This window comes from Mycolicibacterium sp. ND9-15 (assembly GCF_035918395.1).
GTDB lineage: Bacteria > Actinomycetota > Actinomycetes > Mycobacteriales > Mycobacteriaceae > Mycobacterium.
In genome coordinates this window covers 2,946,648-3,061,059 of record NZ_CP142362.1, presented here as the reverse complement: position 1 = coordinate 3,061,059, position 114,412 = coordinate 2,946,648, and the positions used below count along the sequence as shown (strand labels likewise).

The 114,412-nt window shown below is 67.0% G+C and carries 111 protein-coding genes, 1 tRNA gene, 1 pseudogene and 1 riboswitch (2 of these 114 only partly in view); of the genes and pseudogenes, 42 read left to right on the top strand and 71 right to left on the bottom strand.

Features of this window, described 5'->3' with window-relative positions:
• Positions 1-865 carry the 3' portion of an NAD(P)H-binding protein gene (locus QGN32_RS14965; protein ID WP_326545154.1) on the top strand. 92 nt of this gene lie to the left of the window's left edge, so only the last 865 of its 957 coding nucleotides appear in the window; its start codon lies off the left edge, out of view; the stop codon is at positions 863-865.
• On the opposite strand, the gene purF is transcribed toward QGN32_RS14965, so the two are convergent.
• Entirely contained in the window at positions 866-2,389 is a 1,524-nt protein-coding gene (purF, locus tag QGN32_RS14960) for an amidophosphoribosyltransferase (RefSeq protein WP_326545153.1), read from the bottom strand.
• Positions 2,390-2,490: 101 nt separating this feature from the next.
• Positions 2,491-2,886, bottom strand: coding sequence for a sterol carrier family protein (locus QGN32_RS14955; protein WP_326545152.1), 396 nt, complete (start codon positions 2,884-2,886; stop codon positions 2,491-2,493).
• Positions 2,887-2,902: 16 nt separating this feature from the next.
• On the opposite strand from QGN32_RS14955, the gene QGN32_RS14950 reads away from it, so the two are divergent.
• A complete protein-coding gene (locus QGN32_RS14950; protein ID WP_326545151.1) occupies positions 2,903-4,111 on the top strand; it encodes an MCE family protein in 1,209 nt (402 codons plus the stop codon).
• A gap of 4 nt (positions 4,112-4,115) precedes the next feature.
• Here the strand turns inward: QGN32_RS14950 and QGN32_RS14945 are convergent, their stop codons facing one another.
• The 5 genes from QGN32_RS14945 to QGN32_RS14925 form a co-directional block, all read right to left on the bottom strand.
• Positions 4,116-4,907 carry an SDR family NAD(P)-dependent oxidoreductase gene (locus QGN32_RS14945; protein WP_326545150.1) on the bottom strand — a complete coding sequence of 264 codons (792 nt, stop codon included), beginning with the start codon at positions 4,905-4,907 and terminating at the stop codon, positions 4,116-4,118.
• Positions 4,904-5,527 (bottom strand): Rv0804 family intramembrane glutamic endopeptidase, encoded by a 624-nt coding sequence (locus QGN32_RS14940; protein ID WP_326545149.1) that lies wholly within the window; start codon positions 5,525-5,527, stop codon positions 4,904-4,906. Before QGN32_RS14940 ends, QGN32_RS14945 begins: the two co-directional genes overlap by 4 nt.
• Complete coding sequence (locus QGN32_RS14935) at positions 5,527-7,248, bottom strand: alpha/beta hydrolase (protein ID WP_326545148.1); 1,722 nt, start codon at positions 7,246-7,248, stop codon at positions 5,527-5,529. The genes QGN32_RS14940 and QGN32_RS14935 overlap by 1 nt, the downstream gene beginning before the upstream one ends.
• Positions 7,245-9,542 (bottom strand): phosphoribosylformylglycinamidine synthase subunit PurL, encoded by a 2,298-nt coding sequence (gene purL / locus QGN32_RS14930; RefSeq protein WP_326545147.1) that lies wholly within the window; start codon positions 9,540-9,542, stop codon positions 7,245-7,247. Before purL ends, QGN32_RS14935 begins: the two co-directional genes overlap by 4 nt.
• 100 nt (positions 9,543-9,642) lie before the next feature.
• On the bottom strand, positions 9,643-10,920 hold the full coding sequence (locus tag QGN32_RS14925; protein WP_326545146.1) for a M18 family aminopeptidase: 1,278 nt from the start codon (positions 10,918-10,920) through the stop codon (positions 9,643-9,645).
• Between the two features lie 49 nt (positions 10,921-10,969).
• Here QGN32_RS14925 and QGN32_RS14920 point away from each other — a divergent pair, with 49 nt between their 5' ends.
• Positions 10,970-12,001, top strand: coding sequence for a Dyp-type peroxidase (locus tag QGN32_RS14920; protein ID WP_326545145.1), 1,032 nt, complete (start codon positions 10,970-10,972; stop codon positions 11,999-12,001).
• The gene (locus tag QGN32_RS14915) at positions 12,001-12,798 is read left to right on the top strand and encodes a family 1 encapsulin nanocompartment shell protein (RefSeq protein ID WP_326545144.1); all 798 of its coding nucleotides are present in this window, start codon (positions 12,001-12,003) and stop codon (positions 12,796-12,798) included. Before QGN32_RS14920 ends, QGN32_RS14915 begins: the two co-directional genes overlap by 1 nt.
• A 96-nt stretch (positions 12,799-12,894) precedes the next feature.
• Here the strand turns inward: QGN32_RS14915 and QGN32_RS14910 are convergent, their stop codons facing one another.
• The 6 genes from QGN32_RS14910 to QGN32_RS14885 form a co-directional block, all read right to left on the bottom strand.
• Positions 12,895-13,617 carry a hypothetical protein gene (locus QGN32_RS14910; protein WP_326545143.1) on the bottom strand — a complete coding sequence of 241 codons (723 nt, stop codon included), beginning with the start codon at positions 13,615-13,617 and terminating at the stop codon, positions 12,895-12,897.
• A complete protein-coding gene (locus QGN32_RS14905; RefSeq protein ID WP_326545142.1) occupies positions 13,614-14,954 on the bottom strand; it encodes a hypothetical protein in 1,341 nt (446 codons plus the stop codon). Before QGN32_RS14905 ends, QGN32_RS14910 begins: the two co-directional genes overlap by 4 nt.
• A 2-nt stretch (positions 14,955-14,956) precedes the next feature.
• A complete protein-coding gene (locus tag QGN32_RS14900; protein WP_326545141.1) occupies positions 14,957-15,211 on the bottom strand; it encodes a hypothetical protein in 255 nt (84 codons plus the stop codon).
• A 218-nt stretch (positions 15,212-15,429) separates the two neighbouring features.
• A complete protein-coding gene (purQ, locus tag QGN32_RS14895) occupies positions 15,430-16,104 on the bottom strand; it encodes a phosphoribosylformylglycinamidine synthase subunit PurQ (protein WP_326545140.1) in 675 nt (224 codons plus the stop codon).
• Positions 16,101-16,340: a phosphoribosylformylglycinamidine synthase subunit PurS gene (gene purS, locus QGN32_RS14890; RefSeq protein WP_326545139.1), complete on the bottom strand. Its 240-nt coding sequence runs from the start codon at positions 16,338-16,340 to the stop codon at positions 16,101-16,103. The genes purQ and purS overlap by 4 nt, the downstream gene beginning before the upstream one ends.
• A 35-nt stretch (positions 16,341-16,375) precedes the next feature.
• Positions 16,376-17,041, bottom strand: a complete 666-nt coding sequence (locus QGN32_RS14885) for an ATPase (RefSeq protein WP_326545138.1) — start codon at positions 17,039-17,041, stop codon at positions 16,376-16,378.
• A 44-nt stretch (positions 17,042-17,085) separates the two neighbouring features.
• On the opposite strand from QGN32_RS14885, the gene QGN32_RS14880 reads away from it, so the two are divergent.
• The gene (locus QGN32_RS14880; RefSeq protein ID WP_326545137.1) at positions 17,086-17,739 is read left to right on the top strand and encodes an MBL fold metallo-hydrolase; all 654 of its coding nucleotides are present in this window, start codon (positions 17,086-17,088) and stop codon (positions 17,737-17,739) included.
• Between the two features lie 15 nt (positions 17,740-17,754).
• Here QGN32_RS14880 and QGN32_RS14875 read toward each other — a convergent pair whose 3' ends face one another.
• The 4 genes from QGN32_RS14875 to QGN32_RS14860 all read right to left on the bottom strand — a co-directional run bounded on the left by QGN32_RS14875 (position 17,755) and on the right by QGN32_RS14860 (position 20,740).
• Positions 17,755-19,392, bottom strand: coding sequence for an FAD-binding dehydrogenase (locus tag QGN32_RS14875; RefSeq protein ID WP_326545136.1), 1,638 nt, complete (start codon positions 19,390-19,392; stop codon positions 17,755-17,757).
• Positions 19,393-19,415: 23 nt separating this feature from the next.
• Entirely contained in the window at positions 19,416-19,598 is a 183-nt protein-coding gene (locus QGN32_RS14870; RefSeq protein ID WP_326545135.1) for a hypothetical protein, read from the bottom strand.
• A gap of 80 nt (positions 19,599-19,678) precedes the next feature.
• On the bottom strand, positions 19,679-20,173 hold the full coding sequence (locus QGN32_RS14865; protein WP_326545134.1) for a glutathione peroxidase: 495 nt from the start codon (positions 20,171-20,173) through the stop codon (positions 19,679-19,681).
• Between the two features lie 9 nt (positions 20,174-20,182).
• Positions 20,183-20,740 (bottom strand): TetR/AcrR family transcriptional regulator, encoded by a 558-nt coding sequence (locus QGN32_RS14860; protein ID WP_326545133.1) that lies wholly within the window; start codon positions 20,738-20,740, stop codon positions 20,183-20,185.
• 82 nt (positions 20,741-20,822) lie between these two features.
• On the opposite strand from QGN32_RS14860, the gene QGN32_RS14855 reads away from it, so the two are divergent.
• A complete protein-coding gene (locus QGN32_RS14855) occupies positions 20,823-21,272 on the top strand; it encodes a DoxX family protein (RefSeq protein WP_326545132.1) in 450 nt (149 codons plus the stop codon).
• Here QGN32_RS14855 and QGN32_RS14850 read toward each other — a convergent pair.
• Both QGN32_RS14850 and QGN32_RS14845 read right to left on the bottom strand, forming a co-directional pair.
• Entirely contained in the window at positions 21,231-23,336 is a 2,106-nt protein-coding gene (locus QGN32_RS14850; protein WP_326545131.1) for a S9 family peptidase, read from the bottom strand. The two genes, QGN32_RS14855 and QGN32_RS14850, sit on opposite strands and share 42 nt — an antisense overlap.
• Positions 23,333-24,220, bottom strand: coding sequence for a phosphoribosylaminoimidazolesuccinocarboxamide synthase (locus QGN32_RS14845; RefSeq protein WP_326545130.1), 888 nt, complete (start codon positions 24,218-24,220; stop codon positions 23,333-23,335). Before QGN32_RS14845 ends, QGN32_RS14850 begins: the two co-directional genes overlap by 4 nt.
• A gap of 31 nt (positions 24,221-24,251) precedes the next feature.
• On the opposite strand from QGN32_RS14845, the gene QGN32_RS14840 reads away from it, so the two are divergent.
• Entirely contained in the window at positions 24,252-24,869 is a 618-nt protein-coding gene (locus tag QGN32_RS14840) for a hypothetical protein (RefSeq protein WP_326545129.1), read from the top strand.
• A gap of 89 nt (positions 24,870-24,958) precedes the next feature.
• Here the strand turns inward: QGN32_RS14840 and QGN32_RS14835 are convergent, their stop codons facing one another.
• Positions 24,959-26,152 carry an integrase core domain-containing protein gene (locus tag QGN32_RS14835; RefSeq protein ID WP_326544898.1) on the bottom strand — a complete coding sequence of 398 codons (1,194 nt, stop codon included), beginning with the start codon at positions 26,150-26,152 and terminating at the stop codon, positions 24,959-24,961.
• A gap of 158 nt (positions 26,153-26,310) precedes the next feature.
• Here QGN32_RS14835 and QGN32_RS14830 point away from each other — a divergent pair, with 158 nt between their 5' ends.
• The gene (locus tag QGN32_RS14830) at positions 26,311-27,177 is read left to right on the top strand and encodes a PDDEXK-like endonuclease domain-containing protein (RefSeq protein WP_326549081.1); all 867 of its coding nucleotides are present in this window, start codon (positions 26,311-26,313) and stop codon (positions 27,175-27,177) included.
• On the opposite strand, the gene QGN32_RS14825 is transcribed toward QGN32_RS14830, so the two are convergent.
• From QGN32_RS14825 to purB, 3 genes are read right to left on the bottom strand one after another with little or no spacing between them, the layout of a single operon-like run.
• Positions 27,174-28,157: a tellurite resistance/C4-dicarboxylate transporter family protein gene (locus QGN32_RS14825; protein ID WP_326545128.1), complete on the bottom strand. Its 984-nt coding sequence runs from the start codon at positions 28,155-28,157 to the stop codon at positions 27,174-27,176. The two genes, QGN32_RS14830 and QGN32_RS14825, sit on opposite strands and share 4 nt — an antisense overlap.
• Before the next feature lie 10 nt (positions 28,158-28,167).
• Entirely contained in the window at positions 28,168-29,385 is a 1,218-nt protein-coding gene (locus tag QGN32_RS14820) for a cytochrome P450 (RefSeq protein ID WP_326545127.1), read from the bottom strand.
• Positions 29,382-30,800, bottom strand: a complete 1,419-nt coding sequence (gene purB / locus QGN32_RS14815) for an adenylosuccinate lyase (protein WP_326545126.1) — start codon at positions 30,798-30,800, stop codon at positions 29,382-29,384. The genes QGN32_RS14820 and purB overlap by 4 nt, the downstream gene beginning before the upstream one ends.
• 40 nt (positions 30,801-30,840) lie before the next feature.
• On the opposite strand from purB, the gene QGN32_RS14810 reads away from it, so the two are divergent.
• Positions 30,841-31,608 (top strand): DUF429 domain-containing protein, encoded by a 768-nt coding sequence (locus QGN32_RS14810; protein ID WP_326545125.1) that lies wholly within the window; start codon positions 30,841-30,843, stop codon positions 31,606-31,608.
• Here QGN32_RS14810 and QGN32_RS14805 read toward each other — a convergent pair.
• Complete coding sequence (locus QGN32_RS14805; RefSeq protein ID WP_326545124.1) at positions 31,593-32,999, bottom strand: APC family permease; 1,407 nt, start codon at positions 32,997-32,999, stop codon at positions 31,593-31,595. The two genes, QGN32_RS14810 and QGN32_RS14805, sit on opposite strands and share 16 nt — an antisense overlap.
• Positions 33,000-33,015: 16 nt before the next feature.
• The gene (locus QGN32_RS14800) at positions 33,016-33,645 is read right to left on the bottom strand and encodes a TetR/AcrR family transcriptional regulator (protein WP_326545123.1); all 630 of its coding nucleotides are present in this window, start codon (positions 33,643-33,645) and stop codon (positions 33,016-33,018) included.
• Between the two features lie 214 nt (positions 33,646-33,859).
• On the opposite strand from QGN32_RS14800, the gene QGN32_RS14795 reads away from it, so the two are divergent.
• Complete coding sequence (locus tag QGN32_RS14795) at positions 33,860-34,681, top strand: alpha/beta hydrolase (protein WP_326545122.1); 822 nt, start codon at positions 33,860-33,862, stop codon at positions 34,679-34,681.
• On the opposite strand, the gene purD is transcribed toward QGN32_RS14795, so the two are convergent.
• Entirely contained in the window at positions 34,678-35,946 is a 1,269-nt protein-coding gene (purD, locus tag QGN32_RS14790) for a phosphoribosylamine--glycine ligase (RefSeq protein ID WP_326545121.1), read from the bottom strand. The two genes, QGN32_RS14795 and purD, sit on opposite strands and share 4 nt — an antisense overlap.
• Before the next feature lie 72 nt (positions 35,947-36,018).
• Between purD and QGN32_RS14785 the strand changes: the two genes are divergently transcribed.
• The 3 genes from QGN32_RS14785 to QGN32_RS14775 are packed head-to-tail and all read left to right on the top strand — an operon-like array spanning position 36,019 to position 38,951.
• Positions 36,019-37,248: a cytochrome P450 gene (locus tag QGN32_RS14785; protein ID WP_326545120.1), complete on the top strand. Its 1,230-nt coding sequence runs from the start codon at positions 36,019-36,021 to the stop codon at positions 37,246-37,248.
• Positions 37,249-37,274: 26 nt separating this feature from the next.
• Complete coding sequence (locus QGN32_RS14780; protein WP_326545119.1) at positions 37,275-37,883, top strand: TetR/AcrR family transcriptional regulator; 609 nt, start codon at positions 37,275-37,277, stop codon at positions 37,881-37,883.
• 51 nt (positions 37,884-37,934) lie between these two features.
• The gene (locus tag QGN32_RS14775; protein WP_326545118.1) at positions 37,935-38,951 is read left to right on the top strand and encodes an EspA/EspE family type VII secretion system effector; all 1,017 of its coding nucleotides are present in this window, start codon (positions 37,935-37,937) and stop codon (positions 38,949-38,951) included.
• Positions 38,952-38,954: 3 nt separating this feature from the next.
• Here the strand turns inward: QGN32_RS14775 and QGN32_RS14770 are convergent, their stop codons facing one another.
• The 6 genes from QGN32_RS14770 to QGN32_RS14745 all read right to left on the bottom strand — a co-directional run bounded on the left by QGN32_RS14770 (position 38,955) and on the right by QGN32_RS14745 (position 44,475).
• A complete protein-coding gene (locus tag QGN32_RS14770) occupies positions 38,955-39,632 on the bottom strand; it encodes a DUF5642 family protein (protein ID WP_326545117.1) in 678 nt (225 codons plus the stop codon).
• Positions 39,633-39,676: 44 nt separating this feature from the next.
• A complete protein-coding gene (locus QGN32_RS14765) occupies positions 39,677-40,912 on the bottom strand; it encodes a hypothetical protein (RefSeq protein WP_326545116.1) in 1,236 nt (411 codons plus the stop codon).
• Positions 40,893-41,333: a carboxymuconolactone decarboxylase family protein gene (locus QGN32_RS14760; RefSeq protein WP_326545115.1), complete on the bottom strand. Its 441-nt coding sequence runs from the start codon at positions 41,331-41,333 to the stop codon at positions 40,893-40,895. Before QGN32_RS14760 ends, QGN32_RS14765 begins: the two co-directional genes overlap by 20 nt.
• A gap of 5 nt (positions 41,334-41,338) precedes the next feature.
• Positions 41,339-42,190 (bottom strand): NAD(P)-dependent oxidoreductase, encoded by an 852-nt coding sequence (locus QGN32_RS14755; protein ID WP_326545114.1) that lies wholly within the window; start codon positions 42,188-42,190, stop codon positions 41,339-41,341.
• On the bottom strand, positions 42,187-42,933 hold the full coding sequence (locus QGN32_RS14750; protein ID WP_326545113.1) for an SDR family oxidoreductase: 747 nt from the start codon (positions 42,931-42,933) through the stop codon (positions 42,187-42,189). The genes QGN32_RS14755 and QGN32_RS14750 overlap by 4 nt, the downstream gene beginning before the upstream one ends.
• Positions 42,934-43,008: 75 nt before the next feature.
• On the bottom strand, positions 43,009-44,475 hold the full coding sequence (locus QGN32_RS14745) for an aldehyde dehydrogenase (RefSeq protein ID WP_326545112.1): 1,467 nt from the start codon (positions 44,473-44,475) through the stop codon (positions 43,009-43,011).
• Positions 44,476-44,630: 155 nt separating this feature from the next.
• On the opposite strand from QGN32_RS14745, the gene QGN32_RS14740 reads away from it, so the two are divergent.
• The 11 genes from QGN32_RS14740 (at position 44,631) to QGN32_RS14690 (ending at position 54,060) form a co-directional block, all read left to right on the top strand.
• A complete protein-coding gene (locus QGN32_RS14740) occupies positions 44,631-45,224 on the top strand; it encodes a TetR/AcrR family transcriptional regulator (RefSeq protein WP_442791842.1) in 594 nt (197 codons plus the stop codon).
• On the top strand, positions 45,221-46,429 hold the full coding sequence (locus QGN32_RS14735; RefSeq protein WP_326545110.1) for a cytochrome P450: 1,209 nt from the start codon (positions 45,221-45,223) through the stop codon (positions 46,427-46,429). The genes QGN32_RS14740 and QGN32_RS14735 overlap by 4 nt, the downstream gene beginning before the upstream one ends.
• A gap of 10 nt (positions 46,430-46,439) precedes the next feature.
• Positions 46,440-47,267, top strand: coding sequence for an SDR family oxidoreductase (locus tag QGN32_RS14730; RefSeq protein WP_326545109.1), 828 nt, complete (start codon positions 46,440-46,442; stop codon positions 47,265-47,267).
• Complete coding sequence (gene cyp51, locus QGN32_RS14725; protein ID WP_326545108.1) at positions 47,264-48,634, top strand: lanosterol 14-alpha demethylase; 1,371 nt, start codon at positions 47,264-47,266, stop codon at positions 48,632-48,634. Before QGN32_RS14730 ends, cyp51 begins: the two co-directional genes overlap by 4 nt.
• 70 nt (positions 48,635-48,704) lie before the next feature.
• The gene (locus QGN32_RS14720; protein WP_442791841.1) at positions 48,705-48,863 is read left to right on the top strand and encodes a ferredoxin; all 159 of its coding nucleotides are present in this window, start codon (positions 48,705-48,707) and stop codon (positions 48,861-48,863) included.
• A 2-nt stretch (positions 48,864-48,865) separates the two neighbouring features.
• Positions 48,866-49,411: a nuclear transport factor 2 family protein gene (locus QGN32_RS14715; RefSeq protein ID WP_326545107.1), complete on the top strand. Its 546-nt coding sequence runs from the start codon at positions 48,866-48,868 to the stop codon at positions 49,409-49,411.
• Positions 49,412-49,501: 90 nt separating this feature from the next.
• The gene (locus tag QGN32_RS14710; protein ID WP_326545106.1) at positions 49,502-50,629 is read left to right on the top strand and encodes an NDMA-dependent alcohol dehydrogenase; all 1,128 of its coding nucleotides are present in this window, start codon (positions 49,502-49,504) and stop codon (positions 50,627-50,629) included.
• Positions 50,630-50,633: 4 nt separating this feature from the next.
• A complete protein-coding gene (locus QGN32_RS14705; RefSeq protein ID WP_326545105.1) occupies positions 50,634-51,080 on the top strand; it encodes a nuclear transport factor 2 family protein in 447 nt (148 codons plus the stop codon).
• The gene (locus QGN32_RS14700; protein ID WP_326545104.1) at positions 51,070-51,933 is read left to right on the top strand and encodes an SDR family NAD(P)-dependent oxidoreductase; all 864 of its coding nucleotides are present in this window, start codon (positions 51,070-51,072) and stop codon (positions 51,931-51,933) included. The genes QGN32_RS14705 and QGN32_RS14700 overlap by 11 nt, the downstream gene beginning before the upstream one ends.
• Before the next feature lie 97 nt (positions 51,934-52,030).
• The gene (locus QGN32_RS14695; RefSeq protein ID WP_326545103.1) at positions 52,031-53,590 is read left to right on the top strand and encodes an HNH endonuclease signature motif containing protein; all 1,560 of its coding nucleotides are present in this window, start codon (positions 52,031-52,033) and stop codon (positions 53,588-53,590) included.
• Between the two features lie 65 nt (positions 53,591-53,655).
• Entirely contained in the window at positions 53,656-54,060 is a 405-nt protein-coding gene (locus QGN32_RS14690; protein ID WP_326545102.1) for an HIT family protein, read from the top strand.
• On the opposite strand, the gene QGN32_RS14685 is transcribed toward QGN32_RS14690, so the two are convergent.
• Positions 54,048-55,469: a sensor histidine kinase gene (locus QGN32_RS14685; protein ID WP_326545101.1), complete on the bottom strand. Its 1,422-nt coding sequence runs from the start codon at positions 55,467-55,469 to the stop codon at positions 54,048-54,050. The genes QGN32_RS14690 and QGN32_RS14685 overlap by 13 nt on opposite strands.
• A gap of 44 nt (positions 55,470-55,513) precedes the next feature.
• On the bottom strand, positions 55,514-56,227 hold the full coding sequence (locus QGN32_RS14680) for a response regulator transcription factor (protein WP_326549079.1): 714 nt from the start codon (positions 56,225-56,227) through the stop codon (positions 55,514-55,516).
• 100 nt (positions 56,228-56,327) lie between these two features.
• Between QGN32_RS14680 and QGN32_RS14675 the strand changes: the two genes are divergently transcribed.
• Positions 56,328-57,149, top strand: coding sequence for a hypothetical protein (locus tag QGN32_RS14675; protein ID WP_326545100.1), 822 nt, complete (start codon positions 56,328-56,330; stop codon positions 57,147-57,149).
• A gap of 2 nt (positions 57,150-57,151) precedes the next feature.
• Here the strand turns inward: QGN32_RS14675 and QGN32_RS14670 are convergent, their stop codons facing one another.
• Positions 57,152-57,310 carry a hypothetical protein gene (locus tag QGN32_RS14670; RefSeq protein ID WP_326545099.1) on the bottom strand — a complete coding sequence of 53 codons (159 nt, stop codon included), beginning with the start codon at positions 57,308-57,310 and terminating at the stop codon, positions 57,152-57,154.
• A 49-nt stretch (positions 57,311-57,359) separates the two neighbouring features.
• Between QGN32_RS14670 and QGN32_RS14665 the strand changes: the two genes are divergently transcribed.
• Both QGN32_RS14665 and QGN32_RS14660 read left to right on the top strand, forming a co-directional pair.
• Positions 57,360-57,434, top strand: a tRNA-Thr gene (locus QGN32_RS14665).
• 115 nt (positions 57,435-57,549) lie between these two features.
• Positions 57,550-59,505 (top strand): serine/threonine-protein kinase, encoded by a 1,956-nt coding sequence (locus QGN32_RS14660; RefSeq protein ID WP_326545098.1) that lies wholly within the window; start codon positions 57,550-57,552, stop codon positions 59,503-59,505.
• A 36-nt stretch (positions 59,506-59,541) separates the two neighbouring features.
• On the opposite strand, the gene QGN32_RS14655 is transcribed toward QGN32_RS14660, so the two are convergent.
• The 7 genes and pseudogenes from QGN32_RS14655 to QGN32_RS14625 all read right to left on the bottom strand — a co-directional run bounded on the left by QGN32_RS14655 (position 59,542) and on the right by QGN32_RS14625 (position 66,362).
• A complete protein-coding gene (locus QGN32_RS14655) occupies positions 59,542-60,834 on the bottom strand; it encodes an acyltransferase (protein WP_326545097.1) in 1,293 nt (430 codons plus the stop codon).
• A gap of 5 nt (positions 60,835-60,839) precedes the next feature.
• Entirely contained in the window at positions 60,840-62,174 is a 1,335-nt protein-coding gene (locus QGN32_RS14650) for a cytochrome P450 (RefSeq protein WP_326545096.1), read from the bottom strand.
• Positions 62,175-62,395: 221 nt separating this feature from the next.
• Positions 62,396-62,971 (bottom strand): annotated as a pseudogene (locus QGN32_RS14645) (adenylate/guanylate cyclase domain-containing protein); the annotation flags it as partial.
• 131 nt (positions 62,972-63,102) lie between these two features.
• Positions 63,103-64,401 (bottom strand): sensor histidine kinase, encoded by a 1,299-nt coding sequence (locus QGN32_RS14640; RefSeq protein ID WP_326545095.1) that lies wholly within the window; start codon positions 64,399-64,401, stop codon positions 63,103-63,105.
• The gene (locus QGN32_RS14635; protein WP_326545094.1) at positions 64,383-64,757 is read right to left on the bottom strand and encodes a response regulator; all 375 of its coding nucleotides are present in this window, start codon (positions 64,755-64,757) and stop codon (positions 64,383-64,385) included. The genes QGN32_RS14640 and QGN32_RS14635 overlap by 19 nt, the downstream gene beginning before the upstream one ends.
• A 63-nt stretch (positions 64,758-64,820) precedes the next feature.
• Positions 64,821-65,504: a response regulator gene (locus QGN32_RS14630; protein ID WP_326545093.1), complete on the bottom strand. Its 684-nt coding sequence runs from the start codon at positions 65,502-65,504 to the stop codon at positions 64,821-64,823.
• A gap of 111 nt (positions 65,505-65,615) precedes the next feature.
• Positions 65,616-66,362: a SigB/SigF/SigG family RNA polymerase sigma factor gene (locus QGN32_RS14625; RefSeq protein ID WP_326549078.1), complete on the bottom strand. Its 747-nt coding sequence runs from the start codon at positions 66,360-66,362 to the stop codon at positions 65,616-65,618.
• Between the two features lie 338 nt (positions 66,363-66,700).
• Between QGN32_RS14625 and QGN32_RS14620 the strand changes: the two genes are divergently transcribed.
• Positions 66,701-67,219: a MarR family winged helix-turn-helix transcriptional regulator gene (locus QGN32_RS14620; RefSeq protein WP_326545092.1), complete on the top strand. Its 519-nt coding sequence runs from the start codon at positions 66,701-66,703 to the stop codon at positions 67,217-67,219.
• Positions 67,219-67,635: a DUF5313 domain-containing protein gene (locus QGN32_RS14615; protein ID WP_326545091.1), complete on the top strand. Its 417-nt coding sequence runs from the start codon at positions 67,219-67,221 to the stop codon at positions 67,633-67,635. The genes QGN32_RS14620 and QGN32_RS14615 overlap by 1 nt, the downstream gene beginning before the upstream one ends.
• Here QGN32_RS14615 and metE read toward each other — a convergent pair.
• The 9 genes from metE to QGN32_RS14570 all read right to left on the bottom strand — a co-directional run bounded on the left by metE (position 67,632) and on the right by QGN32_RS14570 (position 77,329).
• Positions 67,632-69,899 (bottom strand): 5-methyltetrahydropteroyltriglutamate--homocysteine S-methyltransferase, encoded by a 2,268-nt coding sequence (gene metE, locus QGN32_RS14610; protein ID WP_326545090.1) that lies wholly within the window; start codon positions 69,897-69,899, stop codon positions 67,632-67,634. The two genes, QGN32_RS14615 and metE, sit on opposite strands and share 4 nt — an antisense overlap.
• A gap of 113 nt (positions 69,900-70,012) precedes the next feature.
• Positions 70,013-70,210: riboswitch (cobalamin riboswitch) on the bottom strand.
• A 91-nt stretch (positions 70,211-70,301) separates the two neighbouring features.
• Positions 70,302-71,513 carry a Dyp-type peroxidase gene (locus QGN32_RS14605; RefSeq protein WP_326545089.1) on the bottom strand — a complete coding sequence of 404 codons (1,212 nt, stop codon included), beginning with the start codon at positions 71,511-71,513 and terminating at the stop codon, positions 70,302-70,304.
• Complete coding sequence (locus tag QGN32_RS14600) at positions 71,506-72,039, bottom strand: copper chaperone PCu(A)C (RefSeq protein WP_326545088.1); 534 nt, start codon at positions 72,037-72,039, stop codon at positions 71,506-71,508. The genes QGN32_RS14605 and QGN32_RS14600 overlap by 8 nt, the downstream gene beginning before the upstream one ends.
• Positions 72,032-73,423, bottom strand: coding sequence for a PepSY-associated TM helix domain-containing protein (locus tag QGN32_RS14595; protein ID WP_326545087.1), 1,392 nt, complete (start codon positions 73,421-73,423; stop codon positions 72,032-72,034). The genes QGN32_RS14600 and QGN32_RS14595 overlap by 8 nt, the downstream gene beginning before the upstream one ends.
• Positions 73,424-73,542: 119 nt before the next feature.
• Positions 73,543-74,091 carry a hypothetical protein gene (locus QGN32_RS14590; protein ID WP_326545086.1) on the bottom strand — a complete coding sequence of 183 codons (549 nt, stop codon included), beginning with the start codon at positions 74,089-74,091 and terminating at the stop codon, positions 73,543-73,545.
• Positions 74,092-74,121: 30 nt separating this feature from the next.
• Positions 74,122-74,997 (bottom strand): NAD(P)-dependent oxidoreductase, encoded by an 876-nt coding sequence (locus QGN32_RS14585; protein ID WP_326545085.1) that lies wholly within the window; start codon positions 74,995-74,997, stop codon positions 74,122-74,124.
• Between the two features lie 13 nt (positions 74,998-75,010).
• Positions 75,011-75,385 carry a carboxymuconolactone decarboxylase family protein gene (locus QGN32_RS14580; RefSeq protein WP_326545084.1) on the bottom strand — a complete coding sequence of 125 codons (375 nt, stop codon included), beginning with the start codon at positions 75,383-75,385 and terminating at the stop codon, positions 75,011-75,013.
• Positions 75,386-75,418: 33 nt separating this feature from the next.
• Positions 75,419-76,216 carry a cutinase family protein gene (locus tag QGN32_RS14575; RefSeq protein ID WP_326545083.1) on the bottom strand — a complete coding sequence of 266 codons (798 nt, stop codon included), beginning with the start codon at positions 76,214-76,216 and terminating at the stop codon, positions 75,419-75,421.
• Between the two features lie 78 nt (positions 76,217-76,294).
• Positions 76,295-77,329, bottom strand: coding sequence for an NADP-dependent oxidoreductase (locus tag QGN32_RS14570; protein WP_326545082.1), 1,035 nt, complete (start codon positions 77,327-77,329; stop codon positions 76,295-76,297).
• 65 nt (positions 77,330-77,394) lie between these two features.
• On the opposite strand from QGN32_RS14570, the gene QGN32_RS14565 reads away from it, so the two are divergent.
• Together QGN32_RS14565 and QGN32_RS14560 are read left to right on the top strand one after the other, a co-directional pair.
• Positions 77,395-78,369 (top strand): TIGR03885 family FMN-dependent LLM class oxidoreductase, encoded by a 975-nt coding sequence (locus tag QGN32_RS14565; RefSeq protein WP_326545081.1) that lies wholly within the window; start codon positions 77,395-77,397, stop codon positions 78,367-78,369.
• Positions 78,366-80,042 carry an alpha-amylase family protein gene (locus QGN32_RS14560; protein WP_326545080.1) on the top strand — a complete coding sequence of 559 codons (1,677 nt, stop codon included), beginning with the start codon at positions 78,366-78,368 and terminating at the stop codon, positions 80,040-80,042. Before QGN32_RS14565 ends, QGN32_RS14560 begins: the two co-directional genes overlap by 4 nt.
• 207 nt (positions 80,043-80,249) lie before the next feature.
• Here the strand turns inward: QGN32_RS14560 and QGN32_RS14555 are convergent, their stop codons facing one another.
• On the bottom strand, positions 80,250-80,915 hold the full coding sequence (locus tag QGN32_RS14555) for a M15 family metallopeptidase (protein ID WP_326545079.1): 666 nt from the start codon (positions 80,913-80,915) through the stop codon (positions 80,250-80,252).
• 95 nt (positions 80,916-81,010) lie between these two features.
• On the opposite strand from QGN32_RS14555, the gene QGN32_RS14550 reads away from it, so the two are divergent.
• Positions 81,011-82,276 carry a cytochrome P450 gene (locus QGN32_RS14550; protein ID WP_326545078.1) on the top strand — a complete coding sequence of 422 codons (1,266 nt, stop codon included), beginning with the start codon at positions 81,011-81,013 and terminating at the stop codon, positions 82,274-82,276.
• Here QGN32_RS14550 and QGN32_RS14545 read toward each other — a convergent pair.
• A complete protein-coding gene (locus QGN32_RS14545; RefSeq protein ID WP_326545077.1) occupies positions 82,215-83,678 on the bottom strand; it encodes a WS/DGAT/MGAT family O-acyltransferase in 1,464 nt (487 codons plus the stop codon). The genes QGN32_RS14550 and QGN32_RS14545 overlap by 62 nt on opposite strands.
• A gap of 5 nt (positions 83,679-83,683) precedes the next feature.
• Entirely contained in the window at positions 83,684-84,547 is an 864-nt protein-coding gene (locus tag QGN32_RS14540) for an alpha/beta fold hydrolase (RefSeq protein ID WP_326545076.1), read from the bottom strand.
• Positions 84,548-84,693: 146 nt separating this feature from the next.
• On the opposite strand from QGN32_RS14540, the gene QGN32_RS14535 reads away from it, so the two are divergent.
• From QGN32_RS14535 to QGN32_RS14510, 6 genes are all read left to right on the top strand, one after another.
• Positions 84,694-85,815, top strand: coding sequence for an XdhC family protein (locus QGN32_RS14535; RefSeq protein WP_326545075.1), 1,122 nt, complete (start codon positions 84,694-84,696; stop codon positions 85,813-85,815).
• Positions 85,816-85,974: 159 nt separating this feature from the next.
• On the top strand, positions 85,975-88,305 hold the full coding sequence (locus QGN32_RS14530; protein ID WP_326545074.1) for a xanthine dehydrogenase family protein molybdopterin-binding subunit: 2,331 nt from the start codon (positions 85,975-85,977) through the stop codon (positions 88,303-88,305).
• A gap of 22 nt (positions 88,306-88,327) precedes the next feature.
• Positions 88,328-89,020, top strand: coding sequence for an SRPBCC family protein (locus QGN32_RS14525; RefSeq protein ID WP_326545073.1), 693 nt, complete (start codon positions 88,328-88,330; stop codon positions 89,018-89,020).
• Positions 89,017-89,892: an FAD binding domain-containing protein gene (locus QGN32_RS14520; protein ID WP_326545072.1), complete on the top strand. Its 876-nt coding sequence runs from the start codon at positions 89,017-89,019 to the stop codon at positions 89,890-89,892. Before QGN32_RS14525 ends, QGN32_RS14520 begins: the two co-directional genes overlap by 4 nt.
• A complete protein-coding gene (locus QGN32_RS14515) occupies positions 89,885-90,355 on the top strand; it encodes a (2Fe-2S)-binding protein (RefSeq protein ID WP_326545071.1) in 471 nt (156 codons plus the stop codon). The genes QGN32_RS14520 and QGN32_RS14515 overlap by 8 nt, the downstream gene beginning before the upstream one ends.
• Positions 90,356-90,359: 4 nt before the next feature.
• On the top strand, positions 90,360-91,331 hold the full coding sequence (locus QGN32_RS14510; RefSeq protein WP_326545070.1) for an NAD-dependent epimerase/dehydratase family protein: 972 nt from the start codon (positions 90,360-90,362) through the stop codon (positions 91,329-91,331).
• A gap of 68 nt (positions 91,332-91,399) precedes the next feature.
• Here QGN32_RS14510 and ctaD read toward each other — a convergent pair whose 3' ends face one another.
• The 8 genes from ctaD to QGN32_RS14470 form a co-directional block, all read right to left on the bottom strand.
• Positions 91,400-93,148, bottom strand: coding sequence for an aa3-type cytochrome oxidase subunit I (gene ctaD, locus QGN32_RS14505; RefSeq protein WP_326545069.1), 1,749 nt, complete (start codon positions 93,146-93,148; stop codon positions 91,400-91,402).
• A gap of 98 nt (positions 93,149-93,246) precedes the next feature.
• Positions 93,247-93,729 carry a GreA/GreB family elongation factor gene (locus tag QGN32_RS14500; RefSeq protein WP_326545068.1) on the bottom strand — a complete coding sequence of 161 codons (483 nt, stop codon included), beginning with the start codon at positions 93,727-93,729 and terminating at the stop codon, positions 93,247-93,249.
• A gap of 305 nt (positions 93,730-94,034) precedes the next feature.
• Complete coding sequence (locus QGN32_RS14495; protein ID WP_326545067.1) at positions 94,035-95,297, bottom strand: NAD(P)/FAD-dependent oxidoreductase; 1,263 nt, start codon at positions 95,295-95,297, stop codon at positions 94,035-94,037.
• A 148-nt stretch (positions 95,298-95,445) separates the two neighbouring features.
• Positions 95,446-96,975 carry a PucR family transcriptional regulator gene (locus QGN32_RS14490; RefSeq protein WP_326545066.1) on the bottom strand — a complete coding sequence of 510 codons (1,530 nt, stop codon included), beginning with the start codon at positions 96,973-96,975 and terminating at the stop codon, positions 95,446-95,448.
• 131 nt (positions 96,976-97,106) lie between these two features.
• Positions 97,107-98,651 carry an adenylate/guanylate cyclase domain-containing protein gene (locus QGN32_RS14485; protein WP_326545065.1) on the bottom strand — a complete coding sequence of 515 codons (1,545 nt, stop codon included), beginning with the start codon at positions 98,649-98,651 and terminating at the stop codon, positions 97,107-97,109.
• Positions 98,652-98,831: 180 nt separating this feature from the next.
• Positions 98,832-100,388 (bottom strand): adenylate/guanylate cyclase domain-containing protein, encoded by a 1,557-nt coding sequence (locus tag QGN32_RS14480; RefSeq protein ID WP_326545064.1) that lies wholly within the window; start codon positions 100,386-100,388, stop codon positions 98,832-98,834.
• 112 nt (positions 100,389-100,500) lie between these two features.
• The gene (locus QGN32_RS14475) at positions 100,501-101,337 is read right to left on the bottom strand and encodes an SDR family oxidoreductase (RefSeq protein ID WP_326549077.1); all 837 of its coding nucleotides are present in this window, start codon (positions 101,335-101,337) and stop codon (positions 100,501-100,503) included.
• 44 nt (positions 101,338-101,381) lie between these two features.
• The gene (locus tag QGN32_RS14470) at positions 101,382-102,314 is read right to left on the bottom strand and encodes an enoyl-CoA hydratase (protein WP_326545063.1); all 933 of its coding nucleotides are present in this window, start codon (positions 102,312-102,314) and stop codon (positions 101,382-101,384) included.
• A 194-nt stretch (positions 102,315-102,508) separates the two neighbouring features.
• On the opposite strand from QGN32_RS14470, the gene QGN32_RS14465 reads away from it, so the two are divergent.
• The 4 genes from QGN32_RS14465 to QGN32_RS14450 all read left to right on the top strand — a co-directional run bounded on the left by QGN32_RS14465 (position 102,509) and on the right by QGN32_RS14450 (position 105,013).
• Complete coding sequence (locus QGN32_RS14465; protein WP_326545062.1) at positions 102,509-102,862, top strand: hypothetical protein; 354 nt, start codon at positions 102,509-102,511, stop codon at positions 102,860-102,862.
• A 96-nt stretch (positions 102,863-102,958) separates the two neighbouring features.
• Positions 102,959-103,315, top strand: a complete 357-nt coding sequence (locus tag QGN32_RS14460) for a hypothetical protein (RefSeq protein ID WP_326545061.1) — start codon at positions 102,959-102,961, stop codon at positions 103,313-103,315.
• A 51-nt stretch (positions 103,316-103,366) separates the two neighbouring features.
• Entirely contained in the window at positions 103,367-103,531 is a 165-nt protein-coding gene (locus tag QGN32_RS14455) for a hypothetical protein (protein ID WP_156431547.1), read from the top strand.
• Positions 103,532-105,013, top strand: a complete 1,482-nt coding sequence (locus QGN32_RS14450; RefSeq protein WP_326545060.1) for an alpha,alpha-trehalose-phosphate synthase (UDP-forming) — start codon at positions 103,532-103,534, stop codon at positions 105,011-105,013.
• Here QGN32_RS14450 and QGN32_RS14445 read toward each other — a convergent pair.
• The 9 genes in view from QGN32_RS14445 to QGN32_RS14405 are tightly spaced (at most 9 nt apart) and all read right to left on the bottom strand, a layout consistent with a single transcriptional unit that may run on beyond the window.
• Positions 105,000-105,485 (bottom strand): mammalian cell entry protein, encoded by a 486-nt coding sequence (locus QGN32_RS14445; RefSeq protein ID WP_326545059.1) that lies wholly within the window; start codon positions 105,483-105,485, stop codon positions 105,000-105,002. The genes QGN32_RS14450 and QGN32_RS14445 overlap by 14 nt on opposite strands.
• Complete coding sequence (locus QGN32_RS14440) at positions 105,485-106,168, bottom strand: Rv1363c family protein (RefSeq protein WP_326545058.1); 684 nt, start codon at positions 106,166-106,168, stop codon at positions 105,485-105,487. The genes QGN32_RS14445 and QGN32_RS14440 overlap by 1 nt, the downstream gene beginning before the upstream one ends.
• Positions 106,168-107,895: a virulence factor Mce family protein gene (locus QGN32_RS14435; RefSeq protein ID WP_326545057.1), complete on the bottom strand. Its 1,728-nt coding sequence runs from the start codon at positions 107,893-107,895 to the stop codon at positions 106,168-106,170. Before QGN32_RS14435 ends, QGN32_RS14440 begins: the two co-directional genes overlap by 1 nt.
• Positions 107,896-109,056, bottom strand: coding sequence for an MCE family protein (locus QGN32_RS14430; protein WP_326545056.1), 1,161 nt, complete (start codon positions 109,054-109,056; stop codon positions 107,896-107,898). It abuts the gene before it with no gap.
• A complete protein-coding gene (locus tag QGN32_RS14425) occupies positions 109,053-110,435 on the bottom strand; it encodes an MCE family protein (protein ID WP_326545055.1) in 1,383 nt (460 codons plus the stop codon). The genes QGN32_RS14430 and QGN32_RS14425 overlap by 4 nt, the downstream gene beginning before the upstream one ends.
• On the bottom strand, positions 110,432-111,493 hold the full coding sequence (locus QGN32_RS14420) for a virulence factor Mce family protein (protein ID WP_326545054.1): 1,062 nt from the start codon (positions 111,491-111,493) through the stop codon (positions 110,432-110,434). The genes QGN32_RS14425 and QGN32_RS14420 overlap by 4 nt, the downstream gene beginning before the upstream one ends.
• Entirely contained in the window at positions 111,483-112,520 is a 1,038-nt protein-coding gene (locus QGN32_RS14415; protein ID WP_326545053.1) for an MCE family protein, read from the bottom strand. Before QGN32_RS14415 ends, QGN32_RS14420 begins: the two co-directional genes overlap by 11 nt.
• On the bottom strand, positions 112,520-113,722 hold the full coding sequence (locus QGN32_RS14410) for an MCE family protein (RefSeq protein ID WP_326545052.1): 1,203 nt from the start codon (positions 113,720-113,722) through the stop codon (positions 112,520-112,522). Before QGN32_RS14410 ends, QGN32_RS14415 begins: the two co-directional genes overlap by 1 nt.
• A gap of 9 nt (positions 113,723-113,731) precedes the next feature.
• Positions 113,732-114,412: the 3' portion of an MlaE family ABC transporter permease gene (locus QGN32_RS14405; protein WP_326549076.1), read on the bottom strand. The gene runs 162 nt beyond the window's last position; the window shows 681 of its 843 coding nt (coding positions 163-843); its start codon lies off the right edge, out of view; its stop codon occupies positions 113,732-113,734.

Below are 114,412 nucleotides of genomic sequence, written 5' to 3'. Positions count from 1 at the left end.
GCGGGCGCTGGCGCGCACACCCGACAAGCTGTCCGGCGTCGAATGGCGCGACCGCGTCGAGGTGGCCAAGGGTGACCTCGACGATGCGGCTTCGCTGCGCAGCGCCTTCGGGAGCATCGACGTCGTCTATTACCTCGTGCACTCGATGGGCAGCGAGCGTGACTTCGTCGAGGCCGAAGCGCGGGCGGCACGCAACGTCGTCGACGCCGCGCGTCAGGCGGGAGTCAAGCGCCTCGTGTATCTCGGGGGCCTGCACCCCGCGGCGGCCGAGCTGTCCCCGCATCTGCGGTCGCGGGCCGCGGTCGGCGACATCCTGATCGACTCCGGTATCGAGACGGTGGTGCTGCAGGCCGGCATCGTCATCGGTGCGGGGTCGGCCTCTTTCGAGATGATTCGCCACCTGACGAACCGGCTGCCGGCGATGACCACGCCGAAGTGGGTGCACAACAAGATTGCGCCCATCGCGATTGACGACGTGCTGCACTACCTGACTGAGGCCGCGGCGGCGCCGGTACCGACGTCACGCACCTGGGATGTCGGCGGGCCGGACGTACTCGAGTACGGCGAGGCGATGCAGATCTTCGCACAGGTGGCCGGACTGCGACGCCGGATCATCGTCGTATTGCCTTGGCTCACACCGACGATCGCGAGCTGGTGGATCGGGCTGGTGACCCCGATGCCGGCCGGTCTCGCGCGGCCCCTGATCGAGTCGCTGGAATGCGACGCGGTGATGGGCGATCACGACATCGACGAAGTCATCCCGTCGCCGGCGGGCGGCCTGACCAACTACCGGGAGGCGGTGGCGAAGGCCTTGCAGCGCGGCCCGTTACCGACCGATCCGCACTGGGCGCACGTCGGACGGTAGTTACGGCCTGCGCAGCGCCGAGACGTTGTCGTTGTCGGACTGCAGCGGGATACCGGTCTTCGCGGCCGTCGCGAGCATGTGCTCGATGACGTTCTTGCCCAACGCCGATTCACCGGGCAACTCGATCGGATAGTTGCCGTCGAAACACGCGCTGCACAACCGTGAAGCGGGCTGCTCGGTGGCCGCGATCATGCCCTGCTTCGAGATGTAACCGAGGGTGTCGGCGCCGATGGCGTGGCGTACCGCCTCGAGCATCTCGTCCTCGTCGTCGACCGCGTTGGCGATGAGTTCGGCGGGTGTCGCGAAATCGATGCCATAGAAGCAGGGCCACTTCACCGGCGGGGACGCGATGCGGACGTGCACCTCGACCGCGCCGGCCTCTCGCAGCATCCGGACCAGGGCGCGCTGGGTGTTACCGCGCACGATCGAGTCGTCGACGACTATCAGCCGCTTTCCGCGGATCACTTCCTTGAGCGGGTTGAGCTTGAGCCGGATACCGAGCTGGCGAATGGTCTGCGACGGCTGGATGAACGTGCGCCCCACGTAGGCGTTCTTCATCAGTCCCTGGCCGTAGGGGATTCCGGACTCCTGTGCGTATCCCACCGCGGCGGGTGTGCCCGACTCCGGCACGCCGATCACCAGGTCGGCGTCGACCGGCATCTCCCTGGCCAGCCGACGGCCGATGTCGACACGCGTGGCGTGCACGGATCGGCCCACCAGCGTGCTGTCCGGCCGGGCCAGATAGACGTATTCGAAGACGCAGCCCTTTGGTTCGGGGCTGGCGAAGCGGGTTGAGCGCACCCCGTCGGCGTCGATTGCCAGCAGCTCGCCGGGTTCGATGTCGCGGACGAACGAGGCGCCGACGATGTCGAGCGCCGCGGTTTCCGACGCGACGACCCAGCCGCGGTCCAACCGCCCCAACGCCAACGGCCGTACCCCGTAGGGATCGCGAGCCGCATACAGCGTGTTCTCGTCCATCCAGGTCAGGCAGAACGCGCCGCGCACGGTGGGCAGCAGTTCCAGCGCGGCCTGCTCCAGCGTGGAATCGGCCGCGCCGTGGGCGAGCAGGGCGCCGAGGATGTCCGAGTCGGTGGTCGCCGCCGGAGCACCCCTGGTGCCGAGCAATCCGGCGTCGCGGGCGCGGGCGGCGAGTTCGGCCGCGTTGACGAGGTTGCCGTTGTGCCCCAACGCGACGCCGGTACCTGCCGAGGTGTTACGGAACACCGGTTGGGCGTTCTCCCACGTCGTCGAACCGGTGGTCGAGTAGCGACAGTGCCCGATCGCGACGTGGCCCTCCATCGCGGCCAGCGTCTGCTCGTCGAACACCTGGCTGACCAGGCCCAAATCCTTGAAGACCAGCACCTGCGAGCCGTCGGCGACGGCGATCCCCGCCGCCTCCTGGCCGCGGTGCTGAAGGGCATACAGGCCGTAGTAGGTGAGCTTGGCGACCTCTTCACCCGGCGCCCAGACGCCGAATACGCCACACTCTTCGCGGGGTTCTGGATCGGTCTGCGGGCCGGTCACGATATGGCTGCTCCCAGGGCGGAATGGGTAGACCGCTTCAGTCTACGTACAGAACCGGTCAATCATGGAATTCGCAACCCAAGGTGTTGCGTGTGCCACACCTACCCCTCCTCGACGGCCACCAACGGCAGCCACTGGCCGATTTCGCCGGCCCGGGCACCGGAGAGCCGCAACGCCCCGATCGCGGTCGCGTCGTCCACCGACAGCACCCCGGCGGCGAGCAGGAGCCAGGTCCGCGGATCGGTCTCGGCCACGTTGGGCGGATTGCCGCGCCGGTGTGCCGAACCCGCGATGCACTGCACCGCGATGAACGGCGGCACGCGGACCTCGACGCTGGAACCAGGAGCCACCGCGGCGAGCGTGCGAGCCGTCAACCGAACCGCCTCGGCGAGTTCGGTTCTGGGCGGAGGCGGCTGCCGATCATCGCGCAACCAGTCGGCCAGCGCCGCGACCGCCGCACGTGTCTTCGCCGGATCGGCAGTAGGACGGGCGGCCATAACCTACTGTCTCAAAATGGTCGTCGACCGCCACAAGCCGCCGTACAAGGTGGCCGGTGCGGTGTTTCTGATCATCACCATCTTCGCGGCTGCCCTCCTCTATCTCCAGTTCCGCGGCGACCTGACCCGTAAGGCGCAACTGACCCTGCTGGCACCGCGCGCTGGACTGGTCGTCGAACGGGGAGCGAAAGTGACCTACAACGGTGTGGAGATCGGGCGCGTGAGCGGAATATCGCTCGTCGACACCGACGACGGGCATCAGGCGGAACTGACACTCGACGTCAATCCCCGCTATCTGGAAGGTATTCCGGTGAACGTGAGCGCCGAAATTCGCGCCACCACGGTGTTCGGCAACAAGTACATCTCGTTCACTTCACCGGAAAGCGCGTCGCCACAACATATCACGGACCGAGATGTCATCGACGTCTCCGCGGTGACGACCGAGTTCAACACCGTGTTCGAGACGGTCATCGCGCTCGCCGAGCAGGTCGACCCGATCAAGCTGAACCAGACCCTGGCCGCTACGGCGGAGGCGCTCGCAGGGGTGGGCGGTGACCGCTTCGGGGAGTCGCTGCGCAACGGCAACCGGATCCTCGACGACCTCAACGCCCGGATGCCGGCGCTACGTGCGGACACCCACCTGCTGGCCGACCTCGCCGAGGTGTACGCCGACGCGTCCCCGGACCTGTGGGACGGCTTGCGGGACGCGGTGACGTCCGCGCGCACGTTCAACGAACGGCGTTCCGACGTCGACGCCGCCCTGATGGGCGCACTCGGATTCGCCGACGCGGGGGCCGACACGTTCAAACGCTCCGGGCCGTACCTGGTGCGCGGCGCCGCGGACCTGGTGTCGACGTCCAAACTGCTGGACTACCACAGCCCCGCCCTGTTCTGCACGATTCAGAACTTCAGCGAAGTGCAACCGCGGGTCGCAAAGACGTTGGGCGGCAACGGTTATTCACTGACCGGTGGCGGCGGCATCCTGGGCGGGGCCGGCAATCCGTATATCTACCCGGACAACCTGCCGCGCGTCAACGCCACCGGCGGCCCGGAAGGACGTCCGGGCTGCTGGCAGGACGTCAGCCGCGACCTGTACCCGGCGCCCTACCTGGTGATGGACACCGGTGCCAGCATCGCGCCGTACAACCACGCCGAGCTCGGCCAGCCGTTGTTCATCGAGTACGTGTGGGGCCGTCAGATCGGCGAACTCACGATCAACCCGTGAGACGTCAGTCGGGGAAACCGAACAGCTTGACCACGCCATGGTCCCGACCGGCGGTGTAACCGCCGTCGACCGCGATCGCCTGGCCGGTGACGAACGACGCATCGGGTGAGACGAGAAACGCTGCGACCGAGGCGATCTCGTCCGGCCTGCCGCGCCGCTGCAGAGCGTGCTCTTCGGTGATGGAGCGCAGCGGGCCCGCCATCCCTTCCAGCCCCATCACGCTCTGCAGCATCGGGGTGTCGATGAAGCCGGGACAGATCGCGTTCGCGCGGATACCGCTGGGACCGTAGTCGAGCGCGATGTTCTTGGTGAGCAGCACGACGCCTCCCTTGGCGGCGTTGTAGCTGCTGCCGCCGGCAGTGCCCTCCAGTCCTTCGACGCTGGCCAGGGTGACGATCGAGCCCCGTTCTCCGTCCACACGCGGTTGCTCGATCATCTTCGCCAGCGCGGCCTTGGCCACCAGGAACGTCCCGGTGAGGTTGACCCCGACGACACGGTCCCACTCGGCGCGCTCGAGCAGGTGCACCGGCCCTCCGCCGGCCACCCCCGCCGAGTGCACGACACCGTCGAGACGACCGTTCACCGCGGCGAACACCGAGGACACGGCGGACTCGTCGGTGACGTCGGCGCCGACGAACTCGAACCGGTCACCCAGGTCCTCGTGCGGTTCGGCCAGGTCCGCACCGATCACCGTGCCGCCATCGGCGATCAGCCGCCTAGCGGTGGCCAGACCGATGCCTGATGCAGCACCGGTCACGACGAAGGTGCGCGAACGCAAGAGTTCGGCTGTGCTCATGACCGGGACTCTATGCGCCGCTGAACCGTCAGCGCCGCCAGTGCCGCGGCCTCGTTGGCGGCCAGGTGGGCCAGCATCGGCGCGAGCAGGCTGCCCGACCGCGCGTGCAGCCATCCGAACGCCCAGCCCGCGACGCCGGTGAAAAGGACCGTGCCCAGCACCGGGTTTCGGGTCAGGCGGGCGTCCATGATGTGCCACAAGCCGAACGCCACCGACTGCAGCAGCCGACCGCCGACCGGTGCAAACGCGTTCTCGGCCGCGTTGCCCAGCATCGCCCGGTAGGCGACCTCCTCGGGCCACACGGTGCCCATCGGAATGTCGAGTGCCATCCAGCGCACGGGATGGTCGGGCAGTTCGCGCGCAGCCATTCCGCGCCGCACCGGCGGGATCGCCGTCGCGACCGCCACCCCCAGCCCGATCACGGATCCGGCCGCGAGGCCGTAGCGCAGACCGGACCACAGTGCGGGCGGACGCAGTCCCAGCGGGGGACGGGCGAGCGCATACACCCCGGCGCCCAGCGCGGCGTTCCACAGTGGATGGAACCGTACCCGGGGTGCGACGAAACTCCAGGTCACCAGGGCGGTCGCCACCGCGGTGGCGCGAACCTTGTTCGCTCGCATCAGTATTCCGGCCCGTCCTCGGCTTCGGTTTTGGTCAGCGCGGTGCGGACCCGCTCGGTGTCCTCGGGCGTCCAGCCCTCCGGCGGCGCGACGGCGACCCACCCGTCGAGCACGAGATCGCCGTAGTTGTGGGCGTGGCCTGCCGGCACCGAACTCGCATTGGTCATGTCGGCGGCCACCTGCCCGAACGTCACGATCGGGTACCACCGCATGGACGCGGTGCGGTCCAGGCCGGGCGGCTCACGCAACCAGTCCGGCTGGGTGAACAGCAGGTCCGGCGACCACCACACGACCGGATCCGACGCATGCTGCAGGAACAGCACGCGCGTGCCCTGCCACGGCTGGGCCGTGTCCCTCGCGATCTCTGCCGCGTCGGTGGCCTGGGAGAACCGCACGGTGCGGCCGTTGTCGTAACGCGGCTCGACTTCGGGGGTCCCGGGATCGCGACGCTCGGTGATTGCCTTCCACAGCGTGCTGGCGTTCGGGGGGCCCACCCACAACACCGACGAGAAGCCCATCCGCGAGATGTCGGGCAGCCATTCGAACGCCCCCTGGCCGCCCAGCGAGCCCAGGCTCTCCCCGTAGAGCACTAGTCTGGGCCGCCGGTCCTGCGGTAGTTGTTCCCACCGCCGGTGGATGGCCTCGATCATCATGCGCCCGGAAACCACCGACTTCTCCTGGTCACCCAGGAACGAGATCCAGCTCGGCAAAAACGAATACTGCGATCCGACCAGCGCGGTGTCGCCGTTGTACATCAACTCCAGCGCCCGCGCCGCGACGGGATTGATCCAGCCCGTGCCGGTGGTGGGGATGATCACCAGCAGCTCTCGGTCGAAGGCGCCGGTGCGCTCGAGTTCGCTGAGCAGTACCGCCATTCGCTGTTCATCGGTGTCGGCGGTCTGCAGCCCGACGTATACCCGGATCGGCTCCTTGGCGGGCGCGCCGTTGAGGTCGGTCAACTCGTCGACGTCCGGACCGGTGGCGACGAAATTGCGCCCCTGATAACCCAGTGTGTCCCAGGCGGCGAAAGATTCTGGACTGCCCGATCTTTCGGGTTCGGTCGGCTGGATGACACCTTCTCGGGTAACCGTGTTCTGCGGTTGGAACACGCGGTTGGCACCGGCGAGGAAGCCCCGCACCAACACACCGTTGATCAGCGTGATGGCTAGCACGACGACAATGGCGGTGCCGATGAACAGCGCCACCTCGTCGTGCAGATGCCAACGCCGGATGAAGAACCGAGCCATCGTCTTGATGATTTCGAGGAGTACGCGCGCGGTGGCGACGCACACTCCGCCGACCAGCAACGCGAGGGCCAGCGTGCGCAGATACCCGATAGTGCCCGGGCCCTCCATGCCCATCAGCGCCGACACCTGTCGCTGCCATGCCGCGGCCGGGATCACCATGAGCACGCTCGCGGCGACGGACAGTGCCACCGTGACGCTCTTGAGCGCCCAGAGCACCTTCTTCGGCGGGGGCCACCAGGAATTTTGTAATACGAAGCGGCGCAGCATCTTTCCGATGAACACCCCGATGCCGTAGCCGATTGCGGCGTTGATTCCGCCGATCAGCCCGGCGAACAGCCAGTCGCGGGGCAGCAACGACGGCGTCAGCGACAGACAGAAGAACAGCGCACCGGACGCGACTCCGACGAAGTCGAGGCGGACCAGGCTCCACGCCCAGCCGTATATGGAGTGTCGTTGCCGGGTGTTCTCACTCACCCGAACAACCCGGGCAGCACACTTTCCGACGTGCTGCGCAGGTCCTCCAAAGTGACGGTGAACTGACCCTGGACCTCGATCGCGTCACTGGCCTGGTCGACCACGCCGATGCGAGTCGCGGGCAGTCCGCGGGCTTCGCACATCGCGCGGAACCTGCTCTCCTCGGTGCGGGGCACCGCGACCAGCACTCGGCCCGCCGACTCGGAGAACAGCATCACAAAGGGATCAGATCCTTCGGGAAGCACGATGCGGCAACCGGTTTCACCGCGCAGCGCAGCCTCGACAACGGCCTGCATCAGCCCACCCTCGGACAGGTCGTGCGCGGCCGAGACGAGCCCGTCGCGCGAGGCGGCCGTCAGCACCTCGGCCAGCAACTTCTCGCGCGCAAGGTCCACCCTGGGCGGGAGACCGCCCAGGTGATCGGCGGTGACCTGGGCCCAGATGGACCCGTCGAACTCGTCGTGGGTGTCCCCCAGCAGCATCAGCGTCTCACCGGGCTCCTCGCCGAACCCGGTCGGGATGCGCCGGCGGACGTCGTCGATCACACCGAGCACACCGACGACCGGAGTCGGCAGGATCGCGGTGGTGCCGGTCTGGTTGTAGAAGCTGACGTTGCCGCCGGTGACCGGAATGCCCAGCGCTGCAGCGCCGTCGCCCAGTCCCCGCACGGCCTGGCTGAACTGCCACATCACGCCGGGATCCTCCGGCGAACCGAAGTTCAGGCAGTTCGTCACCGCGACGGGCGTCGCACCGGTGACCGCGACGTTGCGATATGCCTCGGCCAGCGCCAACTGCGCGCCGGTGTACGGGTCGAGCGCGGTGTAGCGGCCCGACGCGTCGGTCGAGATCGCGATGCCGCGGCCGGTGGTCTCGTCCACGCGCAGCAACCCGCCGTCGGCATCCTCGGCCAGCACGGTGTTGCCGCGCACGTAGCGGTCGTACTGCTCGGTGATGAACGCCCGGCTGCACAGGTGCGGACTGCCCAGCAGCGCAAGAAGAGTCGCCTTGAGCTCGTCGCCGGTGGACGGCCGCGACAGCCTGGCCGAGGTGTCGGCATTGAGCGCGTCCTGGGTGTCGGGCCGCTGGACCGGCCGCTCGTAGACCGGGCCTTCGTGCGCGACGGTGCGAGGCGGCACGTCGACGACGGTCTCACCGTGCCAGGTGATCTGCAGGCGGTCACCGTCGGTGACCTCGCCGATGACGGTGGCCAGCACGTCCCACTTGCGGCAGACGGCCATGAACTTGTCGACGTTTTCGGGCGTGACAACGGCACACATGCGTTCCTGCGATTCGCTCGACAGGATCTCGGCGGGCGTCATGTTGGCCGCTCGCAGCGGTACCGTGTCCAGCTCGATGGACATGCCACCATCACCTGCGGATGCGAGTTCGGATGTGGCGCAGGACAACCCGGCCCCGCCCAGATCCTGAATACCGACAACCAGATCGTTGGCGTACAGCTCCAGACAGCACTCGATGAGCACCTTCTCCATGAACGGGTCGCCCACCTGGACGCTTGGCAGCTTCTTGCGTCCCGGCGCGCCGCCCTCGTCGCCGCCGAACGTCTCGCTCGCCAGTACCGAAACGCCGCCGATGCCGTCCAGGCCCGTGCGGGCGCCGAACAGGATGATCTTGTTTCCGGTGCCGGACGCGAATGCCAGGTGCAGGTCCTCCTTGCGCAGCACCCCGACGCACAGCGCATTGACCAACGGGTTGCCCCCGTAGGACGCGTCGAACACGGTTTCACCGCCGATGTTGGGCAGTCCCAGCGAGTTGCCGTATCCGCCGATGCCCCGCACCACTCCGTCGACGACGCGCCGGGTGTCGGGTGCGTCGGCCGCACCGAAGCGCAGCTGGTCCATCACCGCGACCGGACGCGCGCCCATCGCCATGATGTCGCGCACGATGCCGCCGACGCCGGTGGCCGCACCCTGGTAGGGCTCGATGTACGACGGGTGGTTGTGCGACTCCACCTTGAAGGTGGCGGCCCAACCATCGCCGATGTCGACGACGCCGGCGTTCTCGCCGATGCCCGCCAGCATCGTCTCGCGCATTTGCGCGGTGGTGGTCTCACCGAAGTAGCGCAGGTGCACTTTCGAGGACTTGTACGAGCAGTGTTCGCTCCACATCACCGAGTACATCGCGAGTTCGGCGTCGGTGGGCCTGCGGTCCAGGATCTCGCGGATTCGCTGATACTCGTCGTCCTTGAGGCCGAGTTCGCGAAAGGGCTGCGGATGATCGGGAGTGGCGGCGGCACGGTCGACGGTATCCAGTGCGTGAGTAAGCTCCGACGTCACGACGCCATTCTAGGTTGGCCGCCGTCGGCGGCACCTTCCACACGCCCGCGCCCAGCTTCGTCGGCGCCCACTGTCGCGCGGCACGCGCCGCGACCCTGGATCACTGCGGCGACAGAAACGCAGTCAACGCCGCGGCATAGGCCGCGACATCGTCGGCGCCCATCACCTCCCGCGCCGAATGCATGGCCAACTGCGGCGCGCCCACGTCGACGGTCGGAATACCGGTGCGGGCCCCGGTCATCGGCCCGATCGTCGACCCGCAGGGCAGGTCGGCGCGGTGCTCGTAGTGCTGCAGCGGCACCCCGGCCTGCGCGCACGCCAGCGCGAACGCCGCCGCGGTGCGCCCGTCGGTGGCGTAGCGCAGGTTGGGCTGCACCTTGAGCACCGGTCCCCCGTTCACCTCGATGAGGTGCCCCGGTTCGTGGCGCTCCGGGTAGTTGGGGTGGGTGGCGTGCGCCATGTCGCCGGAGGCGACCATCGAGTCCGTCAGCCGGCGCAGGAAGTCCTCGCGGCCGCCGCCTTCGCTCAGAGTGATGCGTTCCAGCACCGTCGACAGCAGGTCGGACTGTGCGCCGTGGTCGGACTGCGAGCCGACCTCCTCGTGGTCGAACAACACCAGCACCGGCAGGTGGTTGCTGGGCTCGGCGGCCAGGAAGGCTTCCAGTCCGGCATAGCAGGTGGCCTGGTTGTCCAGCCGAGGCGCGCTGAGGAGTTCGGTGTCGGCACCCACCAGCCGAGAGGGGGTCAGGTCATGAGTCATCAGATCGGCGCCCAGCACATCGTCGCTCCGCACGCCGGCGCGCTCGGCGACGAAGTCGAGGAACGACCCGGGCCCGGCGCCGACGCCCCACACCGCATTGACGTGGCGCTGTGGATTGAGTTCGACGGCCTTGCGGTCCTCGGCGAGGTGGATGGCCAGTTGCGGGACCCGCAGGATCGGATCGTCTATCCGGACAAGTGGATGCGCCAGGCGATCGCCGATGCGCACCGACAGCCGGCCGCTGATACCGAGGTCGCGGTCCAGCCACGAGTTCAGCCATGCGCCGCCGTAGGGCTGCAACGCGACCACCCGCCAGCCTGCGACCAACCGGTCGGGGTGCTGTTTGACCCGCAGGTTCGGGCTGTCGGTGTGGGCGCCGACGATTCGGAAAGGTAGCCGCGCGTCGGCGCTGCGCCAGGCGATCAGCGACCCTGCGCGCACGGTGAAGAACTTGCCGATGCGGGATTCGCCGTCCGCGGCGCGCGCCGGCCACGAGGCGGCCTCGGACAACTCGCGGAAGCCGGCCGCGCGCAGCCGCTCGGCGACGGTCTCGCAGACGTGGTAGGGCGACGGCGACGCGTCGATGAACTTACACAAACCCTGGGCGCTGGCTGCCATCTCTTCATCTTTACGGGTGATTCAAGATCGCGGGCGCTAGGGTCCAGTTGTGCCTGAAATCCAGCCGCAGCCGGTGCTCGAGCCGTTGACGCCGGCCGCCGTCTTCCTGGTGGCGAAGATCATCGACGGCCGGGAGTCGACGGTTCACGATGCGCTGCCCGGCGTCTCGGGACTGGTGCGGGCGATCGGTTTTCGCGATCCGGCCAAACGGCTCTCGGCGGTGACCTCGATCGGCTCCGACGCCTGGGACCGGCTGTTCATTGGCCCCCGGCCGGCCGAGCTGCATCCCTTCGTCGAGATCCGCGGCGACCGCCATCACGCCCCGGCCACCGAAGGCGATGTGTTGTTCCACATCCGCGCCGAGTCGATGGACGTCTGCTTCGAACTGGCCACCAAACTGGTCGAAGCGATGGACGGCGCGATCACGATCGTCGACGAAACCCACGGGTTCAAGTTTTTCGACAACCGCGATCTGCTGGGCTTCGTCGACGGGACCGAGAACCCGGACGGTGCGCTCGCACGGTCGGCAACCCAGATCGGCGGCGAGGACCCCGATTTCGCGGGCGGTTGCTATGTACACGTGCAGAAGTACGTGCACGACATGACGGCGTGGAACGCGTTGTCGGTCGAGGAGCAGGAGCGCGTGATCGGCCGCACGAAACTCGACGACATCGAACTCGACGATGCAGTCCAGCCGGCCAATTCGCATGTCGCGCTGAACGTGATCGAGGACGACGACGGCAACGAGCTCAAGATCGTGCGCCACAACATGCCGTTCGGCGAGATCGGCAAGGGCGAGTTCGGCACCTACTTCATCGGATATTCGCGGACGCCGGCCGTCACCGAGCGGATGCTGGACAACATGTTCATCGGCGATCCGACCGGCAACACCGATCGCATCCTGGACTTCTCGACCGCGCTGACGGGTGGTCTGTTCTTCGCCCCAGCCCTGGATTTCCTCGATGATCCTCCATCACTGCCCGGTTCGGCCACCGACGAGGACACGCCGTCGGCAACCGTGGTCACTCCCGCCGAATACCAGGGCTCGCTCGGAATCGGCAGCCTGAAAGGAGCCCGTTGATGAACAACCTCTACCGCGACCTTGCTCCGGTCACCGAAGTCGCCTGGGCCGAAATCGAATTGGAGGCGAGCCGGACGTTCAAACGGCATATCGCCGGACGACGGGTGATCGACGTCAGCGAACCGGGCGGGCCGGTGACCGCGGCGATCAGCACGGGCCATCTGCGCGACGTGCCCCCTCCCGGTGACGGCGTGATCGCGAGCCTGCGAGATGCCAAACCGCTGGTGCGGCTTCGGGTGCCGTTCACGGTGTCCCGCAGCGCGATCGACGACGTCGAGCGGGGCTCGCAGGACTCGGACTGGGATCCGGTCAAGGACGCCGCCATGAAGCTGGCGTTCGCCGAGGACCGGGCGATCTTCGAGGGCTACGAGGCGGCGTCGATCGAAGGCATCCGGGCGTGCAGCTCCAACCCGGCGCTCGCGCTGCCCGACGACGAGCGTGACATCCCCGACGTCATCTCCCAGGCGCTGTCCGAGTTGCGGCTCTCCGGTGTCGACGGACCCTACTCGGTGCTGCTGTCGGCCGAGGTGTACACCAAGGTGAGCGAGACCACCCAGCACGGCTATCCGATCCGCGAGCACCTTCACAGGTTGGTCGACGGCGACATCATCTGGGCGCCTGCGATCGACGGCGCATTCGTACTGTCGACCCGCGGCGGTGATTTCGATCTGCAGCTGGGTACCGACGTGTCGATCGGCTACCTGTCGCATGACGCGGGCACCGTCCAGCTGTATCTGGAGGAGACGCTGACGTTCCTGTGCTACACCGCGGAAGCCTCGGTCGCCCTGACGCCCTGACCCTTTTTCCGGGCGCGAGCGTGCGTGTTTGCACACGGCACGCCGCGGATTTTCAGCACTTTGCGCACGCTCGCGGGCTGACGAGCGTCACACCGTTCACTCTGTTTCGAGCCGGTGGATCGCGCGTCCGTCGGCTAGCTCCTCACGGGCGTCGGGATGTTGCCAGTAGAAGCGCATCAGCTCTCGTAGCGCATGGCCGTCCGGTGTGTACCAATGAGTCGGAAGTTCTCGCGACTGTCCGCCGGCAGTCATGATGTAGGTGGCTCCGTTGGGATGACGCGCGTTTGGTTTCATGTCCGCGATGTCCGTCACTTCGTCCCAGGATTGTTCTCGAGACGTCATCGTGGTCCCGGTTTCGATGCCGTCCACGCTCATGCGGAGATAGCTCGTCCCGCGTCGCCGGAACATCTGACGCAGACTGAACAAACCCAGCAAAGCTCCAGCGGTGCAGGAGAGTACGAGGTAGCGTCCGCCTCCGCGTGGTGGACGGATGTCGAGCATGTCGAGCGGTGCGAAGATGGCGTAGCACGCCATGGCGACGAACGCCGCGACGGAAGCAGCCATGAAAAGGCGGTCGACCCTTCGATCCGGCCGAAACGTCGTTCCAGCACCGTCGTAGCTGATCCGCGGCGCCACGTTGCGATTGGCGACGAGAATCAACATCGCGATGAATCCCAGAAGGAAAAGGGCGGTCCCCAGTGCCACGATGGCCGACAGGTACTGCCCGCGTCCCGCGAAGATGACCGTCCAAGCCAAGCAGAACAGCCCGAACGGAACGCAGAAGATGCCGAGAACCACGGTGGCCGTCGAGGACTTCACGGGGCGCACACTATATTGCCGACCAATTCCCCTACGTACCCCCAGGCGAAGCCAACTGGAGTGCTGATGCCCATCGCGGCGGCCGGGCCGACCCCGGGCATGGCCCCGAGAGCAACCGAGGTCGCCAGGCCGCCGACCAGACCGACGCCACCCGACCACGCAGCGACACACCGCTCGTGTAGCGTCTCCGCCGACACCATGTCGTAAACCATCGACGCGACGCCGATCGCCGGCCCGCCGAATTTCGCGCCGGCCTTGATGCCGTCGAGCGCATCGGCGCTCAGTCGTGGAATCCCCTTGCCCGCTTGGGCTTCCAACCCCGAGAGAGCACTGCTGGCCAGGGTCGGGATCGGGTCGTTGAAGAACGAGTCCGGCAGGATCGCGTGTCCACCACCAGGTGTCGTGCAGCTGCCGGTACGCGTTCCGTCCGCCGTTTCCGAGACGGCGATGTGAGTTCCGCCGGCGTAGAACACCTCGGTGAGGAAGCCTCCGTCCTCACGCGGCGTTGTGCACGTCAGCGACACCGTATTTCCGTTCTTGTCGGTGTGGAGGACGGTTATCGTCCCCACGGGGTAGACCTGCTCGCTGGGCAACCCTTGATCGACATGCTCGGTCGTGACATGTTCGCTGCCATCGAGCATGGTGTATGTGGTGACGCGGTTTCCGTCCGCGTCCATCGTGTCGCTGATCTCACGAACGGTGGTCGCCATGTCCTGCGCGCGGGCGATCGCCTGAAACTGTTTGCCCTCCTCGGTCGAGGGTGCCGGGACGTCATCGCTCGGGGTCGGGGGAATCGGGCTTGGCGGGCCATATTCGAGGTTCTCAAATGCGGCGCCCGTGATCCTCGCCAACAACAACTGTCGAGTGGTTTCATCGTCGGCTTCACCCACCGCGAGCAGTAGCTCGTTGATCGCCTCCTGGGCTTGGTCCGCCTGCTTCTGTAGTTCGGCAGCCTTCTCCGCCGACATCTCCGCCGGGTCGATCATCACGACCCATTGATCGGTGACGTTCAATTCGCTCACATCGACGTCGTCGGCCTTGGCCAGCAGTCGGGCTCGGGCATTGCCGATCGAGGCGCTGCCGTTCTGCAGCGCGTTCGCGAAGGTCTCGGCGTAGTCCTTGACGGACGACGACCGGTCCGTCGCCCGGCCGAAGAGCCTCTGAGCTGCGCTTTGAGCCTCGCCCACCCAGTCACGTGACTCGGGCATCCGATCAACACGCTCGTCGAGATTGACGACGGCCTCGTAGATCGATCCGCCGGCGTTCCTGACCCTGGTTGCGGGCGGCAACAGCGACTCGGGGTTCCAGCTCTGCAACCGGCTACGTGACGGCAGCACGGTCAGAACAGTTGCCTGAAGGTACCGGCCAGGGCGGCATCGTCCACTTCGTACCGCTCGCCCGCACCGCGGACGGCGTGACCCATCGTCGTGATGTCCTTGGCGATGTCCCTCGATGACAGCCCTAAATGATGGCCGACCTGGCGAGCGGCCCACTGCGTCGCCGATCCCTTCAAGTCGTCCGCCGCGGATGCGGCCGCACCGCTCACGTCGAGTTCACTGATCGTCGCAGCGACGGCATCAACGTGTGCGGCCAAGGCACGCAACACATCTGGATCGACTAGCAAGGCTCCCCCGTGGTCTCTCGCTGGGCGGTGGCTAATCGGCACACCTTTGAACAGATGTGAACCTAACACCGCCGGCACGGCAGCATGCGCACCAAATTCTGTGCACGGTCGCCTGGCCGCCAGCGTGCGCGAACTGCCGAGATTTCGCGGCGTGCCGTGTGCAAACACGCACGCTCGCGCAGGCAGGGTTACGCGCTGAGGACCCCGTCCAGCGCGGAGTAGAACAGCCCGAGCCCGTCGTCGGACGGTCCGGTCAGCGGCTCGATGGCGTGTTCGGGATGCGGCATCAGGCCGACGACGCGACCGTTGGCCGAGCTGATACCCGCGATGTCGCGCATGGACCCGTTGGGGTTCTCCGCATACCGGAACACCACGCGACCTTCGTTCTCCAGCTCGTCGAGAACCTTCTCGCTGGCCACGTAGCGCCCTTCGCCGGACTTGAGCGGCACCAGCAGTTCGGCGCCCCACTCGAAGCGCGATGTCCACGCGGTCGTGATCGACGACACCTGCAACCACACGTCTCGGCAGATGAAATGCAGCCCCACATTGCGGGTCAACGCGCCCGGCAGCAGGCCGGATTCGCACAGCACCTGAAACCCGTTGCAAATGCCCAACACCGGCATGCCCTGCTCGGCGGCGCGCACCACTTCACCCATCACGGGCGCGATCTTGGCGATCGCACCCGCCCGCAGATAGTCGCCGTAGGAGAAGCCGCCGGGCACCACCACGGCGTCGACGTTCTTCAGATCGGCGTCGGCGTGCCACAGCGGAACGGCCTGCCCGCCCGCCAACCGAACCGCTCGCGCGGCGTCGACGTCGTCGAGGGTGCCAGGAAATGTGATGACGCCCACACGCGCTGTCATGATTGCTCCCTGCTCACCGACCAGTCCTCGATCACCGTGTTCGCCAACAGCGATTCGGCGATCTCGGCGAGGGTGTCGTCGTCGATGCCGTCGTCGACCTCGAGCTCAAAACGCTTGCCCTGCCGGACATCTGAGACACCGTTGAAGCCAAGACGGCCCAAGGCGCCGACGATCGCCTGCCCCTGCGGGTCGAGGATCTCGGCCTTGGGCATCACGTGCACCACCACCCTTGCCACGCGTCAACTGTACCGGCGGTCTCGGCGTCCGCGCCTCACCGGCACGAACCGAGATACGCCTCGCACAGCGGGCCCGCCAGCGCCTGGAAAACCTGGGCGTCGGGCGGCGCGGCCCACGGCACCTGCACGGGCACGGCCGACCACATCGCGAGTTCGACGATGCTGCCGCTGGTGGGGTGGGCCAGCAGGTACTGGTGCACCACTTTCTGGCCCGCCACGCTGATCACCGCTGCCAACTGCTCGGCATCGGCGGTGGTGACCGACGGTGACGCTAGCGGTGCTGTCATCTGGCAGGTCCGCAGCCTCGACTCTGCCGTGTCGAGCACCGAGCGCGTGAGCGGAGCGTTGTGCGCGACGTCTCCGCGCCAGTGCAGCACCTGCGCCCGCAACTGCCATTGACCAGCCGGGTTTGCGACCTGCGCCCGCGCCGCCACCACATAGTCGCGTGGGTCGGCCGGCGCCGGCGGACTGCTGCACAGTTCCTCGAACATGAACCGCGGCGCCGGCGCGGTGACGGCGAGGCCGGCCAGCCCCGGCCAGCGGTACACCGAATACAAGGGAAGCGAACTGGACACCGGCCACGCCGGGTCGGGGATCGCGTCGCAGATCGGCGGGCAGACGCCCGGCACGGCATCCGCCGGGGGGCCGGGCGCGACAGCCAGCCCCAACGCCGCGACGGCCACCGCCAGCAGCAATCGCACGACAAGTACCCCCTGAACTCCGCCAGCGCCGCCACAATATAGGCATGCAATTGACCCATTTCGGACATTCGTGCTTACTCGCCAATTTCGAGAGCGAATCCGGTCCTGAATCGACGATCCTGTTCGACCCTGGCACGTTCTCGCACGGTTTCGAGGGCATCACCGGGCTGTCGGCGATCCTGATCACCCATCAGCACCCGGACCATGCCGACACCGAACGGCTGCCCGCCCTGCTCGACGCCAACCCGCAGGCCGCCCTGTATGCCGACCCGCAGACCGCCGCGCAACTCGGCGATCCGTGGCGCGCGGTCAACGTCGGCGACGTGCTCACCATCGACCATTTGACGGTGCGCGGCGTGGGCGGAAAGCACGCGGTGATCCACCCGGAGATTCCGGTGGTCGACAACATCTCCTACCTCGTCGACGACGGCACGCATCGGGCCCGCCTCATGCATCCCGGCGACGCGCTGTTCACTCCGGGCGAACCGGTCGACGTGCTCGCCACGCCGGCTGCCGCGCCGTGGATGAAGATCTCCGAGGCGGTGGACTATCTGCGTGCGGTCGCGCCGACGCACGCCGTGCCCATCCATCAGGCGATCATCGATCCCAGCGCCCGCGGCATCTTCTACGGCCGGCTCTCGGAAATGACGGACACCGACTTTCAAGTGCTCGAACCGGAGGACAGCACGGAATTCTGATTCGCGGCCCTGCAGCTATGCCGTGTCCCGTGCCGCCGCGCGGCCCGCGGCCCGGCCGGAGAACACACAGCCGCCGAGAAAGGTGCCCTCCAGCGACCGGTAGCCGTGCACACCCCCGCCGCCGAAGCCCGCGGCCTCCCCGGCGGCGAACAGTCCGTCGAACACGCTGCCGTCGGCTCGCAGCACTCGCGCGTCCAGGTCGGTCTCCAACCCGCCCAGCGACTTTCGCGTCAGGATGTGCAGCTTCACCGCGATCAGCGGCCCGGCCTTGGGGTCGGTCAACCGGTGCGGCGCGACGACACGGCTGACCCGGTCGCCCAGATAGTTGCGCGCCACCCGGATCGAGGCGATCTGCATGTCCTTGGTGAACTTGTTCGCGACCTCGCGGTCCCGGGCGGTGACCTCGGCCTCAACCGTCGCGAAGTCCAGGGGCAGCACCTCGGGCACCGTGTTCATCGCAGAAACCAAGTCCCGCAACGAGTCAGCGCTGACGAAGTCCACACCGCGGTCGACGAACGCCTGCACCGGCGCCGGCGCTCCCGGGCGAACCCGGGACAAGACGTCACGGACACTGCGGCCGGTGAGGTCGGGGTTCTGCTCCTGGCCCGACAGCGCGAACTCCTTGGCGATGATCCGCGCGTTGAGGATGAACCAGGTGTAGTCCTGCCCGGTCTGCGCGATGTGCTCCAAGGTGCCGAGCGTGTCGAACCCCGGATACAGCGGCGACGGCAGGCGGTTGCCGTTGGCGTCCAACCACAGCGACGACGGCCCCGGCAGGATCCGGATACCGTGCAACGGCCAGATCGGGTCGTAGTTGGTGATCCCCTCGGTGTAATGCCACATTCGGTCGCTGTTGATCACCCGCGCCCCGGCCACCTCGGTGATGCCGATCATGCGCCCGTCGACGTGTGCGGGCACGCCGGAGAGCAACTGTTCCGGCACCCGCCCCATCCGCCGGGGCCAGTTCTGCCGCACCAGGTCGTGGTTGCCCCCGATGCCGCCGCTGGCGACGACGACGGCCTGTGCGCGAAACTCGAACTCTCCGATCGCTTCTCGCGACGTCGCCACCCCGCGGGCCGCATCAGAAGGCTCGAGCACGGTGCCGCGCACGCCGACAACGGCGCCGCTCTCGACGATCAACTCGTCCACCCGGTGCCGGTGCGCGTACCGGACGCGTCCGGTCAGCCGGCGCGCGAAGATGTCGACGATCGCCGGTCCGGTGCCCCAGGTGATGTGGAACCGCGGCACCGAATTGCCGTGCCCGCGGGCGTCGTACCCGCCCCGCTCGGCCCACCCGACGATTGGAAATGTCTGCAGCCCACGCTCACGCAGCCAACCGCGCTTCTCACCAGCCGCGAAATCGACGTAGGCGTGCGCCCACTGCCGTGGCCAATGATCCTCCGGACGGTCGAATCCGGCCGAGCCCAGCCAGTCCTGCAGCGCCAACTCGTGGCTGTCCCGGATGCCCAGCCGCCGCTGCTCGGGGCTGTCGACGAAGAACAGCCCGCCGAACGACCAGTACGCCTGGCCACCGATGCTGTTGGCGTTCTCCTGGTCGACGATCAGCACGCGCCGGCCGCGATCGACGAGCTCGCAGGCCGCCACCAGACCCGCCAGCCCGGCCCCGACGACGATGACGTCAGCATCTGCCATGGCCGCCACGTTAGCGGCAAGTGCTATGCCGCGACCGCCATTGCGTTGTCCGGCCGCCGGTCGTCGACACCGGGGCACACACTGGCCCATGAGCGCGAGGTCGACGACACCGAGCATCGCCCGCCCTTGAGCCGGGGCGCCACCGGCAGCGAGATCGGCAGGTCGCGGGCGCCGAGTTGTGCGTGGAGATCCTCGATGTCGGGCAACGTGCGCTGACGCGGTCAGTGTCGCAACGTCACGTGTGGCAACGGTTTACAACACGCTGACGCCGGTTGGCCCTCGGGTGCTATCGCAGGACGTCCTCGATGGCTGCGATCACCTCGGGAGCGTCGGGTTCGGTGCGCGGCCGGAACCGCTTGACCACCGTTCCGCCGGGTGCGAGCAGGAACTTCTCGAAGTTCCACTGGATGTCGCCGGCCTCGCCGCCGGCGTCGGGCGTCTTCGTCAACTCGGAGTACAGCGGGTGCCGGTCGGCGCCGTTGACGTCGGTCTTGGCCAGCAGGGGGAACGTCACCCCGTAGGTCGTCGAGCAGAACTCCGCGATCTCCTGCGCCGTACCCGGTTCCTGGCCCATAAACTGGTTGCACGGCACGCCGATCACGGTCAACCCGCGGTCGCGGTAGTCCTTGGCCAACTGCTCGAGCGCGGTGTACTGCGGTGTCAGACCACATTTCGAGGCGACGTTGACGACGAGTGCGGCACCGTCGGCCAGCTCGCCGATGGTGGTGTCGCGGCCGTCGAGGGTGGTCACAGCGATATCGGTCAGCGGTGTGTCGGTCATGCCCGCACGTTACCCGGTCTTGTACAGCATGCCCGCGACGCGGCGCACGGTGGCCATCGGATCGGCATGGGTGTCGATGGCCCGGTTCAGCCAGAGCAGCGAAAACCCATGCACCAGTGACCATGCCGCCAACGCGGCGGCCTGCGGATCCTCCGTGGCGCGGGGATCGTCGAGGGTGCCGACACCTTGGGCCAGTTCGACTCCCGCCGCATCCTGAGCTGCCACCAACTCCGCGTTGTCCGGGTCGACGAGCGAGCGGTCGAACATGACCGCGTAGTGCCCCGGATGGTCGAGCGCGAACCGCACGTAAGCCAGTGCGGCGTCGACGAAATCCGGCCTCGCGCCGGCGAGTGCGGTGGCCAGTTTCCGCCAACCCTCGGCCGCCAGCGCGGTGAACAGGCCGCGCCGGTCGGCGAAGTGGTGTGCGGGCGCGGCGTGCGAAACCCCCGCCGCCCGTGCCAGCTCGCGAAGTGAGATCCCGTTGGCGCCGCGCTCGGCCACCAGGCCGGCCGCCTCCGCGAGGATGACGGCCTTCAAGTCGCCGTGGTGGTAGGACGTCCTGCTCATCCGGCCATCATAGCGGAAATCTTGACAACGACTAGATTCCTGTCTATCGTCAGAACTTGTCGCTGTCTAGATTGGAGTTCTCGTGGCCGTCCTCATCACGCTCGTACTGGGCACCCTCAGCGCCCGGCTGGCCGGCTGGCTCGGCCTGGACTACGTCGACGGCTGGACATCCGCCGTCGCCGTCGGGCTGGCCGCGATGTTCGTGGTCACCGGGATCGCACACTTCGTCAACCCGCTGCGTCGCGACATGATCTCGATCGTGCCGTCGCGGCTGCCCGCGCCTGCGCTGCTGGTCACCATCACCGGCGTGCTGGAACTGATCGGCGCCGCAGGGCTGCTCTACCCGCCCACGCGGGTGGCCGCCGCGGTCTGCCTGTTCGTGTTGATGATGGCGATGTTCCCGGCCAACGTGTACGCGTCGCGGATGCCGAACCCGCCGAAGTCGATGACGACCCGGCTCGATCTACGCACCGCCGAGCAGATCCTCTACCTAGGGGCGGCGTTCGTGATCGGCCTGGGCAGCGTCCAGTAGCCAGGCGTACTGGAACGCGGTTTCCTTCCAGCGTTCGTAGCGACCGCTGATGCCACCGTGGCCGGCATTCATCTCGGTCTTCAACAGCACAGGATGGTTGTCGGCCTTGGTGTGGCGCAGTGCCGCAACCCATTTGGCCGGTTCGACGTAGCACACCCGGGTATCGTTCAGCGACGTCATCGCGAGGATCCGCGGGTACTGCCTGGCTTCCACGTTCTCATACGGCGAGTACGATTTCATGTAGTCGTAGACGTCGTTGTTGTCCAACGGGTTTCCCCACTCGTCCCATTCGGTGACGGTGAGCGGAAGCGACGGGTCGAGGATCGTGGTGAGCGGGTCCACGAACGGCACGACCGCGAGGATGCCCGCGAACAACTCCGGTGCCATGTTGGCGACGGCTCCGACGAGCAGACCGCCGGCGCTGCCGCCGTACGCCACCAAGTTCTCCGGCCGCGTGACATCGGTCTGCACGAGATGCTGTGCGACGGCGATGAAATCGGTGAAGCTGTTCTTCTTCTCGAGCATCTTGCCGTGCTCGTACCACGGACGACCGAGCTCACCGCCGCCGCGCACATGGGCGACCGCGAAGACCATCCCTCGGTCGAGCAGCGACAGCCGCGCGATGGAGAAGCGCGGATCCTCGCAGGCCTCATAGGCCCCGTACCCGTAGAGCAGTGTGGGCGCCGGATACTGCAGCCCGATCTTGTGCACGACCGAAATCGGTATCCGTGCCCCGTCCGGTGCGACGGCCCAGTCGCGGCGCTCGACGTAATCCTCGGGACGGTAGTCGCCGAGCACGGGCTGTTCGCGCAGCAGCGTCCGTTCACCGGTGGCGAGGTCGACGTCGAAGATGCGCACCGGGGTGGTGTACGAGGTGGCTCCGATCCGCAGCTTCGGTGCGCTCCAGTTCGGATTGGCGCTGAGCCCGGCCGACGTCAGCTCGGACTCGAAGGTGAAGTCCTCGGGGTGGCCGTACTCACCGCTCGGGTGCACCGGCCAAAGCTGGATCTTCGGCAGCGCCTCACTGCGGTAGCTGACGACGAGGTGACCCGCGAACGCGTCCACTGAGTCGAGGCGGACGTCGTCGCGGTGTTCGATCAGCGTGCGGACCGCGCCGGGGTCGCCGACGGGAGCCTCCACGAGCGTGAAGTTCTCCGCACCGTCGTTGTGCAGGATCAGGAACCGGTCCTCGCCGCCCACCACCGCATGCTCGACGGAGTACTCGACGAAGTCGCGTCGTGGCCATACGACGGTGAACTCGGCGTCCGGATCCGTCGCATCGGCGTAACGCACCTCGGAGGTGACGGCGCTGCCCGCAGCGATGATGACGTACTTGTCGCTGCGGGTGCGCCCGACGCCGAGCCAGTACCGTTCGTCGGGTTCGTGGTAGACGCGCTGGGCGGGTAGCCCTGAGGCGAGGCGGTGCCGCCAGATGGTGTCCGGACGCCACGCCTCGTCGAGCGTCGTGTAATACACCGTGCGGTTGTCGGCCGCCCACGTGACACCGGCGCCGATTCCGCTGATCGTGTCGTCGTACAGCTCGCCGGTGCGTAAGTCCTTGAACCGCATGGTGTATCGCTCGTCGCCCCGGACATCCACCGAGTAAGCCAGGATGTTGCCGTCCACGCTGACCGACGCTGCGCCGAGGGAGAAGAAGTCCTGTCCCTGGGCCTCGACATTCTCGTCGAGCAGTACCTGCTCGCCGGGAATCTCGGTGTTCTCGTCGAGGACCGGTGGCGTCCAGTCGTCGGGATCTGCCACCGGGCAACGGCAGTGCACGCTGTACTGCTTGCCCTCGAAACTGCGGCCGTAGTACCACCATGCGTCGCGTCGGGTCGGCACCGACAGGTCGGTTTCCTTGGTGCGGGCCTTGATCTCGTCGAAGATGTTCTGGCGCAGCGGCGCAAGGTGCTCGGTGACGTGCTCGGTGTAGGCGTTCTCCGCTTCCAGGTGTGCGATCACCTGTGGGTCGCTCTTATCGCGCAGCCACTCGTAGGGATCGCAGAAGACCTCGCCGTGGTGCTCGCGGCGTGTCTCGACCCGCTTGGCTACGGGCGGCTTCACGAGCCGATCCAATCGCTGAACTTCCGGCCCGAAATACGTTCGTAGGCCTCGATGTAACGGGCCCTGGTGGCATCGACGACGGCCGGCGGCAGCGGGGGCGGCGGCTTGTCGCCGGCGCGGTCCCACCCGGAGTCCGGCCCCGTCAGCCAGTTGCGGACGAACTGCTTGTCGAAGCTCTGCTGTACGACGCCTTCTTTCCAGTCGTCGGCCCGCCAGTACCTGCTCGAGTCGGGGGTGAACACCTCGTCGGCCAGGCGCAGGTCGCCGTCGGAGTCCACACCGAACTCGAACTTGGTGTCGGCGACGATGATGCCCTTCGTCAGCGCGTGCTCGGCCCCTTGGTTGTAGGTCTGCAGTGTCCGGTCGCGCAACTGCTCGGCCCGCTCTGTGCCGATCAACTCGACCACGTCGGCGAACGAGATGTTCTCGTCATGCTGCCCCAGTTCGGCTTTGGTGGCCGGGGTGAAGAGCGGCTGGTCGAACCTGCTCGCCTCGACGAGGCCGGCGGGTAGCGCGATACCGCACACCGTGCCGGTCCGTTGGTAGTCGATGAGCCCAGAACCGGTGAGGTAGCCGCGCGCGACCGCCTCCACCGGCAGCATCTGGAGTTCCTGGACCACCAGCGCGCGCCCGAGCACGTCGGCGGGGATGCGCTCGTCGTCGGGCGGTCCGGCGAGGTGGTTGGGCGTGTCGACCAGATCGAAGAAGAACACGCTCATCGCGGTCAGGATGCGCCCCTTGTCGGGGATCTGCGAGTCGAGGATGTGGTCGTAGGCGGAGATGCGGTCGCTGGCCACGAAGAGCAGCGTCTCGTCGTCCACGCGGTACAGCTCGCGAACCTTGCCACTGGCCAGATGTTCGTAGTCGGACAGAGCGGGGCGCATCGGGCCAGCCTATCGGGCAGCATCTAGTGCCATGACTTCGCGGTTTATCCCCTATGCCACCACTCCGTCACGCCTCCTGGCCCAGCTCGTCAGCGACATCGTCGTGGCGGTCTGGACCGCCGTGTGGGTGATGGTCGGCATGGCCGTGCACTCGGCCGTCTCGACCATCGCCGCGGTGGGGCGTCAGGTCCAGGCCGGCGCCAACGGAGTGGCCGACAACCTGGATGCCGCGGGCGAGCGCACCGACGACTTTCCGCTCATCGGCGACGCGCTCAGCAAGCCGCTGCGCGCGGCCAGCGAGGCGGCACTCGACATCGCTGGGGCCGGACACAGCCTCGACACGACTGCGTCGTGGTTGGCCTGGGTGCTGGCGCTCGCGGTGGCCGCGCCGCCGATCCTGGCCGTCGCGATGCCGTGGCTGTTCCTGCGGCTCCGCTTCTTCCGCCGCAAATGGATCGCGACCTCCCTGGCTCGTACCCCCGCGGGTGAGCAACTGTTGGCGCTGCGGGCGCTGGCCAACCGGCCGCTGGCCAAGCTGGTGGCCGTCCACGCCGACCCGGTCGGCGCGTGGCGCGGTCACGATGCCGACGCGATCCGCGGCCTCGCCGCCCTCGAGCTGCGCTCGGCAGGCGTCGCCCGTCGCCGGTAAGCAGCGACTTGTGGAGCGTTACCGGCGCTGACCGCCGTGTGGTGTCTCGGGACATCGCTGACACTTATGTCTCGGGACATCGCTGACACTCATGATGCCGGTTTGGGCTCGCGGGTGCGATAGGTGCGGGTGGTCTTGTCGATGGACTGGTAGTTGCGTGTGGGATCGGCAGTGAGAGTGCGCACGAGTCGGTTGCCGCTGAAGATGGTGATGTGCTCGCCGTCGCGGATGACATCGCAGTCGTGGCCGGCCCAGCGCAGCCCGACGTTGACCTTGTAGGGCGCGACGAACACCTGTCCCGACTTCTCTCCGACGGTGCGGCGGCTGACGAACACCGGTGCGGGCAGTGGACGCTCGGCGGGGCGGGCCATGACGGTGGCGCTGAATGCCTCGGCCGGGGTGGCGCCACGTAGCGCGCGGTGCGGCCGTTGGTGGTTGTAATAGGTGCGGAACTGCTCGAGCAGGGCGTTGAGTTCCTCGACAGTAGCCGCCGGATCGCGGGCAGACAGCCACTTCTTCAGCGTCTGCCAGAACCGCTCGATCTTGCCGCAGGTCTGCGGGTGAAACGGCGTCGAGTTGATGGTCCGCACCCCGAGAGCGCGCAGATTGACCTCGAAAGCTGATTCATGCGCGTGGAAGCGGCCAGTGTAGACGATTCCGTTGTCCGACAACGACATCGATGGTATCCCGCACTCGTCGATGCCTGCCAGCATCACCTCCCAGACAAGCTCGGCGTCCGCGTCACCGGCACCCGCGCGCAAACCCACCACATACCGGGAGTGGTCGTCGAGACTGCCCGCGATGCCCACCGCGCTGCCGTCGGCCAGCGTCCATCCGGTCCAATCGGACTGCCAACACTCGTTGGGCCGATCGAAGCAAAACCGTTTGGTCGCCGACTTCGGCCGCTTCTGTGGCTGCGGGACGATCGCCCCGCGACGGGTCAAGATCTGCCACACCGTCGACACTGACGGCACCGCGATACCCTCGCGCTGCAACGACCACACGATCGACTGTGCACCGTGATCGCGGCCATCCTCGATCAACTGCTTACGCCGCAACACGATCAGGTCTTCCACCTCGACCGGGGTCTGCCCCGGCGAAGTCAGCGGACGCCGCGACCGATCCTGCAGACCCTCGATCCCACCGTCACGGAAACGCTTGCGGAACTTGTAATACGTCTGTCGACTGATCGCGCTGTCCCGGCAGAACTGCGCCACGTTGTCGACCTGGCCGGCCAACGCCGAAGCCATCCGAATGTCCATCGCCGTCACCTTCTGAGCCATGAGCCATCCTGGCCCAGGCCCTACTCAAGTGTCAGCGATGTCCCGAGACATACAACTGTCAGCGATGTCCCCGAACAGAACACGGCGCTGACCGCCGGTGCGGCTCCACAAATCGCTTCGATGGAACCGGTGGCGGGGTGTCTCGCGTCCATCGTGGTGTGCTCGACGAGTATCTGCGCCGCCAGGACGGCATCATCACGCTCACTCAAGCCAAACGCGCGGGGCTCAGCCAGGACGCGATCAACCGTCGACTCCGGTCGGGGCATTGGCAGCGGTACGCGCGCAGCGTGTACTTCGTCGCCGATCGACAGTTCACCGATGCTGCTCGGGTCCGGGCCGCGGTCCTCGCATACGGCCCACACGCATGCGCCAGCGGGCTGGCGGCAGCATGGTGGCACGGACTGTCGAAGTTCGCCCCAGAGACCGTCGAGGTCACCGTCCCGCGGCGGAGCCGGCTGCGCCATCTGTCGGGTACGTGGCTGCGGCGGCGCGACCTGCATCCCCGCGACATTGTCGAACGCGACGGCCTGAGGGTCACCGAGCTACCCCTGACCGTCGTCGAAGCCGCGGTGCGACGCGGCGGCGGACCGAAGCTGATGGATAAAGCCCTGCAGCGACACGTCGAGCTCCCGCAACTCTGGCGGGCGCACCTGCGCAACACAGGCAGGCATGGTTCGCCCGCCGCGCGCCGACTGCTGCGGGCCGCACAGGACGGCGCACGCTCGAAGGCCGAGCGCATCCTGGTAAAGCTGCTGCGCGACGCCGGCTTCACCGGTTGGACGACCAATCATCCCGTCGGCGGCTACAAGGTCGATGTCGCATTCGTCAGCGAGACGGTCGCGATCGAGGTCGACGGCTGGGCGTTCCACATCGACAGCGACGTGTTCCAGGTTGACCGCACGCGGCAGAACGCCATTGCGCTGCTCGGCTGGAAAGTGCTGCGCTTCACCTGGCTCGACCTGACCGAGTACCCGAAGCGAGTGATTGCGGAAATCTCCGCAGCGACAGGGCAATACCCTGGCTAGCCTGGGTCGGCGCGGCTAGCACGGCGTCGCGTCGAGGGTAGGCGGCGCGCACAACAAGCCCGCAATCGCAACATCCCAGCGATCGCCACAACGGCCCACGAAGCAAACGCAACCCAGAAGAAGATCAGCGAAACCATGGGCAGGACAGGCCATCCGGTTTCGATGGCCATCGCGTGGCTGGCCGACGAGTACATGCCCAGCGGGAACACCATCGCCCACCACACCCCGGCGAAACGCCGGGCATCCGGGCGCTGGATGTGGCGCACTCCAAAGTGCAGAAGCGGCAGGATCCACATCGAAGCCAGACACCACGCCGCGATCGTCACCTCGCGAACGCCGTCGATCCCGGCGCGATGAATGTGGTCTCCGGCCAACGTGACTATGGCCAGTCCGCCCATCAGTATCCACGCATCAGGTTCGAACCCGCCGGGGTCCAACCGCGCGGCGAGCGCCCGCGCCAGAATCAGCGTGGTCATCAACACGTAGAGCGCGATCGCGACGACCCATAACGCCACTGCGATCAGCATTACGGCATGCCAACCCCTATCGCGCGCAAGTGCAACCGTGACGATCGCCAATCCGGACGTGCCGACGCTGCACAGTTCCCATGCGCCACGCGCGCGACCCTGCAATTCGTTCCAGGACAGCGAAACGAAGTTCCGCGCCGTCAGGGCGATCAGTGTCAGCCAAGCCACGGCCGCCGACACGCCCAATGCCCACAGCACCTCCGATATCGACGTCAATCTGCTGTCGAGGACGGCGCACGCGGCGACGAACGTGAACAAGCCGATCGTGACATCGAGATCCGACAGATCAGGTGGGCGTCCAACCCATGAAATCACCGCTATGACAATAAGAATCAGCAGCGCGGCGACCGCCACCACGGCCAGCCCGTCGCTGAGATACGGGAAGCCGTGATCCGCCGCGGCGATCGACACGATGCCGGTCGCCATCACGAACGCGAACGCGTCGGGCCTCACCGCCCGCCGCTCACCGCAGCTCGACCACGAGATGCCGAATCCCGGTATGCCGGTTGCTCCGTGTCCACTCGACGGGCCTGACCAACTTCGCTGCGGAGAACCGCGCCAGCAGCTCTTCGAACAGCACGCGCAGCTCGAGCCGCGCGAGGTTCGCGCCGAGGCAGTAATGCACGCCCTGGCCGAAGCCGAGATGCGGGTTGGGTTTACGGGTGATGTCGAACACGTCGGGATCGGTGAACACCGCTTCGTCGCGGTTGGCCGAGCCCTCCCAGATCTGCACCTTCTGACCGGCGGCGATGTCATGTCCGCCCAACGACACATCCCGGGTCGCGGTGCGCCGCTTCGACGGTGACGGCGACGACCAGCGCACCATCTCCTCGACAGCCGACGGCAGCAGCGCCAGATCGTCGCGCAGCATGGACATCTGCGCCCGATTCTCGATCAGTGCCAACAGTCCACCGGCCACCGCGTTCCGCGTCGTCTCGGCACCGGCGCTGAACAGCAGGCTGAAGAACAGGTAGAGCTCCAGATCCGACAGCGCACCGTCGTCCACCGAAGCGTTCGCCACCACCGACAGCATGTCGTCGGTCGGTTCTGCGCGTTTGGCGGCGATCAACTCCTGGCCGTAGGTGTACATCCGCGAACCGGCCTCTTCGGCCGTCAGCTGTCCGAGGGATGCCTTGCGTGAACCACCGAAGTCGAACTGCGGCTCGATCGCCTGGAACAACCAATGCCGTTCGGACTCGGGCACTCCCAGCAGGATGCAGATCATCTGCATCGGCAACTCGGCGGCGACGTCGACCAGGAAGTCAAAGGGCTGGCCCCGCTCAACGGCATCCAAGAGCCGCTGCGCACGCGCACGCAGATCGTCCTCGACCCGTCGGATCATCCGCGGCGTGAGCCCCGAACTGACCAGCCGCCGAATCTGGGCGTGCCGCGGGTCGTCCATCATGTTGAGCACCTGCCCGGCGACCGCCAGGTCCTGCAGCAGCGTGCCACCGTATGGGCGCGAGCCCCCCGTCACCGACGAGAAGGTCTCCGGATCGCGAAACACCGCAAGGGTTTCGGCATAGGTGGCGACCGACCAGAAGCCCTCGCCGTCGGGCGTGTGTTCAGTCGGCTCATGCCAATAGACCGGTGCCTCGCGACGATGCAGCGCGAACAGCTCGTGCGGAAATCCGTTGGCGAAGTTGTCCAGATCGGTGAAGTCGATGCCGGCCAGTGTCACAAGATGGCACCCGAAGTGTATTTCGCCGCTTCGGGATAGCGGCTCACCAACTCGTCGACCGCCTCGACCACCCGGTCCACCTGATCACCGGCCGCGCCGGAGAACGCCTGCTTGTCGGCCAGCGCCGCATCCAACGCCGCCCGGTCCAGCGGTAGCCGCGGGTCGGCGGCCAACCGATCCAGCAGGTCGGGTTCGGAACCCTTCTCCCGCATCGCCAGGGCCACCGCGACGGCGTGCTCCTTGATCACCTCGTGAGCGGTCTCGCGGCCGACCCCGGCCCGGACGGCGGCGATGAGGATCCGAGTCGTCGCGAGGAAAGGCAGGTAGCGGTCCAGCTCACGCTGGATCACCGCGGGGTAGGCGCCGAACTCGTCGAGCACCGTCAGGAAGGTCTCGATCTGTCCGTCGACGGCGAAGAACGCATCCGGCAGCGCGACCCGGCGCACCACCGAGCAGAACACGTCGCCCTCATTCCATTGCGCGCCGGCGAGTTCGGCCGCCATGGACGCGTAACCGCGGAGCACCACCTGCAGCCCGTTCACCCGCTCGCACGACCGCGTGTTCATCTTGTGTGGCATCGCCGACGACCCCACCTGCCCTGGCGCGAAGCCCTCGGTGACGAGCTCGTGCCCGGCCATCAGCCGGATGGTGTGGGCCAGCGACGATGGTCCCGCACCCACCTGGACGAGCGTCGAGATGACGTCGTGGTCGAGCGAGCGCGGGTAAACCTGCCCTACGCTGGTGAAAATCTCGGTGAAACCGAGGAATTCGGCAACGCGGCGTTCCAACTCGGCGAGCCGCGACACGTCCCCGTCGAACAGGTCCAGCATGTCCTGAGCGGTACCCATCGGGCCCTTGATGCCACGTAACGGATAGCGGTCGACCAACGAGCGCAGCCGCTGCAGCGCGATCAGCGTCTCCTCGGCCGCCGAAGCGAACCGCTTGCCCAACGTGGTGGCCTGCGCCGCGACGTTGTGGCTGCGCCCGGCCATGACGAGGTCGCGATACAAGACGGCACGCTCGGCCAGCCGGGCCACCACCGCCACGCCATGCGTATGCACGAGTTCGAGTGAACGGCGGATCTGCAGCTGCTCGACGTTCTCGGTCAGGTCGCGGCTAGTCATGCCCTTGTGCACGTGTTCGTGACCCGCCAGCGCGTTGAACTCCTCGATGCGCGCCTTGACATCGTGGCGCAGCACCCGTTCGCGGGCCGCAATCGAGGACAGGTCGACCCGCTCGAGCACCCGCTCGTAGTCCGCAACCACCGACGCGGGGACGCTCACACCCAACTCCGCCTGCGCGCTCAGCACCGCCAGCCACAGCCGGCGCTCCGCGACGACCTTGGCCTCCGGCGACCAGATGGCCACCATGTCTTCACTGGCGTATCGGTGGGCCAGCACGTTGGGGATGGTCACGAACACACAGCTTACGACCCCGATCGGGCACAGTGTCCCCATGCACTTCGTTGGCCTCGACCTCGCCTGGGGTGAGCGCAACCAGACCGGTGTCGCGGCCGTCGACGCAGACGGGCGGCTGCTGCACATCGGCGCCGCCCGTGACGACGCGAGCATTCTGGCGGCCATCGCACCGTTCACCGGTGGCGCGTGCGTGGTCGCCGTCGATGCTCCGCTGATCGTGGCCAACCCGACCGGCCACCGGCCCGCCGAGGCGGCCTTCAATCGCGACTTCCAACGATTCGAGGCTGGCGCGCGCCCCGCGTTCAGCGCCAAGCCGGAGTTGAAGAACCCGCGCGCCGCCCGGTTGGCGCATGTGCTGGACCTCGACATCGATCCGGCGTCGCGCGCCGACCGCCGAGCGATCGAGGTGTATCCCCACCCGGCCACGGTCGTGTTGTTCGACCTCGACAAGACCATCAAATACAAGAGGGGCAGGTTCGTGGACCGCCAGCGCGGACTGCTGACCTTGATGACGCTGATCGAAGGGCTCGACTGCGCCACGCCCCGACTGCGGGTGCACGACGACACCGCGTGGGCCGAGGTCCGCGAGCGGGTCGAAGCGGCGACCCGGCCCAGCCAACTCGACCGCGAAGAGGATCCCGTCGACGCGGTCGTCTGCGCCTACGTCGGCCTGTACCGACATCACCGGCCCTCAGACGTCACCGTCTACGGCGACTACGCAACCGGGTACATCGTCACGCCGACGCTGCCGACGCACCGGGTGGCCGCACCGAAAGGCCGGACGGCCGATCAGTCCGGCGCTTGAGCCAAGTGGGTGGGGTCGGTGATGCCGGCATCCTTGATGCCGAGCTGCTTGTTGATCGCCATCGTGATCAGGAAGAGGACAACCCCGATCACGAGCAGGATTCCGGCCAACAGGTACTGCGTGCCCGGGCGCCCCGACAGCGGTGTCACCAGATACAGCGAGGTGATGAACCCCATCACCGGCAGTGCCGTCGGTGTCCGGAAGTGTCCGCCCTCCTTTCGGACATCGCGTCGCAGTACCAGCACCGCGACGTTGACCATCGCGAACACCGCCAGCAGCAGCAGCGAGGTGGTGCCGCCGAGCACCGAAAGCGCCTTGCTGCTCGCGAAGGTGGAGACGTAGAAGATCAGCCCGAACGCGACGACCGTCGTGAATATGATTGCGACCCAGGGCGTGTGACGAGTCCGGTGCACCGAGCCCAGCACTGGGGGCAGAACATGCTGACGCGCCATCCCGTAGATCAGCCGACTGGCCATCAGCATGTTGATCAGCGCGGTGTTCGACACCGCGAACATCGTGATGAACGGGAACAGCTCGTCGATCGGAAGCCCCGGCGCCGCCGCTTCGACAACATCGACCAGCGGCGTGCTGCTCGCCCTCAGTTCACCGATCGGCACCAACGCCACCGCGATGATCGACACCAGGATGTACACCACGCCCGCGATGCCCAGTCCGGTCAACAACACCTTGGGAAAAGTCCGGACCGGGTCCTTGATCTCCTCGGCCATGTTGACCGAGTCCTCGAACCCGACCATCGCGAAGAAGGCCAGCGATGTCGCCGCGGTGATCGCGACGAATGTGCTTCGCTCCTCGCTGCTTTCGAACATCACGATGCGGGAGAAGTCGGTGTCGCCGCCCTGGGTGAACGCCCACAGTCCGACGAAGATCACCAGCATCAGGCCGGTGATCTCGATGATGGTCAGGCCGACGTTGAGCTTGACGCTCTCGCTGACACCGCGCAGATTGATCGCGGCCAGGACGGCCATGAAGGTCAGCGCGATGACGGCGACGCCCGCCCTGCCCCAATCCAGGCCGAAACCCTTGATCATGTTGGCGGCGAACGCCTGTGACGCGGTCGACGCCGATGTGATGCCGGAGCACATCACCACGAACGCGACGAGGAACGTGAAGAACTGGATCCCGAATGCCTTGTGCGCGTAGAGCGCTGCTCCCGCGGCCTGCGGATACTTCGTGACCAGCTCCAGGTAGGAGAACGCCGTGACCGTCGCGATCGCGAATGCGAGCAGGAACGGCAACCAGGCCGCCCCACCCACCTCGCCGGCAACCTGGCCGGTCAGGGCATACACACCGGTGCCGAGGATGTCGCCGACAACGAACAAGAGCAACAGCCCCGGACCCATGACCCGCCGAAGTTCTGGCTGTTTGCCCATCGGCCTCCTCTTGGATCTACACCTGCGCCACTCGCTCGTCGATTGGCGCCAACACGTCTATCACGTCGATCAACGTCGCGCGTGCTGTTGCGCGAGGGCCGTCGCCGTCCCCGACGAGCGCCGCCACCACGGCACCGTCGACCGCGTTGACCAACGCGGTGAGGTACCCGGCGCGCACCGACCGCCCCGAGCGTTCGACGACCTCGACAACCGCATCCGTGCGCTGGCGCAGGATCCGCCGTTGGATGTCGCGCAGCAGGGGGTGGCGTGCGCACGCGATGTAGCGCTCATAGCGCGAGATCAACTGCTCGCTGACCCGCTGCCCCACCACGTCGTCGACCAACAGGTCGACCAAGATGTCGGCGGTCGATTCCGCGCCTCGCCGCCGCCGCGACAGCATCTCGACCCGCGCACGCAACTGCTCTGCCTCACGCTCGCCGATGTGCTCGACGGCTTTGGCGATCAGATCATCGAGCGACGAGAAGTAGTAGGTCGTCGACGCCAGCGGCAGGCCGGCGCGACGCGCCACCGCGCGATGCCGCACTGCGTCGAAGCCGCCTTCGCACAGCAGATCGGCAGCGGCACTGACCAGCGCAAACCGCCGACGCTCTCCCTTGGGAGTGACCGCTGCCGTCACTTCTAGCATGCTGCCAGTCGAGCGCGCCTCCCATCGCGCTTTCGGCTAATCGTCCGGCTTTGACCCAAGAAGTCGTGGCTGTTGTTTCCGGTGCGGTGCCGACCGCTTCGCGGCGAATGGGCTCTCGCGGTGAATGGGCTCTCGCGGTGAATGGGCTCTCGCGGTGAATGGGCTCTCGCGGTGAATGGGCTCTCGCGGTGAATGGGCTACGCCCGGTGGCATGATGGCCGCCATGCCCGAACTGAGTCGCCGTTCGCTTCTGCGCCTCGGACTCGGTGCCGCGGCCGGGGCGGCGGCGCTGCGCATGGCGCCCGTGGTCCCGGCGGCGCCCGCCGCGCCCACCTACGTCGACGGGTCCTTCGTCTCTGCGGCGCGGGGCGGACTGACGACCAATTGGGCGATCGCGCGCCCACCCGGCCAGACCGCCCCGTTGCGTCCAGTCATTGCGCTGCACGGTAAGGGACAGGACGCCGCCGGGGTGATGGCCGGTGGCGTGGAGCGGGGCCTGGCCGAGGCGGTCGCGGCAGGCCTGCCGCCCTTCGCGGTCGTCGCCGTCGACGGCGGCGGAGGCTACTGGCACAAGCGGGCCTCCGGCGAAGACTCCGGGGCAATGGTGCTCGACGAGCTGATCCCCATGCTGGGTTCGCATCGCCTGGACGTCTCGCGTGTCGGCTTCCTCGGCTGGTCGATGGGCGGCTACGGCGCGCTGCTGCTCGGCGCCCGGCTCGGAGCCGCGCGCACGGCGGCGATCTGCGCGGTGAGCCCGGCGCTGTGGACATCCGCCGGTGCCGCCGCGCCCGGTGCGTTCGACAGTGCGGCGGACTATGCGGCCAACAGCGTCTGGGGCCTGCCCGCGCTGGCGTCGATTCCGATCCGGATCGACTGCGGGATCAGCGATCCCTTCTATTCGGCGACAAGAGAGTTCATCGCGCAGCTGCCGAACCCACCCGCCGGCGGCTTCTCGCCGGGCGGGCACGACGCGGGGTTCTGGAGCGCGCAACTGCCCGCGGAGCTGACCTGGATGGCTCCGCTGCTGGTCACCTAGCGAGCCAGCCGCTCCTCGGCCGCGGCCAACGCGATATCGCTGCGAAAATGACTGCCCGGCAGCCGAATCGACTTGATCACCCGGTAGGCGGCCTCGCGCGCCGCGGCGAGGTCCGCGCCGGTGCCCACCACCGAAAGCACACGGCCGCCAGATGACACGATGGCACCGTCGTCGCGGCGACGGGTGCCCGCGTGCAGCACTCCGTCGGCCTCGGAGCCGGTGATCGGGTCGCCGACCCGAGGTCGGCCCGGGTAGTTCTCCGCGGCGAGCACCACGGTCACCGCGGCGCCGTCGCGCCACCGCAAGGGCGGCTCGTCCGCAAGGTTGCCGCTCGCGGCCGCGTACAGTAGCTGACCCAACGGTGTCTCCAGCAGCGCCAGCACGGACTGCGTCTCCGGATCGCCGAAACGGCAGTTGAATTCGATTACCGCCGGTCCCTGCGATGTGATCGCCAAGCCGGCGTACATCAGGCCCGAGAACGGACTGCCGCGCGCAACCAGTTCGGCGGCAACGGGTTTCACCACCTCGTCGACGATCTGGGTGAGGATGTCCTCGGGCAGCCAGGGCAGCGGTGCATACGCTCCCATGCCCCCGGTGTTGGGTCCGGTGTCGTTGTCGCCGGCACGCTTGAAGTCCTGCGCGGGAAGCAGGGGCACGACGGTTTCACCGTCGACGACACAGAACAGCGAGACTTCGGGCCCGTCCAGGAACGACTCGAGCAGCACCGGATGCCCCGACTCGAGCAGATTCGCCGCGTGCGCCCGGGCCGCGGCGCGGTCGGGCGTCACCACCACACCCTTGCCGGCGGCCAGGCCGTCGTCCTTGACCACCCATGCGCGCTCGCCACCAGGTGGGCCGAACCGGTCGAGTGAGGCGTCGAGGCGTGCGGGGTTGTCGACGACCTCGCTCCTGGCGGTGCGAACTCCGGCGGCCGTCATCACGTCCTTGGCGAACGACTTCGAACCCTCGATCCGGGCGGCGTCCGTGCCCGGGCCGAAGCAGGCGATCCCGGCGCTGCGCACCGCGTCGGCCACGCCGAGGACCAGCGGTACTTCCGGACCGATGACCACCAGGTCGGCGCGGATGCGCTGCGCCAGCTTGGTCACCGCCTCGCCGGAGGTGACGTCGACGTCGTACTGGTCGGCGATCGCCGCGGTTCCCGCATTCCCCGGCGCGATCGCCAGGCCCTCCACCTCGGGGTCACGCCGCAGCGCCAGCAGCAGCGCATGTTCCCGGGCTCCGGATCCGACCACCAGGACTCGCACAACTGCTCACCCTAACGCCTGTCGCACCAGGGCATCGGCCATACACTTGACAACACGCTGTATGGTCTAGGTATGACGCAGGCCACATGCCCCTTCGGACCGGGATATGACTTCACCGATCCCGACGTGCTGCTGCGCGGTATCCCGGTCGCCGAATTCGCCCAGCTTCGCAAGACCGCCCCGGTGTGGTGGAACGAGCAGCCCGAGTCGATCTTCGACGACGGCGGCTACTGGGTGGTCAGCCGTCACGAAGACATCAAGGCCATCTCCCGCAACTCCGATCTGTGGTCGACCAACCGCAAGGGCGCAGTGATGCGGCTGCCGGAAGGCGCCACCGCCGAACAACTCGAGCTCACCAAGGCGCTGTTGATCAACCATGACGCGCCGGAGCACACCCGGCTGCGAAAGCTGGTGTCGCGCTTGTTCACCCCGCGCGCGATCGCCGCGCTCGAGGAACGGCTCGGGACCGCCGCGCGCGAGATCGTCGCCGCCGCAAAGCGGAAGGGCAGCGGAAACTTCGTCGACGATGTCGCGATGAACCTGCCGCTGTTGGCGATCGCCGACCTGATCGGTGTGCCCGAGGCCGATCGCGAGAAGTTGTTCGGATGGACCAACGCGATCATGAACACCGACGACCCCGACTTCGACTCCGACCCGACCGCAGCCAACGCGGAGCTGATGGGTTACGCCTATTCGATGGCCGAGGAGCGCCGCCGCTGTCCGGCCGACGACATCGTGACGCGGCTGGTGCAGGCCGACATCGACGGCGAGTCGCTCGACGACGTGGAGTTCGCGTTCTTCGTGATCCTGCTGGCGGTGGCGGGCAATGAGACCACCCGCAACGCGATGACGCACGGTATGAACGCGTTCTTCGAGAACCCCGACCAGTGGGAGTTGTTCAAGCGGGAGAGGCCCGAGACCACCGCCGACGAGATCGTGCGCTGGGCCACCCCTGTGCACTGTTTCCAGCGAACCGCGATGGCCGACACCGAACTCGGAGGCGTCACGATTCGCGAAGGCCAGCGTGTCGGCCTGTTCTACAGTTCGGCCAACTACGACGAGAGCGTCTTCGAACAACCCTTCCGTTTCGACATCGTGCGTGACCCCAACCCACACCTTGGGTTCGGCGGCAACGGCGCCCACTACTGCATCGGCGCGAACCTGGCCCGCATGGAGATCAAGCTGATCTTCGACGAGATCGCCGACCAGATTCCCGACATCGCCAAACTCGGCGAACCACAACGCCTTCGGTCGGGCTGGATCAACGGCGTCAAGGACCTGCAGGTCTCCTACACCGGCTGACCGAACCGGCTGAGTAGGATTTCGCCGTGCGCACCCACGGCTGGTCCGGCTCGGCGCCGTCGACGGATGAGGAGGCGGTCGCCCGCATCCTCGATGCCGCGGGTAAGGCGATCGATGCCCGGGGAGCGGAGTTCTCGATCGCCGACGTGGCGCGCACCCTGGGCGTGACGCGTCAGACGGTCTACCGGTACTTCCCCAGTACCGACGCGCTGCTGGTGGCTTCCGCGCAACGTGCGGCGTCCGGCTTCCTGGACCGGCTGGCCGATCACCTGCAAGGAGTGACCGACCCGCAGGAGGCGGTCGCCGAAGGCATCGCCACCGCGCTGGAGTGGCTGCCCCGGGACAAGCACATGGGCCTGTTGCTGACGCCCGGGCGGGCCAGTGCCTTCAGCCAGACCGTCACGTCGGATGTGGCGTTGGAGTTCGCCAACTCGATGCTGCGGCGCTTCGACGTGGATTGGCGCGCTTTGGGCTTCGCCGACAACGACCTCGACGAGTTGGCCGAGCACCTGCTGCGGATCATCCAGTCGTTCATCATCGACCCGGGCCGCCCGCCGCGCCGAGGTGCGGAACTGCGCAACTACCTGCGTCGCTGGGTCGGCGCGAGCCTCGCCACCACGAGCGCAGCCCGCTGACTCCACAATTGGTGCGCAGCCGGACGTGTCGCCGGACGTAAACTCACGGTCGTGGGTGTACTGGATGCCTTCTTGTCGACGTGGTCGCAGGCGCGCGCCACGTTCGGTGAGGGCACCCCGCGCGACGGCGCCGGACTCGACAACAGTTCCCGCCTGGAGTCCATCCGGGGTGACGTGGAGGCGGCGGCGCCGGGCTCCAACTGGACCGGCTCGGGCGCCGACGGTTACGCCGACGAGAACGCCAGGCAGGCAAACGCTCTCGGTGTAATGGCCGGTCTCGACCGGCGGCTCGCGGCAGAGGTCGACCGGTCAGCCGCTGTCGTGGCAGCGGGTCGGCGCGACCTTGACGCGGTGAGGAAGTGGGTGGTCGATGCCGCGGCGACGGTGCCCAGCACCGTGGCCGGCGAACAGTGGCTGTGGCCGGTGGTCAGCAAGGGCGCCAACGAGGTCGCGGAGATCATTCAGCGTTCGCATGCCGACCTCGCCGCAATCGCGGCGAGGATGCGCGGAATCGGCGCCGAATACGACGAGCTGAATCGTCACCCCGAGAAGGACGACGACGCGACACCCGTGTCCTTCGGAAGTGGCGAGGGGACGAGCGACCTTCCCGAAACCACATTCGATCTCAACGACGTCGTGCAACTCGCGCCGTACGACCCGAGCGATCCGAGGACATTCGGGCCTCGCGGCTACCGCGAGCTGGTGCCGGGGTCGGGCACCTGGATTCCAGACCCGAGCAGCCCGGACTACCGGCCCACTCCAGTCGAAGCGCCGTTGGATCTCGACGACGTCGAGTGCCGGCCGCCGTACGTCGCCGGCGACGAAAGCACCTACGGGCCCTTCGGTTACCAGGAGCTCGTGCCGGGATCCGGAACCTGGGTGCCGATTCCCGGCGGACCGGCCTGGCCCTCGGATCCGCCGGACAGGCCACTGGACCTCACCGACATCGAGTACCGGCCGCCGTACGTGTCCGGCGACGAAACCACATACGGCCCGTACGGGTACACCGAGCTGATCCCAGGCGGCGGTGTCTGGGTGCCGGACGCAAACGCCGGCGGCCCGCGCTGACCGCTACTGCCGGATGGCGGCCACGGCTTTGGTCAACAGGTCGGGAAGCACCGGCTCTGCCTGGAAGTCCGGACCGACGCGACCCCACACTTCGACGTACGTGCGGCCGTCCAGTATCGCGGTGTAGAAGTACTCGACGCCCCCGTCGTAGAACACCTTGACGCCGTTGGTCGTCGCGCCGTCGATATGCGGCGCGGTGAGCCGTTCGGCAGTGCCGTCGGGGACAGCACCGGCCACGACGAAGGTCATCCGGTCGCAACCCCGTATCGGAAGGGCAACAGGAACCGCGACCGGGTTGACCGCACTGACGACAAGCGCCGGCGGCTGCGGCCCCCCAGCGCCGATGCCCGCCTTCTCGGCACCCGCTTGCGCCTCGACGGGTTTGAACAAAGGTCGGCATTCCGGCGGATCAACGGTGAGTGGCTTTCCGTACGAGACGGTGTCGCTGATCAGGTGAGCGTCTTGAGGTGTCACCGCTTTCGGTCCGGACTGCGGCTCGGGTGTGAAGCCCGGCGGGAAGTCGTCGCTCAGCTCGGCGATCCGAGACAGGTTCAGCGTGGCCGACGGGGAAGTCGAAGGTACGGTCGTCGCAGAATCTCTCCCAGAAGTCGAGCAGCTCGACGACGCAACGATCGCACCGAGCACCGTCACCAATGAGACGAAACGCCGCAGCACCAACATTGCTTCACCCTATGCGACCGGCGGGCGCACCCGACGCAGGAGTTCTACAGCACGGTCAACGGCAGCGACTTACGGTCCTCGAACTCCCATGTCGATCCGCCGCTGACCCTCACGACCGACACCTCGGGGAATTCCTTGGCCTCCGTATCTGTTTCGACGACGCGCGCGGTCCACTCCTCGGCGGTGCCCGCGAGTTCGACGTCGAGGTGCTTGTCCACCGCGGTGACGATCGCCTGCAACGGGCGCCGCTCGTCGGGCGACACCAGCGACATCCATCCGCCGTCCTCGTGGGCCGGTGAGCGTCGGACGTGAACGACATCCGGCCCGAACTCGGCGTCGACGTAGGCGGCGGGGTTGAGCATCGGATGCAACTCCAGCGTGCGCACCGCGCCTCCGACGCCGCCCGGGAGTTGCAACACGCGATGGATCCGCTCGGCGGCGACGCCGGCCAGCCCGATCAACTGTTTGGTACAGATATCGGTTGCCAGTTCGGTGTCGGCGCCCGCGCGCTTTCCGACCGCGATCACGTACGACAGGTTGAGCAGGTGCATCTGCAGGCAGACCTCGTCGGCCATCCGCACCAGCGCGGATTGGGAGAAAGCCCCAAAGTCGAGATCGGATAGCAGCGGGCCGGAGTAGTCCGCCGCTCCCTCGTCATCTGTGTCGATAGGATCGAGTTCTGTTCCGGCTGCGTGGGTTCGCGCAATCACCTCGAGGACCGGATGGTCTTCGGCCTCTGGATAGGACTCGTCGATGATCACGGTCCATGCGCAGTGCGGTTGCCGGTCGGCCGGGGTGCGCGGCGGGCGGTGGATCGGACGGATCTGGGCTCTGCGGTTCGTCGCGACGGCGGTCGCGTCGAACGTCGGGTCTTCGATGTCGTGGCACATGCCACGGACGTAGTCTTCCCCCATCGGTTCCACGTCGAGCAGTGCACCGCAGTGATCGAGATGGAACTCGCCGTGCCAACGGTCGTGCACGGTGTAGCGGAAGTCCATGAACTGCGGCGGCGCGCCGATGTCGAGTTGCAGGCCCTTGAAGATCGTGATCACGTCGGTGCCTTCGTATTTCAGCGCCCTCTGCATCCGCCTGGTGTAGATCGGGCTGGCACCCATCCACTCCTCGATTGCGACCTGCAGCATCTCCTCGCGACCGAAACTACTGATGACCCAGGCCATTCCGGACCGGTCGATCAGCTGGCCGATCAACAGCAGCTCCGGCACCAGTACCGCCAACTGATCCCGGGACAGCGATGAGTATCTACTCGTCTGGGTCGCCATGGACCGTCCCTCCGGAATGCATCTTCACCGCTGCATTGACGTTGGCCTTCTTGTCCTCACCCCGACCTTTCTGCCGGTTCTTGATCACCTTGCTGACCACACCGTCGAGCTTGGACCCCAGCGGAAACCCGAGGTAGTGGGTGAGAAAGATCGCCATTTCCTTGAGTTCGTCCTCGGTGATCTCTCCGTTGGCCAGCGCCGCGTTGGCCTGGATTTCGGCCAGTTCGGAGATGCCCAGCGCCGTCACCACCGTCAGCGTCATGATCCGCTTGTCGCGCATCGACAGGCCCGGCCGGGTCCAAATGGTCCCGAAGAGATGATCGGCGGTCAACGCGAAGTACTCGTTACCTTCGACGTTCGGCATCTCCCAGCCGTATACCTCGTTCATCTTCTCGAGCCCCTTGCGGCGCAATTCGTCCATGCGGCTCACTCCTTCCTATGTGGCACGCCCAGCCCGGCGGCCAGGTTCTGGCGCGCGATCTGAGCCAGCGGAAGCTCCACATCGTTGGCCTCGCCGAGCGCCAGCGCCAAACTCAGGTCCTTCTCCCCCAGCGCGCGCGCATGGCTGAACGACTCGTAGAGGAAATTGTCGCTTTCGATGTCGGACATGTCGTCGCGCACCATGATCGCCCCCGGGCCGCTGGTGAGCGCGTCGGTGTGACGAACCACCCGACCGAGTTGCTGCAAGTTGATCCCGCTGGCTTCGGCCAACCGCATGGCCTCACAGGCCGCCGCGTAACCGACGAACGTCAACATGTTGCGCGCCAGCTTCATTCGAGTACCTGCGCCTGGCTCACCCGCGTGGATGACCATCGCGCCGATCTGCCTGAACACCGGCTTGACACGCTCGTAGACCTCACGATCGGCGCCGACCATGACGGCGAGTTCGCCCTTCTCGGCCGCGGCCCCGCCACCGCTGACGGGTGCATCCACGATGTGAATTCCCTTCGGCCGCAGTTGCTCGGCGAGCTCTACAGCCGTCTCGGGACTGATCGTCGAATGGATCGCGATCACGGTACCCGCCTTCGCGTGCTCGACCAGCTCGCCGACGACGTCGCGCACCTGCTGATCGTCGAGCACGGTGACGCTGACGACGTCGGCCTTGGCCAGGTCGGCGGGGCTGTCGGCCAGTGTCGCCCCGACCTCGGCGAGCGGTGTCATGGCTTCGGCCCGAACATCGAACACGACGAGACCGCCGGGCCATTGCGCGAGTCGCTTGGCCATCGGCGCGCCCATGTTTCCGAGCCCGATGTAGCCGAGCTTGAGATCAGTGCTCATCTGATGATCTGCCCGCCGTCGACGTTGAAGATCTGCCCCGTGATCCATCGAGCCTGATCCGACAGCAGGAACAGGCACATGCCGACCAGGTCGTCCGGGGTGCCCATGCGCGACAACGGGATTCCCTTGACGATGTCGGCCACCATCTCCTGCGGCGTGGTGGTGCGGTTGGCCTCGGTGTCGATCGGCCCCGGGGCGATTGCGTTGATCCGGATGTTCTGACCGCCCAGTTCGGTGGCCAACTGCTGGGTCAGACCGTTGATCCCCACCTTGGCCAGACCATAGAAGTTCGAGTACAGCCATGCCGCCGTCGACGACTGGTTGACGATCGCCCCGCCGCCACGCTTGGCCATCTTCTTGTACACCGCCCGCGTGCACACCAGCGCGCCGTCCATGTTCACGCTCATGAACTTCTTGTAGTAGTCCCAGTCCACGGTGATCAGGAAGTCCAGTTTCATGCCGCCGAAAATCGCGGCGTTGTTCACCAGATAGTCGATACCGCCGAACTCCGAAAGAGTATGCGCGGCCATGTCCTTCGCGCTATCGGGATCCGACACGTCGACCCGCACGGCGAGCGCGTTGCCGCCCTCGCCCTTGATCCCGTCGGCTACCTTCTGCGCACCCTCTGTGTTGATGTCGGCAACCACCACCGCGGCGCCCTCCCGGGCCAGCGCCTCGGCATAAGCCTGGCCGATACCGCCCCCGGCGCCGGTGACGATCGCCACCTTGTCGTCGAACTGCATACTTCCCTCTCTGCCGAGTGGCCACTTACTGCGCGGCTTCAGTGAAAAAGCGTGACGTAACTGGCCATCCGGCGATCAGACCGCCGTTGCGATGGCCTTGATCTCCAGGTATTCCTCGAAGCCGGCCAGGCCCATCTCCCGACCGAGCCCGGACTGCTTGTATCCGCCGAACGGCATGTCCGCCGAGTACCAGACGCCGCCGTTGATGTTCACGGTACCGACGCGCATTCGCGCCGCCACCCGGTTCGCGCGCTCCTCGTCGGCCGAGAACACCGTGCCCGACAAGCCGTAGACCGAATCGTTGGCGATGTGGACCGCGTCGTCGTCACCGTCGTGGGCGATCACCGTCAGCACGGGTCCGAAGATCTCCTCGCGCGAGACCTTGGCGTTGTTGTCGAGTCCGGCGATGACGGTGGGCTCGATGAAGAACCCGGTGTCGCGCTCGGCCGGCCGCCCGCCACCCACGGCGAACGTGCCGCCCTCGTCGATCGCCGAATCGAGGTACCCCTGGACCCGGTCGCGCTGGCGGGCGGAAATCAGTGGCCCGCAGATGGTTCCGGCGTCCTGTGGGTCGCCGGGCTTGAGGCCGGCCATGGTCGCGGCCGCCGCTTCGACAGCCTCGTCGTAGCGGGCGCGCGGCACGACCAACCGCGTGGTGATCGCACAGCCCTGTCCGGCGTGCATCGACGCGGTGAAGGCCGACATCGAGCAGGCACCGGCCAGATCCGCGTCATCGAGCACGATGAACGCCGACTTGCCACCGAGTTCGAGGAACACCTTCTTGATCGTGGCCGCGCCGTCGGCCATCACGCTTCGGCCGGTCGCCGTCGACCCCGTGAACGAAACCATGTCCACCCTCGGGTCTTTGGCCAACAGCGCACCGACACCGTGGTCGCTGGACGTGACGATGTTCACCACACCCGGCGGGATGTCCGTGTGCTCGGCGATCAGCTCCCCGATCGCGGCCGCGCACCATGGGGTGTCCGGCGCCGGCTTGAGCACGACGGTGTTACCCGCGGCCAGTGCTGGACCGATCTTCGCGAGGTTGATCTGGTGCGGGAAGTTCCACGGCGTGATGGCACCGACGACCCCGACCGCTTCGCGGGCGATCCTGCGACGGGTCTTGATGCCCATCGGCGAGGCGATGCCGAGGTCGGTGCTCCACTCATAGGACTCCGCGGTGTCGGCGCAAAAGCTCAAATCCTCGACCGGCCCCTCGAGTTGGGCCGCCGAAGTGAGCATCCGGGGCGCCCCGACCTCGGCGATCGTGATTTCGCGAAGTTCTTCGGTGCGCTCCTTCAGCACCGCCTGCAGCTGGCGCAGGCATCGCACACGGAACTCGGTGTCGGTGGACCAGTCGGTCTCGTCGAAGGCGCGCCGGGCCGCGTCGATCGCGCGGCCCATGTCGTCGGCGGTGGCATCGGCCGCGACGCCGAGCACCTCCTCGGTCGCCGGGTTGACCGTCTGGAACGATCCGCCGCCGCCCGTGACGAGCTTGCCGTCGATGAGCAACCGACTCTCCCGATTGGCCAGCACTGCCATGCCGTCTCCGTTCCACCGTGACTGGACAACTGTCCGAATTGTTGGACCGAACGATAGTCCTCCGGCGTCGTGCCTGGCAAGCAGGTCGTTTTCTAGCTGCGTACTTGCGGATTTCAGACGCGGTCGGATAACTTGGACAGGTGTCCAGCGAATCGATGGTCGCGGTCACGGGCCTGCCGCCTACGACCGCCGGTGACGCGCCGCGCAACCGTCGCCAGGAGGAGACGTTCCGCAAGGTGCTCACCGCCGGTGTCGAGATGCTGCGCGAGTCCTCCTACGCCGATCTGACGGTGCGCGCGGTCGCCGCGAAGGCCAAGGTCGCGCCTGCCACCGCGTACACGTACTTCTCGTCGAAGAACCATCTGATCGCCGAGGTGTACCTCGACCTGATGCGCCAGGTGCCGTACTTCACCGATGTCAACGAGAGCAGGGTGGCGCGCGTCGAGAAGACCCTGCGCGCCATGGCGCTGATGGTCGCCGACGAACCGGAAGTCGCCGCCGCGTGCACGACCGCGCTGCTGAGCGGCGGCGACGCCGCAGTGCGCGCAGTGCGTGACCGCATCGGCGCCGAGATCCATCGCCGCATCCGGGCGGCCATGGGCCCGGACGCCGACCCGCGCGCCTTGGCCGCGTTGGAGATGACGTTCTTCGGCGCGCTGGTCAACGCGGGCAGCGGCGTCTTCACCTATCACCAGATCGCCGACCGGCTCAGCTACGTCGTCGGCCTCATCGTGGGGGACCACCAGTGACCGTCAGCGAAATCATCCTCGACCCATACGATTACGACTTCCACGAGGATCCGTACCCCTACTACAAGCGACTGCGCGACGAGGCGCCGCTGTACCGCAACGACGAACTCGGCTTCTGGGCGCTGTCACGGCATCAGGACGTCTGGGAGGGCTTCCGCAACAGCAAGACGCTGTCGAACAAGTTCGGCGTGTCGTTGGATCCGGCCTCGCGGGGCCCACACGCGTCGAAGACGATGTCGTTCCTGGCGATGGACGATCCCGATCACCTGCGGCTGCGAACACTGGTGTCCAAGGGCTTCACGCCGCGCCGCATCCGTGAGTTGGAGCCCCGGGTCACCGAAATCGCGGTGCAGCATCTGGACGTCATGCTGGACAAGGTTCGATCGAACGAGACCGTCGATTACGTCGACGAGTTCGCGGGCAAGCTGCCCATGGATGTCATCTCCGAACTGATGGGCGTGCCGGAACCGGATCGCACCCAGGTGCGCGCCTGGGCCGACGGCGTGATGCATCGCGACGAGGGTGTGACCGATGTGCCGCCGGCCGCGGTGGAGGCGTCCATCAACCTGATCGTCTACTACCAGGGTATGGTCGCCGAGCGTCGCAGGAATCCCACCGACGACCTCACCACTGCGCTTCTGGAGGCCGAGATCGACGGCGACCGGCTCACCGACGACGAGATTCTCGGTTTCCTGTTCTTGATGGTGATCGCCGGAAACGAGACCACCACGAAACTCCTTGCCAACGCCGCCTTCTGGGGACACAAGAACCCCGACCAGCTCGCCCCGGTCTACGCCGATCTGGAGCGGATACCGCTGTGGGTCGAGGAGACGCTGCGGTACGACACCTCGAGTCAGATCCTGGCGCGCACCGTCGCAGGTGAACTGACGTTGTACGACACCGTCATTCCCGATGGCGACGTGGTGCTGTTGCTGCCCGGCTCGGCACACCGCGACGAGCGGGTGTTCGACCATCCCGACCGATTCATCATCGGCCGCGAGATCGGGTCCAAGCTCTTGAGTTTCGGCAGCGGTGCCCACTTCTGCCTCGGCGCGCACCTGGCGCGGATGGAGGCAAGGGTCGCACTGACCGAGTTGTTCAAACGTATTCGCGGATACGAGGTCGACGAGGCCAACGCCGTCCGCGTCCACTCGAGCAATGTCCGCGGATTCGCTCGTCTTCCGATCACCCTCCAAACCCGTTGAAGGCCCCCACATGCCCCGTTTCGACCCACTTCCCGACCGGCGACCCGTCATCGTCGCCGGCGCCTCGTCCGGAATCGGCGAGGCAACGGCCATCGAGATGGCCGCGCACGGCTTCCCCGTTGCGCTCGGTGCGCGCCGCGTCGAGAAGCTCACCGACATCGTCGGCAAGATCAACGCCGACGGTGGCGAGGCCGTCGGGTTCCACCTCGATGTCACGGACCCCAATTCGGTGAAGACCTTTGTCGCACAATCGGTCGCGGCGCTCGGCGAGATCGAGGTGCTCGTCGCCGGGGCCGGTGACACCTATTTCGGCAAGCTCGCCGAGATCACCACCGACGAGTTCGAGTCGCAACTGCAGATCCACCTCGTCGGCGCCAACCGCCTGGCGGCCGCGGTGCTGCCGGGCATGCTCGAGCGCCGGCGCGGTGACCTCATCTTCGTCGGCTCCGACGTCGCGCTGCGCCAGCGCCCGCACATGGGCGCCTACGGCGCCGCCAAGGCGGCACTGGTCGCGATGGTCAACAACTTCCAGATGGAACTCGAAGGCACCGGTGTGCGAGCCTCGATCGTCCATCCGGGGCCGACCAAGACCAGCATGGGCTGGAGCCTGCCCGCCGAGAAGATCGGTCCGGCACTTGAGGACTGGGCCAAATGGGGACAGGCCCGCCACGACTACTTCCTGCGGGCATCGGATCTCGCCCGCGCCATCACGTTCGTGGCCGAGACGCCGCGCGGCGGGTTCATCGCGAACATGGAGCTACAGCCCGAAGCGCCGTTGACCGACAACACAGATCGTCAGAAGCTCGCCCTGGACGAAGAGGGGATGCCACGGACATGACTGAAACCAATTCAACGACGGCAGCCGTTGTGCCCCGCGTCTCCGGCGGTGAGGAAGAACACGGACACCTCGAAGAGTTCCGCACCGACCCGATTGGGCTGATGAAGCGCGTCCGTGAGGAATGCGGTGACGTCGGCTGGTTCCAACTGGTCGACAAGCACGTCATCCTGCTGTCCGGCGCGGAGGCCAACGAGTTCTTCTTCCGTTCGGCCGACGAGGATCTCGACCAGGCTGAGGCCTATCCGTTCATGACACCGATCTTCGGCAAGGGCGTGGTTTTCGACGCGAGTCCGGAGCGGCGCAAGGAGATGCTGCACAACTCGGCGCTGCGCGGTGAACACATGAAGGGCCACGCGGTCACCATCGAGGGCGAAGTCCGCAAGATGATCGCCGATTGGGGCGATGAAGGCGAGATCGAACTGCTCGACTTCTTCGCCGAGCTGACGATCTACACGTCGACGGCCTGCCTGATCGGGCTGAAGTTCCGCAACCAGCTCGACCACCGCTTCGCCGAGTCCTATCACGATCTGGAGCGCGGCACCGACCCGTTGTGCTACGTCGACCCCTACCTGCCGATCGAGAGCTTTCAACGCCGTGATGAAGCGCGCGTGAAACTCGTTGCGCTGGTGCAGGAGATCATGAGCCAGCGGCTGGCCAACCCGCCGGCGGATAAGGCCGACCGCGACATGCTCGACGTGCTGGTGTCGATCAAGGACGAGGACGGCGAACCGCGGTTCTCGGCCGACGAGGTCACCGGCATGTTCATCTCACTGATGTTCGCCGGGCACCACACCAGTTCCGGCACGTCGGCGTGGACGCTGATCGAATTGATCCGCCATCCCGAGATCTACGCGAAGGTGCAGACCGAGCTCGACGAGCTCTACGCCGATGGTCAGGAAGTGAGCTTCCATGCGCTGCGCCAGATCCCGCTGCTCGACAATGTCGTCAAGGAGACGCTGCGACTGCACCCGCCGCTGATCATCCTGATGCGGGTGGCACAGGGCGAGTTCGAGGTCGCCGGGTTCCCGATCCACAAGGGTGACTTCGTCGCCGCGTCACCCGCTATCAGCAACCGGATCCCCGAGGACTTCCCGGACCCCGACGGTTTCAACCCGGACCGCTACAACAAGCCCGAGCAGGCCGACATCGTCAACCGGTGGACGTGGATCCCGTTCGGTGCGGGCAGACACCGTTGCGTCGGCGCCGCATTCGCGCAGATGCAGATCAAGGCGATCTTCTCGGTTCTCTTGCGCGAGTTCGAGTTCGAGATGGCGCAACCGGCCGACAGCTACCGCAACGACCACTCGAAGATGGTGGTCCAGCTGCAACGGCCCGCAAAGGCTCGATACCGCAGGCGTACAAAGTAATTCGGGTAGGGTGACGAGATTGGGATGCTACCGAGTTGAAGTCGACCTCGACCTGTGCCAGGGCCACGCGATGTGTGAGCTCGAGGCGCCCGACTACTTCAGGGTGCCCAAACGCGGCAAGGTCGAGATCCTGAATCCCGAACCACCCGACGACGCCCGCGACGAGATTCAGAATGCGGTCGACATGTGCCCGACTCAGGCACTGACAATCAAGGAAACAGGAGAGTAGCCATGCCGTCACTGCCCCGCGAAGCGCTCGACAACTGGGTCGAGCAGTGGCTGGAAGCCAATCGTGAAGCCGAACGCAACGGCGACTGGACGCCGTTGGCCGAGTTTTACACCGACGATGCGACCTACGGCTGGAACATCGGCCCCAAGGAAGACGTGATGTGCGTCGGCAAAGACGAAATCCGGGACGTCGCTCTGGGTTTGGAGATGGAAGGTTTGGAGAACTGGGTCTACGAGTACCAGAAGGTGCTCGTCGACGACAAGCAGGGCGAGATCGTCGGCTTTTGGAAGCAGATCGTCAACAAGTCCGACGGCTCCACCGACGAGATCTACGGGATCGGCGGCAGCTGGTTCCGGTTGAACAAGGACCTAAAGATCGAGTGGCAGCGCGACTTCTTCGACTTCGGCCACGTGGCCAAGGGGTACGCGAAGCTGATCGAGTCCGGCGACCTCTCGCCCGGTATGCAGAAACGTATCGAACGCTCGCTCGCCGGCGAGAAACTGCCCGGCTACTACCCGCTCGGCGAGGCCCCCTCACCGATCTGGTGACCGGCCAAGCAGTTGATTGGGGGTGCTTGTGACGCACCTAACTACTGCCTCTAGTCTGAGGTCACCGGCTCTAGCGGAAGGCACGTTCGAATGAAGACAAAAGGTGCTCTCATCTGGGAGTTCAACCAGCCCTGGTCGATCGAGGAGATCGAGATCGGGGACCCCGTCAAGGACGAGGTGAAGGTCCAGATGGAGGCGTCGGGGATGTGCCACTCCGACCACCATCTGGTGACCGGCGGTATCCCGATGGCCGGCTTCCCCGTGCTGGGCGGTCATGAGGGCGCCGGCATCGTGACCGAGGTCGGCCCCGGCGTCGAGGATCTCAAGCCCGGCGACCACGTGGTGATGTCGTTCATCCCGTCCTGCGGTAATTGTCCTTCTTGTCAGGCCGGCCTGCGCAACCTCTGCGACCTCGGCGCCGGACTGCTCGGGGGCACCGCCGTCTCCGACGGCACCCACCGCATCCACGCGAAGGGTCAGCCCGTCTTCCCCATGACGCTGCTGGGCACCTTCTCGCCCTACATGGTCGTGCACAGGAGCTCGGTCGTGAAGATCGACGAATCGATCCCGTTCGAGGTCGCGTGCCTGGTCGGCTGCGGCATCACCACCGGCTACGGCTCGGCCGTCCGCAGCGGTGACGTCCGGCCCGGGGACGATGTCGCGATCGTCGGCGTCGGCGGTGTCGGGATGGGCGCCCTGCAGGGCGCGGTCACGGCCGGGGCGCGGCGCATCTTCGCGATCGACCCGGTGGAGTGGAAGCGGGACCAAGCGCTGAAATTCGGTGCCACACATGCCTATCCGGACTGGGAGTCCGCGATGGCGGGTATCGGCGAGGTCACCTGGGGCCTGATGGCCCAAAAGGTGATCGTCACCGTCGGCGAGCTGCACGGCAAGGACGTCGACAACTACCTGAACCTCACCGCCAAGGGCGGCACCTGCGTGGTGACCGCTATCGGCAGCCTGCTCGACACCGAGGTGAACCTCAACCTCGCGATGCTGACGCTGTTGCAGAAGAACCTGCAGGGCACCATCTTCGGTGGTGGCAACCCGCACTACGACATCCCACAGCTGCTGTCGATGTACAAGGCGGGCAAACTGAACCTGGACGACATGGTCACCCGGCAGTACAAGCTGGAGCAGATCAACGACGGTTACAAGGACATGCTCGAGGGCCGCAACATCCGCGGCGTCATCCGCTACACCGACGACGACCGGTAGGCCCGTGACGCAGGAAACCACCGAGAAGACACCGGCATTGGCCGCGTCGCACAACTCGTGGAAGTGCGTGCACGCCCACGACAAGGACGGCTGGCTGGCGCTGATGGCCGACGACGTCGTCATCGAGGACCCCATCGGGCAGTCCTTCACCAATCCCGACGGCACGGGAATCCGTGGGAAAGAGGCGGTTTCGGGGTTCTACGACGCCAACATCGCCGCCAACGACCTGCGGATCACCTGCGAGGAGACGTTTCCGTCCAGCTCGCCGCTCGAGGTGGCCCATATCCTGTTGCTGCGCAGCAAGTTCGACAACGGTATGACCAGCACGGTGCGCGGGGTTTTCACCTACAAGGTCGACGACGCCGGGCTACTCACGAATCTGCGCGGCTACTGGAACATGGACGCGATGCAATTCGACCAGGCCGCCAGCCGGTCATCGGATGCCAAGTAGTCCCTCGCTCAGCGGACGCGGCGCGGTCGTGGTCGGCGGTTCGCGGGGCGTCGGGTTGGCGGTGGCCGAACTGCTCGCCGCCCACGGCGCGGGAGTCGTCGTCAACGGCCGCGACCCAGATGCGGTAGCGCAAGCGGCGCAACGGATTCCCAATGCGTGCGGGCTGGCCGGCTCCCCCGCCGATCCCGACATGGCCGACACACTGATCGAACAGTGCGTGCAAGAGTTCGGCCGGATCGACATCCTGGTCAACTGCGCGGGTGTCCCCGAGCCCGCCGGATCGTCGATCCTCAACATCACCTCCGCTCAGTTCCGCGATCTGATCGACGCGCATCTCGGCACGGCTTTCGAGACCTGCCGGGCGGCGGCACCGAGGATGGTGGCCCAAGGCGGCGGCGCAATCGTGAACACGAGTTCGTTCGCCTTCCTCGGCGACTACGGCGGCACCGGTTACCCGGCGGGCAAAGGCGGCGTCAACGGCCTGACGCTCGCTATCGCCGCCGAGTTGAAGGAGCACGGCGTGCGCGCCAACGTGGTGTGCCCCGGCGCAAAGACGCGGCTGTCCACCGGCCCGGCCTACGAGGCCCAGATCGCCGATCTGCACCGGCGCGGTTTACTCGACGAGGTCAGCATGCAGGGCGCCCTCGAGGCCCCACCTCCGGAGTATGCCGCGCCGACGTACGCCTATCTGGCCAGTGACATGGCCGAGGACATCACGGGGCAGATCTTCATCGCCGCCGGCGGGTTCATCGGCCGATTCGACCGGCCGAGGCCGGCGATCATCGCGTACCGCGACCATCGGGACAACCCGCCGTGGTCCGTCGCCGATCTGCGCGATTTGATTGCCGGCTGATCCGCACCCTCCAGGCCGGGTCGCAGCCGAGGCCCCGTAGTTCACCACCCCGATCTTGTCGGTGGGCTCTGGCATGATCGAAACTATGTTCCCCTCGATGTTTGCGACGGCCGACGATACCGCCGTGGTCGCGGCGATCGAGGAGTGCGCCCGCGCGGAGGCCGCTCTTGTGGCCCGTCGCCTGGCGGCCACCGCCGAGTTGACCGCGCGATACACCGAGCCCGACGGGCAGCGCGAGCATCTGGTGATCGACGGCTGGCGGCTGGCGGCCGCCGAGATTTCGGCTGCGATGGGGATCGCGGACCGGGCTGCCTCGCGGCAGATGTGTATCGCGATGGCCCTGCGGGAGCGGTTGCCCAAAGTCGCGGCGCTGTTCGCCGAGGGGCGGTTGAGTGCCGGGCTGGTCGCGACCATCACCTGGCGGACACAACTGATCGTTGATTCCGAGATCCAAAAACTGCTCGACACCGCGATCGCCGAGCGTGCGGCCAAGTGGGGGTCACTGTCGGTCGCAAAACTGGAGGCGGCGATCGACTCGCTGGTCGACGCTCATGATCCCGACGCGCGCCGGCGCATGCGAGAGGCCGCACGAAGCAGAGACGTCCGGCTGGGCAAACGCGACGATGTGACGGGAACGGCGTCGCTGTGGGGTCGGTTGTCGGCGACCGATGCGGCCCTGCTCGAGCGTCGGCTAGCACAGATGTCGGGCGGGGTGTGCAACGACGATCCGCGCACCCTCGGGCAGCGGCGGGCTGATTCGCTGGGCACCATCGCCGCCGGCGCGGACGCACTGAGCTGCCAGTGCGCCAACCCGGACTGCCCGGCTGCCGGCGACGATCCCCGCGCGGCCGGCATCGTCATCAACGTGATCGCCGAACCCGCGGCCCTAAACGCACAACCCGATCCTCAGATGTCAGGCGACGGCCAAGCCAATCCAGGGCCAGAGCCGGCCGAACGCCCAGCACCGCCGGGGCAGCCGAAACCGGCTGCAGCGCTTGTTCTCGGTGGCGGTCTGATCCCGACGCCGCTGCTGGCCGAGCTGATCAACAACGGCGCCAAAGTCCAGTGGGTGCAAAAGCCCGATGCAGCACCCGAAGCCGGCTATCAGCCGTCGCGCAAGACGGCACGGTTTGTCCGGATGCGCGATTTGACGTGTCGATTCCCCGGCTGCGACCGACCCGCGGAGTTCTGCGACATCGACCACACGACGCCCTATCCGGGCGGCGCCACGCATCCGTCAAACACCAAGTGCCTGTGCCGAATTCATCACCTCCTCAAAACGTTCTGCGGCTGGCTCGACGAGCAACGCGCCGACGGGACGATCATCTGGACGGCGCCGTCTGGGCGCACGTATGTAACCCACCCCGGTAGCCGGTTGTTCTACCCCGGCTGGGATAGCGCCACTGCCGTCCTGCCCGCGCCACAACGACCGGCACAAAACGGCGCCAAAGGCGCCATGATGCCGCGCCGACGGCGAACCCGCACCCAGGACCGGCTGCACCAAATCAAGCGCGAACGCGCACTCAACGCCCTCGAACGCAGCAGACCCGCGGCCCCCGTCACCTCCCAACCCAGCAGGCCGCCGCCGCACGACCTAACCGATACCGACCTCGCGGTGGGCACCGACGGCTCTGACGCCGACCCTCCACCGTTCTGACCAACGCGACGGCCACACCAACGCGCCCGCCTCGTGCCTCAACGACCCTCACTATGCTCGACGCCATGGCGAGCGTCTTCACCAAGATCATCAACGGAGAGTTGCCCGGCCGGTTCGTCTACGAAGACGACGACACCGTCGCGTTCCTGACGATCGCGCCGATCACCCGCGGCCACACGCTGGTGGTGCCCCGAGCGGAGATCGACCACTGGCAGGAGGTCGCCCCCGTGGTCCTCGGCCGGGTCATGGAAGTGTCGCAATTGATCGGCAAGGCCGTGGTCAAGGCATTCCCGGCCGAGCGGGCGGGCGTGATCATCGCCGGCATGGAAGTGCCGCACCTGCACGTGCACGTCTTCCCCACCAACAACCTCGCCGACTTCGGCTTCGCCAACGCCGACCACAACCCGTCGCCGCAGGCCCTCGACGATGCTCAGGCCAGGATCAAAGCCGCGCTGGCTCAGCTGACCTGAGCCGCGACGTCGGCTATCCGCGGCAGGCTGACCGTGAACGTGCATCCCTGTCCGGAGGCGGTGGTGACGCCGACCGTCCCGCCATGCGCGTAGACCAGCGAGTCGACGATCGACAGCCCCAGGCCGGTACCGCCGCTGGTTCGTGCCCGCGAGGTGTCCGCACGGTAGAACCGCTCGAAAACGCGTTGCGCGTCTTCGGGATTCATCCCCGGACCTTCGTCGCAGACCTCCAGCACCGCCTGCTCGCCTGAGGTACCCACCCGCACCGTGACCCCCGCGCTTTCGGGGGTGTGCTGCAGCGCGTTGGCCATCAGGTTGCCCAGCACCTGGCGCAGGCGCGCCTCGTCGCCGAGCACCTCCGGGGTGCCGGGACCGTCGAGCACCTCCATCTTGATGACCCGATTCGGAGCGATGGACTGCGCGTCGTGCACAGCGTCGGTAGCCAACGTCAGCAAGTCGACCCGCCGGCGTTCCAGCGGGCGTTGTGCGTCGAGGCGCGCGAGCAGCAGCAGGTCCTCTACGAGCACACCCATTCGGCTGGACTCGCTTTCGATGCGGCTCATCAGCATCTCGATGTCGCGTGCGGCGCCCTGGCGGTACAGCTCGGCGAAGCCGCGGATCGTGGTCAACGGCGTACGCAGTTCGTGGCTGGCGTCGGTGATGAACCGTCGCATCCGTTCCTCGGATCGCCTCGCCTGCTCGGCGGAGGCCTCCGACGCGGCCATCGCGCTCTGAATCTGAGTCAGCATCCCGTTGAGCGCCAAAGAAAGCCGGCCCACCTCGGTGCGCGGATCGCGCTGTGGGATGCGGCGGTCGAAATCGCCCGCAGCGATCCCGGCGGCAGTCTGTTCGACTTCGACCAACGGGCGAAGGCTGCGGTGCACGACGGCGTAGCCGGCCACACCGAGCACCAGCAGTACCGCCACCCCGATGCCCACCTGCGCGTAGGTCAGCTCACGCACCGTGGTCTGCACATCGGAGAGATCGATGGCCACAGTGGTCAGTTCCCCGCCGGGCCCGCGGACCGTCATCGCGCGCCACAGCACACCGGAGTCGTCGAGCGATCCGATCGTCACCGGAACGGGGCCGACGTCGTTGTCGGGCGGCAGCGCCGGTTCGGCGTCGCGATCGTTCACCGCGATCCACATCCGGCCACCGGCATCGACGCCTCGGACGTAGAAGTTCGTCGGTGGCCGCGCGGGGTTGGGGCTTTCCACCGCGTCGGCGGACCCGCCGCGCGGCGCCTGCGCCCATCCGCGGGAGGCGTCGAGCAGTTCCTGGTCGACCCGGCTGCTCAGAGTGTGCCGAAGGATCGAGGTGACCGCCACGCCGGACGCCAGCAGACCGCACGCCACCAATAAAAGGGTGGCCGCCACCAGCGCGACCCTCAGCGGCACACGTCCGGTCATCTACCCATTGTCAGCGTGCCGACCGTTCTTCGCACAAGCGCTCATCACCGCGGCTCGCGGAGCACGTATCCCACCCCGCGCAAGGTGTGCAGCAGACGCTTCTCGCCCGTGTCGATCTTGCGGCGCAGATACGACACGTACGATTCGACGACGTTGACGTCGCCGCCGAAGTCGTAGCGCCAGACGTGGTCGAGGATTTTCGGTTTCGACAACACGGTGCCCGCGTTGATGATGAAGTACCGCAGCAGAGTGAACTCCGTCGGTGAAAGCGACACCGGCTCCCCCGCCTTCCACACCTCGTGGGTGTCCTCGTCGAGTTCGATGTCGGCAAAGGACAGCCGGGAGTTGCGAGGCTCTTCGACGCCGCGCCCGGAACGACGCAGGATCACCCGCAACCGGGCCACCACCTCCTCGAGGCTGAACGGCTTGGTCACATAGTCGTCGCCGCCCAGGGTCAGACCCGCGATCTTGTCCTGCAGTGAGTCTCGCGCGGTGAGAAACAGCGCGGGTGCGTCGATGCCGTCGGCGCGTAGCCGGCGCAGCAGGCCGAAGCCGTCCATGCCGGGCATCATCACGTCGAGGATGACGGCGTCGGGGTGCGTCTCGCGCGCCTTGTCCAGCGCAGCCGGACCGTTGGACGCGGTGTAGACCTCGAACCCCTGAAACTTCAGGCTGACGGACAGCAGCTCGACGATGTTGGCCTCGTCGTCGACGACGAGGACCTTGGCCTCGGGTGTGTTCTCCGGTAGTGCAGGCATGGCCACCTAATCACTGTGAATCTCTTCGCTGGCTATGTTCCTGCAAGTCGGCTGTGTGCTTCCTGTGAGTTTCAGTTTGCAGTGTCCATAGACTGGAGTGATGAACTTCGGCAAAGCCCTGACCGATATCGCCACCGCTCCGGCACGGACCGCGCTGGCCGTCGCCGACGCGGGGCTTGCCATGGCCACGGGCGCGGTGACCCTGGCGCAGCGGACGCTCGGCGAAGCCGCCGAGGGCGGCGCCGGCTCGGCGTCTCTGGCCACCATGCTGGGCCTCAACGACGCCGTCGACCGGGCGAACCGGCTGGCCAGGCTGATGGACGACGACGCCCCGCTGGGCCGGGCACTGGCGCCGAACGGCCCGCTCGACCGACTGCTGCGACCGGGCGGGCTGGTCGATCAGCTGACCAGCGAGGGCGGACTGCTGGACCGGATGACTGCGGAGAACGGTGCGGTAGCGCGGGCCGTGGAGCCCGGTGGCTTGGTGGACCAGGTGATGGCCGAGGGCGGTCTGGTGGACCGGATGACGACCGACGACGGCGCCTTGTCGCGGGTCATCGCGCCGGGGGGACTGGCGGACCAACTGCTGGCCAACGACGGACTGGTCGAACGGGTGCTGCGCGAGGACGGGGTTGCCGACCGACTGCTCGCCGAGGGCGGGTTGTTGGACACGCTGACGGATCCGAACGGGCCGCTGCTCAAACTGGCCGACGTCGCCGACACCCTCAACCGGTTGGCTCCGGGACTCGAGGCGCTGGCGCCGACGATCGACGCGCTGCACGATGCCGTCGTGACGTTGAGCCAGGTAGTGAACCCGCTGAGCAGTATCGCCGACCGGATTCCGCTGCCGGGCCGACGGCCGCGCGCACGATCGGCCTCGCGGACCGTGACGTCGCAACGGATCGTCGACGTCGAGGAATGAGGTCAGGCGTCCGCTTCGAGGTTCTGGATCGCCGCTGAGACGCTTTCCGGGCTCGGCGGTTGATCCTCGGGCCGCCACTCCTGCAGGAGCAGGACCGCGGCGCCGCGCAGCATGCGCACGTAGTCGTCGACGTCGCTGAGAAGACCGTCCCTGACAGTCACGGGCAGCGGGGTTCCCCGAACCGACGAGCCGATAAACTCGGGCCCTCAGGCCTCCTTAGCTCAGTGGTAGAGCACCCGCCTTGTAAGCGGGATGTCATCGGTTCAATCCCGATAGGAGGCTCCATGACGAGCCGACTGCAGTAATGCGCGTCAGGCGCTGTCTGCGCAGGCGTTGGGCGAAGAACTCCCAGGCCAGGGGTACCGCAGCTACCATCTAGGTGACCTGGAACGAGGTTGCCATGACTGACCCGACCGCCGACTACCCCGCCGAGTTCACGCGCACTCAAGCGCCCACGGACACTGCCGACGGAACCGCAATCCGCACCGGATCATTCGAACCATCGTTCGCCGCCGTCAGCCCGTCCACCCGCCTCGCCCAGATCGATGTCGGGCAGCGGCTCGACGACTTCGATCTGCTCATCGAGCTCGGCAGCGGCGCATTCGCGCGAGTTTTCCTGGCCCGGCAACGGTCACTGCAACGGCTGGTGGCGGTGAAGATATCCGCGAACCGAGGCTATGAACCGCAGACCCTGGCCCAACTCGACCACGACTACATCGTGCGCGTCTTCGACCAGCGGATTCTGCGCGATCGTGACTGGCGACTGCTCTACATGCAGTATCTGCCCGGCGGAACGCTGCTCGACCTTGTCCAAGCGATTCATCGCGCAGAGCGGCCACCCGAAACCGGTCAAGCGTTGCTTGACGCGGTGGACGACGCACTGGAGGCGCGCGGCGAGATCCGGCCCACCGAGTCGTCCACACGCGCTGAGCTCGCCTCCCTGCCCTGGCCCGACACCGTTGCTTGGCTGGGGAAACGACTGGCCGAAGCGTTGCACTATGCCAATTCACGGGGCGTCCTGCACCGCGACATCAAGCTGGCGAACGTCCTCCTCGCGCCCAATGGCACCCCCAAACTCGCGGACTTCAACATCAGCTTCGGCCGCAACGTAGCGGGCGCAAGCCCGTTCGAATACTTCGGCGGCTCACTGTCCTACATGTCTCCCGAGCAACTCGTCGCTTGTCAGCCCGGGCACACGCGAGATATGGCGAACCTCGATGCCCGCAGCGACATCTACTCCCTCGCGGTCGTGCTGTGGGAGCTACTGACCGGCTGCAAACCGTTCGATGATTCCGCGGCGCAAGCCGCTCGGGCGAACGGGGCCGGGCCGATCGGCGACACCACAGCGCTCGAGCTGATGCTGGCCACCCGCGCACAAGGGGTCTCGCCGGCAGCCGTTTCCGCGCTACCGGAGAACTGTCCGCCGGCGCTGCGGAGAGTTCTGCTGAAGGCATTGAGCGCCGATCGCGAACAGCGCTGGGACTCGGGCGCCGAACTCGCCGAGCAACTCCAGCTGTGCCTTGATCCGCACGCTCGTGACCTGGTGGATCCGCCGGCACGAAGCTGGCGGCTGCGGCTGCGGCCGTTCGTCCTGCCAATTGCGCTGCTGGCCATCATCATTCCCAACCTGCTCGCCAGCATGTACAACATCCAACACAATCGACTGCTCATCGTCAGCCAGCTCTCCGAGCAGGCCCAGAGCCGTTTCATGCTAATCACCGCACTGGTCAATGTGGTTTTCTTTCCGCTCGGCAGCGCGCTGCTGCTCTATTGGTGCCGTCGTGTAATCCTGGTCCCGCGACGCCTGCGGCAGGGGCCCGCTCCGTCCGCAGAAGCCTTGGCCCAAGCGCGTCACGATTGTCTCGTCACGCCTGATCGGGTGGTGTTCGTCGTGTTCGGCTTATGGTTGCTGGCCGGGCTGACCTTCCCGCTCACCATGCAGTTCGTCGCGGGTGGAATCCCCGGTAGGTCTGCGATCCATTTCTTCGGGTCACTGACGATCTGTGGCGCAATCGCGATCGCGTATCCGTTCTTTCTGTTGACGTTTTACATCGTGCGCAGTGTCTATCCGGAACTCGTGGCGCACGGGCAGACGAACCCGCGGGAAGCCGATCAGCTAGGAGCGCTCAGCCGTCGACTCTCACGGTATCTGGCGATCGCGGCCTCCGTGCCGTTGCTCGGCGTCGTCGCCGTGACACTCCTGACCCCCGCCGAGATCGCCGAAGTCATCGTGCCGATCCGAGTGCTGTGTATCGGGGGGATCACCGGGTTCGTCCTGGTGTACTGGCTGTCGCGGCAGATCGAATCCGACATTCGTGCACTCGAGCGGGTGATTCGCAACCGAGTGCCCCACTAGGCTCCAGGTCCGATCCGACGTTCGCGGTCGTGAACCTCACGATGCAGCGGTGGAGCACCGGAACCGGTGCATGTATTCGCGAACCGCGGGCGCGGACATGACCTGGAAATCTTTGAGTGGCAATGCCATTCGAAAGACAAGTCCGCTGCCGTGCGCCCCTTCCATCAAGGTTGCGCTCCCTGCGACGGGTAATGTCATCAATACCGTGCAGTAGGACGTGAAGGTGTCCTCGAACTGAAGGCGGTAAACCCCGAAGCTGCTCAGGTTCGTCACAATCGGATTCCAGGCGACCGGACTGAACGCGGCCGTCACACAGCGAGCGGCCCGCCACCTACCGCCCGCGTCGAGGAACCGTTGGTTGGCGCGCATGTCGCAATGCTGGTCGGCGAAATGGTCGACGTTGTGGCGGATGCGTTCGGCAATCGACGTTGCCGGCTCTCCGCGCCTCAGCTCGAGATTCAGTGTCGTGATGATATTGCCGACGAGCATAGGGTCGAGACCGCAACGAGTCCGCGCGTTCACGACGATTGCGAGCGTACGACGAGCCACCCCCTCATCCGCATTCATGAGAGCTTCGCAGATATGCGCGCAAACAACATCGTTCGCCGACAAGCGCATCCGGCTCCCGTAGGCCTCGCGCATGCGGACAATCTCGTCATCTCCGAAACAGACGCTCAGGGTGCGCTGCTTTCGCGCCTCCCGTGCCAGATACCGCGCACCGCGCACGATTTCTGTGAACCGGAGGCACCGCACGCCGGGCTCCCGCGCACCGTCGGCGGGCAGATGCTCGTCGAGATAGGCGGCGCGGTCTGCCACGATCAACGGCTCGGCGAGCACCTTCCCGGTGGCGGCGGCCGACCACGCGTTCATGAAGTGCATCAGCGTCTGCATGTCGCCGACCGCGTGGTGCCAGGAGAAACCGATCGCGGTGGCGTCGTCTGCAAGATGCGTGACGCGGACCTTGCACAACGGGCTCAGCCCCCAACGCGCGGTGACACCGTTCACCGCATCGACGAGCCATGACCCCTTGTCCTCCCACACCGAACAGATGGCCTCACGGAGCGTGCGCTCGGACGCTACCGACGTCAGAGGTACGCCCTGCCCACGACACCGGATTCGCATCGGGCCGCCCCCCGTGGCCATTCGCGCCGCGAAGATCGGAAGATTCGTCAGGGCCCGGGCGAATGCGCGCCTGAGTACCACTGTGTCGAGATCGCGCTCAAAGAAGAAGACGATGTTCATCGCCAGGTTCGCCACGATGGCATCCCCGACATTGCAGAGGATTTCGAACCGTTGAACGTGCATCGGTTTGATCAGCTGGGTCGGCATGATGGCTACCTTCTGCGGTTCACCGCAACGAGACCGCCCAACTTCGGGGTGTGGGCGACGCCCCGGAAATGCGACTTCTCATCGGCGGCGGCATCGGTCTGGATCCGGAAGTTCTCCAACACCGTCCGCAGCACCATATCCATCTCGGTGATCGCGAAGCCGGCGCCGATGCACCGCCGCGCGCCGCCACCGAACGCCACCCAATCGGTCGTGCCCGGCTTCCTGTCGTAGAAGCGATACGGATCGAATAGCTCTGGGTCGGAGAAGATCTCCGGATTCTCGTGAACATCGGCGATGCGCACGAGCACCGTACGATCGCGCGGGATCTGCCATTCGAAGGGTCCGAAGTCCGCCGAACTGACCCGGCGCCCGAACACGTCGAGGACTGTGCGGACCCGCAGCAACTCCGCGATCGTGGCATGACGAAACTTGCTGCCGCCCGCGTCGACCTCTCTCGTCAGTTCGGCCAGTACAGCCGGGTGGCGGCGCAAGCGCTCGAACGCCCACGCCAATGCCGACGCGGTGGTTTCATGACCCGCACAGACGAAAGCCAGCAGTTCGTCACAGATGTCCAGCCGCGACATACCGGCTTCATCGTTGTGCGTGCTGCGCACCAACAGGGCCAAAACGTCCGTGCGCTCGTCGAGATCCGGATCGGCATCGGCCGCGTCCATCAGTGTGAACACGATCCGGTCGAATTCCCTGCGCAACCGGTCGAGCCGGGACCAGGGAGTGAGACGTCGAATCCAGGCCGGTGGCGGCGGGGCGAACGCCAGCAGTTGTCCGAGTTTCATGTAGGGCGGGACGATCTCGCGTAGTGTCTCGAATTCGCGCCCCTCAGCGCCGAAGACGGCCCGCAAGATCACGTTCAATGTGATCCTGTTCATCGGTTCCAGAATCCGGAACTCGCTGCCCTCAGGCCAATTCGCGATTTCCCGCAATGTCTCGGCCTGGATTACCTTCTCGTAGTTCTTGAGGCTTTGGCCGTGAAAGGCCGGTGCCAGCAGCCGGCGCCGGTCGCGGTGCCCGCTGCCGTCGAGGGCGAAGATCGATCCCGGCCCGAACAAGTTGCTCATGTTCGGCTGCACGTTGCTGAGCTGTTCGGCGCTCGCCGTGCACACCGACCTCACCAGCGCCGGGTTGGAAATCACGACGGATCGCCCGAAGAATGGCACGTTGATTTCGAAGATGCGGCCGTGCCGCTTGATCCAGTGCCGCATCGCCCTGCGGCGGAAGAAGGCGAAGCCAACACCCTGCACGAGCTTGGATGAGCGCACTGATGGCGGCTTCGACCGGCTTGACGTCGGTGCTGCGCACGGGTCGGCGACGGTGTTGGTCATGCGGTCCTCCCAGGCCTCCACCTCGTGATCTGCCAAGGGAATTGTCGCCCGCCCGCAGTGTGATGATCTCGGTAGCGCACCACTGCGATTTATCCGGTTATCTGCACGAAAGTACTTAACCGCGGTCACCAGACGTCCGTGGTCAGTGCGGCGAGCACGCGACCCACATCGCGGAGCCGGCGAACACGGCCGGCTTTGCGGCCTCCGCGCGTGACACCGCATCGCAGCGAGGGGAATTCGTTGCGCAGATCGGGATGACACAACTGGGTCACCTGCTCCGGGCACGACAGGTCTCGAAGCGAATAGCGGCCGAAGTCGATCAACCACGCCTGCTCGGGCAGCAGGCCCCGAACCAGATCGCTTGTGGTACCGGACAGAAGTGTTTGGCCCCCGTGCCCCAGCTCGCGCAGGCGGGCGGCACGGTTGATCGTCGGCCCCATGTACTTGCCTTGATCCCGCAGCCGAACTTCGCCGGTATGCACGCCGATCCGCAGGCGAATGGGTGACGACACAGTCTGCTGCAGAGCCAGCGCGCACGCCACCGCATCGCCGGCCCGCGTGAACGCCACCACAAAGCTGTCGCCCTCGCCCTGCTCGACCGGGCAGACACCGTCGTGGGCTTTCACCAGGCTGACGAGCACGCGATCCATCGCCTCCAGTGCCGCCGCCATCACGTCAGGCTGGCTCTCCCACAACCTCGTGGAGCCCTCAACGTCGGCGAGCAGTAGCGTCACGGTCCCCTCCGGCAAGGCGGTGCGCTCGGGCTCGTCGCGAAAATCCAGCGTTGATACCGACATTGGGGTCCCCGCTCCTCGAAGAACCTGCGTTCAGAGTCTTTCGATGACGAGATCCATCCTGCTGCGCCCAGGTTTGCACGAATACAGTGCGCGCAACACAGTTGGCTGTGGTGCGTACCCCCCCGGCAGAGTCAGTCAGAGGTGCCGGCCGTGGCGATGATGCGGGTGCCCCGTCCCGGTGCCGTGTCGATCGAGAGTGTGCCGCCGATCGCCGAGAGACGGTCCCGCATATTCGTCAGCCCCATGCCGATCGCCGCGGACTCGAATCCACGCCCGGTGTCACTGATCACGAGCGTGATCACCCGATCGTCGGCACGGGCGGTGACGGTCACCGTGGTGTCGGGCCCGCCGTGTTTGGCCGCGTTCTGCAGCGCTTCGCTGCAGCAGTAATAGAGGGCCGCCTCGGTCGGCGCCGGATAGCGGTCCAGTCCCCGTATGTCGAACCGGACCGGAACCGCGGCGTGGGCGCCCAGCGTCGGCAACGCCTCGCTCAAACCACCACTGACCAGCAGCGGAGGGTAAATGCCATGGGCTAGCCGGCGAATCTCGGCGATCGAGACGTTCAGGAGTTCGGACGCCTCGGCGAGCAGCGACCGGTCTTCGCCGTGCTCGGCGCTGCGCGCGAGCCCGATGAGTACCGACAGCGCGACGAGGTGTTGCTGAGCGCCGTCGTGCAGGTCGCGTTCGAGGCGACGACGTTCCTCGTCGGCCGCGGCGATCAGGCGGGTCCGCGAGGCGGCCAGTTCGGCGGCGCGTTCGGCGAGCCGCATTTGAAAGGTCCGCAGCGCCGCGGCGTTGTTCCACACGATGACCAAAAGGTGAAACGCGTTGAGCGGCACGGCGACGACGATGAACGTCGTCTCCACCCAACGAGGCGTTTGGGCTACCGCGTCCGAGATCTGAGTGAATCGCGCCAGTGCGGTCATCGCCAGCAGGCATCCCGCCGTCAGCACGGTGAAAGCCAGCCCGCGCTGCCATCGGACGTACGGTTCGGCGAAAACGACCGGCACCAGAGCGATCAGGGCCATCGCCGGCAGAAGAGGCGGTGATACGAACGTCACGAGCGAGGTGGTGATCCAGGTCGCGACGCACATCAACGTGATCGAGTCTTCGTAGCGCTTGTGTTGAGCCAGGCGCAGCGCGAAGGACAACGCGAAACAGTGCGTGATGCCGATCGCGGCCAGAATCAGGTACCAGTACGACCGCAGTATCCAGACGTACTCCAACAGTGGCAGTACGCCGCCGAAGCCCGCCCAGAGCGCGAGATGACCGCCGACGAACAGTTGGAAGCGCTCCGCGCGGTAACGGTTGATCAGGTCGTGGCCCAGCAGAGTCGACGACCGTACCGCCGCATTGAGCAGCACCTTCGGCACTCGCCAATGCGGGACCGATTCGTCGGATGGCGCTGCCTTCAGCCCGCTGTCTGCCATATCCGGCTCAACAACCCGGGAGACAGGCGCTCCTTGCTCAGATACGCCGACGCGCCACAGGCTGACGCGGCCGCCGGAATGTCGTCGAGATCGTACGTCGACATGAGCACCACCAACACATCCGGTCGCTCCGCCCGAATCTGCCGCGTGGCTTCGATCCCGCCCATTCCCGGCATGTGGATGTCCATCAACACGATGTCCGCATCGCCTGCGCGGATCAATTCGACTGCCGTCTCACCGGTTTCGCATTCGCCGGCCATCACGAAACCGTCCATCGCAGCCAAGGTGGCGGCGGTCGCCCGCCGGAAACTGGCCTGGTCGTCGACGACCCAGACGCGCACGCACTCGTCCGCCACGGCGCCATCGTGCCCGGCTCGGTGGCCGCGCACCATGGTGTACACACCACCTTTTGCGGCCGCTCAGTCGACATGATCAACCGATCCCCGGTCATCGAGGAACATCAGGACAGCCTTGACCCGCCTGTCGACCGAGTCGTCAACGGTCAGTTCCAGCTTGGCGAAAATCGAGTTGATGTGCTTCTCGACCGCCCGCTGGGAAAGCACCAGTCGCTGCGCCACCGTTCGGTTTGAGAACCCGGTCGCGAGTTCGCTGAGAACCTCTCGCTCCCTGGGCGTCAACCGGCTCAACGCCGGGGCCGATCGAGGCTGGGCCAGCAGCACCTCGACCACCAGAGGATCGAGCACGGTCCCACCGCCGGCCACCTGGTGCACTGCGTCGTGGAGTTCCTCGAAGTGCGACACCCGTTCCTTCAACAGATAACCGCGGCGCGCCGTGCCACCCTCCAACAACCCCGCCGCATAGCGGGGTTCGGTGTAATTCGACAGCACGATCACGCCGACGTCCGGATGCGCCGCGCGCATCCATTGCGCCAACCGGATGCCTTCGTCGGTCGAGGTGGGCGGCATGCGAATGTCGGTGACGAGGAGAGTCGGCTCGGTCTTGTCGACGAGTTCGACGGCAGAGTCGTAGTCCTCGGCGACGCCGACAACGGCCACTCGGGGATCGGTCGACAAGGCACGGGAAACGCTGTCACGCACGAGCAGCGAATCCTCAGCAATGACGATCGAGACCCGATCACCCACGTTGCCACCGCCCCACTGTCGAATTCTCGATTATCACCCCGCATCGCATCCCACCGCCCGATTTGCGCATCCGCCGGTCGAACGGATTTCGATGCCATCTTCTGAGCGGGGTCAGCCGGCCACAGCGAGGTGGGATTCTTTGACCTGGCTTCGCAACGCCTCCAACGCTTTTGCGAGTATGCGTGACACATGCATTTGCGAGCATCCGATCACCGCCGCGATCTGACTCTGCGTCATGTCCTCGAAGAAGCGCAGTGTCAGCACGGTGCGCTGCCGTTCGGGCAGGGCTGCGATCAACGGTCGTACGGTCTCGACGTCGAGCACCTTGTCGAAGCCTGCGTCGTCGCTGCCGAACCCGTCACCTATCGAAGCCGAGTCGTCGTCGCGTACCGCCGGAATATCGGTGGAGAGCGTCGAGTAGTTGGAGCCGGCTATCGCCGCTTGCACCACCTGCTCGCGATCGACACCCAAGTACTGCGCGACTTCGGTGGCGGTCGGGGCACGCCCGAGCCCCTGCGCCAACTTCGCGGTTGCCTTGTTGACCCTCATCTGGAGATCTTTGATGGTGCGCGGGACCTTGACCGCCCAGGTGTGATCGCGGAAGTGCCTGCGGACCTCGCCCATCATCGTGGGGACGGCGAAGGACAGGAACTCTGCCCCATTGTCGACGTCGAACCGATTGAGCGCATTGACCAGACCGACACGAGCGGCCTGGACGAGATCTTCCTGTGATTCGCCGCGATTCCGATAGCGGCGGGCGATGTGATCGGCGAGCGGAAGGCAACGCTCACAGATCCGTTCGCGCTGGCGCGCATAGGCGACCGACCCCTCCTCCAGGGTCTTGAGGCGACGAAACATCTCGGTCACGTCTGAATAGTCGGAACTGGGTCCAGTCACGGGTACGTCCGTCCCTCGAGAAAGTGAATAGGCGGCTCGCGGATCTGAACCTGTTCGGGCGGGTGTACCCCTTAGCTGACCAGCCAAAACATACTTGAGGTCGTCATCCCACCGAGTCAGGTCTCATCGGCGACGTCGTGGCGATCCTGGTGCCCGCCCGGCATCTCGCGGGATGGCCGGCGGGTCGTCTCGCATTGACATGCCGGAAGGGACGACCGATCGGTCCGCAACCGAACCCTTCGCCGATGTGTGACAGGAAGTACATTGCTAGGACACTAACTATTGGCAACTCTGGACATGTGACCACGCCGGCGCCCGCCAAGGTTGACCCACTCGCTCTCGAGCAACAGGTCTGTTTTGCGCTCGCGGTCACCCACCGCGCGGTGCTGGCCATCTACCGCCCGCTGCTCGAACCGCTCGGCCTGACCCATCCCCAGTATCTGGTGATGCTGGCCTTGTGGGCCCACGACAAGTCCGGGGGTGCCGACGAAACGGCAACCAGACCACTGTCGGTCAAGAAGATCGCCGGTGCGTTGCAGCTGGATTCGGCGACGCTGTCACCGATGCTCAAGCGCCTCGAGTCGTTCGGTCTGATCACCCGATCGCGCAGCGCTGTCGACGAGCGGGCCACCGACGTGCGCCTCACCCCGGCGGGTGAGCGACTACGCCGACGCGCGCTGGAAATCCCGCCGGCCGTGGTCGAGCGCCTCGGTGTCGACCTCGACGAACTCGCACATCTCCGCACCGTATTGACACGCGTGAACACCGCTGCGCTCGCTGCAGGTGCGCTCGACAACCGACTAGCCAAGGAGGATTAGTGGCCGCCGACCGTCCTAATATCGTCCAATACATCACCTATTCGTATGGGCGCCGCCTTCCCGACTCCATGCGTGAATGGGTGGCGCACGATCTGGCCGGGCCCGGAGCACTCCGCCGCCACATGATTCGGATGGCCATACCTCCGCTGCTGGTCCTTGCCCCGTTCTGGCTGCTTCCGGCGTCGCTGTACGTGCACCTGGAAATGACTGTCCCGATCTACCTATGGGCGATTCTCATGGCGTTGGCGCTCAACAAGATCTGGCGTCGGCACCGCCTCGCGCAGCACGGTCTCGACCAGAACCTGGTCGACGAGATCAAGCGCAAGAAGGATGCGTGGATGCACGAGGACTACGCTCGCCGCTTCGGTCCCCGCCCGGAAGAAGCCCGCTGGCAGCAGAACAGCAGTCCCTTCTAACCGACACGGACCTGGTGCGCAGCGGCGACGAGGTTTCGCAGCGATGCCGTCACCTCATCGGTCCTGCGCGTCTTGAGGCCGCAGTCGGGGTTGACCCAAAGACGCTGCGCAGGAACTGATTTCAATGCTTCGCGCAGGGACGCGGCCATCTCCTCGACGCCGGGGACGCGTGGCGAGTGGATGTCGTACACACCCGGGCCGACGCTGTTGCCGAACCCGGCCGCATTGAGGTCGGCAAGCACCTCCATGTGCGAGCGCGCCGCCTCGATGGAGGTGACGTCGGCGTCGAGGTCCGCGATGGCCCCGATGATCTCGCCGAATTCCGAGTAACACAGATGGGTGTGGATCTGCGTTGAGTCCGCGACGCCAGAGGTCGCCAATCGGAACGCGTCGACCGCCCAGCGCAGGTAGGCCTCCTTGTCCTTGGCCCGCAGCGGCAACAGCTCCCGCAGCGCCGGTTCGTCCACCTGGATGATCGCGATGCCCGCCGCCTGCAGGTCGACGGTCTCGTCGCGGATCGCCAGCGCGACCTGTGCCGCCGTGTCGGGCAGCGGCTGGTCGTCGCGCACGAACGACCACGCGAGGATCGTGACGGGACCGGTGAGCATGCCCTTCACCGGCTTGCTGGTGAGCGACTGCGCATAGGTGATCCAATCCACCGTCATCGGCTTGGGCCTGGCCACGTCGCCGTACAGAATCGGCGGCCGCACGCACCGGCTGCCGTAGGACTGCACCCAACCGTTTTGCGTAGCGAAGAACCCGTCGAGCTGCTCGGCGAAGTACTGCACCATGTCGTTGCGCTCCGGCTCGCCGTGCACGAGCACATCGAGGTCGAGAGCCTCCTGCAGCTTGATGACGTCGGCGATCTCGGCCTTCATCCGGCGCTCGTACTCCGCGAAATCGATGGTGCCGGCGCGCAGTTCGGCGCGTGCCGCCCGGATCGCCGAGGTCTGCGGGTACGACCCGATGGTGGTGGTGGGCAGGGGCGGCAGCTCTAGCCGAGCCTGCTGTGCGACAAGGCGCTTCCCGGCGGGCCCGCGCCGGGCTCCGGACGCGGTGATCGCCGAGATCCGAGAGCGGACGTCGCCGTTGTTCAGACGCGGGTCCGCCCGCCGCGACTCGATGGCCGCGTCGGATGCGGCGACCTCGTCGGCGATCGCCTCGCGGCCCTCCCGCAGCCCTCGAGCGAGCGCCACCACCTCGGCGACCTTCTCCGAGCCGAATGCCAACCAACTGCGCAGCGCCGGATCGAGATCTGCTTCGGCGTCGAGGCTGTACGGCACGTGCAGCGTCGAGCACGACGTCGACACCGCTACGTGGCCCGCGCATCCGGACAGCATGGTCAGTCTGCCCAATGCGGCTTCGAGGTCTGTGCGCCAGATGTTGCGCCCGTCGACGACGCCGGCTACCAGTAGTTTGTCGGCCAACTCCGGTATCGCCGCCAGCGCGGACAGGCCGCCACCGACCAGGTCGACACCGATCGCCTCGACCGGTGTGCGCGCCAGCGCGGGCAGCGCGTCGGTGAGCTCGCCGAAGTAGGTGGAGACGAAGACCGCCGGGCGATTCGCCAGGCGGCCGAGCAACCCGTAGGTCTCTTCTGTCAGTTCCGCTGCGTTGTCCAGCACGTCGGTCACCAGTACGGGCTCGTCCAGCTGAACCCACTCCACACCGCGGTCGCCAAGCAGCCGAAGTAGCTCGCCGTACACGACGACCAGTTCGGGCAGCCGCTGGATCGGCGCGGGCCCGCCGTCCACCGCCTTGCTCAAGGCGAGGAACGTGATCGGCCCGACGATCACCGGACGAGCCGGAACTTTCTGTGCGCGCGCCTCGTCGAGCTCACCGAGCACCTTCGCCGCGTTGAGACCGAAGTGGAGGCCGGCGCCGATTTCGGGCACCAGGTAGTGGTAGTTGGTGTCGAACCACTTCGTCATCTCCAGCGGCGGGATCTCGTCGTTGCCGCGCGCCGCCGCGAAGTAGCGGTCCAGCTCGTCAGCCACGTCGGCGAACCGCGGCGGCAGCGCCCCGACCATCACGGCCGTGTCCAGTACCTGGTCGTAGTACGAAAACGTGTTAACGGGAACCGAATCAAGACCCGCGACGGTGAGCGCCTCCCAGGTGTCGCGCCGAAGCGTTGCGGCCACGGACTCGAGTGAAGTTCGGTCCATACGGCCTGCCCAGTACTTCTCGACGGCGCGTTTGAGTTCGCGTTTCGGCCCGACCCGCGGCGATCCGAGGATGGTTGCGGTGAACGGTCTTGCGGTCATGACCACGTCCTTTGGCACGGCGGGAACGGCCATCGCCACGACGCAGAACCGACACGGCATCACGCCGCTTCGGTCATACGCCCATTCCGCGAGGCGATGAACCACCGGACGCGGTGCGCCCGGTGCGGCCGGCAGGTCTTCGGACTCGCAGGCTCACGCGACCGAACGCGCACCTAAAGGCCGTCGCTTCCCGGCCCCTGCGGGGCCAGTGCTGGTGACGGCGGTCGTTCCTGCATACCGCTGCGGGACAGTCCCGGATTCCCACCGGGTTCCCTCTCACGCCGTACCCGACCGGGCGTACGACGCTCGATGTCGGCGTCCCGCCCGCGTGTCGGAGGGTGAGCCGCCGGCAAACCAGCTGCGCGGCCAGCCTACCTCTACCGGCTTTCGTGCCGCCACGGCCTATGACAACAGCGTCTGGCCGAGGTACCCGTCCGATTCGACCCCGGGCAGGATCGCGAACGTCGCCGAACCGGTCGTGGTGATCCATTCGTTGAGCGCATCGGCGGCCGCGAGTCGGTGTTGCACCGGTGTGAATTGCACGGCCGGATTCCGTTGGTACGCAGCAAAAATGAGACCGCTGTCAGTGGTCCGTCCGGCAGGCGGGGTGTCGTCGTAGTTGTAAGGACGGCGGAGGAATCGTTCGTCGTCGCGGTGCGGCCGGGCCAGCGCGACGTGCGCGTTCGGCGGAATCACCGGTATGCCGTCCCTGGTCGCTGCGAAGTCCGGTTCGTCGGCTTCCCGGGCCCCGGTCAACGGCGCGCCGGAGTCGAGGCGACGGCCGACGGCGAGCTCCTTGCTGGTCCGGTCGAGTTCGTCCCAGGTGTCCATCTCCGCGCGGATCCGGCGCAGCACCAAGGTCGTGCCTCCGGCGAACCACGGCTGATCGTCGCCGTGGTCCCAGACGTGCAGATCGAAGCCCGCACTGTCGGTGATGTTGGCGGTGCCGTCGATCTGGCCCATCAAGTTGCGCATGCCGCCTTGACCGGGGCCGACCGCATTGCGGAATCCGTTCTGCCGCCAACGCCGCCGGGTCATGGCGCGGACGTTCTTCAGCAGCACCCGGCTGGTGTGCGCGACGGTGATCGGGTCGTCGGCGCAGATCTGCAACAGGAGGTCACCTCCACACCACTGCGGCTCCAGCCGGTCGGTGGCGAACAACGGCGGTTCGGCGACGGACCGCGGGCGCCGGTGCGCGAGCCCGACCCGGTCGAAAAGGCCAGGGCCGACACCGACCGTGACGGTGAGCCTGGCCGGCCGGTGCGCCAGTTCGGGTTCGGTGTCGGCGAGCGCGGGTGTGCCTTGAGTCAGCCGCTCGGCGTCGGACGTCCACAGTCTGAGCACGGCCGCCAGCGTCTCCCGCGGGCTGCGCCGAGGCTGCGGCTCGAGGTCGAGCGCGATGAACAGGGCGTGCGCCTGTGGCGGCGTGGCGACGCCCGCCTGATGCCTACCGTGAAACGGTTCGACGGCACGGTCGAAGGGTCTCGGCGTGATCGCGGATTGGGCGATGCCGCTGTGAGTCAGCGTCGCCCCGGCCGCCACCGCGGCGGCGCTTCCCGCTAGAAGGCGCCGCCGGTTGAGCCGGAGCCGACTGCCGGCTGCCTGCTCAGCCATGATCGTGGTGCGGCGCGGACGCGCCAATGGAAGGCTGGTAATCCTCGTCGGCCCCGGCGAAGTCACGCACCTGGGCGGTCACCGGCAGTGTCGACCCGTCCTCGAATTCAACGGTCAGCGTGACCTCCGACCCCGGCGGCAGCGGCTGCTTGAGGTCCATCAACATCAGGTGGTCGCCGCCCGGCACCAACGCGTGTGAGCCGTCGGCAGGAATGGTCAGGCCCCCCTCCTTGGGACGCATGGACTTGACACCGGTGGCGTCGGCCGCGACCTCGTGCACTTCGACCCGGCCCGCCACGTCCGAGCTTCCCGAGACGGCGCGGGCGTCGTGGTGTCCGGTGTTGGTGAATGTGCCGAACACCGCGGCCATGCCGGTCTCCGCCGAGCTGGCCCACTGATCGGCGATGGTGACCGACGACGCCATCGGCTCGTCGTCGTGCTGCGCCTGGGTTGTGCAACCCGCGGCAGCGATCGCCGCAGCCACCCCGACGAGACAGGTAGTTCTACGAATTCTGTTGTCAGACATCGATTCCCTTCCGTTTCTTGACTGCTCCGATCAGCAGATCGACGACCACGAACGCCGCGAGGCTGAGCCCGAACAGCGGCAGCGCCCAGCCGAGCGTGAGCGCAACGGTTACGAGCAACGTGATGGCGGCGGGATGCAGACCGCGAAACGTGCCCCGCAGCGGCGGTCGGCCGACCGCCCATGCCGATCCCCTGGTCGGCCTGCGTTGCCACCACATGCGATAGCCGCGAACGACGACCGTGATCAACCCGATCGCGGTGATCGCCAGTGCGATCTGATTCGCGATGCCGAACAACACGCCCATATGGGCGTCGATCGCCCAGTTGGTGAGTTTGGCCAAGAACGGCCAGTCGGCCTGATTCACCCGGTCGGTGATGGCCCCGGAATCGGGGTGCACGGAGACCGCGTCGTACCGAGTGGGCCAGTCACGCTTGTTCTCCGCGATCTCCCAGCCTTGGTCGTGGCCGGCCGGGGGATACATCCACATCGGTCCGGACAGACCCGCCTCGCGGGCCGCGTGCAGCGCCGTATCCGCACCGTGCAGTGAAGCGTCGCCGCCCAGAGCGGAGGGTCCCCCATGCTGATGACCACCCGAGGTGTCGTTCCTGCTCGGGATCAGCGTGGTGTCCACCGACGGCGCGGCAGTGTTCAGCCGTTCCTGTAGCAAGTTGACCGTCTCACCTCCGTACCGCGACCAGGTGATACCCGTCACCGACAGCCCGAGAAGGGCCACGATGATCCAAACCCCCACTGCGCCATGCCAGGACAGGGTGCGGCGCCGGTCTTTCTTGTCACGGTCCGGGACCGCGATGCGGTTTAGTTTCTTCGTGTCGCGGCGGTGGAGGTACCACAGCGTCAAACCGGCCAGCGCGATCACCCACAACCAGCTCGCCGCTAGCTCGCTGTAGTTGCGGCCGACCGCGTCGAGGTGCAGGTTGCGGTGCAGTTCGTCGAACCACGCACGCAGCGGCATCCACTGGCCGTAAGTGGTCAGCGCGCCGCGGACCTCACCGGTGTACGGGTCGACGAAGACGGTCCGCGCGTAGTCGGGTGGCACGTCGTCGACGGCGAGCGTGATGCGCGTCGTCTCGTCGGCGGCCGCGGGTGGCCGAATACTCTCCACCGTCCCCTCGGGGTGCGCGGCACGCACGGCCCGAATCTGCTCGGCCAACGAAAGCCGTTGCTCGCCGACGTGGTCGACGGTGAGCTCGTGGCGGTAGACCGCGTCATCGAGCTGGGGAATCACCGCGTACAGCAGGCCGGTGAAGGTGGCGATCAAGATGAACGGGCCGACGAAAACGCCGGCGTAGAAATGCAATCGAAGCAGGAGTGGGCGCAGGCCACGCCGGCGTGCAGGCGTGCTGAGGGTCGGGGTCGTTGTCATGAATGGCGAACCTTTGGCCGGCGGCACGCGAGCAAGCTCAGCGGGCCGAGATCGAGGTGACGGGATACGTCAGAGATGCCGCGTCACGCAGGCGCGGCGAATTCGATGAGGCGACGGGCTTATATCGCCGACGCGAACCTCGCCGGCGGGGCACGCATACCGATCCCGTAGGTGACCAGGACCGACTCGGCGACAACGGTTTTGACGGCACGGTGCAGCCTGCGCACCCGTGGCCGCAAGCCGAGGGTGGCGAAGATCCGCAGCCACCGCAGCACCGATACGCAGACGACGTAGAGGTATTCGACGGCCGCGATCGCCGCTCCCAGGACCGCCGCGGCGCCGACGTGGACGGCGGCCATCGCGGGTGTGAGTCCGAAGGCAGCGGCCGAGTGGACGTGGCCGCCCGCGACGACGAACGTCAGGTGGCCCAGGCTCTGCGCGAGGCTCAGGGCGCCGGTCACGCCCACGAAGCGTGCATGGCGACCGTCGAGCGGGGGCCGCGCGACCACGGCGCCAGCGGTCGCGCACACGAGCATGACGACGATCAGCGCCGATCCGCGGGGAAGCTCGCCACCGGCGAGCGTGTGCGCGGTCGCGGTCAAGACGGCAGAACACGCACCGACCAGCCCGCCGCGCACCCAGCGCGCGCGTGACTTCGGCGTGTTCACCCGAGGAACTCTACCGCCGGGGCTCCCGGCTCAACCTTCGACCACGACACCCGCGGCGGCTTCGATCGGTTTCACCACCGTGGTGAAGTCCGAGTCGGCGCCTTGGCTCGCCAGCGTCGATTCCCACACCCGCGCGACGGCGTCGGCGAGTTCGGTCGAAAGACCCAGCGCCTTCGCCTCCTCGATGTACAGCCGGATGTCCTTGACCATCAGCCCGGTCGCGAACCCGTAGTCGAAGGTCCGGGGCAGGACGGCCCGCGGGAACTTGTCCCGACTGGCATGGGTGCCACCCGACCCCGCGTTGAGAACGTCGATCATCACCCGGGCGTCGAGACCTGCCTTGACGCCGGCCACCATCCCTTCGGCGGTGACCGCTAACGCCGTCGCCGCGATCATGTTGTTGACGAGTTTCATCGTCTGTGCCGCACCGGGTTTCTCGCCGACGAAGGTTGCCCGGCCGATGGTTTCGAAGATCGGCCGACAGGCCTCGTAGTGGACCCGCGGGCCCGACACCATGACGGCCAGTGTGCCCGCCTCGGCCCCGTGTACGCCGCCGCTGACCGGGCTGTCTAGCGCGGCGATCCCCCGTTCGGCGAGGAGCGCGCTGTTCCGCTGCGCCGCTTGGCTCCCCACTGTCGACATGTCGACGAAACGTTCGGCGGTGCCGCCGAGCGCGACCTCGGCGGCCACGGACTCCGAGGCCCGAGGGGTCGGCAGGCTGGCCAGCACCGTCGCGACACGATCGGCGACTTCGCGCGCCGACGCGGCCGGCTCTGCGCCCGCTTCGACCGCCTTGCCGACCGCCTCGGGGCGGGCGTCGGACACGACCACCCGATGCCCAGCCGCGCGCAGGCGAGCCGCCATCGGGAATCCCATGTGGCCCAGACCGATGAAGCCGATGTCCATCTGACGGCTACTGCTATTCGGCGGTGTCGAAGGCTGCGCGCGCGGTACGGAAGGCCTCCACCGCGGCGGGGACACCCGCATAGACGGCGACCTGCATGAAGATTTCGCGAATCTCCTCGCGCGTCACGCCATTGGTGAGCGCGCCCCTGACGTGCGTGCCCAACTCGTCGGGACGGTTCAACACCGCCAGCATCGCAAGGTTGAGCATGCTTCGGGTTTTGCGGGGCAGGCCTTCGCGTCCCCACACCGCTCCCCAGCAGTACTCGGTCACCAGATCTTGAAACGGCCCGGTGAAGTCGTCCGCGCTGCCCGCCGCCTTCTGCACATAGGCCTCGCCGAGCACCGCCGTGCGGATCTCGCGACCCTTGTCGTACACGTCCTGGTCCACCACTCGAGAGTGGCAGATCGCGCCGGCGGCCGCTCAGCCGGCAGCCGCGGACGCGGGTGACAGGCCGGGTATCACCCCGGTCGCCGGCGCGGGCGAGGCTGCCGGATCCAACCGGGCCACCACGTACGCCGCACCCTCCTTGGTCTGCCCGTTGAAGCCGTACGCGTTGTGTGCGAAGCTCGGCCCGCCGACGCCGGCGCCGTCGCATATCGTGTCGCCGTCGGCGCACAGATCGAGGGTCTTGCCCGCATACGACGGGCCGATCACGATCGGCGGTGCGCCGATGTCCTGCAGGAACCGTGTCGATGGCCGCCCGAACAGCACCACCGCGGCGACATGGTCGGCCACCTCGGTCGGCATCGGGTCCGGAATGAACTCCCGGTACTCGGCCGGAATCTCCGGCGGAATCTCGGCCGAAGTGACGTACCCCGCGACGGCCGCGCCCTGCGAGAACCCGCCGAGGACGATCCGGGTGTCGGGACAGGCCGCCGCCGTCGACTCGACCTTGGTGCCCGCGTCGCGGATGCCGTCGACGACCGTGCGGGCGAACTGAATCCGGTTGTTGAAGTCGCTGCCCGCGGGATAGTTGACCGCGTAGACGTCGACCGAACGCGGTGCGGCCTGTGCGCGCACCGCGTCGACGAAGGACTGCCCGACCCCACCGACGCCGGGTGGTTCGCCGGTGCCGCGCGCAAACACCACCTGCACGTCCGGACATCCCGGCGGCGTGGCCGGCGGAGGTTGGGCCGCCGCGAGGGGAACCGGTGCGCCGACGAGCGCCGCCAACGGCACGACGAAACCGAGCATCCGAGCGATTCGACGAGCGCCCATGCGACCACTCCTTTACGTGTGTGTCAGCCGATTGCGACGTTCGTCATACCCGCTTTGATTCGCACCCAACCAACAGTTTCACGACGAGACTTCGCCGCTGCTCGGCTCGCTGATCTTGACTAGCATCTTGCCGATGTTCGCACCGGTGAACAGGCCGTTCATCGCTTCCACACAAGACTCGATGCCCTCGAAGATCGTCTGACGGTGCACCAGTCGCCCCTCCTGCGCCCATTGGCGCAGCGGCCCGAACGCCTCCTCGAAACGCCCCCATTCGTCGAGCGCGTTGAACCCCTGCATCAGGGCGGTCTTCGACAGCAGGTTGACGTAGTTGGCCGGGCCGGGATGCTCACCTGTGAGGTAGCTCGAAATGACGCCGCACAACACCACCCTGGCCTTGTGGGCCAGCCGGCCGAGCACCGCGTCGAGGATCGGCCCCCCGACGTTGTCGAAGTACACGTCGACGCCGTTGGGGCAGTGCTGCTTCAGCGCCGCCGGCAAATTTCCTTCGCGATAGTCGATGCACGCGTCGAACCCGAAATCCTCCACGACGGCCCGGCATTTCGCCGGTCCACCCGCGATACCCACCACCCGGGCGCCGGCGATCTTGGCGATCTGGCCCGCGACCGAACCGGTGGCGCCCGCCGCCGCGGACACCACGACGGTCTCCCCCGGCTGCGGCTTGCCGATGCCGACCATCCCGAAATACGCCGTCGCGCCCGTCGGGCCGTACACCGACATCACCGCGAGTTGGTCGACGTCGGGACCGGGCACCGGCGTGGTGAAGACGTCGTCACGGCAGATGACGTAATCCTGGAAGCCGGTCAGCGTCGTCACCACGTCCCCGACGGCGTACGCGTCGCAGCGCGTTGCGACCACCTCGCCGATGCCCGCCGCGCGCACGACCTCACCGAGCTGCACCGGAGGCAGATACCCCGGCTGGTCGTTCAGCCAGGTACGAGCGGCGGCGTCGATGCCGATGTAGGTCGTCCGCACCAACGCCTCCCCGTCCGCGGGCTCCGGCGCGGGAACGGTGACCAGCTCGGTGTCGTCCGGCTGAACCAGCCCGGTGGGTCTGCGGCGCAACACGATCTGGCGGTTCATCAGCTCGGTCACGTGGCGAACCTACCGCGCAGCAGTGACGTTCACGTAAGAGCCAGGAGAACGGGTACTCGTACCTCATGACGGTCGTCGGTTTCCATTGCTCCCACGAGCAGATCGATCCCGCCCAGTTGCTTCGCGACGTGCGACATGCCGAGCAGGCGGGATTCACCGCGGCGATGTCGTCGGACCACTTCAGCCCCTGGAGTGAGCGGCAGGGCGAATCCGGTTTCGCATGGTCCTTCCTCGGTGCGGCGCTCGCCACGACCGAGTTGCCGTTCGGTGTCGTCACCGCTCCGGGGCAGCGTTACCACCCGGCGATCGTCGCCCAGGCGATCGCGACGCTGGCGCAGATGTTCCCGGGCCGGATCTGGGCGGCGCTCGGCTCTGGTGAGGCGTCCAACGAGCGGATCACCGGCGCCGAATGGCCCCGCAAGGAGGTCCGTGACCAGCGCCTCGTCGAGTGCGTCGACGTCATCAGGCGACTGCTCCGCGGAGAAGAGGTCAACCACGCGGGCTTGGTCCACGTCAATCGGGCGCGCCTGTGGACGCGCCCCGAAACCGGTCCCGATCTCGTCGGTCCGGCGGTCACCCCCGAAACGGCCGCCCGGCACGCCGCCTGGGCGGACGGCCTGGTCACCGTGAACCAGTCGAGGGAGGCACTGCAGAAGGTTCTTCGGGCGTACCGCGACGCCGGTGGTCGCGGACCCGCGCGCCTGCAGATCCACCTCAGCTGGGCGCCTTCGGAGGATGAGGCGCTCACCGTCGCTCACGACCAGTGGCGCACCAACGTCTTCGACCCGCCGGTCTGCTGGGACATCGAGACTGTCGAGGCGTTCGACGTTGTCGGCGAGAAGGTCTCGCCCGAACATGTCCGCCAGTCGGTGCGAGTCTCGAGCGAGGTGGGTCAGCACGCCGAGTGGCTGCGCGAGGACATCGAACAGGGGTGGGATGAGCTGTATCTGCACTTCGTCGGGCAGCAGCAGAGCCAGTTCATCGACACGTTCGGCGAACATGTTCTGCCACAACTGAATCCGAAGGAAGTCACCTCGTGAGAAAAATCGAGACCGGCGACCTGTGGTGGAAGAACGCCGTTTTCTACTGCGCCGACATCGAGACCTTCTACGACTGGAACGGCGACGGCTGCGGCGACATCCGCGGCATGACCGAGCGCATCGAGTACCTGGCCGACCTCGGCGTGACATGCCTGTGGCTCATGCCCTTCTACCCGACCGGCCGGGTCGACGACGGCTACGACATCACCGACTTCTTCGGCGTCGACCCGCGGCTCGGCACCCACGGTGATTTCGTCGAGCTCGTGCGCACCGCCATGTCGAAGGGTATCCGCGTGGTCGTCGACTTCGTCATGAACCACACCTCCGACCGTCACCCGTGGTTCAAGTCCGCCCGCCGCAGCACCGATGATCCCTACCGCGATTACTACGTGTGGAGCGCGACCGAGCCCAGGTCCAGCCGCAGAGACGTCGTCTTCCCCGATCAGGAAGACAGTCTCTGGGAGCGTGAACCGAAGACGGGCCAGTGGTACCTGCATCACTTCCTCAAGCACCAGCCCGACCTGAACATCGCCAATCCTCTTGTCCAGGAGGAGATCTCGCGGGTACTCGGCTTCTGGCTCGAGCTGGGGGTCGCCGGCTTCCGGGTCGACGCCGTACCGTTCCTGTTCGCCCGCGACGGGGCACCGGGCGATCCAGGGGTGTTCGATCCTTACGAGTACCTCGGCGACGTCCGCAATTTCGTCACCCGCCGCGTCGGTGACGCCGTCCTGCTCGGCGAGGTCAATGTTCCCTACCGGGACCAGAAGACATTCTTCGGCGGTCCTGACGGCGACGGGCTCAACATGCAGTTCGACTTCACCGCGATGCAGAACCTCTATCTCTCGATGGCCCGGGGCGACGCCGGCCCGATCACCAAGGCGCTCGAGAAGCGACCGGCGCTCGACATCACCAGCCAGTGGGCCAACTTCATACGCAACCATGACGAGCTCACGCTCGACAAGCTGAGCGACGAGGAGCGCCAGGAGGTTTTCGAGGCTTTCGGCCCGGATCGAAAGATGCAGCTTTACGGGCGCGGGCTGCGCCGGCGGCTGCCGTCCATGCTCGGTGGCGACCAGCGGCGGATGCGCATGGCCTACTCGCTGATGTTCTCGTTACCGGGGACCCCGGTGCTGTTCTACGGCGAGGAGATCGGAATGGCCGAGAACCTCGACGTGCCGGGTAGGCTCGCCGTGCGCACGCCGATGCAGTGGACGAGCGGCGCGAACGGCGGCTTCTCCGTCGCCCCGAACCGACGCCTGACGCGGGCTCTTCCCGACGGCATGTACGGCCCCGAGCGCGTCAACGCCGCGGGCCAGCGCCACGACCACCAGTCGTTCTGGTGGTTCATGCGCAATCTCATCTACACCTACCGGTCCCAACCGGAGATCGGCTGGTCGACCCCCGAGATCCTCCGGCAACCCAATCCCGCTGTGTTGGCACACGTCTGCCGGGAGCAGTCGGGCTGGACGATGGTCGCGCTGCACAACTTCGGCGCCGAAGCGGTCATCGTGCCGATTCAGCTCGATGATGCCCCGGAGTGCCGGCTCGTCGACCTGCTGTGCGGGCTCGCCGAGCACGAACTGGACGCTGACGGCCGCATCGATCTCGGCCTGGAGCCTTACGGCTACATGTGGCTGCGTCTCCAGCGGCGCCACGACCCGCCGATCATCTGACTCGACCATCCCGCGGGCGAACTCGCTGACGCAAATCTGTCCCAAATCTGGGATTGATTCGGCTGCGAGGGGGTAGATATTCGACATGCCCGAAGCAACTGAGTCCGCCGCCGTCGCCGTCTGCGGCGGATGTGGATACCCGACACTCGGGCCGGACCTGTGCGCCTACTGCCAAGCCGTCACTGCCCACCCGACGGCCGCCTGACGCTAGTTCACCGGCGCATCGAGGATCGGGTGTTGCGCATACGCGCCCGGCGCGTCGAAATGCCACCACTCGCCGTCGTAGACGCTGAGCCCACGCGCCGCCATCGCGTCCCGTAGCCGCGCACGGTTCGCCTGCGCGGCGCTGCTGACTCCCTCGGTGGCATACGCGTTCGCACGCGGTGTGAACTCGTCGAAGCCGGTGCCCATGTCGACGAGGGCGCCCTCGCGGGTCAGCGTCACGTCGACCGAGAGCCCCGCCTCGTGGCTGCGGGCGTAGGGACCGGGTCGCGCCACCCAGCCGGGATCGGCGACCGCCTCATACATCCGCACCTGCACGTCGTGCGGCCGGTAGCAGTCCCAGAAGACCAACGCCTCACCACCGGGGCGCAACCTGGCGGCGGCCGCGGACAACCGCGGCGCCATCGACCCGTCGACCAGACATCGCGCGTCCGCGGGATACATCTGCTCGCCGACGAAGTTGTCCGTCGTCGCGTACCGCAGGTCGATCACCGCGTCGGGCACGGCGCTGCGCACGTCGACCAGACCCGCCGCGCGGGCCGCGTCGGACACCGGCGGCACCGGTTGCTCCGGTGAGGCAGCGGCCGACCCGGACATCGGCCATGCCACGACGACGGTCGCCGCCGTCGCGCACGCCCACGCTCTACGCATCGCGCCTCGTTTCCGGACTGGAGTAGTCACCTACGCTAGTCCGCTTCCCTCGGCGGGACCGAACATCGAAGTGTCGTCACGCCGAGGAGGTCACCATGAGCCCGACCGTCAGCACGGCCCTTATGGACCGGCAGCGCCCGACCGTCTACGAGGCCGACGTGCCGAGCGTGTCCTACGAGGACGCGGCCAGCGCCCACGAGGCCCATCGGCGGCTCGCCGAGGCGCGCAACGCGGGCCCGATCGCGATGGGGGCGCACGGCCCCGAACTGCTGACCTACGAATTGGCCCGGACCGCGCTGCGCGACCACCGGATGTGCGTACCGCAGGGGCTTGGCCTGGAGGCCCAGGGCATCACGTCCGGGCCGCTGTGGGACCGCGCCGCCTCGACCCTGCTCAGCGTCAACGGCGAAACCCATTCCCGGCTGCGGCGGTTGGTGTCCAAGGCGTTCACACCGCGCGCGGTCGGGCGGCTGGACACGACGATTACCGAGATCATCAGCCGGCTGGTCGACCCATTGCTGGCCGACGGCCGCTGCGAGGTCGTCGAAGACATCGCCCGGCCGTATCCGGTGCCGGTGATCGCCGAGCTGCTCGGCGCCCCGAGCGAGGATTGGAAGCTGTTCTCCGAGTGGGCCGACGACTTCTTCAAGCTCTTCCAGTGGAACGCCGCCGAACACGAGCAGGCGGTCCTGACCGCGTGGGCGGAGCTGGACGACTACGTCGACGGCATGGTCGCCGAACGCCGCAAATCGCTCACCGACGACCTGATCTCCGAGCTGATCCGCGCCGAGGACGACGGCGACCGGCTGGCGATCGAGGAGCTGCGGATGCTCGCCGCCGGGATCCTGATGGCGGGCACCGACACCACCCGCAACCAACTCGCCGCCGCGGTCGACGTGTTGTGCGACCACCCGGAGCAGTGGGAGCTCCTGGCACAGCGTCCGGAACTCGCGATGTCCGCGGTCGAAGAGCTGATGCGGTTCTACCCGGTCGTCTTCGGCGCGATGCGGATGACCATGGAAGACGTCGAGTACGAAGGCGTGATCATTCCGGCCGGCACGTTCGTGTTGGTCAACACCGCCAGTGGCAACCGCGATCCCGCCGCCTACCAGGACCCGGACCGCTTGGACATCACGCGCCAAGGCGCGGCACCGATGCAGACCTTCGGCGCCGGTGCGCATTACTGCCTGGGAGCCAACCTCGCGCGCCGGGAACTCGCCGAAGCCCTGGTCGTGATGAGCCGCCGGATGCGCAACATTCGCCGCGCCGGACCCGCGGTGTGGAAGCCGCTGGTCGGCATCACCGGTCCGGCCGCGCTGCCGATCGAATTCGATCCGGCCTGGCCCGCGGCAGCGCAGTAGCAAGGTCGGTGGTCGCTTCTGGCAGGCTCGCGGCCCGGCGAAGCTCGCCGAACGCCGAAATGAACGCCTCGGTCGCGTCGTGGGTGTCGTCGAAGGCCCGATCGTCGGAGAGCACGGAGATGTTCAGCTGGTCGACGTAACTCCACACGGTCACGTTCATCGCGGCTCCCGCGGCCAGCGGACCCACCGAATAGATCTCGGTGACCACTGCCCCGGCGATGCGGCCGCGCTGGCGGGGGCCGGGCACATTGGACACGATCAGGTTGAACAACTGGTTCGGGGCTTCCCGCCGAGACATCCATCGGAACGTGGCGCGCATCGCCAGGGACGGCACGTAGTTCAGCCACCTGCCCACCGTCTTGGGCCCGAGCAGCGCGATGTCCTCCTTCGCGATCCGGGTAGAGGCCCTGATCAGCCGAAGACGCTCCAGCGGGTCGTCCACCTGCACCGGCAAAGAGACCAGCATCGTGCTCAGCTCGTTGCCGGTGATCCGGTCCGTGGTCGTGTCGGTCGACGCGGGCACGGACGCGATCAGGGCCTGGTCGGCTCGTCCCTGGTAGTCCACAAGGAGTTGACGCAGCCCCCCTGCGGCGATGGCCAGCACCACGTCGTTGATCGTCGCGTCGAGATACTTGCTGGTCGCCTTGACCTCCTCCAAGGACAGCGTCGCGGTGGCGAATGTCCTCCCGGCGGAAAGCTTTCGGTTGAGGAAGGTGGGCGGTGGGGTGAACAGGTGAGCCAGTTCGGGGTTGCCGCGGCGGCGACGGGCGCGCCGCTGCAACCGGTAGACACCTGCGGCGCCGTCCCTGACGGCTGCGGGTAGCTCCTTCAGCTGGCGGAGGTGATCTCGAGCCGCGGAGCGCAGCAGCTCTTCCGCGGTCGGGGGATCGCCCGCCTCTTTCGGCGGGGTCTCGCGATGGTCGTGGCCCGGCCATTCCATCGCCCGCGCCATCAGGTTCGCCGAGGCGACGCCGTCCGCCAACGCATGGTGCACCTTGCCGATCACCGCGACCCGGTGCTCGGCGAGGCCTTCGGCGTAATACAGCTGCCATAGCGGTCGACTGCGGTCCAGCGGGGTGCTGGCGATCTGGCCGATCAACGCGTCCAGGCCCCGTCGCCCGCCGGGCGCGGGCACGGTCACCCGTCGCACGTGGTAGTCGAAGTCGACCTCGGCGTCCTCCCGCCACATCGGGCGGTGCAGGTTGAGCGGTACGGCCACGAGTTCGTACCGAAACGGATCGAGGTCGCCCAAGCGGGACCGAAACGTTTCTTCGAACGCCGCGAAGGTGGGCTCTCCCTCGAACTGCGACGTGTCGACCACTGCGATCTTCAACGTGTGCTGATGCACATTGGGCGTCTCGCTGGACAGCAGCAACGCGTCCCAGCCGCTGAGTCGCTTCACACCGGTCAACCGCCTTCAGCAGCCAGAAGCTCATTCTCCGGGATACGGCGGTGCACCGACTCGACGGCCGAAAGCAGACCGGCGACGAACTTGTCGGAGGCGAAGGTGCAGCCGGCATGGCCGGCGTCGACCTCCACCGTCTCGGCGTCGGGTATCGCACTTGCCAGCCACCGCTGGCGTTTCACCCCGAAAGCGCGGTCGCGCGTCATCACCAACACCGACGTCGGCGCATCGATCTCGCCGACCCACGTCGAAGAGTCGAACCGCATCACCTCGGCCAGCGCCCGTGTGATCGCGCCGGGCGAAGTGTTTCGCACCTGACCGAGTAGCCACTGATGGTCGCGCAGGTATCCGTGGTTCAACCGCGGCGCGGGCCCGAAACGGCGCGCCGGAGGACTGGCCGCCTCGATCAGCGCGGCGAACAGCCCGGTGGCCACTCGCTCATGGCTCGCGCGACTGACGGCAGCGGCGGCGGCACACAACACCAGCGCGTCGACACGTTCGCGATGGCGTTTCCACACCAGTTGGGCGATCAGCGACCCCATCGAGTAGCCGACCGGGATGAAGGTGGAGATCCCCAGCGCATCGGTCAGCGCCGCGACGTCGTCGGCGCAATCTTCGAGGAGAAAGCGCGGTGTGGTGATTCCCTGACCATGACCGCGCTGGTCGAAGACGACCACGCGACCGAGCTTGCGCAGTTCCTCCAACACCGGATACCACGTCATCAACCCCGTGCACGCCACCGAGTGCAGCAACACGTACGTCGGCCCGTCCGCAGGCCCGGTGTCGACGACGTACGTCGATCCCCGGCCGGGGAGTTCGACGACGCGGCCGTCCGAGACATGGGGAACCGGCGCCAGTGCGGGCAACTTCAGCAACCGCGCCGGGCCGGGGAGACGCCAGATAGATCCGATGCCGCCATTACAGCATGGATCGCCGCTGAATCGGGGCAACCCGGCGCCGACCACCCCCGACGCTGAGCGGTCGCACAGCGCCGGGGGCTTAGACTGCGAGCGTGCGCGAGGTGCTCGACGAGTTGCTGACCGTGTGGCGTGCCGGCGGCACTGCCGGGGTGGCCACCGTCGTGCGCACGATCCGCTCGGCGCCGCGCCAGCCCGGCGCCACCATGGTGGTCTGCCCGGACGGCTCGGTCGCCGGTTCGGTGTCAGGCGGTTGCGTCGAGGCCGCCGTCTACGAGCTCGCCAACGATGTCGTCTCGTCGGGACGTCCCGAACTGCAGCGCTACGGCATCAGCGACGACGACGCATTCGCCGTCGGGCTCACATGCGGCGGCATCATCGACATTTTCGCCGAGCCGATGTCACGTGACACCTTCCCGCAGTTGCAGGCGGTGGCCGAGGACATCGCCGCGCACCGGCCGACCGCCGTGGCCACCGTCATCGCGCACCCGGATCCGGCGCGGATCGGGCGCCGGTTGGTGATCGGCACGCACACGGTCGACGGATCGCTGGGCTCGGCGCGTGCCGACGCGGCCGTGAGCGACGACGCCCGCGGACTGCTCGCCGCCGGTCGCACGGCCGTGCTGTCGTACGGGCTCGACGGACAGCGCCAGGAGACCGGGATGGAGGTGTTCGTCGCCAGCCATGCACCGCGGCCGCGAATGCTGATCTTCGGGGCGATCGACTTCGCAGGCGCGCTCGCGCAGCAGGGGGCGCTGCTCGGGTATCGGGTCACCGTGTGCGACGCCCGTCCGGTGTTCACCACACCCGCGCGTTTCCCCGGCGCGGAGGAGGTCGTCGTGATGTGGCCCGACCGCTACCTTCGCGAACAAGCCGAACTGGGGGAGATCGACTCACGCACCGCGATCTGCGTGCTCACCCACGATCCGAAGTTCGACGTGCCGGTGCTGCAGGTCGCGCTGGGTCTGCCCGAAGTCGGCTACCTCGGGGTGATGGGATCACGGCGCACGCACGAGGACCGGATGAGCCGGCTCCGCGAGGCCGGCCTCACCGACGCGCAACTGGCCCGGCTGGCCAGCCCCATCGGCCTCGACCTCGGGGCCCGCACACCCGAGGAGACAGCGGTGTCGATCGCGGCCGAGATCATCGCCCGCAGGTGGGGCAGCGGGGGCAAGCCGCTGAGCGACACCGAGGGACGTATTCATCACGATGGCTAGAGGCGACGCGGGCTTAACGGGTTGCTCGCATGCGGGTGAGCACCGCAGTCGCGCCCGCGCGACCGGCCGGCAAGCCAGGCGGTGAGACAACACGTATGGAAATGTCGTTCTCGAATGCGATAACGTCACTCTTTACACGGCGAGAAGAAGGGTGAGCCGATGACTTCTGCTTCAGCGGAGAAGGTCGCGACCCGTTACGCGGGAACCCGCGTCCCGCGCGTGGAGGACAGTCGGCTTCTCACCGGGCGCGGCACTTTCGTCGACGATGTCGTGCGGCCGGGAATGCTGCACGCCTGCTTTGTGCGCAGCCCGTTCGCGAGGGCCCGGATCAAGAGCATCGACACGTCGGCGGCGCTGGCCATGCCGGGCGTGCACGCGGTGTTCATCGCCGACGACCTCAACCCCGACGTCAAAGAGGCCTGGCACGCGGTGGCCGGCAAGGATATTCCCGACACGCCGCGTCCCCCGCTGGCCGAGGGCGAGGTGAAGTTCGTCGGCGACCCGGTCGCGCTCGTCGTCGCCGACAGCCGTTACCTCGCCGAGGACGCCGTCGACGCGGTGGAGGTCGACTACGAACCGCTGCCCGCCGTCGTCGACTTCACGAAAGCGGCCGGGTCCTCGGTGGTCGTACATGAGGCCTACCCCGACAACGTCGCCGGCGGCATGGGCGGCGCCCCGCCGGACGAGGAGACCTTCGCCAACGCCGCGTGCGTCGCCTCGGCCAACGTCTATCAGCAGATCCACGCGCCGGTACCGATCGAGTGTCGCGGCATGGTCGTCGAGTGGACGCCGGCGACCGAAGAGCTGACCATGTGGGCGTCGACGCAGACACCGCACGAGTTGCGGGCGTTCTGCGCCAGGCTGCTCGGCATTCCGGCGCACAACGTCCGAGTCATCATGCGCGACACCGGCGGCGGCTTCGGACAGAAGGTCGTGCCGATGCGCGAGGACATGTGCATCATGCTCGCCGCACGTAAAGTCTCTTCTCCGCTGAAATGGATCGAGGACCGCCGCGAGAACCTGATGTCGGCCGGGCAGGCCCGCCACGTGGATGGAATGGCGCGCATGGCTCTTGATGAGGACGGCAACATCCTCGCGGTCGACATCGACTTCACCTACGACGTCGGCGCCTACCCGACCCCGTACCCGGTGCTGACCACCGCCGCGGTCGGCATGTTCTTCCCCGGCCCGTACCGGGTGCCGAAGGCCGGCTTCAACTACAAGACGGTGTTCTCCAACACCGCCGGGCTGCACGCGTATCGCGGTCCCTGGCAGTACGAAACGCTGGCTCGCGAAGTGCTTTTCGACATCGCCGCCCGAAAGCTGGACATCGACCCGGTCGAACTGCGCCGGCGCAACATCCTGCGCGGCGACGAGATGCCGTACTTCAACCCCAACGGCATGCCCTACGACCACGTCGCGCCCGCCGACACCTTCGAGCAGGCCGTGAAGATCCTCGACCACGAGGGCTTCCGGAAAGAACAGGCCGAGGCGCTGGGCGAAGGGCGCTACATCGGACTGGGGTTCTCGGCGTACATCGAACCGACCGGCGCCGCAACGGGTCACCTCGCCTCCGAGGGCGCGACGATCCGGATGGAGCCGACGGGCAAGATCAACGTCTATGTCAACGGCGGTTCGACCGGCAACAGCCTCGAGACCACGGTCGTACAGTTGACCGCCGACGCACTGGGCGCCGACATCGCCGACGTCTCGACGATCCAGGGCGACACCGCAGTCACCCCATACGGCGCGGGCACCCAGGGCAGCCGCAGCGGCCCGATGACCGCGGGTGCGGTCGCCGAGGCCGGCGCGATGCTACGCAGGCAGATCATCGCGATGGCGGCGCCACGCCTGAAGGTCGACGAGTCCGAGGTCGAGTTGGCCGGCTCGCGGGTGGCAGTGACCGGAAACCCGGACAAGAGCGTGAGTTTCGCCGATCTGGCCTACCGCGCATACTACGAGCCTGCGCAGTTGCCACCCGGCGTCTCGGCGTCGCTGGAGGCAACCGCACGGTTCACTTCGCAGGCGCCGATCCACTGGGCCAACGCCACGCACGCCTGCACCTGCGAGGTCGACATCGAAACCGGGCGGGTGACGCTGACGCGCTACATCGTCAGCGAGGATGTCGGTCCGATGATCAACCCCAACGTCGTCGAGGGCCAGATCGCCGGCGGGACCGTGCAGGGCATCGGCGGCGCACTGCTCGAGGACATGGTCTACGACGACGACGGCAACCCGCTGTCGAGTACGTTCGTCGACTACCTGCTGCCGACGGCCACCGAGGTGCCCGTGATCGAGTACGGGCACGTGGAGATTCCCGGACCCGGCGTCGGCGGGTACAAGGGTGTCGGCGAGGGGGGCGCGATAGGTTCGACGCCCGCCGTGATCAACGCGATCAACGATGCCCTGGCACCCCTCGGGGTCACGCTTACCCGCCTTCCCGCCAGCCCCGCCGCGATCGTCGAGGCGATCGAACAAGCCCGGAAGTGATTGATCGAAGAATGGATCAAAGATGGAGTTGAACAACGAGTTCCGCGTTGCGGTGCCCGCCGACAAGACGTGGGAGGTGCTGACCGACGTCGAACGGGTGGCGCCGTGTCTGCCCGGCGCGACGCTGCTGTCCGTGGACGGTGACGACTTCACCGGCGCGGTGAAGGTCAAGGTCGGTCCGATCACCGTGTCCTACAAGGGAATCGCCTCGTTTCAGGAAAAGGATGCCGCCGCACAGCGCGTCGTGCTCAAGGCCGAGGGCAAGGAGACACGGGGGAACGGCAACGCCACGGCCGTCGTCACCGCTCAACTGAAGGACGAAGGCGACGCGACCAGGGTGGTCATCAATACCGATCTGACGATCTCGGGCAAGGCCGCTCAGTTCGGTCGCGGCGTGCTCGCCGATGTGGCGGCCAACCTGATCGGCCAGTTCGCCAAGTCGCTGGAGGCCAGCGTGCTCGGTGACGGCGCCTCGGCACCGACCACTGCACCGACCGCGGAGGCGGCCACGGCCGTCGCACAGGCCGATGCGGGCGACTCCATCGACATGCTGAAAGTCGTCGCGCTGCCACTGGCCAAGCGGGTCGCGCCGGTTGCAGCCGGTTTCGCCGCCGGATTGGCCGTCGGGTTCCTGATCGGCCGTCGCCGCAGAACGGCGCCCGCCGCGGTGCCGGCCGAGGACCTGCAGGCCGCGTTGGTTCGACTGTTGTCATGAAAGCCGCGCCGTTCACCTACCACCGCCCGGAGTCGGTCAAGGAGGCGGTGGACATGCTCGCCGAATTCGGCGATGACGCGAAACTACTTGCGGGCGGCCAGAGTCTGGTCCCGATGCTCGCGATGCGGCTGACGTACTTCGAGAACCTCGTCGACATCTCGCGGATCGACGAGCTTCGCGGGATCGACCCGGTCGGTGACGCGGTACGCGTCGCCGCAGGCACCCCGCACGCATTCGTCGGGATGGATGACGAGGTGGCGGAGTCGGTTCCGCTGCTGACCCTCGCCACCCCGCACATCGGCCACTTCCAGATCCGCGCCCGGGGAACGCTCGGCGGCGCCATCGCCCATGCCGACCCTGCGGCGGAGTATGCGGCCGTGGCGTTGGCCCTCGACGCGCAGATGGACGTCGCGTCGGCGACGGGATCCCGGCAGATCGCCGCCACAGACTTCTTCACCGGGCTGTGGGAGACCTCGTTGCGGCCCGGCGAGATGCTGACTGCGGTGCACTTCCCAATCTGGGGCGGACGCTCCGGCTTCGCGCTGGAGGAATTCGCCCGCCGCCACGGCGATTTCGCGATCGCCGGCGCGGCCGTGGCGGTCGAACTCGACGATGACGACCGGGTAACCCGTTGCGGCATCGGGCTGTTGGGCCTCGGCTCGACGCCGCTGCGCGGCAGCCACGCCGAAGAGTCGCTCACCGGTCGACCGGTCGGCGAGATCAGCGCCGAGGAGATCGGCAGGCTCGCACTCGAGGGCCTCGACGACATCCCGTCCGATCTGCAGGGGTCGGCCACCTATCGAGCCAAGTTGGGGGCGACGATGGTCGCTCGCGCCTGGTCTTGCGCCATCACGGAGGCAACCGATGCATGAGATGCCTGTCGAAATGACGGTCAACGGGCGCACCTTCGCCGCGAGCGTGGAACCGCGCCTCACGCTTGCGGACTTCCTGCGCGAGAAGTGCGGCCTGACCGGAACCCACCTCGGCTGCGAGCACGGCGCCTGCGGTGCGTGCACGGTGCTGCTCGACGGCGCCGCGGTGCGCGCATGCCTGATATTCGCGGTGCAGGCAGAGGGTATGGAGGTCACCACCGTCGAGGGCATCGGAGGTCCGGACGGTGAACTGTCGCCGGTGCAGGCCGCTTTGCGTGACTGCCATGGTCTGCAGTGCGGATTCTGCACTCCTGGCTTCGTCACCTCCATCACCGCACTGCTGCGCGACAACCCCAAGCCGACCGACGAGGAGATCCGCGAAGGGCTATCGGGTAACTTCTGCCGATGCACTGGATACCAGGGGATTGTGAACGCCGTACATCGTGCTGCCGAGATGACCTAGCCCGATGTTGATCGCTGTCACGGGCGGGACGGGTTACCTCGGCGGCCACTGTGTGCGCGTGCTGCTCGAACGCGGTCATCGGATCCGCCTGCTGGTGGCGCCCGAGGCGCAGGACGCACCGGTGCTGCAGCGGTTCGCCGAGTTCGGCGACATCGAGACGATGATTGGCGACATCCGGCTCACCGAAACGGTCGATGCGCTTCTCGACGGCTGCGACGCGGTACTGCACGCCGCGGGCGTGGTCGGTACCGACAAGCGCCGCAGCACGCTGATGTGGGAAGTCAACGCCTACGCCACCGAGTCGGTACTGACGCGCGCCGCAGCGGCCGGCCTCGACCCGATCGTGTCGGTCAGCAGCTACAGCGCGTTGTTCCCGCCGCCCAACGGCGTAATCGGGCCGGACTCGCCGACCGCGACGGGTCGAAGCCCGTACGCGCGGACCAAGGCCTATGCGGACCGTGCCGCTCGCCGACTGCAGGAGCAGGGCGCGCCCGTCGTCGTCACCTATCCGTCGAGCGTGGTCGGTCCGGCCTTCCACACGGCAGCAGGGGTCACCGAGCGGGGGTGGGCACCACTGGTGCGAGCCGGCGTCGCACCCCGGTTGCGCGGCGGGATGCAGATGGTCGACGTGCGAGACGTCGCCGACGTGCACGCGGCGCTGATGACGTCGGGGCGCGGACCCCGGCGCTACGTCTGCGGGGGCATCCTGGTCTCGTTCGAGGAGATGATCACCGCCCTGGAACGCGGGGCGAACCGTCGGTTCCGACGCATCCCGCTGAGCCAGGGCCTGTTCCGCGGCATCAGTTGGGCGGGCGAGGCGTTTTCCGGTGTGGTGAACCTGGGCGACGGCCTGAGCTACGAAGCGGCACTGCTTCTCACCGCCGCGACCCCCACCGACGACTCGGCGACGATCGGGGATCTCGGCGTCACGTGGCGTTCGCCAATGGACGCCATCGTCGCGTCGTTCTCCGGCTGAATCTCAGGTCACGCATGCGCGCTCCATGCGGCGACCCCGTGAGCGATGAAGAACCGGGGTCCCGGCGCTCAGCTGCGGTCGGGCTCGGTGCGCGGGCCGAAGCCGCCCGGCGACTCGCCCGCGGTGGCGTGCCTGCCGATGTGTGATTCGGCGCGCATGCGGTCGACCATGTGCGGGTAGTGCAGCTCGAATGCCGGCCGCTCCGAACGGATCCGGGGCAGCTCGGTGAAGTTGTGCCGCGGCGGCGGGCACGAGGTCGCCCACTCCAGCGAGTTGCCGTAACCCCACGGATCGTCGACGGTCACCGGCTCGCCGTAGCGCCAGCTCTTCATCACATTCCAGGCGAACACGATCATCGAGATGCCGAGAACGAACGATCCGATGGTGGAGACGACGTTGAGCGTGGTGAACCCGTCGGAGGGCAGGTAGTCGGCGTAGCGGCGCGGCATGCCCTCGTTACCGAGCCAGTGCTGTACCAGAAAGGTGGTGTGGAACCCGATCAGGGTGAGCCAGAAGTGCAGCTTGCCCAAGCGCTCGTCGAGCAGGCGGCCCGTCATCTTGGGAAACCAGAAGTAGATGCCGGCGAAAGTGGCGAACACGATCGTGCCGAACAACACGTAGTGGAAGTGCGCGACGAGGAAGTAGGTGTCGGTGACGTGGAAGTCCAGTGGCGGGCTGGCCAGTATCACCCCCGACAAGCCACCCAGCAGGAACGTCACCATGAAGCCGACCGCGAACAGCATCGGCGTCTCGAACGTCAACTGGCCCTTCCACATCGTGCCGATCCAGTTGAAGAACTTGATGCCGGTGGGCACTGCGATCAGGTAGCTCATGAAGGAGAAGAACGGCAGCAGCACGGCGCCGGTGGCGAACATGTGGTGCGCCCACACCGCCATCGACAGCGCCGCGATGCTCATGGTGGCGTACACCAGCGTGGTGTAACCGAAAACGGGCTTGCGGGAGAACACCGGGAAGATCTCCGTGACGATGCCGAAGAACGGCAGCGCAACGATGTACACCTCGGGATGGCCGAAGAACCAGAACAGGTGCTGATACAGGATCGGTCCGCCGTTGGCCGGGTCGTAGATGTGGGCTCCCAAGTGGCGATCGGCAGCCAAACCCATCAGCGCGGCGGTCAGTAGCGGGAAGACCATCAGCACCAAGATGGACGTGATGAGGATGTTCCAGGTGAAGATCGGCATCCGGAACATCGTCATCCCGGGTGCGCGCATGCACACCACGGTGGTGATCATGTTGACCCCGCCCAGGATGGTGCCCAGACCGGCGACCGCCAGACCCAGGATCCACAGGTCACCGCCGGCGCCCGGGGAGTGGATGGCGTTGCTGAGCGGCGCGTACGCCGTCCAGCCGAAGTCCGCCGCACCACCGGGAGTGATGAAGCCGGAGATCGCGATGAGCCCACCGAAGAGAAACAGCCAGTACGAGAATGCGTTCAGCCGCGGAAACGCCACGTCGGGCGCACCGATCTGCAGCGGCAGCACCAGGTTGGCGAACCCGAACACGACCGGGGTGGCGTAGAACAGCAGCATCACCGTGCCGTGCATGGTGAACAACTGGTTGTACTGCTCGTTGGACAGGAACTGCAGCCCCGGCGTCACGAGTTCGCCGCGCATGAACAGCGCCATGAGCCCGCCGATGAAGAAGAAGACGAAGCAGGTGACGACGTACATGATGCCGATCAGCTTGTGATCGGTGGTCGTGATGAGCCGGTAGACCATCGTGCCCCGCGGGCCCACCCGGGCCGGGAAGGGGCGACGTACCTCCAGCTTCGGAACCGAGGTCACTTCTGCGGTCAAAACCCTCCCTTCGGGGCCGGACTCGTCTCACTCCATCCTAGGTAGCCCGGAAGCGAGCCGAAAGTCCTTTTGCGAACCGCGATTGCCGTTGGTGTGCCTTAGCCGGCGGTCACGGGAGCGTCGTCATCGCTGTGCATGCCGTAGGGCACCGCGGTCAGCATCGTCACGGAGAGGTCGGCCCCGCTGGGAAGCTTGAAGGTGCGCTGCTCGCCGGGGCGCGCCCCGAGGATCGCGGCGCCCAACGGCGACTCGGTGGAGTAGACCTCCATATCCCCGTGCTCGGCGCTGCGCACGCCGAGCAGGAAGGTCTCGATCTCAGCGGTGTCGTCATAGCGGACCGTGACGACCATGCCCGGTTCGGCGATGCCGTCGTCCGGTGGATCCTCGCCGACGACGGCGTTGATGAGTATCTCGTGGATCTGCCGGATTCGCGTTTGCCGGGCGCGTTTGACGGCGGTCGCGTTCGCATCCGCGTCTTCGTCGGCGACGGCGTTCGCGCAGAGTTCATTGAGGGTTACGAGTTCTTGTTGCAGCCGGTCGTAAGCGGTCGGCGACAACCAGATACGTTGCGCACTGGTCATTTTCGGTCCTTTCGTGAAATCGAGGTGGGATTCGGGCGGGCGCCGATACGGGTGCCGTCCCGTCCCACGTCATCGTCGGGCACTTCTGATCGGCGTCGAGTCCGCAGGGCCGCCGACTCGGCTGACAGGCGGATGTAGGCACGCCGGGTCATCCAGCCGCGTTCTGTGTTCGTCATGTGGGTCCTCTCGTGGAAAGCGGGTTGCCGTCAGGGGCGGGCCTCGGGCTGAGAAAGCGCCGCCCCTGACGACTCGCGACGCCCGCGAGGGCGATGCCCGCGCCGGATTCGATCGCCTTGGGGCGCGGTCTACGCGATCGCGCGCCGTAACGGATCGAAGGGCTGCAGTGCTTCGGGCTGTTTGCCGGTGGTGATCTGCTCAGCCAGGAGTCGACCGGTCACCGGACCGTGCGCCAAGCCCCACATGCCGTGCCCGCCTGCGACGTAGACGTTTCGCGACATCTCACCGATCAGGGGCCGGCCATCGGGGGTGATCGGCCGCGGACCCGCCCAGACGTCGCTGCGCTCGGCCCACCGAACTCCGTCCAGCAGTGGGCTCGCCGAGGCCACCATCGCACCCACCCGTTCAGCGGTCACCGGTTCGTGTGGGTCGCAGAGCTCCATCGTGCCCGCGACGCGCAGGGCGCCGTGGTACGGCGTACAAGCGACTCGTGCGTCCGGCAGATAGATGGGGCCGGGGATGGGGCGGTCCACCGGCACGGTGAAGGAGTAACCACGCCCGGACTCCACCGGGACGCGCAACCGGTTGCCCGTCAGCCGCGACATCCACGCGCCGGTGGCGATCACCGCGGCGTCCGCTGTCAAGTGTTTGCCGCTGTGGGGCTGCACCACCACGCGGTCACCGGAACTGAACACACCGCGCACATCGTGCGTCAAGACGGTCGCCCCACGCTCCTCGACGGCTCGGCCCATGGCCTGCACGAATCGACCGGGGTCGACGAACCGTTGGCCGTTGATGTTGATTCCGGCGGTGATCGCCGGCGACGCCAGCGGCACCTGCTCCCGCAGCGCCTCGCCGGACAACCCGGTGACGAACAGGTCCTGTCCGGCACGCTCGAGGGCACGCAGTTCACGCATCATCCTCTCGGCGTCCTCGGTGCTCCGAAAGATCGCGGTGATCGGCGCGTCGGTGACCGGTGCGTCGACCCCGTTCGCGATGAGGACGTCGAACGCCTCGATGCATTCTTCGTTGAGCGGGACGCTCGCCTCCACCGCGCGGTTCCACACCGACGACCGGCAGTTGGCGGCGAACTGGATCAAGAACAGCCACAGGGCGCTGTCGACGGTCCATGGGATCTGTACCGGGGAATTGCGGTCGCGCAGCGAGCGCATCGCGTAGCGCAGCGTCTTCGGCGAGTTCAGCGGGACCGTCAGCGCCGGCGAAACCCAACCGGCGTTACCCCATGAGGCCCCAGCGGCCACACCGCTTCGGTCCACGACGGTGACGTCGACACCGCGCTCCTGCAGGAACCACGCCGTGGACAAGCCGACGATCCCGGCGCCAACCACGATCGCAGACCGCGGTCCACCGTCAAACCGCTCGCCGACCATGGGAATACCTCCAACGCTTCAGAAAAATCCACTCGTTGATCCCATGGTGTGGGGCGAGCCTACTTTTCCAGTTGCCGCGCCGGGACAATCCGCCGCCGCGCCGTTGTGGCGATCCGACAAAGACCTGACCTGCCCGGATGGCCGCCCGTCAACGAGGCTCGTCGATCGCGGCGAGTTCGATCATCATGGCTACCCGCTTGCGCGCGTCGTCCAGCGGAAGTTCGGTGATCTCACCCATCTTGCGCAGGCGGTACCGCACGGTGTTCTCGTGGACGCCCAGGTGATGGCCCGCCCGGGCGGGGTCCCCCAACGCCTCCAGCCACGCCCTCAGCGTGGTGATGTACTCGGTGGCGTGCTCTTCGTCGTGGCGGCGCAGTTCGGCAACCGGTCCCCGGTCCGGGCTACGCCCCGAGCGCGCAGCGGTGCGGAGACGCTGCAGCAGGATCTCGTCCCAGGACTCGTCGTAGGCGGGCGGTTCTGCGGTCGGCGACCTGACCTCGTGCAGCGCCAGGCACTCGTCGGCTTCCTGTCGCGCCGCGGGCAGCTCGACAGCGGTGGCCGCCTTGCTGATGCCGGCCGGCAGGGTGACCCGCTCGGGCAGTGCCGCCCGCAAGCCTGCGACCCACTTGCGGGCGGCCGCAGCCTCCTCGCCGGGCAACAGGGTGTAGATCGTGTTGCCCGCCAGCGCACTCCGGCCCGGACGCGACCATCCGAAGCCGGCCGTCGCCCGCTCGAATGCCAGAAGCAACGCCGCATCCCGCTCGGCTCCGATGGACGCGTGCACGGCGATGACGCGCATCGGCCCCTGCAACAGGCCGAGTCTGCTGGCCGAGGCCGCGGCGTCGGCGGTGCCGTCCAGTAGCCGAAGCACCAACTCGGATTCGACCTGGCGCTCCAGGTCCGCGCTGGCACGGGACCGCAACAGATGCAGCGCCACCGTGCGGGCACCGCGCGCCAGCGCCGTGCGTTCGGGTTCCACCAACGGCTTCGGACAGGACACCCACACCGACCCCAGGCGTTCCCGCCCGGCCCGCACCGCGACAACCATGCGACCGGACAGCCCCTGTTCGGAATCCGGCGCCAAGAACAGCGGTTCATCGGAGGACGCGAGGTGGGTGAACACGCCTTGCGAATCGAAGAATTGCCGCAACCACTCGGGCGCCTGCCTGCTCATGATCGTCGCGACCCGCGCCGGGTCTTCGTTCTCCTGCATCGTCGAGTAGGCGAGCACGCGCGACAGCGGGTCCTCGATGATCACCGCGCCGCCCGTCGTTTCGGCAAGGCTGTCGGCGAGTGCGAACAAATCGGTTGGGCCGCGGCCGGATTCCGTTTCGCGGCCCTCCAGCACCAATCCGTAGACGATAGCTGCGAGCTCGCTCCAGGACAGCGTCTGATCGACGACCATCACCGCGACGCCCTCGACCATCCCGGCGAAAGTGGTGTCGTCGTCACCGTCGCGAAGTAGCACCACCACCGCACGCGCGGCGACCGCCCACCGCAACGCCTCGTTGACCGTTCGCGCCCCGATCGCCAACAGCACGTCACCGGTGACGGTGCGAGTGCCGGCGATCTCGTGCATCACCACGCTGCCCAGCTCCCTGGAGCGCGGGATCGGACAGAAGCGCAGGCGCACGCCGTAGCTCCCCAGCACGTTGACCAGCCGATCCAAGGTGACCACGAGCCTGACGTTACCGCCGTCCCAGAAGGGTCTGGTCGGCTGTTTGCCAAAACGTCACGGCAGGCCTGTGAGGACGTCTCTGCTTGAGAGGCCGGTCCACGCAGCCCCGTTGTGGCTCAACGCCTTTGCGCTCATCGGCGCACGGCGGCCGCGGGGGCGAGACGGGCCACCCCGCGCAGGAGCCACGGTGCGCGCCTGGCCACTGCCTCCACAACGTGGTCCGAGCGGCGCATCGCGGTCAGACGGTCAGGAGTGGGCATTGATGCCAGTTCGGCCTCGGGTGATCCCGCCCGCGGACCGTGGCGGTCGACCGCCAGGAGTTCCCATGTGCCGGGCACGCCCCGCAGTTCGACACAGCCGCGGGCCTGGAAGCCCGTGCCAGAGCCGACGACCAGGTCGCGCACGGTGCGGGAGACGAGAATTTCACCGACGCCGGCCTGGCCGAGGATCCGCGCCGCGATGTGAACGGCGAGCCCACCGATGTCGTTGTCGAGGAGCTCGCACTCGCCGGTGTGGATGCCGGCGCGGATCTCGATACCCAGCGTCTCGGCGTCAGCGCGCAGCGTCTCGGCGCAGCGGATGGCCTGTGTCGGACCGTCGAACGTGGCGAGGTGGCCATCGCCGGTGCTCTTGACCACCGTGCCGGCGAAACGTTCGGTGAGCTCGGTGGTGATCTCACCGAAGCGGTGCAGCACCGCGCGCCATCGCTCGTCCCCAGTCGCCGCGGCGTGTTGCGTCGACGCGACGATGTCGGTGAACAACACCGTGCGCAGGGCGCGATGCGACTGCGCAGGCGCGGCCTGGCTACCGGTGAGGAACTTCTCGATCCCGGTCAGGATCTTGTCGGGCTCGGTCAAGAACGGGGCGTGATCCACCCCGCCGACCTCCAGGTAGTGGGCGCCAGGAATGTGGTCGGCGAGGTACCGGCCGCCCTGCACTGGGACCGCCGGGTCGTCGCGGGAATGGATGACCAGGGTCGGCACGGTGACCGTTGGCAGTATCGGGCGTACGTCGGTCAGAAACGCGGCTTCGAAGGACGCCCGCGCCATTCCCGGGCTCGCGCTCATCCGCTCCAGCATTGCGAGCTGGCGGATCGACCGGACCGACGGCGCGCTGATACTGGCTGCCACACCGCTGCCCCACCCCCAGCGAATGGCGCGGCAGGCTTCCAACCAGCGGGCGAGCTGTTCGATCGACGGCGTGTAGTCCTCGCCCACCTGGGCGAGGTAGCGCGCCCGCAACTCGGACGGGTCGCGATCGATGTCGTCCCACTCGCCGGGGTTGAACGCGTATGTGGCGCAGAGGATCAGCGCCCGTACCCGTTCCGGTCGTGTCGCCGCGAACATCATGCATGCCGGTCCACCGTCGCTCAGACCGGAGACGACGGCCTGTGTGAAACCCACGGCGTCCATGACAGCCTCGATTTCGGCCGCTCGATCCTCCAGTGTGCGAACTTTCGGCACCGGGTCCGACAGGCCGACTCCGGCCTTGTCGAACAGCGCTACGCGACAGAACGTGGCGAGTTGCTCGACGAACGCCTTGAATTCGGGAAGGGTCCAGGCCAACTCGATGTGGCTGACGAACGGCATGACGACGACGAGTTCGATCGGCCCGTCGCCGAACACCTGATACGCCAGGCTGAGATCGCCGCACTTTGCGTACGCCGTTTCCGCCACAGGCTTGACCGTAATACCTGACCGTATTAGATGCCGAGCGTTGGTCGTACCGTATCCACTGCGTCGCGGCCCGAACCCCCATCGCCGGAGATCCTCCGCACCTTCACCGGCCGATCCATGGTGACATCCGCGGTTGAAGCAATGGTTTCACACGGTTAAGGGCGTTAACCGGGCTGCGGGTCAGCGCATCGGAGTTGAGTTGCCGCGGCTGTTCGGCGCGAGGCGGGCCATCCCACGCAGGAGCCACGGTGTCCGCTTCGCCATCACCGCCACCGCGCGATCCGACCGGCGCATCGCGGTTCGAGCGCCGGGGGTGGGCGTGGACACCAGTTGCGCCTCAGCCGTTCCCGCCCGCGGCCCATGGCGATCGACCGCCAGGAGTTGCCAGGTGCCCGGCACGCCGCGCAACTCGACGCTGCCGCGCTCCTCGAAGCCCGCGCCCGAGCCGACCACGAGGTCACGGACTGTACTGGAGATCAGGATTTCGCCCGCGCCGGCGTGGCCGACGATCCGCGCCGCGATGTGTACGGCAATCCCGCCGATGCGGTTGCCCCGCAATTCGCACTCGCCGGTGTGAATACCGGCACGAATATGGATACCCAATGTCTCGGCGTCAGCGCGCAAGGCCTCGGCGCATCGGATCGCCTGCGTCGGGCCCTCGAACGTGATGAGGTGGCCGTCGCCCGTGCACTCCACCACCGTGCCGCCGAATCGTTGCGTGAGTTCCGCGGTGATCTCGTCGAACCGGTGCAACACCGCACGCCATCGCTCGTCTCCGGTCGCCGCGGCGTGTCGCGTGGAGGCGACCATGTCGGTGAACAGCACGGTACGCAGAGCGCGACGCGACAGAGAGGGCGCGGCATGGCTGCCGGTGAGGAACTCCTCGACCTCGGTCAAGACCCGGTCGGGATCGGCGAGCCAGGGCGCGTGGTCGCTGCCCTCGACTTCGAGCATTCGCGCACCGGGGATGTGGTCGGCGAGGTACCGGCCGCACTGGAGAGGAACAATTTCGTCGCGGGAATGGATCACTAGGGTGGGCGCGCTGATCGCCGGCAGGATGGGCCGCACATCGATCCGGAACATCGCTTCGAATGTCGCCCGCGCCATCCCCGGGCTCGCGCTCATGCGCTCGGCCATTGCAAGAAGGCGGATCGACCGGACCGACGGCAGCAGAGCCTTTGCGGCCTCGCCGCTGCCCCACGCCGAGAGGGCGGCGCGGCACCAAGCCTGCCAACGGACGAGCTGCTTCACCGAGGGTGCGTAGTCGTTACCCAACTCGCGCACCAGGCGCGCCCGCACCTCGGCCGGCTCGAGGTCCAAGTCATCCCAGCCGTCGATGAAGGCGTACGCGAAGGTACCGGTGAGGATCAACGCCCGTGTTCGCTGCGGTCGAGTGGCCGCGAAGAGGATGGAGGCCGGGCCACCCTCGCTCGCCCCGAAAAGCACCGCTCTTTCGAAGCCGACGGCGTCCATGACGCCCTCGATCTCGGCTGCCCGATCGTCCAGCGTGGGAACTCTCGGCACCGGATCCGAAAGCCCCGCCCCGGACTTGTCGAAGAGAAGGACGCGACAGAACGTGGAAAGCCGCTCGAAGAAGGCCGCGAATTCGGGCATGGTCCAGTACAGCTCGATGTGGCTGGCGAACGAGCCGGCGACGACGAGTTCGATCGGCCCGTCGCCGAACACCTGATACGCCAGGCTGAGATCGCCGCACTTTGCGTACGCCGTTTCCGGCATTGCATGAGCGTATCTATCCCGCGCGCTGATCGTTTCCTATTCGCGCTGGTTGGTCAGCCCCGTGCACGTGCGTCGACGAGTCACGTCATCGCCGTTTCCGGGATCGTCACAGCTAATTCGAGACGACTCCCCGCAACCCTTCCGCGCCGAAGACAGGTTCGAGCATCGACGAATAGTCCGGTCCGCGGCGCACCAGCTGTCCGCCGTCGACGTTGATGACCTGGCCGGTGATGAAACTGGCCGCATCGCTGAGCAGGAACAGCGATGCGTTCGCGATGTCCTCGACCTCACCAGGCCGGGGCAACGGCGTGCACGCCGCGTAATCTCCGCTCAACTCAGGCGATTCGAGCACCGGCGCGACGAGTTCGGTGCGGATGAGGCCGGGTCGGATGCAGTTCACCCGCACCCAGGAGGCGCCGAGTTCGTCGGCGGCCAACTGCATCATGTGGTCGATGCCGGCCTTGGACACGCCGTAGGCGCCGAACCAGCGATGGGTGTTGCTCGCCGCGATCGACGAGATGCCGACGAACGAACCGCCGCCACCACGCACCATCTCGCGCGCCGAGTGCTTGAGCACGTACATGGTGCCGTTGATGTTGAGGTCGACCGTGCGTCGCCACAGCTCTGAGTCGATCTGTGTGATGGGACCGATCGTCTCGCTCCCGCCGGCACAATGCACGACGCCGTACAGCCGGCCGGTCCACGCCGTGGTCGCCGCGACGACGCGGGCCACCTCGTCCTCGTTCGTCACGTCGGCGGGCTCGTAGCGCACCGAACCGGATCCGCCCCGCGCCTTGATCTCGTCGGCGGCGTTGGAGAGCTTGTCGGCGTTGCGGCCGACGAGCATCGCGGCACCGCCGGCAGCCACCACCGCGGCCGCAACGCCCTTGCCGATCCCGCTGCCGCCGCCGGTGACCAGTACCGTCCGATCCGTCAAGGACAACTCCACCGCAGATCCCTTCGTCATCCGCTAGAACAGGTTCTAGTTATACGTCACGGCTCGTCGCGGCGAGCGGGCTTCGGTGCGCCGAGCGTCCGCCAGTCCGGCACATTCGGCGGCAGTCCGACCGGGTAGCGGTTCTCGTTGTGGGCCGCCCAATGCGCATGCCCGAGTTCATGGATGTGGAACGCGTGCCGCAGCGCCTCGGTGAAGCCCATCGCGTCCGCAGCCGCGTTCACCGAATCCTTCACGAGCAGCGCCGCCATCGTCGGACGCTCGGCAATTCGGCGGGCGAACTCGAGCGTCTTGTCCTCGAGTTCGTCGCGCGGGAAGATCTTCGACACCATGCCGAGGCGGTAGGCCTCATCGGCATCGATCGAATCACCGGTCAACAGAAGCTCTTTGGCTTTCCGCGCACCGAATTCCCATGGGTGCGCGTAATACTCCACACCCGGCATGCCCATTCGCACCCCCACCACGTCACTGAACTTCGCATCCTCGGCGGCAACGATCAGGTCGCACGCCCAGATCAGCATCAAGCCCGCCGAGATCGCGTTGCCCTGCACCTGGGCGATGGTGATCTTGCGCAGGTCCCGCCACCGACGAGTGTTCTCGAAGAAGAAGTGCCACTCCTGTAGATACGTTCGCTCGGCGATCGCCGGCACGGTGGCGCCGTGTGATCGGAACGTCGGATGTTGCGCGGGGCCCGGTTTGCGTTCCAACATCGCTTCTTCCGACCCGAGATCGTGTCCGGCCGAGAAGTTCTTTCCGCGCGCGGCCAGGATCACCACCCGCACACGGTCATCGGCCTCCGCGCGACCGAACGCCTCGTCCAACTGCACCAAAAGCGTGCGGGACTGAGCGTTCTGCGCTTCGGGCCGGTTCAGCCAGATGCGGGCGATCTGGCCGTCGTCCAAGGTTTCGTATGTCACCTGTTGCGCCGCATCGCCTGCGGCGTCGGCGCTCGTCAGATCAGGGTTCGCCATCGCGGACCACCTCGCTTTGTTGTTCGACCCACTGCACATTACGGTGCCCCGCCCACCGACCGGCGCGCCGTCAGCCGCCTGGGCCCGCTGGGGCAGCCGCACACGTCGGTCAGCTCGAGCCCATAGCGGCCCGCCGACCGTCGAAAGGCACACGGATAGTGCACGACCGACGGACCGGCTCTTAGAATCGCGGAATGTCGAATTCTTCGTTCTCGCTTCGGCGACTGGTGCTCACCGCCGCATTCATCGCGGCGGCCGCGGCTGGACCCGTACTCGGTCTGTATTCGGCTTACGAGCCGAGTGCGGCAATGGCTCAGGGCTGTCAGGGGGGCGAGGAGAACGACCAGTTCACGATGACGTGCGTGCCGTTCTTGGTGCCGGTTTCGCCGCCGTTGTTCCAGACCACCGCGGCCAACCCGGACGTTCCCGAAATCCAAGGTATCCCCTGCATCGGGCACAATGCCGGAGGTTGTATGGGTTTGGCTGAGGACGAAGCCGCGGTGGGCCCCGCCGCGCAACCGCGTTCCTCCATCAGCGCCAGCCCGTAACCGTGCTGGCGGGGAATTTGTGAAGCTGTGCAGAAGGCCGCCGGCTTCCATAGAATCGTGCCGACGGCACGGTTGATCACAACAGAAAGCGCGACGATGGCGACCTTGAAGTTCTCTGCACCACGACTGGTTCTTGCCGGTGGCTTTGCGGTTGCGATCGCCGCGGCGCCGGCGGTCGCTGTGTTCGCAGCGCCGACCGCCCCGGTGACGCCGCTGGCGCAGAGCTGCCCCGGTGGCGAAGAGCCCGACCAGTTCACCGGCGTCTGCGTCCCCCATACCGTGCCGAACGCCGGGGCGACGTTCACCACGCAGCCCGGCAACCCCGACGTACCGGAGGTCATGGGCCTGCCCTGCATCGGCCACAACCAGGGTGGCTGCATCGGTCTGGCCGAGGAGGCCCAGGCCCAGACGGTGGCGCCGCCTCCGGCCCCCGTTTTCAGTCACAGTCCCTAGACAGCGGCGTTGACGGCCCGAACCGGTGGCGCTTTCGCCTACAGTTGACGTATGCCTGCCAAATCAGATCCCGCCGAGCTCGGCGACGTCGAACCGCTCGCCGACAGCACTGCCCGCCAGGCGCGGCGCGTGGTCGCCGCGTACGCGAAAGACGCCGAGGAATGCCGGGTGTTTCTGTCGATGCTCGGCATTGGGCCGTCGAAGCTCGAGGCGTAAGTGAGTCCGGGGGGCGGTCCGCGGGCCGGCTCCGGTAACGCCGAGTTCGTGGTGGTGGCCAACCGGCTGCCGATCGACATGGAGCGCCTGCCCGACGGCAGCACCACCTGGAAGAGAAGTCCCGGCGGGTTGGTGACGGCTCTGGAACCGCTGCTGCGCCGTCGGCGGGGCGCGTGGATCGGTTGGCCCGGTTTACCCGACGCCGACGATGAGCCGATCCAGCAGGACGACATGACGCTCTGCCCGGTCAAGCTGTCCGCCGATGACGTCGCCGAGTACTACGAAGGCTTCTCCAACGCGACGCTGTGGCCGCTCTACCACGACGTGATCGTCAAGCCGATCTACCACCGCGAGTGGTGGGACACCTACGTCGAGGTGAACCGGCGGTTCGCGGAAACCACCGCGAAGCACGCCGCACAGGACGCGACCGTCTGGGTCCAGGATTACCAGCTGCAGTTGGTTCCCAAGATGTTGCGCACGCTGCGCCCGGACCTGACCATCGGCTTCTTCCTGCACATCCCGTTCCCGCCGGTCGAGTTGTTCATGCAGATGCCATGGCGCACCGAGATCATCGAAGGCTTGCTCGGCGCAGACCTCGTCGGCTTCCACCTGCCTGGCGGTGCGCAGAACTTCCTCATCCTGGCGCGACGGCTGGTGGGCGCCAACACCTCCCGTGCGACGATCGGCGTCCGCTCGCGGTTCGGTGAGATCGATGTCGGCTTCCGCACCGTGAAGGTCGGCGCCTTTCCGATCTCCATCGACTCGACGGCTCTCGACCAGCAGGCGCGCTCCCGGTCGATTCGACAGCGCGCCAAGGAGATTCGCGACGAACTGGGCCATCCCCGCAAGATCCTGCTGGGTGTCGACCGGCTGGACTACACGAAGGGCATCGACGTCCGGCTCAGGGCATTCACCGAACTGCTCGCGGAGGGCCGGGTCAACCGCGAGGACACTGTGTTCGTCCAGCTTGCGACACCGAGTCGGGAGCGGGTCGAGAGCTACATCGAGATGCGCCAGGACATCGAACGCCAAGTCGGCCATATCAACGGCGAGTACGGCGAGGTAGGCCATCCCATCGTGCACTACCTGCACCGACCGGTGCCGCGCGAGGAGTTGATCGCGTTCTTCGTCGCGGCAGACGTCATGCTGGTGACCCCGTTGCGCGACGGGATGAACCTCGTCGCCAAGGAGTACGTCGCGTGCCGCAGTGACTTGGGCGGCGCACTGGTGCTCAGCGAGTTCACCGGCGCCGCAGCGGAATTACGCCAGGCCTACCTCGCCAACCCGCATCACCTCGAGGGTGTCAAGGACGCCATCGAGGCCGCGCTGAACCAGTCGCCGGACGAGGGCAGGCGGCGGATGCGGGCGCTGCGCCGGCAGGTGCTGGCGCACGACGTCGACCGCTGGGCGCGGGCTTTCCTCGAGGCGCTCACCTCGCCGGAGTTCACCGGCGAGGAACCGGCTTCGGCTAAATCGGAGTGATGTACTGGATCAGCCACTTGTCGTCGACCTTCTGATAGTCGACACGCAAGCGGCTGCCGTCGTATATCGGCTCCTTGGACTTGTCGGTGACCGTGCGGTTGAGATACACCATCACCGAGGCTGATTCGCGATGTGCGGTCAGCACACCCACCCCGACCACGTGCGCTTGGCTGACCAACTGGCGCTCCCGCGCCTGCGGGATGATGTCTCTGTCGGCGCGGTCGCGGAACTCCTGGCGATAGCTCGGGGTCAGCATCGGATAGACCTCGTTGAGCGTGCGTTCGACGGTCTGATAGTCGTAGCCGAAGACCTTGGGAATCTGTTGCTCGGCCAACGGCCCGAGCTCCGCGCGCGCGGCCTGTTCGCCGCGCTGCTCGACGCGATCCCAGTACAGCCCACCGCCGACACCGGCCAACGCGACGAAGGCTGCTGCCAAAAGCACCGACAATGCAGCGACGAGACGACGCAACATCAGTTCCCGCCATCGGGGTACTTGAGGTCGTACGCCGTCATGTGACCGTTGTCGTCCTCGTGCACGATGACCCGCAACCGATACGGTTGCGACGGTTGGTTGTTGCCGTCCAGGTCCGTCACCGTGACCCGTGCCGACACCAGCACCGCCGCGTTGTTCGCGACCTCGTCGACCTTTTCCAGCGCCGCGCCGTTGATCACGGCTTCCGCGCTGGCGTTGGTGTCGCGGAACAGCAGCTTGAGGTTCTCGGTGTTGTTGCCTTCAGTCATCATCGCGCGCAGCGGTCCGCTGGTGTTGTTGACGAACCGGTCGACGCTGGCGTCGATGGTGTCCTGGTCGTAGCTGAACATGTTCACCACCAGCTGCGATGCCGTGTCGACGAAACGCTGCTCGCGCGACTGGGCCGCCTGCGCGTCCCGCTGTTGGGTGACCATCAGCGCGGTCAGCCCCGCCATCACCGCTGTCGCGACGACGGCGGCGGCCAAGAACAAGGCCGCGACCAGCTTCCGGTTCGGCTGCCTGCGCGGCGGCGCCGCCGGCCTGGCCAGCCGGACCGTGACCGGTCTGGGCGTTTCGACCCGGACAGCCGTCGCCGTCGCGCCACCGGCCGCCGGACCGGCCGCACGCGACGCGCGTCGACGCCCCCTCGGCATGGTGTCCGTCGAAGCCACGTCTTCCGTCATTACGCCTGCCTTGGAGCCAGCATCAGATCAACCCAGTTCTCTGCAGGCGCCAGTTTGTCAGTACCGGCCGCGATGACGCCAGTTCCGCCCTCGGGGTCGACGAACTTGCCGTTCTGGTCGTAGGTGGCGATGCGCGGGCCGGCCCCTGGCCCGGACGCCATCGGCGGAGCCTCCGCGGGCAGCGGCGCACCGCCAGCGGGTGGTGGCGGCGCGGGGCCCGCCGGCGGCGGGGGTGGCGTCCGGCCGTAGGGCGGCACCACGTGATCCGGAGGGCTGAAGAAGGGCCACGCCGGGGGCAGGGTCTGCTGGACCTGGTTCGGGGGCACCGGCAACGGGAACGGTGCGTGCGGAGCGGGGCCGGGGCCCGGCGGGATACCGGGCGGCAACTGCACCACCGGCGGGCCGGGATCCGGGTCCACCTGCGGCGGGATGTACGGGAACTTGTTCGGCGGCAGGATGTTCCGGCCGTCTTCAGGGGTATCGTCCTCCATCACGTCCATCGGCGTGCCGAGTGGCACCGGCGGACCCCGCCACGGGTTGTTGCCGATCGGGACGTACCCGCGGGGGTCCCGGCACAGCTGCACGGTCGGAGCGCGCTTGCCCGGGAACTCCTGACACGGATAGTTGCGCGCACCCCGCACCACGGCAGGGTCGTTCTGCGGCGTCTTGCAGTACAGGTCCTTTGGCAGCTCACGCAGCGACTCGTCGGCGGGCGAGCGCATCTCGCTGGGCGGGACGAACCCGGTCAGGCACGGCGGCGGGTCCTGCAGGTCGATCTTGAAGTCCAGCTTGCCGCCCTCGTCGGCGGGCAGGCCGCCGCCGACGGTCAGCAGGGCCGCCATCAACGCGGGGAACACCACGAGCGAGTGCTCGAGCGACTTGCGGTAGATGACGCCGATCCGCCCGAAGTTCGCGAGGTTGGCCGCCAGCACCGGGAACGACGGCCGGATGCCGCTGAACAACTCGTTGGCCTCGGCCGTCGCGCCGGGAACGGTCTGCAGCGTCGAGCGCAACTGCGGGTCGGCGTTGGCCACCTCGGTGGTGAAGCGGGCCAACCCGTCGGCCAGCGAGCGGATGTCGTCGCCGCTGCGGATCTGCGCGTCCAGGAACGGACCCGCCTGGTCGATGAGTTGGTTCACCTGCCCGTAGTTGGCGTTGGCCTCGTCGACGAGCAACCGCGCCGACTGGATCATCCGCGCCAGTTCGGGTCCGGATCCGTTGAACGCCTTGAAGGTTTCCCGCAGCAGGTCCTCGAGCCGGCTGTTGTCGACGCTGGTGACGAGATTCTGGGCCTCCTGCAGCAGGCCCGCGATGTCCTGGCCGATCGCGGTGCGATCCACCCCGATGTTGGACCCGTCGCGCAGCTTGGCGCTCGACGCGTCTTCGGGCGGCACCAGGTCGATGTACTGCTCGCCGACCGCGGACACGCTCTTGACCGTCGCGGTGACGTTCGCAGGTACCGGCGTGCCGCTGTTGAGGCGCATCTTGGCGATGACACTGTCGTCGGTGAGCCCGACCGACTCGACGCGGCCGATCGTCACCCCCCGGTACGTCACGTTGGCGTTCTCGTACAGCCCGCCGCCCGCAACGAAATTCGCGGTCACGCGGTAGGTGCCGATACCGACGGCGGCGGGCAACTGCAGGTAGAAGATCGAGATCGCGCCGACGGTCAGCACGGTGACGATCGCGAAGATCGACAGCTGGAAACGGGTGAGGCGGGACAGCATCTAGGGGCCCTCCCCGTGCTGGGTCGCCGTGCCCGGCGGGATCTTGAACGGGTCGGCGGCCTGCCCGGACAGATTCGCCAGCGAGCCCGTCATGAAGTCCGGCGGGGTGATCACCTCGTGCATCCGCTTCATGTTGGGATCGAGGCCCCACGAGGTGGTGAAGACCGACTCACCGGTGCGGCGCAAGGTCAGGTCGAAAGTGGTGTACACGTTCAGGTAGTCACCACGGACCGCATTGCGCAAGTACTTGTAGTGGAAGGGGAACGTCGGCAACAGTTCCAGGTCCTTGATGAAGTAATCGGCATTGTCGTTGAACGCCTTGATCACCGGGTAGAGGTCCTTGAAGTCGGCCGCGAAGTCGTCCTTGGTCTGCTCCAGGATGCGCGATGCGACCGTCGCGAAGCTGCGCAGCGCGGTGAACGCGTCGACGATGTTGGCGCGGTTGTCGTTGAGCACCTTCAGCGCCTCGGGCAGGCTGTCCAGTGTGCGGCCGAGGCTGTCTTTGCTGCGGGCGAGGATGCCGGCGAACCGGTCCAGACCCTCCATCGCCGCGATGATGTCGTTCGTCTGCCGGTCCAGCGAACCAGTCAGCTCGGCAAGCCGGGGAACCAGGTCTTTGAACTGGCCCTGCCGCCCCGCGATCGCGTTGTAGGTCTCGTCGGTGATGTCCTGCAGCGCACCGAGATTGCCCTTGTTGACCACGACACCGAGCGAGGCCAGGACCTCTTCGGTGGTCGGATAGCGACCGGTGCGGTCGAGCGGGATGTGCGAGCCGTTCGTCAGCTCTCCGACGCCCGGGCCGTCGGCGGGTGAGGACAGTTCGATGTGCTGCGAGCCGAGCAGAGAGGTTTGGGCCACCTTCGCGGTGGCGTTCTCCGGCAGGTTGACGTTGCCGTCCAGCGACAGCTGAACCGCGGCGTAGAACGTACCGTCGTCGCGTTGCACCGCCTCGATTCCCGAAACACTCCCCACGGTGACGTCATCGACCATCACCGGCGAGTTCTGCGGGAGCGTCGACACATCGGGCAATTCCACGGTGATCTTGTACGAACCGGCGCCGTGTCCGGCGGTACCGGGCATGTTGAGCGAGTTCAGCCCGCCGAACGAGCAGCCCGCCAACAGCACGGCCAGCGACGGGATCGCGAGCACCTTGCGGATCATGAGCCACCCCCGTCGGCCGGCAGGGGCACGGGCTCGGGTGCGGGCGCCGGCGCGTCGGCGTTGGGACCGCCGGCGTGCGAGGTCCCCTCCGGCGCGGGCGGCACAAGCAGCGAGCTCAGATCCATGTCCGCCGAAACCTGCGGCGGGTTCACGCCCGGCGCCGGTTGCCATTGCAGGTACGGCACCGGCGTCCTGGCCTTCGCCTCCGTTTCCGGGGTGTCGTAGATGACCTGTCCCTTGTACGCGGTGATGCTGTTGATCGGGTGGAACAGCACGGGTGGGAAGTTCATCGCGATGCGCTTGAAGACCGGGCCCATGCGCTGGCGGCAGATCTCGGTTCGCTTGAAGTTCTCCGGGGTCGGGGCCGCCTCGAACGCGCCGCCGCAGATGAACTGCACCGGGTTGGCGAAGTTCGGCAGCGTCAGCAGGCCACCCACGGTGCCCTGGGCCGGGTTGTAGATGTTGTAGAAGTTGGACAGGCCGTTGGGCGTGATGTGCAGGATCTGCTCGATGTCGTCGCTGCGCTCGGTCAGGATGCTGGTGAAGTCGGTGAGCTTGTTCACCTGCTCGATCAGCGCCCCGTTGCTCTCGTTGAGGAATCCCCGGACGTCGGCCAGCGCCTGGTTGAGCGTGCCCAGCGTGTTGTCGAGATCGGCCGAACTGTCCGCCAGCACTTGCGATACCGAGGCGACGTGGTTGGAGAACTGCACGATCTGCTCGTTGCTGTTCGACAGCGCGTTGATCAACACCTGCAGGTTGCGGATGGTGCCGAAGAGATCGGTGCGCGAGTCGCCAAGCCGGCCCGCGGTCTGCGAAAGTTCGCGCAGCGCTTGGCGGAACGAGTCACCGTTGCCGTCGAAAGTGTCCGCGGCCTGGTTCACGACCGCGGCCAGCGGCCCCTCCACCGACCCCGGCTTCGGTCCGAGTTGTGCGCTCAACTGGGTGAGCTGCTCTTTGACCTCGTCCCACTCGACCGGCACCGCGGTGCGGTCCAGGCCGATCTCTGCGCCGTCGGCCATCGCCGTGCCCCCGGTGTAGGCAGGCGTGAGCTGAACGAACCTGGCGGCCACCAGGTTCGGCGCGATCACGAGCGCCTTCGCGTCGGCAGGCACCTGTACGCCGTGGTCCAGCGTCATGGTGACCTTCACGTCGCCGGCTCGCGGTTCGATCGAGTCGATCGTCCCGACCGGCACTCCGACGATGCGGACGTCGTCTCCCGGGTAGAGCCCCACCGCGGAGGTGAAGTAGGCGGTCAGCTTGTTGCCGACCCGCGTCGGCCACACCAGGTACACGCCCACGGCCAGCGTGACCACCAGCACAGCGGCCAGCGTCGGCCGCAGCCACCGGCTGCGGGTCAGGGTCGAAGTGGTCTGCGTCATGGCGACTTCGGCCTAATGATCAGGCGCTCGGAGATGTACCCGCGCAGCATGTCGGCGAGGCTGTCCGGCAGCTTGCCGGGCTGGAAGTAGACGTCGAGGAGCACCTCGGCGATCGGTGCCGGCGGCAAACCGTAGAGGTTGATCTGGAAGCCGGGACCCGACCCGACCACCTCGCCCAGTGCGGTGGCGTAGGGCGGCAGCCGTTCGAGCGCCTCGCTGATGTGTTCGCGACGCTCGAGAAGGTTGTCCATCACCAGGTTCAGCTTCTCCAGCGCGGGCTTGAACTCGCGGCGATTGTCGGCGACGAAACCGGAAATCTGTTGTGACACGTCGTCGATACCCGCGATGAGATTGCTCAGCGCCTGGCGCCGCTCGTCGAGGGCGGCGAACAGGAGGTTGCCGTCGACGATCAGCTGATTCACCTGGCCGGCGCGTTGCGCCAGGGTGTCGGAGACCCGCTTGGCATGTCCCAGCAGTTGTTTGAGCGCCTCGTCCCGCTTGTTGAGGCTGCGCGACAAATTCGCCACCCCGTCCAGCGCACCGCGAAGCTGCGGTGTGGCCTCCCGCAGCGAGTCGGTCAGCGTCGCAAGCGCCTGCTCGAACCGGGGCTTGTCCAGCTCGCTGGCGTTCTCGCCCAGGTCCTGCAGCGCCGTGTTCAACGTATACGGGGTCGTGGTGCGGCCCAGCGGGATGACCGTCGATTCGCCGCCGCCTCGCGGTGTCACCGCCAGCGACTTCTCGCCGAGGACCGTGTCGGTCTTGATCGCGACCATGGACTGATCGCCGATCTTGACGTCGCGGTCGACGGTGAACGTCACCTTCGCGGTGTCTCCGGCCAATTCGACGCCGGTGACCTTGCCGACACTGATTCCCGACACGTTGACGCCGCTGCCGGGCGTGATGCCACCCGCGTCGGTGAAGTACGCCTCGTAGGGCTTGCCCTGCGGGAAGAACGGCAGGGTGCTGTAGCCGAACGACACCAGCACCAGGCACACCACCAGGAAGATGCCGAAGATGCCGGTGCGCAACGGATTCGAATCATCGGGTCTACTCGACATTCGGCGCACACCTCCCCTTTGACGGGTCCGGCGGACCACCCAGCGGGATCAGGATGTCGCTGCCCGCCGGACCGTTGATCTTCAGTCGCGTCGAGCAGTAGAAGATGTTGAAGAACGAACCGTAGGCGCCAAGAGCGTTGAGCCGCAGATAGTTTTCGGCCAGCGGCTCGATCACCTTGTTGACGTCGGCCTTGCGCTCGTCCAGCCGCTGCGCCAGGGGCCGCGCGTTCTCGATGACACCCTGCACCGGCCTGCGGGACTTCTGCAGCATGTCGGTGAGGTCGTTCTCCGCCGATGCGAGCGGACCGATGGCGCCGGCGATCGGATCGCGTCCCTCGGCCAGGCCCGTGATGAGCTTCTGCAGTTGGTCGACGCTGGCGTCGAACTGCGCGCCCTTCTCGTCGACGGCGCCGAGCACGGTGTTGAGGTGGCTGATGACATCGCCGATGAGCTGGTCCCTGGCCGCGAGGTTCTGGGTGAATGCGCTGGTGGTGGACAACAGATTCGACAGCGCACCGCCCTGGCCCTGCAACAACTCGATGACCGCGTTGCTGACCTCGTTGACCTTCTGGCCGTCGAGGCCCTTGAGCACCGGCTTCAGGCCGCCGAGTAGCGCGTCGAGATCGAGCGCCGGCGCCGTGTTCTCCTTCGGGATCGTGCTGCCCGGCGGTAGCTTCCGCAGGTCGCCCGGGCCCGAGGTGATCTCCAGGTACCGGTCCCCCACCAGGTTCTCGTACCGCACCACCGCGCGCGTCGAGGTGTAGAGCTGGTAGCGGTCGTCGACGTCGAAGGCGACGTCGACCGTGTTGTCGGGGTTGAGCTTCACGTCGCCCACGGTGCCGACCGGCACGCCGGCGATCCGCACGTCCTGGCCCGCCTTCAACCGGGAGGCGTCGGTGAAGGTCGCGTGATACCCCTTCTCCGCGGTGAACCGGAACTCGCCGAACACCACGACCAGCCCCGCAGCCACCAACACCATGACCACGGTGAAGATGCTGACGTTGACCAACGTCTTGTCGACCCGCATTAGAAGTCGTCCCGTTCTGCGAACGCCCCGTTGAACAGCCACTGCAGAGTCGATGGCGCGTCGAACTGCAGCTCCGTATTCGGCTCGTACGGGACATACGCGTTGTCGGTGACCAGGAACGGGGTGCGATACCACGATCCGCCGAACTGCTTGCTCGGAACATCCGGCAGGCCACGGCAATTCGGACCGCCGGTGGCGTTGACGATGGGCAGGCTCTCGGGATACGTGTAACCCGGTGAGCCGGGCAAGAAGTTCGACGCGACGAACAGACCGGGGCGGATGCCTCCGATGACCGGGGCGAACCGGTCGACCGCCAGCGCGGTGCCCTTCAGCAGGCAGCCGAACTCCGGTGAATACTCGCCGGCCACCTTCAGCGGCGCCCGCAGCCGTTGGATCGCAGCGATGTAGTCGTCCTCGGCCGGTTCGAGGGTGGCGGTACCGTTGTCGGCGAGCCCGATCGCAGCCAACAGCGTCGCGTTGAGGTTGTCCTTCTCGTCGACGATCGTGTCGCTGATCGCGGGGGCATTGTCGAGGATGCGCGCCAGGTCGGGTCCGGCGTCGCCGTAGATGTCGGCCACCACGGCGGTCTTGCGCAGATCCTCCTGCAGGGTCGGCAGCTTCGGATTGAGTTGCTGCAGATAGTAGTTCAGACCTGCCAGCGTGGCCCCCAGATCGTCGCCGTTGCCGCGCAGACCTTCTCCCAACGCGCTGAGGGTGGCGTTCAGGTTGACCGGGTCGATCTTGTCGAGCACGTCGGACAACGTCTGGAACAGCGTGTTGACCTCCAACTGCACATCCTTGGCGGCAACAGTGGCGCCGGGCTTCAGCGGCCGTCCCGACGGCTCGGCGGGCGGAAGGAACTCGACGGACTTGGCACCGAAAACCGTTGTGCTGCCGATGCGCACACCGGCGTTGGACGGGATGTAGCGCATTTCGCCACGGTTGATGGCCAGTGTCAGTTTGGCTTCGTTCCCGGCGTATTCGATCGACTTGACCTTGCCGACCTGGACCCCCCGGTATTTGACCTTGGCGTCTCGTTCCATGACCAGACCCGCGCGCGGAGAAGTCACGCTGACGGTGTCTACCGGAGTGAAGGCCGCGGTGTACGCCAGGTAGGTGAACACGGTCGCGGCCAGCAGGATCGCGGCCAGGATCGCCGCGGCGATCCTCACATGGCTGCGCTTGGCCTCACCGTCTGACATCGTCCCGACCTACCCGGAGAGGTTGAAGTTGCCGGACGCGCCGTAGACGGCGAGCGAGATGAACAGGGTGATGGTGACGACGACGATGAGCGAGGTCCGTACCGCCTGCCCCACCGCGACGCCGACACCGACGGGGCCGCCGGAGGCGTTGTAGCCGTAGTAGGTGTGCACCAGCATGACCGCGATCGCCATGACGATCGCCTGGAGGAACGACCACAGCAGATCCGTCGGCACCAGGAAGGTGTCGAAGTAGTGGTCGTACAACCCGGCCGACTGATTGTTGATGAACACCGTGGTGAACCGGGCGGCGAAGAACGCGGCCAACACAGACAGCGAGTACAGCGGGATGATCGCGACCATCCCGGCCATCAGGCGGGTGGAGACCAGGTACGACACGGAGTGCACTGCCATCGACTCCACGGCGTCGATCTCCTCGGACACCCGCATGGCGCCGAGTTGGGCGGTGGTACCCGCGCCGATCGTCGCCGCCAACGCGATGCCCGCGATCACCGGGGCGACGATGCGGACGTTGAGGAAGGCCGACAGGAACCCGGTCAGCGCCTCGATGCCGATGTTACCCAACGACGAGTAGCCCTGAACGGCAATGACGCCGCCCGACGCCAAGGTCAAAAACGCGGCGACGCCGACGGTGCCACCGATCATCACCAGCGCGCCGGTGCCCATCGTCAT

Excerpts from the sequence above, each read along its gene's own strand:
- QGN32_RS14955 (WP_326545152.1), bottom strand. The coding sequence starts at position 2,886 with ATGGCCGCCCGTCCTACTGCCGATCCGGCGAAGACACGTGCGGCGGTC.
- QGN32_RS14950 (WP_326545151.1), top strand. The coding sequence starts at position 2,903 with ATGGTCGTCGACCGCCACAAGCCGCCGTACAAGGTGGCCGGTGCGGTG.
- QGN32_RS14945 (WP_326545150.1), bottom strand. The coding sequence starts at position 4,907 with ATGAGCACAGCCGAACTCTTGCGTTCGCGCACCTTCGTCGTGACCGGT.
- QGN32_RS14940 (WP_326545149.1), bottom strand. The coding sequence starts at position 5,527 with ATGCGAGCGAACAAGGTTCGCGCCACCGCGGTGGCGACCGCCCTGGTG.
- QGN32_RS14925 (WP_326545146.1), bottom strand. The coding sequence starts at position 10,920 with ATGGCAGCCAGCGCCCAGGGTTTGTGTAAGTTCATCGACGCGTCGCCG.
- QGN32_RS14915 (WP_326545144.1), top strand. The coding sequence starts at position 12,001 with ATGAACAACCTCTACCGCGACCTTGCTCCGGTCACCGAAGTCGCCTGG.
- purQ (WP_326545140.1), bottom strand. The coding sequence starts at position 16,104 with ATGACAGCGCGTGTGGGCGTCATCACATTTCCTGGCACCCTCGACGAC.
- QGN32_RS14880 (WP_326545137.1), top strand. The coding sequence starts at position 17,086 with ATGCAATTGACCCATTTCGGACATTCGTGCTTACTCGCCAATTTCGAG.
- QGN32_RS14875 (WP_326545136.1), bottom strand. The coding sequence starts at position 19,392 with ATGGCAGATGCTGACGTCATCGTCGTCGGGGCCGGGCTGGCGGGTCTG.
- QGN32_RS14865 (WP_326545134.1), bottom strand. The coding sequence starts at position 20,173 with ATGACCGACACACCGCTGACCGATATCGCTGTGACCACCCTCGACGGC.
- QGN32_RS14860 (WP_326545133.1), bottom strand. The coding sequence starts at position 20,740 with ATGAGCAGGACGTCCTACCACCACGGCGACTTGAAGGCCGTCATCCTC.
- QGN32_RS14845 (WP_326545130.1), bottom strand. The coding sequence starts at position 24,220 with ATGCGCCCCGCTCTGTCCGACTACGAACATCTGGCCAGTGGCAAGGTT.
- QGN32_RS14840 (WP_326545129.1), top strand. The coding sequence starts at position 24,252 with ATGACTTCGCGGTTTATCCCCTATGCCACCACTCCGTCACGCCTCCTG.
- QGN32_RS14835 (WP_326544898.1), bottom strand. The coding sequence starts at position 26,152 with ATGGCTCAGAAGGTGACGGCGATGGACATTCGGATGGCTTCGGCGTTG.
- QGN32_RS14810 (WP_326545125.1), top strand. The coding sequence starts at position 30,841 with ATGCACTTCGTTGGCCTCGACCTCGCCTGGGGTGAGCGCAACCAGACC.
- QGN32_RS14805 (WP_326545124.1), bottom strand. The coding sequence starts at position 32,999 with ATGGGCAAACAGCCAGAACTTCGGCGGGTCATGGGTCCGGGGCTGTTG.
- QGN32_RS14800 (WP_326545123.1), bottom strand. The coding sequence starts at position 33,645 with ATGCTAGAAGTGACGGCAGCGGTCACTCCCAAGGGAGAGCGTCGGCGG.
- QGN32_RS14795 (WP_326545122.1), top strand. The coding sequence starts at position 33,860 with ATGGCCGCCATGCCCGAACTGAGTCGCCGTTCGCTTCTGCGCCTCGGA.
- QGN32_RS14785 (WP_326545120.1), top strand. The coding sequence starts at position 36,019 with ATGACGCAGGCCACATGCCCCTTCGGACCGGGATATGACTTCACCGAT.
- QGN32_RS14770 (WP_326545117.1), bottom strand. The coding sequence starts at position 39,632 with ATGTTGGTGCTGCGGCGTTTCGTCTCATTGGTGACGGTGCTCGGTGCG.
- QGN32_RS14765 (WP_326545116.1), bottom strand. The coding sequence starts at position 40,912 with ATGGCGACCCAGACGAGTAGATACTCATCGCTGTCCCGGGATCAGTTG.
- QGN32_RS14760 (WP_326545115.1), bottom strand. The coding sequence starts at position 41,333 with ATGGACGAATTGCGCCGCAAGGGGCTCGAGAAGATGAACGAGGTATAC.
- QGN32_RS14755 (WP_326545114.1), bottom strand. The coding sequence starts at position 42,190 with ATGAGCACTGATCTCAAGCTCGGCTACATCGGGCTCGGAAACATGGGC.
- QGN32_RS14750 (WP_326545113.1), bottom strand. The coding sequence starts at position 42,933 with ATGCAGTTCGACGACAAGGTGGCGATCGTCACCGGCGCCGGGGGCGGT.
- QGN32_RS14745 (WP_326545112.1), bottom strand. The coding sequence starts at position 44,475 with ATGGCAGTGCTGGCCAATCGGGAGAGTCGGTTGCTCATCGACGGCAAG.
- QGN32_RS14740 (WP_442791842.1), top strand. The coding sequence starts at position 44,631 with ATGGTCGCGGTCACGGGCCTGCCGCCTACGACCGCCGGTGACGCGCCG.
- QGN32_RS14730 (WP_326545109.1), top strand. The coding sequence starts at position 46,440 with ATGCCCCGTTTCGACCCACTTCCCGACCGGCGACCCGTCATCGTCGCC.
- cyp51 (WP_326545108.1), top strand. The coding sequence starts at position 47,264 with ATGACTGAAACCAATTCAACGACGGCAGCCGTTGTGCCCCGCGTCTCC.
- QGN32_RS14720 (WP_442791841.1), top strand. The coding sequence starts at position 48,705 with ATGTGTGAGCTCGAGGCGCCCGACTACTTCAGGGTGCCCAAACGCGGC.
- QGN32_RS14715 (WP_326545107.1), top strand. The coding sequence starts at position 48,866 with ATGCCGTCACTGCCCCGCGAAGCGCTCGACAACTGGGTCGAGCAGTGG.
- QGN32_RS14710 (WP_326545106.1), top strand. The coding sequence starts at position 49,502 with ATGAAGACAAAAGGTGCTCTCATCTGGGAGTTCAACCAGCCCTGGTCG.
- QGN32_RS14700 (WP_326545104.1), top strand. The coding sequence starts at position 51,070 with ATGCCAAGTAGTCCCTCGCTCAGCGGACGCGGCGCGGTCGTGGTCGGC.
- QGN32_RS14695 (WP_326545103.1), top strand. The coding sequence starts at position 52,031 with ATGTTTGCGACGGCCGACGATACCGCCGTGGTCGCGGCGATCGAGGAG.
- QGN32_RS14690 (WP_326545102.1), top strand. The coding sequence starts at position 53,656 with ATGGCGAGCGTCTTCACCAAGATCATCAACGGAGAGTTGCCCGGCCGG.
- QGN32_RS14685 (WP_326545101.1), bottom strand. The coding sequence starts at position 55,469 with ATGACCGGACGTGTGCCGCTGAGGGTCGCGCTGGTGGCGGCCACCCTT.
- QGN32_RS14680 (WP_326549079.1), bottom strand. The coding sequence starts at position 56,227 with ATGCCTGCACTACCGGAGAACACACCCGAGGCCAAGGTCCTCGTCGTC.
- QGN32_RS14675 (WP_326545100.1), top strand. The coding sequence starts at position 56,328 with ATGAACTTCGGCAAAGCCCTGACCGATATCGCCACCGCTCCGGCACGG.
- QGN32_RS14660 (WP_326545098.1), top strand. The coding sequence starts at position 57,550 with ATGACTGACCCGACCGCCGACTACCCCGCCGAGTTCACGCGCACTCAA.
- QGN32_RS14655 (WP_326545097.1), bottom strand. The coding sequence starts at position 60,834 with ATGCCGACCCAGCTGATCAAACCGATGCACGTTCAACGGTTCGAAATC.
- QGN32_RS14650 (WP_326545096.1), bottom strand. The coding sequence starts at position 62,174 with ATGACCAACACCGTCGCCGACCCGTGCGCAGCACCGACGTCAAGCCGG.
- QGN32_RS14640 (WP_326545095.1), bottom strand. The coding sequence starts at position 64,401 with ATGGCAGACAGCGGGCTGAAGGCAGCGCCATCCGACGAATCGGTCCCG.
- QGN32_RS14625 (WP_326549078.1), bottom strand. The coding sequence starts at position 66,362 with ATGTTTCGTCGCCTCAAGACCCTGGAGGAGGGGTCGGTCGCCTATGCG.
- metE (WP_326545090.1), bottom strand. The coding sequence starts at position 69,899 with ATGACCGCAAGACCGTTCACCGCAACCATCCTCGGATCGCCGCGGGTC.
- QGN32_RS14605 (WP_326545089.1), bottom strand. The coding sequence starts at position 71,513 with ATGGCTGAGCAGGCAGCCGGCAGTCGGCTCCGGCTCAACCGGCGGCGC.
- QGN32_RS14600 (WP_326545088.1), bottom strand. The coding sequence starts at position 72,039 with ATGTCTGACAACAGAATTCGTAGAACTACCTGTCTCGTCGGGGTGGCT.
- QGN32_RS14595 (WP_326545087.1), bottom strand. The coding sequence starts at position 73,423 with ATGACAACGACCCCGACCCTCAGCACGCCTGCACGCCGGCGTGGCCTG.
- QGN32_RS14585 (WP_326545085.1), bottom strand. The coding sequence starts at position 74,997 with ATGGACATCGGCTTCATCGGTCTGGGCCACATGGGATTCCCGATGGCG.
- QGN32_RS14575 (WP_326545083.1), bottom strand. The coding sequence starts at position 76,216 with ATGGGCGCTCGTCGAATCGCTCGGATGCTCGGTTTCGTCGTGCCGTTG.
- QGN32_RS14565 (WP_326545081.1), top strand. The coding sequence starts at position 77,395 with ATGACGGTCGTCGGTTTCCATTGCTCCCACGAGCAGATCGATCCCGCC.
- QGN32_RS14555 (WP_326545079.1), bottom strand. The coding sequence starts at position 80,915 with ATGCGTAGAGCGTGGGCGTGCGCGACGGCGGCGACCGTCGTCGTGGCA.
- QGN32_RS14550 (WP_326545078.1), top strand. The coding sequence starts at position 81,011 with ATGAGCCCGACCGTCAGCACGGCCCTTATGGACCGGCAGCGCCCGACC.
- QGN32_RS14530 (WP_326545074.1), top strand. The coding sequence starts at position 85,975 with ATGACTTCTGCTTCAGCGGAGAAGGTCGCGACCCGTTACGCGGGAACC.
- QGN32_RS14525 (WP_326545073.1), top strand. The coding sequence starts at position 88,328 with ATGGAGTTGAACAACGAGTTCCGCGTTGCGGTGCCCGCCGACAAGACG.
- QGN32_RS14520 (WP_326545072.1), top strand. The coding sequence starts at position 89,017 with ATGAAAGCCGCGCCGTTCACCTACCACCGCCCGGAGTCGGTCAAGGAG.
- QGN32_RS14515 (WP_326545071.1), top strand. The coding sequence starts at position 89,885 with ATGCATGAGATGCCTGTCGAAATGACGGTCAACGGGCGCACCTTCGCC.
- QGN32_RS14510 (WP_326545070.1), top strand. The coding sequence starts at position 90,360 with ATGTTGATCGCTGTCACGGGCGGGACGGGTTACCTCGGCGGCCACTGT.
- QGN32_RS14500 (WP_326545068.1), bottom strand. The coding sequence starts at position 93,729 with ATGACCAGTGCGCAACGTATCTGGTTGTCGCCGACCGCTTACGACCGG.
- QGN32_RS14495 (WP_326545067.1), bottom strand. The coding sequence starts at position 95,297 with ATGGTCGGCGAGCGGTTTGACGGTGGACCGCGGTCTGCGATCGTGGTT.
- QGN32_RS14480 (WP_326545064.1), bottom strand. The coding sequence starts at position 100,388 with ATGCCGGAAACGGCGTACGCAAAGTGCGGCGATCTCAGCCTGGCGTAT.
- QGN32_RS14470 (WP_326545063.1), bottom strand. The coding sequence starts at position 102,314 with ATGGCGAACCCTGATCTGACGAGCGCCGACGCCGCAGGCGATGCGGCG.
- QGN32_RS14465 (WP_326545062.1), top strand. The coding sequence starts at position 102,509 with ATGTCGAATTCTTCGTTCTCGCTTCGGCGACTGGTGCTCACCGCCGCA.
- QGN32_RS14460 (WP_326545061.1), top strand. The coding sequence starts at position 102,959 with ATGGCGACCTTGAAGTTCTCTGCACCACGACTGGTTCTTGCCGGTGGC.
- QGN32_RS14455 (WP_156431547.1), top strand. The coding sequence starts at position 103,367 with ATGCCTGCCAAATCAGATCCCGCCGAGCTCGGCGACGTCGAACCGCTC.
- QGN32_RS14445 (WP_326545059.1), bottom strand. The coding sequence starts at position 105,485 with ATGTTGCGTCGTCTCGTCGCTGCATTGTCGGTGCTTTTGGCAGCAGCC.
- QGN32_RS14440 (WP_326545058.1), bottom strand. The coding sequence starts at position 106,168 with ATGACGGAAGACGTGGCTTCGACGGACACCATGCCGAGGGGGCGTCGA.
- QGN32_RS14435 (WP_326545057.1), bottom strand. The coding sequence starts at position 107,895 with ATGCTGTCCCGCCTCACCCGTTTCCAGCTGTCGATCTTCGCGATCGTC.
- QGN32_RS14430 (WP_326545056.1), bottom strand. The coding sequence starts at position 109,056 with ATGATCCGCAAGGTGCTCGCGATCCCGTCGCTGGCCGTGCTGTTGGCG.
- QGN32_RS14425 (WP_326545055.1), bottom strand. The coding sequence starts at position 110,435 with ATGACGCAGACCACTTCGACCCTGACCCGCAGCCGGTGGCTGCGGCCG.
- QGN32_RS14420 (WP_326545054.1), bottom strand. The coding sequence starts at position 111,493 with ATGTCGAGTAGACCCGATGATTCGAATCCGTTGCGCACCGGCATCTTC.
- QGN32_RS14415 (WP_326545053.1), bottom strand. The coding sequence starts at position 112,520 with ATGCGGGTCGACAAGACGTTGGTCAACGTCAGCATCTTCACCGTGGTC.
- QGN32_RS14410 (WP_326545052.1), bottom strand. The coding sequence starts at position 113,722 with ATGTCAGACGGTGAGGCCAAGCGCAGCCATGTGAGGATCGCCGCGGCG.